The organism is Kluyvera sp. STS39-E, assembly GCF_040932435.1.
GTDB lineage: Bacteria > Pseudomonadota > Gammaproteobacteria > Enterobacterales > Enterobacteriaceae > Kluyvera.
Genome location: NZ_JBFQGA010000002.1, coordinates 519,044 through 627,014, shown reverse-complemented (window position 1 = coordinate 627,014; position 107,971 = coordinate 519,044). Strand labels below are relative to the sequence as shown.

Sequence of the window (107,971 nt, the reverse complement as noted above, 5' to 3'; positions counted from 1 at the left end):
AGACAGATGCCTTAACAGCGATTCAATTTCTGATGCGACAAAAGTAATTTTAGGGTCAGCAAAAAATTTACCTTTATGCAGCGTTGCCCATGTTGCCTTTAAACTCTCACTGAAAGCATTCACCGAGGGGTTTGCCGCAAGGTTGTCACTTATTTGATCTGTCAGCCCTTTAATCGTTTCGCGCTCAGCGTCCCAACGAACAGCGCGAAGTAAACGCCCTAGTAATGCATTCGCACCGTAAGCAATATGGTCAGCGGGATCGCGTCTGGCAGGCAAATAGTGTACCTGGATATGATTACGTTCAGCGCGTGGAACCTGAGCGACATTCAGAGGCAGGTCATCTCCATCAACTTCCAGGACATATACCAAAGCGTCTTCAATATCTCCATCTAGCCCTATAGTCGCATTAAGGCGAAAACGCACGCGCGGAACCCCATCCGGCTCGTCCAGTCGCATATGACTAAAATGGGGAGCTACGGTACTGTTGTCCTCGTCATCTTCCAGTTCGGGAAACAGAAAATCAGCCTCTATCCATAGCTGGCGCTCAAGCGGAACCTCCTCCTCATCAAAGGGAACGTGGAAATCTGAACGCTGGATCCGCCTTAACGCGGGGTCGAATGCAAAGAGTCGACACAAAGCCTGGAGAACTGCGGTTTTACCTGAACCATTAGGACCAATGATATATGTTATATCTTCAAGGCTCAGTTCGGTTGATTCATGTCCAAACGACTGAAAACCAGATAAACGAATCGTTTCAAGCTTCATGCGCTTCCCTACACAGATTAATTAAATTTATAAATCAATTGCTTAACCCACTTACCATCTAACAGCGACATTCTGTTAAACTCAGACATAAACATGATAATTACAGAAATTTCTTATTTCTTATTCCTTATGCTTAATAAATTTTAATAACAGTTTTAATGAAAACATTAAAGTCATTTTTGTTAATCCAGTCATTAGGTAATCTCGCTCCCCGACAGCAGAGCTAACACTCAGGTTAGAGCAGAACACAAATAGGCCGAAGCCGGGGGAAGTGAGTGCTGAAATTAAGCAAAGCGACTCTTGCATAAGGTCGCCCGGGTGGTAGATTTCTGCATGGCTTAAGGACCGGGAAACGAAGCAGTATGCGGAGGTACGAACCATGCAAAGCCCCGGATCGCGTCAGTGTGTTGGCCCAGTCCTTGTAGCCACTAAATTCGCTACCAGGAAGTTAGCTGCATGCGTGTTATTTACCACCAAACACAAGCCACTGGGCCCAAAATGCCGCCTCTGGTTGACCTGTTCCCAGTTGATTGACACACGACATTGTGAGCAAGATCTATGGCGACTCAAGTACGAACGTCTGCTGATCGCTCAAAGCTGACCGTCATGTTCCCATTTTATTTTTTGATAAAACTGATGTTTGTATTGAGCCCTAATTATTAGGGCTCAATACTAGCTCTTACTATTGCAGATCCTTCTCTTTCAGGAATTTACTTACCAAATCAGCAATCTGCACATTGTTGAGGTCAGAGAACGGGAAGTGAGTATTGCCTTTGATTCCTACCTCTGGCAGATGCGTCACCGTCACATCCCCGCCATGCTTGTTCACCACGTCACGCCACTCACGAGCCATCGCCAGACGTACGCGCCAGCTGTCCTGCGCGGGCATGGCGACGGGCTTATCCGGTATATTATCGCCGTAAATAATCAGAATCGGGATTTTGGTCAGAGCCATAAACTGCTCCATCGGAACAGGCTCACCCTTCAGCGTGTCGAACGCGCTTGGCATAGGGGCTGGGAGTTCTTTTTCAGGGAAGACAAAGCTGCTGCCAGGCTCGAAGGCGATAATGGCTTTGACCTTGTCATTTTTCATCGCCGTGTACCAGCCTGGTCCGCCACCCTGAGAGTGGGTGAAGAGGATAGCGGGGCCGGATTTATCCACGACGGCGGACATCGCATCAGAGATAACATTGATATCAAACGGCCCCGTATTTGGGGTCATCTGACGGAAATATTGATTCAGTGCTTCTTTGTCGTGAGAGAACTGAACGCCCTTAAAATACTCTGGCCACACGCCAACGCGGAACTGATTGAACCACATCTGTTCATCCGGCTTAGGCGTAACAGTACCTTCTACAGTCGTGCGTCCGGCGCTGCCCCGACGCGGCTGATCGACAAGATAAGTTGAGAACCCGCGACGCAGGAAGATGTTCTGGAACCCTTCGCGACCATCCGGGGTACTTTCCCAGGTACGGGAGAACTGACCTGCGCCGTGCAGCATGACGATAGGGTATTTATGCGGATTCTCCGGGATTTGGTAGAACACTGAGGCATGATCGCCATGATAGGTTTGGCCAGCTGAATCCAGCGGCTTTTTTGCATCAAATGTTCCTGGTGCGGTGATGATAGTGCCACCAGCAGAAAAGCTTCCCTGTTCCTGAATGACCAGCGGCTCGGCGTATACCGACTGAGCCATCAGGCCACCCGCCATCACGCAGATGGCCAGCGTTTTTAAGATTGTCTTCAAGATTACATCCTCTGTTATGTTTGCCGTTCAATCATATCTGAGTAGTCAGCGTTAATTATTTAGCACCCCTGATTGCCCTTATTTGGCAGACTCATGAATGCAGACGATTAACTGCGTATTGTCTCTAACCAACTTGTTACCGTTTCAGTGGTTCTTCGCTCCTGGTCGCATTCAATGACCAGCGGTTTTTCCCGACGCGCAGTTGGGGCGAGACTGGCAAGGATGTCGTCGCTGTCTCCTTTACCGTAGCCACCGTGAGTAATAAAGGGGATAAGTAATTTGCCCGCAAGGTTGTGGCTGCTGAGAAATGCTTGCACTACAGGCGGCACGCTGGTCCCCCAGATCGGAAAGCCTAAATACACGGTCTCGTAGCGTGAGGTATCTGCAACGCTATTTTTTAATGCCGGTTTTACGCCTCGCTCACGCTCTTTTTTCGCCTGTTCAACGGTCTGAAAATAGTCTTCCGGATAAGGCGTAGCTGGTTCGATTTCAAACAGATCGGTATTCAGGCTGCGGTGAATGACGCCCGCAATCACCCGTGTATTTCCGCTGCGGGAAAAGTACGCCACCAGAACACGGCTTTTACCCTGCACGTTTGCGGTTCCGGTCGCAGCTGAGGCAAAAGAAACGTTCGCCAGCGTCAGCCCGGCAAGGGCGGTGATTAACATTCTGCGGTTGGGATCATGCTCCATAATCCACTCCTAATTGTTTGCGAGCGCCTGCTGCAGCGCCTTTTCAGCTCGCGTTGCTGCATCACTTTCGCCATGTTCACGCAGAACCTGTGCCAGCTGGCGCAGCTGCGACGCCGTCAGGCCGACCCGCATGCTTGCTCGCGTATGCGACAGCAGTTGTGATTCGACGCCCGGCGTGGCCGCTAATGCGCCAACCGTTGCCAGCTCGCGGCTTTGCCAGTCGAGGTTATCGCGGGCGAAAATGTCGCCGAAAAGGTGCGTTTGCAGGAACTGGTTAATGACCGGGGCAAAATCAAACAGCGGACCCTGGACGGGAGCGCCTGAGATTTTTGTCTGGTTTGCGGTACCGACACGGCGAAGCTCATCCCCAACGGGGATCGGGGCAACCGGTTCTTTACCCTCAACATCTTTGATACCACGTTGTTTACGTGCTTCGACGACCTTCATCAGTTCACTAAGCGCATTCAGGCTACGGGGGAAGCCCGTATAGGCATAAAGCTGGACGAGAATTTCTTTGGTTTCGTTTATTGTGAGCCCGGCGTCAATACCCTGATTCAGGGCTGCATTCAGCTTATCCATCTGACTGCTGGCCATCGATGCCGCAATCAACGGGATGGCCTGTTGGCGGGCTGACAGCGTATCTGAAACCGTTTGTTCGTGGTTCATTTCTGAGGCTCCTTTATTGACGGACGCAGCATGTGCCGCGAGACCAAAACCAAAGGTCAGCAGTACCGCTGCCGCTAATGTTTTAATGGGCGTGGTATTGTTCATCTGTCACTTTCTCCATCCAGTTAACGCTTTTGCCATCCACAATCCCAGTTATCGCCAGATGCGTCATCGCGCTGTCGGGGGCCGCCCCGTGCCAGTGTTTGACGCCAGCCGGGCAAGAGACAACGTCACCGGCGCGGATAACCTGCACCGGCTGGCCTTCTTGCTGGGTGAGCCCAACACCCGAGGTCACAATCAGCCGCTGACCTGCCGGATGCGTATGCCAGGCGGAACGAGCGCCGGGTTCAAACGTGACATAAGCCCCGGAAACAGGGATGTCGTTATCCGGTTTGAAGAGAGGATCAACCCTGACACGACCGGTAAAGTTCTCGGCTGGCCCGAACACCGCATTCTGACTTCCTGCGGGGGCGATATGGACAGCGGGATTTTGTTCCGCTGCCCAGGATGAAAATGTGAAGAAGGGCAGTAACAGCCCGAGGTAACGTAAATGTCCGATCATGCAAAGCGTCCTTATCAATGAAGAGGGGATTGCCTGCGATGATTTTATCGAGGGGGTAATGACGTCAGGCTGACGCCCCCCTGACAATTCTGTCAGTTAAACCGGGTTCCGGCTCAGTGCTGGAGTGAGCGTTGCCCGACGCTTTATCGTCTTGCATCGCAAAGGTGAGGCCAAATGTATTGATGCCAGCTTCACTACGGGCAAAGACATCTCCCCGGTGCATAATGGCGACGGCACGCACGATCGACAGGCCCAGCCCATGATGGGTATCACTCCTGGCTCGGGAGGTATCAACGCGATAGAACCGCTCGAAAAGCCGGTGTAAGTGCTCTGGCGCTATCGGCTCGCCAGGGTTTGAAACTTCAACACAGGCTTGATTACCGGTTTCGCTTAACCGCACCGTAACCGTGCTGTTGGAGGGCGAGTGTCTTGCGCTATTTTCCAGTAAATTGGCCAGTGAACGGTGGAACAGTCGTCGGTCGATGTGCGCGGTGACGTCGCCCTCCACATCCAGAGAAAGCTGTTTTTCGGCAAAAGAGGGTTCAACGTACTCCGCTGTTTTCAGGGTTTCTTCCCGCAGGGAAACCTGCGTAAGCTGGGAAGCATGCTCACCCGCATGAGCATGGGACAGGAACAGCATGTCGTTAACTATCGACGTCATGCGTTCAAGTTCTTCCAGATTGGAACCCAATAACTCTTCCAGTTCATCCTGCGAGCGTCGGCGTGAGAGACCCAGCTGCGTCTGGCCGATCAGATTAGTCAGCGGAGTCCGGAGCTCATGCGCAACATCGGCGTTAAAGCTTTCGAGCTGTCGCCAGGCGACCTCTTGCCGTTCCAGCACGCCATTAAAAGATGATGCTAGCTGCTGTAATTCGTCAGGTAATGCTTCGGTATTCAGGCGCTGACCATGGTCCCCGGGAGCGAGTTGCCGGGCCTGTTTACTGAGCGCCCCAACGGGACGAAGACCGATTCTTGAAACGACGTATCCCAGTAAGGCGACAATCACGACGCCCAGTGCGGTAATGATCAGCAGTGTACGCGTGAACGCATCGAGTGTGCCCATGTACGGCGTGGAGTCGATGGCAACCACATAGCGCAGCTCAGGCCTTTCACCGTTGGCGGGGATAGTTTTCACTAACAGAAACAGCGAGCAGGCACCTTCCGATGCGCCGGGTACTTTATTAAAGCCTTCCTGTAAAGTAGACCACTGAACACCCACCGGCGGTGTTCCCCCCATGCTAAAGCGTGGGTTATCGCTCACTATCCAGTAGCGAACGCGTTCACCTTCAGAATTGGTTAACACGGTGAATTTATTGGCCAACGTCGACCAGCCGTCAGCCGAGGTTCGTGCGGTGATCCACGGACTCATTAATGATTCCCGGAATAGCAGCTCGTTGTGCATCTGCTTTTGCAAAGAGTCATGCAAGGAACTTCTCAGCAGGATACCGATAACGGACACAATCAGCAGCGCGGATAAGGCAAACATCAGCGCCAGGTGAACCGAGATGGAACGCTTAGGCATGCTTATCCCCTTCATTTATGCGGACCGGACTTCGAGGACATACCCCATGCCACGAACGGTATGCAGCAGTTTGATATCGAACGGCGCATCAACTTTGGCCCGAAGTCGTTTAATGGCCACTTCAACCACGTTGGCATCGCTGTCAAAATTCATGTCCCATATCTGCTCAGCTATCATCATCTTTGACAGAATCTCCCCCTGATGCCGGGCCAAAAGGCTCAACAGGGAAAACTCTTTCGCGGTCAGTTCCAGCCGTGTTCCACCACGAAATACGCGGCGAGCCAGCAGGTCGAGATGCAGATCGTGAATTTGCAGCTGAGTGATGTCTGCGCCATCCGTAGCGCGGCGACGTACCAGTGCCTGAATACGCGCCACCAGCTCAATCAGCGAGAAGGGCTTGGGGAGATAATCATCCGCGCCAAGGCGAAGCCCTTTAACGCGTTCATCGACAGAGCCGCGAGCCGAAAGCATCAGCACCGGCGTCTGTTTGGCTGCTCGCACACCCTCAAGTACCCGGTAACCATCCATCCCCGGCAGCATCACATCCAGTATTATCGCGTCGTAGTCGAACTCCAGCGCGTAATGAAGACCTTCAGCTCCGTCTGCAGAGACATCTACCGTAAATCCGGACTCACCCAGCGCACGGGAGAGATAGGTTGACGTTTTTTCTTCATCTTCGACTAACAACAGGCGCATAACGGGATTTCCTCTTAACTTTTCATTGGTGCTTCAACATCGGAATAAACCTGCACGGCATCAGGCAGACGTTGCCCCTGGATAGTGATCGCATCCAGTGAACGGGTGAGCTCGGTCATCTCAGCGGAAGTCAGCGATACGCCGGTAGCCGCTGTGTTTTGCAGCATATGGTCTTTATTGGTGGTGCCAGGGATGGGAACAATCCACGGTTTACGGGCCAGGAGCCATGCCAGTGCAATCTGCCCCGGCGCGGCATTTTTTCGTATTGCCCAGGATTTCAGTAGTTCAACCAGCTGTAAGTTGTGTGGCAAGTTTTCAGGCGAGAAGCGTGTTTCTGTCGCGCGGAAATCACCAGCAGCGAACCGGGTATTCTCATCAATCCAGCCCGTTAAAAACTGCACACCGAGTGGGCTCCATGGTACAAAACCAATGCCCAGCTCTTCACACACCGGAAGCACCTGTTTTTCAGGGCCGCGCCAGAGCATGGAGTATTCACTTTGCACGGCGGTAACGGGTAATGCGGCATGGGCGCGTCTCAACGTGTTGATGCCCATTTCAGACAGACCCCAGTGCAGGACTTTCCCTTGATCCATTAAATCCTTAACCACACCGGCGACATCTTCGATCGGGATCTGAGGATCAACCCGGTGCTGATACAGTAAATCGATACGATCGGTACGCAGGCGTTTGAGCATATTGTCGACGACCTGTCGGATATGCTCCGGCCTGCTGTTAAGGCCCGGCAGACGCTTACCCGTCTGTTGGTCAATGTTCCAGCCAAACTTGGTGGCGATAACGATTTTGTCCCTGAACGGGGCGACGCCTTCCCCGAGAATTTTTTCGACGTCAAACGGGCCGTAGGCTTCAGCAGCGTCGAAGAACGTTACCCCTTCATCAAATGCCCGGTGGATAACATTGATCATCTCGGGACGCCAGGGAACGGAGGTGTCGTATTTACGACTCATGTTCTGCACGCCCAGACCGATGGCAGAAACTTCCAGCTTCCCGAGTTTACGCTTGCCAGGAGCTGAAGGGCGTTGGCTGGATTGTCTGGACGAATCGACCTGAGAGGTTTGGCTCGCCGCTGATACGTGGGGAATCAGCGAGGCGGCGGCAATACCGGCCCCGGCGACCAATAGCTTGCGCCGCTCTGGCATTGTTGGGGCATTCTGGCTTTTCATTGATCGCTCCGTTTCTCAGAAAATTAAACATGACTCGCATTTAAGCGGGACCATTCTGCGTTGTGATTGCCAACATAAAGCTGACGGCTACCTGACAGCGTTGTCAGAAACACCTACCTATCCAGTCTGTTCCTGACAAAAATGTTATTTCCCTGTCACGATGCTGACAGCCCTCTCCGCCTAATCTGAGCCTGCAAATTTGATTCTGCGAGCCTGTATAACCAGGCCGACACTCATCGGGAGAGACCATGAAATTCACGCTTATCAGTGCAATGCTACTCACGGCAATGGCTGGAGTGACCTCAGTCAATGCGGCTGATTACAAAAAAAATCCATTCACTCTCGTCTATGACGGAGCCATCACCGAGAACGTCAAAGGTAAGGTCAACATTCACCCAGTGAAATACGATCTGCATGGCATCCAGATTGCTGCGAATGTCTATACCCCTGCTAACTACGATCCCGCCAAAAAATACCCTGCCGTGGTGGTTGCACATCCTAATGGCGGCGTAAAAGAACAGGTCGCCGGGTTGTATGCCCAGCGTCTCGCCGAACAGGGCTACATCACGATTGCCGCCGACGCGGCGTATCAGGGTGCCAGCGGTGGGATGCCGCGCAGCGTGGATAAACCTGCTAATCGTATCGAGGACATTCACGGCATGGCTGACTACATCAGCCAGTATCCTGGTGTCGATACCGCCCGCCTCGGTCTGCTTGGCATTTGCGGTGGCGGTGGTTATTCACTGGTTGCTGCCGAGACGGACAAACGGTTTAAATCGATTGCAACCATCAGCATGTTTAATTCAGGCCTTGTGCGCCGTAACGGTATGCAGGATTCACAGCTTGATAGTATCCAGCAGCGTCTTCAGCAGGCTTCTGACGCACGTGCTCAGGAAGCCGCCGGAGGAGAAGTGCTTTACTCCGGCGATGCCAACCTGACTGATGAACAGATTGCTAAATTACCCTTTGCCTTGTATCGCCAGGGCTACGAGTACTACTGGAAAACCCACGCGCACCCGAATTCCACGTTTAAATACACCACCAGCAGTCTTCTGGATTTGATGAGCTTTGACGTAACGGACCATATCAATCTCATCAATAAACCGCTGCTGATGATTGCCGGGACAAAAGCGGATACGCTCTATATGACTGAAGATGCGTTCGCGAAAGCCACCGGTACGAAGGACAAAGAACTCTTCCTGATCGATGGTGCTACCCATATCGAGACGTATTGGGTGCCAAAATACGTTGACCAGGCAATGCAAAAGTTAGACGTCTTCTTCGATAAGAATATTTAGTTATCCTCCGATGACGCCCCAGCCGCGCAGGCTGGGGTATGTCCATCAGCTGTAGCCACTTTCCGCTTGCGTGTTCACGCGATAGACCCAGATTAACGAAGTTGCGGTTAAAGATAATTACGCTGCTTAAATAGGCGCTATGAATGGAATTCATAGACCTAATCTGGAACCGGGAATGAAAACGATGAGACTGATGTGACAGGATGGATCTGGATAGAGTGAATCATTCACTTCAAATTACTTTCAGGCGGAGAAGCAAATGAGTTCGCAAGAGCCAACATTTAGTGAGGTAGTAAAAAACAGGTACTCGGCTAGAGCCTTTCTTTCATCTCCCATCCCCAGCGATATCCTCAAAGACATTTTGCTCGAAGCGCAATGCGCACCATCCAACTGCAATACTCAGCCCTGGTCCCTGCATATCGTTGCAGGAGATAAACTTCGTGAATTAAGCCACGCACTGACGGAAGATCTGAGGGCGGGGAACTACAGCCTTGATTTTACGTTTGATAAAGAAGCTTATCCTGAGCCATTCAGGCAACGGGCTTCGGAGCAGGGGCGCTCGTACTATCAGGCCCTGGGCGTTGCGCGGGGGGATAACTTAAGTCGCTCAGAAGTGGTCGAGTGTAATGTGAGATTTTTCGGCGCGCCTCATGTTGCCCTGCTGTTCATTCCTGCTGTAGGGGACAATGTTCGCGTAGCTTCGGACGCCGGTATGTATGCCCAGACATTCCTGCTTTCCCTGGCAGCTCGCGGTTACGCAGGCGTTCCACAGGCAGTGCTGAGTTATTTTGCCCAAACGGTGCGTCGAATATTAAATGTTCCTGAGGGCTTCAGGCTGCTTTACGGTATTTCTTTTGGGATCCCAGATAAAACGCATCCCTCCCTGAGCTACAGGGAAGGGCGGGTATCTCTGGACGAAAGTGTCGTCTGGCATCAATAACGACGTTTTATTTTTTTAGCTGAACGGTCAGTGCCATCAGGGCGCTGGCTACTGTAAACAACGCAATTATCCAGCCCATCGTCCATGGCGTGCCATCACTGAACAGAGCGAGAAGCAGCGAAGAGACGATGCCGCTGCCGTATTGTAACGCGCCCATTAGTGCCGACGCGGAGCCAGCCACATTAGGCACTGCGTCCAGAGCGCAAGCCGTGGATGTCGCCGCGATGATGCCATTCATAGAGAAGAACACGAACACAGCGCCGACAATCACGATAATCCCACCTACGCCCAGGCCGGTGGTGACCGCCAGCACTATCGCCGCAATAGCGGCGATGAATACGGCATTCCGGAGCAACGCTTCCAGTGGATAGCGGTGAACCAGGCGTCTGTTGACCATGCTCACTGCCATAAGTCCAACAATGTTTACTGCAAACAGCCAACCGTAATGCTGCGGGTCAACGCCGAAGTATGTGATGTACACAAACGGGGAACCGGTGATAAAGGCGTAGGCTGCAACGTAGTAGAACGTCAGGCACAAAGTAAATCGCATGTATCTGGCGTTAGTGAGCAAGGCATAGTAGTTGTGAAAAGCTCTGGTTACGGAGGCTTGCGAGCGTTTTTCCGCAGGTAATGTCTCCGGTAACCAGAATAAAGACATCAGCATTAAAGCTCCAATAATCGCCAGTAGCCAGAAAATGGCATGCCACGAGGTGACTTTAATCATCTGCCCGCCGATCAGGGGCCCGGCAATCGGCGCGATAGCCATGATGATCATCAGTGTCGAAAGCATTTGTGCTGCGCGAGTGCGGCTAAACAGGTCACGGATCATTGCTCGAGCCAGCATCGGCCCGGTACAGGCACCTAACGCCTGAAAAACTCGCCAGAAGACAATTTGTACAATATCTGTTGATAACGCGCAGCCCACCGAGCCGATGATAAATAGACCCAAACCGATAAACAGCGGCAGACGGCGTCCATAACGATCGCTAATTGGTCCCCAAATCAGTTGTGCAATGCAAAAACCGATAAGGAAACCTGTGATTGTCAGCTCTGCATCACCCTGCAAATCTTTGGCCATCACGGGCATGGCGGGCAGATAGATATCGGTTGATAAAGAGGTTACAGCCATCAGGGCGCTGAGGATGAGTAGAAACGATAGGCCGGTTTTTTTAGCTTTAACCGTCTGTGTATGTGCCTGTTGATTAAGCATGGTGATCCGTTGGACATGAATTGATAGGGGTATGTTAACGGGTTTGTGCTCGCTGATAATCACAGGGGGAGGATAGGGACTATGAGTGGTATTCATTAATCTTTTACATGGCATTGAGCAACACAGAAATGATGATGAATAAACCAGATAATAGGCTTTCCCTTGTTGCAATAAACTGACTTTGTCCGAACATCGATTAGAAAATATCTTGAGTTTTTACTTAAAGAATTTTCCACATCAGTTTTAAGAAAAAAAATAAATCGCTGAAACTTCCTATGCCTCTGGCCAGAAAATATAGAGGTATCTTTACTTTGAAGTATTGTTCCACACCTGACTTATCCTGTGTTTTTTTTCGGTAAAGCCCCAAAAAGTGACGAGCCTCCACCAGCGCATGTCTGTAAAAAAATACCTTTATTTTTTTGTTTTGTTCCTGTCCCGCTAGCTGGATGATTTCGGCGATCACTTCAACATAGCTTATTGCACGAACATCGTAGTAATCCGGTCGGTGCGTGATAGAGGTCCTATTGCTGTTATAGATATAGTCCTTAACATCCAATATGCAGAGCTGGCCATTTCTCGCTGCAAGATGAACCGTCCAGATAATGTCTTTATGGCTCTTACCGGACTGGAAGTGCAGTGAGTGTTGTCTGATATAGGCTGACTTGACCATCTGCAACCACAGGTAATGTGGCCATTCACGGCGTGTAACGCACTTTCTAATCCACTCATGACCTGACAGGGTCGCCCCATATGGCTGCTTTCGGTGGACTGCTCTTCGATATAGGTCAGCACTAGAATGCCAGCCATTAAAGATCATGACGTCGGCTTGCGACGCAGTAGCTGCTTGCCATCGTTTTTCAATGAACCCGTCTGCTATATCATCGTCAGCATCGAGGAAAATTACCCACTCTCCTTGATGCAAGGCTAGAGCAGCATTTCGGGCAGCATAGACACCTCGATTGGCCTGCTCAATCAGAATGAGTCGGTCATCATGGATTTGACGAAGAACGTTGGCTGTTCCATCAGTAGAACCGTCATCGACGATGATAAGTTCAATAGCCACGTGGGTTTCGCTGAGGATTTTATTAACCAGATTACCAATGGTCTCAACGGCGTTGTAAGCAGGGATAATGACACTAACGTCGATTTTATTCTTCATCACGAGTAACTATTTCCCTTCATCGTCATCTTTAAGCCTTCTGATCGGGATAATCCGTCTTTCCCTGATTTCCTGGTCGATATCAAACAAGCACTCGTCGCAGAATTCTTTATCGAGTGAGAGCCATCGCTCAAGGACACTTCTTTTTTTGTTGCAACGTGCGCATCTCTTCATCTTTCCGCGTCTTCGCGACCTCGTAATTTGGGATACATGGAAAATGGGCGTAGCAAGCCTCGGCTAGATAACTAACCGTAATAAAAGGCTTTTCTGCGAGTAAGTTAAGACAAGGATAACCAGGCAGGGCGCATGAAAGATAATCGTTTTGATAGATCAGTTTTTCGATATTGATCGTTGGCGCCGATCGATAACAAGTGTGGTTAAGCGATAGGTATGTCCACGGAGTCAGTCCATGAAAACGAGCGTTTTGCTAAATGGAATGCTCTTGAGAATGCGTCTGTATCAGCGCAGTAGCCACCAGCATCAGCACGTTGCCAGACATGGGCCACATCGCAAAGGGAGAATGTATGGGCAGCTCCGAACTGACAGGCTCAGAAGAAGTGAATGATGTTCATTGTCAGCAGTTACATCTCAAGCTGAGCAGGAGGGCAATATATCCGAACACAACGGAATGCAATAATGCCCTCCTGATTCGCCAGACCTCTGGCAACCGATTAGCGCGATATCGTATAAACCCACTCGCCGCAATGGGGGCATTTCTTGCTGCCGTAGTAGGAACGTTCACATTGATTGCATCGCCACAGTCCTCTTCGGGTATTCAAAGGACCTCGTAGGCCAGCGTAACCTGCAGGTGGTTGTTTTCGTCTGCGACCGGCGCTTGTCGATGCTGGTTGCTTAGGTTGACGGATTGCGTAGCGGCAGCTCTGATTTTTGATTCTTTCGCTGCGATTATGTCGGGAGTGAACAAACATCTCATTCCCTGACCTGTCTTCCTCGATAACAACCTCGGCATGACAGGAATCGCATAGCAGTCGTCCCCGATAATCCAGAGGAAGTTCTTCTGGCGTCACCCACTCACCGTCTTCGGTGATGGCGTGTTCAATGGCACGGAATTGCATCATGACGATGCTTCCCGTTGTGCCGATTCAATAAGCATCTTTAGTTCCATAGTAAGGGACCTTCGCCATACAGCACGCAGGCGAAAGCCGCCTATGTCAGGCAGTCTGGCAAGTATGCTGTGGGGGAATTCAGATAAACATGAGAGGAGGTAAGGTTTGATTTGATATCACTGGCGGGATTGGTCGATACGCTGCTGTAGCCAGGCTTCTACTTCGCTTTGCAACCAACGAGAGCTTCTGCCCAGCTTAATGGGCTTCGGGAACTCGCCGTTTTTTATAAGGAAATAAAACCATTTGTCCGTCAGGCCTGTGAGCTGGGTGATAAACGCCATCGTCACCAGTTGGTCGTTAAGAACGTTGTAATCAGTTGTCATCGTTTTTCTCCTTGAGTGAATGGGAGAAGGAGCCAGGTATGGGGAACGCAAACTCCTTCAAACGATGAGGCACTGGCGTATTTTTTAACTGAGCTTCCGCCGTCTGCCCGCTGCCAGTGGAGCTGGGATGTCACTTAACTGGCAGATAACGCCTAAAGTTTTCTGCTCCTGCTTGCTGAGATAGCTCAAGATGTACTGCATGCTCTTACGGCCCTTAATGTCGTCGTAGGCCGTTACCCATTCACCCCGTGCTCTGTACTTCTCCCTGGGCTCGCACCGGTGTGTATGTCCTTCTCCCCATGTCACGTATTTCCAGGTATCCCTGAGTGCTTCAAAAACTGTCCATGCATGGCGGTGTTTCTGACCATTGAGGTAAAACGCGGCGTGGATGTGAAAACCATGCTGTTCGGTTTGTTCCAGTACCCATACTTAGCCCACCAGCCCCTTGATATATCGCTATACAGTGCCGATTCATTTAATTTGGAGTACGGCTCGATATAAGGGAGAAAGGTAATCATGTTGGGATAGCATCATCCATCAGCGTTGGGGGTAATGTGGAGACAAATCAGGTTAAAGAATGATAATTAGAAATGTCTTTTCTTTAGAAACAGTATTATTTACCTTGATTACAGCGTGTGCCTGAGCAGCAACATTGCATCGGAGCAACTGATTTATCGTAGGGAAACACAATAAATGCGCCATTTTTTGACAACGTACCGGGACTCGATCCTCGCATCTGCAGGCATCATCATTGCCATTATCTCACTTGGGTTCGCTATCTGGCAGGGCAGAGAGGAAATCAGGCACAACCATATTTCTGTAGAGCCAAGGATAAATGCCTATTTCTCTAACGATGGTCGCAAAAATCAGTGGGGAATTTATGCCATCAACAACGGTATGGGAACGGCCTTTGTTAACGGGCTCACCGTGAAGGTCAATGGCAAACCCGTGGATGCCGTTGACAACAATATCTTCGTCGGGGCTATTCAGGCACTGGGCCTTCACGCTGAGTGTTTTGTGATTGGCGGCCCGCGCCCGAATGATTCCTTCAGGGTGGGAGAGGAAATATTTCTGGTGGAAGCCAGAGGGTCAGATAAAAGCTGTGCGGAAGACCTGCTGCGCCTGAAGTGGGCCTCACAGGACCCAGAACAGCTGGACTTTGTGCTGGATACGGAATCCATCTACGGTGATAAGTTCCGTTATACCTATTCTCAGAACCGCCAGGTAAAACTGGATTAACGTCCGGGAACATATGAGCGACGTCTGCCGCTCGACACTGGTGCCGGAACAGCGCTGACTCTGTAAATCCGGCGTTCTGTCCGCTGCGACTGCTTGCCCAGGTAGCTCAGGATGTACTGCATGCCCTCCCGCCCTCTGTTGTCGGAAAAACTGATAACACGCTCTCCCCGTACCCTGTAATGTCCCTTAGGCTCACACCTGTGCGCGTAGCCTTCTCCGTTCGTAATGTCCTCCCACAGGTCCCTTATGGACTCCCAGAAGCACCACACCTTCCTGTGGCGCTGACCATTGAGATAAAACGCAGCATGAATGTGGTAGCGGTGATCTTCCCCGTATTCCAATACCCAGGCATGCCCCACCAGCCCGGATAACTCATGGCATTGCTCTGTCAGCCAGGTCATATCGGCGACAAGTTGATTTACATCGGCGTGGTGAAACGACTTACTGTTCCGGCGGTAAGCAAAGTCCACTCGCAGCATTAAGAGTTTCGAGTAGCAATCAAATAGCTGGTTATGATGAGCGAATAACACGCTCTGTAGCGAATGATCTGATATGTGGTTTCGATTGATATTGTGACGCATGATGTTATCCCATGATGAATAGTGGTCATGGGATTACACCAGGATGTGAATTTTTACCGAGTGGGATGAATTCGGTTATCGATCGGATACTGGTACGCTGGATAATTACCCTACGCGCTGTAACTGGACGTACACTATCGACGTGAGGAGGTATTGTGCTTGTCGTTCGCAAGATAATATCTGAGACCGGTCAGTATGAGTGTACCAGGGACAGGAGATACGTTTAATCAAGCTGAGCTGCAAGTCGTCCACTGATCTCTCGTTGAGTGGCTTAAGCAGAGGCAGGAGATAGCGACTTTATAAAATAACACTAATAACCTAAATGAATTTATCCTGAAGGTCTGGTCAGCGAACTGTCGGTTTTCCACTGTGCGGCACTTATGAAGACAAACGACATTTTATCACCTCTTCATTTCAACTCAGTGATACATCGGCTTATAATATATTTTTCACTTTTACGTCAGCGTGACGGGTTCCCCACCTCCCTTATCGTATATTGGCATAACGATTGCTCCGGCTCAGGGGCCTGAAAGGGTAACGCGTCGTAAAATTGCTGGGCGGTGTAAAAAATTAATCATCCAGGAACGTGCGCCGATATCGGGGGAATTATCCAGCATTCTGAGACATCACAAGCGTGCTGCCAGCAGAGACATCCCGATGCTATTTTCGAATGTAAACAACGTACCGCCATAAGCCCACTACAGAATGCTTTTATTAAATAATTAAAATTTTTGATGACACTGTGAACTGATCATTCTGTTAGTTCTCATATCGGTTGCTCCTGGTACGAATGGAGATCCACATTGCCTTGCATACACTAAAGTGCACTCAGATCACCCTGTTTGCTGAAAGTTGCGGATAACAGAAGAACGATAGCCGACAAAAGAGCTGTTTCTTGAGCCTGCCAGCAGTAAATCAGGATGGCAATCATACGTCTAATGAATGGACAAATAACGTAAAAACAATGGTTACGACATGGAATTATCATGATAACATCACTACAGAGTCACGCCGTGATTGATGTGTTGCATGGAGAATGAAATGGCATTTAATGAGAATGGTAAACGTGTTGAGGTTCCCGTAGTCACCAAACTTGAAGAACTTCTAAAGAGCAGTGAACGAGAACTTGTGTATTATGTTCATTATTTACAAAAACGAAATAAAACCAGACATTACATCTCAGGCGTGAATTATACTGATTTTAATTTAGTTAAAAAACTCATCCGAAATGCATTGTATAAATCAGATGCCAGAACTGATGATATTGACAACACAATCAATAGAATGCTTGAAGATTATCATGAGCTTGCTATTTCAGAAGAAAATACCAACTGGTTAAAAGGGGATCGGAGAGCATGTCTCTGGCTTCTTTTTAATATACTCATCAAAGATACTCAATATGAATTCGTAAGAGATATCATTAATAACAAATCATTAAACACACACTCTGACTCAGAGTATTATTCAATTCTTGCGTGGATTGATAAAGAAATGTATTCATGGCGCCATGATGATGTTCCGAAAAGAATAATGAGTTACGCAGACGACTGGCGAAAAATAAAAATAAACAAGATGTATCTCTGGTTAGAGCAAAAAAAAGAGCAAAATGAAATAGAATATTGTTATAGTTACCTTAAAGATAAAGGGATGAATATCATACTTTCCACAATGTCGGAAAGAGAGGTTGCATTAATTATTGAATTTTGTGAGGCCTCAGGATTTTGTCACAAAGACATTGTTATAGCTTTTTTTGATTATATTCATGGGCATTCAGCCAATGGTGACATTGTCGCAGAAAGCCTTAAGGGAAAAATGTCGAGCGGATTATCATCCTGGAAAAACAGGAAGAATAAAGAAGAATATTCCGATCTGCATTTTGATATCAAAAAAGAAAATATTCCAAAACTAGAGGAGCTTCAGAAAATCCTCAGGCTTTACTCAAAAAAAGAAGTGGTTAATGAACTAATTGAGAAATTTTACGAGCAGTATAATAAGACTTAATGTTTTAAACTTTTCTCAGTTATATATCATCTTACTGAATTCCCTCCCGTTTAACTCCAACAGGCCATCCCCACCGGATGGCCTTTTTTCATTCAGAGGCCGGTATGAAACATCCCTCGGGCTACGCCCTTATTCGACGCCATCTGCGACGTTACCCACATGCACTACGTCAGCATTTGCTGCAGGAGCTTAACCAGTTAGTCACGTATGAACCTGTGATTGGCATTATGGGGAAAACCGGTGTCGGCAAGTCGTCGCTCTGTAACGCCCTGTTCCGCAGTGAAGTCTGTGCCGTGAACGCTGTGGAAGCCTGTACCCGTCAGCCGCAGCGTGTCCGGTTGCGTTTCGGCAACCACTTCCTGACCCTGGTCGATTTGCCCGGCGTTGGCGAGAGTCAGGCACGTGATGGCGAATATAGTGAGCTCTACCGCGAACTGATGCCACAACTTGATATGGTGCTGTGGGTGCTCAAAGCCGATGATCGTGCTTTCTCAGTCGAAGAGAAGTTTTATCAGGACTTATTCGCGCAGTTCTGCGGGCCGCTACCGCCGGTATTGTGGGTGCTCAACCAGGCGGACAAGACCGAACCAGCAGAGCAATGGAACTGGCTTTCCGCGCAGCCATCGGCATTACAGGCTGTACGCATCTCGCAGAAGCAACAGTCAGTGGCCCGACAGTTAGGTATTGCCGAAGCCGATATTCTGCCGGTCTCGGTCCGGGGTCGCTATCGACTGTCCCGTCTGGTGGAGGCGATGATTACCCGTCTCCCAAAGCAGGCCCGCAGCCCACTGGTGCCACATCTGCAGACCATGTATCGCACCGAAGCCGTCATCAGCACTGCCAGCAGCAGTTTTGGCGATGCCGTGGTGGAGGTTATTGATAAGGTCATTGACCTAGCCCCGTTGCCGCTGGTGGCTCGGTCGGCATTGCATGCGGTGACCCATACCGTCGCCCGGGCAGCACGTAGTGTCTGGTCGTTCTTTTTCGGTTAATACCATCAACAAGCAATTTTGCTGAATCACGATCGATTTTGTCGATCGAACCGATCGGGTTTATTCATTATCCACTATTAATATCAGGTTATAGAATCTCTCAGGGATTACTTTGCCTGAAATTTTATTTATTAAAAATCAATGCGATGAATCGCAGGATTGATCATGTCTTAAGGACTCAGATGAAAACAACTTATCCCGTCACCGCCGCCATGGCACTACTGGCAACTGTGTCTTTGCCTGCCGGAGCAGCTGAAAATGATGTTATTAAACTCGATGTTCAGAAGAGTGGTTTCGAGCTGCTTGTCACTGTTATCGCCAGGACTGACAACATCCAGATCAAGAACATTGACGTAAACCGGGGCAGGTGCCTGCTGTTGGCAAAAGGAACAGTCACCTATCAGGGCATTACGGTTGAAGGCTGGGTGCCTAAAAAGGGAGAGTTTACCCCCACTACTATGCAGTTTGCCGATGGCCTGACGTGGCATTTCGGCAACCCGCTTCAGCAGAAGGGGATTAACTGCAGCTTCGTTGAAGCCCGTGTGTTTACCAACAAGGGAACCTTCACTATCAGCGAATGAAATAAACGCCTTATCAGCAGTGTTTCCCTTCATCACTCATTTAAAGGACTAAAACTATGATACTTAAATCTTGTATCCCCTTTGCTCTCACTCTTCTTTTATCCGCCCAGGCAATGGCATTTGGTAGCCACGATGCCTGGACAAGCGGCTACGCTCAGGGCACCACTGAATATACCATCCTCGGTAAGGGACAGTCACAGTTATACCTTGCCTGCGAAAGTACTGGTTCACAGGCGGTGACCATTATATTCACTGATGTATACGGCCACCAGGTCGGCATGGACGGTGGCCAGAAGCTGACCATGAAAATTGATAACGAAGAAGAAGCCAATATCAGCGAAAGCGAATCTCATGTGGGCTCAGACAATGTGATGTGGGCATGGAATAAATTACGTAGCGGCAAGCGCGTTATTGTCTCGGGAACCGGCGCAAAACCAGCCGCATTTACGCTCAACGGTACAGCAGCCATTATTCCTGAATTTGGCGATAATGGCTGCGTACCGAAATTTGCCCTTCCGTAAGTCTTACCCACAACGCTTAAAACATCAGCAATACACCACCAGCGCCCTGCTCATTCGAGCAGGGCGTTTTCTTTTGTCTCTTTTAAAGGAACTAATCATGAAATTAGCCAGCCGCTTTGGCCGTATTAACCAGATACGCCGTGACCGACCGCTGACCCACGAAGAGCTGATGAGCCATGTCCCCAGCGTGTTCGGGAGTGACAAACATGAATCACGCTCGGACCGTTATACCTACATCCCGACCATCACCATCCTGGAAAGCCTGCAGCGGGAAGGCTTTGAGCCGTTCTTTGCCTGCCAGACGAAGGTTCGCGACCAGAGCAAGCGGGAGCACACCAAGCATATGCTGCGTCTGCGTCGTGCCGGACAACTGACCGGCCATCAGGTGCCGGAAATCATCCTGCTCAACAGCCATGACGGCTCCTCGAGCTACCAGATGCTGCCGGGACTGTTTCGTGGCGTCTGTACCAACGGCCTGGTCTGCGGTCAGTCGTTCGGAGAAGTGCGGGTACCGCATAAAGGTAATGTCGTCGAGAAGGTGATTGAAGGGGCCTACGAAGTACTCGGGGTGTTTGATCGGGTGGATGAGAAGCGCGATGCAATGCAGTCGCTGGAGCTGCCAGTACCCGCACGTCACGCGCTGGCGAATGCCGCGCTGAAATATCGCTTCGGTGAAGACCACCAGCCGGTCACGGTATCGCAACTGCTGACTCCGCGTCGTCGGGAGGACTACGGCGATGACCTGTGGACCGTTTATCAGCGCGTGCAGGAGAACCTGATGAAAGGAGGTCTTTCAGGGCGAACCGCACAGGGGAAAAGCAGTCGCACCCGTGCTGTTACCGGCATTGACGGTGATGTGAAGCTCAATCGCGCCCTGTGGGTTATGGCAGAAAATATGCTCGAGTTTTTCGAGCGTTAAACAACCGTTCCGACATAAGGAGATAGTTTCATGAATACACAAAACCTTGAGTTTGCTGAGCAGGCAGCAATTGCGGCCTCAGTGGTCCCTGACGAGTTACGCATCGGCTTCTGGCCACAGTACTTTGGCACCATCCCGCAATGGATAACGCTTGAGCCCCGAATATTTGGCTGGATGGATCGTCTGTGCGCTGATTACAGCGGCGGCGTCTGGAGCTTTTATACACTCAGCAACGGCGGCGCATTTATGGCTCCGGAGCCCGACGGTGAGAAGTGGACGTTGTTCAACCCGATGAATGGCAACGATGCGGAGATGAGCGGAGAGGCTGCCGGTATAGCGGTCTGCCTGATGGCATACAGCCACCATGCCTGTCGTATCGAATGTGACGCGATGACTGAGCACTATTATCGCTTACGCGGCTACGCGCTGAACCATCCGGAATGCAGCGCTATTATGCATCTTATCGACTGAGGAATGCCGAACATGAATGCTGCATTATCCCCGGTGCCATCGCAGCCTGAACTCTTTCCGCTGACGGTTTTGGCACAACATGGTTATCTGCTCCCTGCGACTTCCGGATTGACACCCTATGCCCAACGGACCATTCGTCGTGCTATCAACCTGCTGGAAAAATATTTGCGCCAGCCCGGTATATCCTTTACCTCAAGTACTGCTGCTCGTGACTGGCTTCGGTTACAGCTGGCAGGACAAGAACGGGAAGTGTTTATGGTGCTCTATCTCGATAACCAGCATCGTTTACTGGAGAGTGAAACGCTATTTGCCGGTTCGATTAACCATGTACAGGTCCATCCTCGAGAGGTAGTGAAGTCAGCGCTTCGCTTGAATGCTGCTGCTGTCGTGCTGGCGCATAACCATCCATCCGGCGACCCGGAGCCCAGCCAGTGCGACCGCAACATTACGGGCAGGCTTAAAGCAGCATTAGCACTGATTGATGTGAAAACGCTCGACCATCTGGTTGTAGGCCAGGATGGCATTGTGTCGTTCGCGGAGCGAGGCTGGATATGAAAATAATCAGTAAACGCCAGGCCATGACTCTGTACCGGCAACATCCTGGATCCCGACTGTTTCGCTTCAGTACGGGCAAATATAAATGGTCAGGCAGTGTCTGCCATTATGCTGGCCGGGAAGTTCAGGACATACGCGGCGTTCTGGCCGTATTCGCTGAACGCCGTCAGGACCGCAATGGTCCCTATGTAATTCTTCGAAGCATCACTCTCAATTAATCCTTCCCTATAATCAGGAACAAAAATGAATAATCGCTCCGAATCCGGTACCAAGCCGGAGAATCCCGCCTGCCAGCAGTGGGGACTACAGAGTACGATCATCCCCTGTTTTGGCGCTCGTCTGGTGCAGGAAGGCAACCGCCTGCATTTTCTCGCTGACCGGGCGGGGTTTAACGGTGCTTTCAGCGACAAGGATGCGTTGTGCCTGGACCAAGCTTTTACCCTGATACTCAAACAACTGGAACTAATGCTGACCAGCGGCGAGCTTAATCCTCGGTATCAGCACTGCGTCACGCTATATCACAATGGGCTCACTTGTGAAGCCGACACGCTTGGCAGTTGCGGTTACGTATACATCGCCGTTTATCCAACTCAACGCTAATTAAATACACGAGAGCAAAAATGAAATTTCTATCTGCAAGAAACATGCGGGCGGCGAAGCCATGTCTGTCGCCCGTTGCAGTCTGGCAAATGCTACTTTCACGCCTGCTGGAAAAACACTATGGTCTGACCCTGAACGATACGCCGTTCTGTGATGAAACCGTTATACAGGAGCATATCGATGCCGGTATCACTTTGGTTAATGCCGTTAACTTTTTGGTGGAGAAATATGAGTTGGTTCGTATCGATCGCAAAGAGTTTACCTCACTGGAGCAAGCATCATATTTGACCGTGACAGACATACTTCATGCCAGAAGAGCGTGCGGGCTGATGACTCGTTTTTCTTACAGGGAAGTAAGTAATATTGTTCTTAGCCGATCGCGGTAATGAGAAAGACTTCAAGAGCCGAGAAGATTTGCACGGTCTGTGAAAAAATTGGTGATATTGGCGACTCGGTGAAAGGCTCATCGAGTCCCATGAAAAACAAGATGGGGGCACAAAAGGGGGCATTTATAAAGATGAAACAAGAAAATATGTATATTTATCAATGGGTATGTTGGTTGTGTTATGTTCCTATTATCGCACCATTCAACGTTCTTCAAACGTCCTTATTAGTCTGTAAACAATATGCAGATTCGCCGCGCTAAGTCTGAAACTACAGCCTATAACCGTGCAGCGATTTCTTTGCCGATCTTTTTTAGCATCTCCGTCGTGTGCGTGGTTAATGGATTCAGGCAGTCTATGCGCATGCAATTATGGTAGCGCCCGGATGCGGAGAAGACGATGCCAGACAAAAAGTTGATATTGAGCGCCATCTCGCTGTGGATAATTTGGTCGATATCTATTTTCTCAGGTAATACGACCCATAAATAGCCATTGCCCATCGGAGAGGTAGTTCTTGCTTCCATGGGAAAATATTGTTCAATTGCTCTGATATATTGGACCTGGCTGTGTTGGCACAATTTAATCGTTTTTTGTACATGTCGATGATAGCTACCGCTTTCAATGAGATTAGCTGCAGCTAATTGCATGAGCGGAGAGGTTGTGCCTATTGTCGCAAGTTTCATCTCGCTGATTCTGGACTGTAGCTCTCCAGCAATGACCCAACCTATTTTCAGTTCTGAGGAGACGGTTCGTGAAAGTGAGCCGCATAAAATCACACGGTCATGAGTATCAAATGATTTAATGGTACGCGGACGAGAAATCGTACCAATCAGATCGCTGTAGGTGTCATCTTCAATAATTCGACATGAAAAGGCATCGGCCAGTTTGATCAACTGCTGCTTGCTGGCATCCGGCATAATAAAACCCATAGGGTTATTACTATTAGGGGTGACAAGCAGCGCCTTGACTGGCCACTTCTTTAAGACTGCCTCCAGCGAAGAAAGGCACAACCCTTCCTCTGAGCAAGTTGCTACTTCAACAACTTTTAGCTTCATTAATCGAAGAATAAGCAGCGTGCGCCATGTCGTCGGGGACTCCACCGCAATGGTGTCTCCCGGCGAGCACAGGGCAAGCAGCGTCATATAGAGCGCATTATGATAGCCGCTGGTGATGACAATCTTATCCGCAGAGATCGTCAGCCCATTGTTGTTCATCATGATACTGACTTGTTGTCTTAACTCTTTGAGTCCCAATACGCTTTCATCCTGATGAATATCGGGAATACCAAACTTCAGCGCATTGCTGATACGCTTTGAGAGTTGATTATGAATATTCTGGGGTAGATACGATCTTTCGTGGGTTGTGGGGAGGATATTCTTAAAAAAATAGAGATTATGCAATGCGTTAAACCGATCGCTATGGGCTATTTCAACGGGTTGAGACAGCGGATGGGTTTTTATTGGTAAATGATTTAGCGCCGCAGCACGCACAACATAATAGCCAGCACGCCCCCGCGAAACGATCATTTTTTTATTTTCCAGCAGGTTATATGATTGCTGGACGATGCTGAGGCACACATTATGTTCATAGCCGACTTTACGAAAGGATGGCATTTTTTCTCCGGATTTAATGACGCCCGTTTTTATGAGATGTTCGAAGTGTGCAGCGATAAATTGGGAACGAGGCATTGAAATTACCTAAAGCAATTGATAGTTCTAGTTTTTTTAAATATAAACAAACAACAAAACACGTAGCATCGCCGTAAGTAAAAAGAGTATTCCATGAGCCGAATAAACAAATGGTAAACACCCCGGTGAGGTTTACGACACGCTTCTCATATTGAGGATGTTAATTTAATGGTTTTTGCTGTTGTGGTTTTAACTTATTGTCTTCATGGGGTTTTATTGTTTTTAATATGAAGTGGTAAAATTCATGGAGATTTTTAGCTCCGTATTTTTTCATGGCGTTGTTCTTGTGGGCATAGATGGTCTTAGTATTGACATGGTAAAAGTAAGCAATTGATTTAATGTCATAACCTTGTCGCAATAACGACAGGACAGCTATCTCTTTTTCACTCAGTTGAATGTTATCCTGTATGATTTTTTGAGTGCCACTAACGTGATTTTTGGCGATCGCTAACCGCAATATCCTAACCGCAGCGGAGACCGATGAGTTTTCGTCGATGAAATACTTAATAACATCAGGATAACGCCGATCTATAAAATGTTGTATTTTGTGGTTGCATATAAAAACAGCGTGCTCAGTGATTGGCTTTTTTAATAAAAAAGTACTGATTCCTGAAATCGCTGTGCTCGTAACAATATATAATGTTATTGGCGATTTATCAGGTGGGAAAGGCGTGGCGGTATTTATAGTATCCAGAGCAAAAAGAATCCCTTGAGTATAAAATTCATTATCACTAAGTATATTCATTATCATTTCTTTTTAGTATTGGGAGGCATGTGAGGATTATTCGTGCCACAAAATTGCTGGGGGCTGCGGCTGGGTTACTCAAGAAGTAAATGAATTTGCCACTCACCTAAATCCTCAACGGTGGGAATATTATTTTCATCAACAACGGGAATCAGGTGAATCATCATCTGGCCGCCATGCCCGGCGTTCTCTTTTGTCAACGTGATCTCCACCGCGCCGCCCGGCGGTATAACGTTGGCCTGGCTATCTCTGAGTTGCAGAACTATGCCCTGATGCTCCGCCATAAATTGATTGCCATTGGCATTTCCGTTAAAGCGCACGCGGCGGGTGAAGCTTTCTTGAGTGGTCGTATATGGGCACGTGACGCTAACACTGCGGCTTCCCAGTGATTGGCCGCTGCTCAACTGTGAAAGAGTCGTCTGGTTAAAATTCAGCGTTTCTACTGCTGAGAGATAACAATATTCATCATTGGTCACGGTGATATTCATGGTGGAAGCCAGTGGTTTAACCGTGCCGACTAAGAGTTCGGAATAGCGAACAGACCCAATTATGTCAGGCCAGCTAACCGTGTAATTGCCGGGCATAAAGTTCACCAATGACGAAAGTAAAATGATATCAACCTTAAAATTCCCCGTCGGCGTAAACCCCGTCGCGCCATGTGGCCCTGGGGTTTTGGGGTAATGAAAAATAGTATTGCCAAGCTCTGAATTATTATGCGTGTTGTCGTAGGTGATCCGGATACCAAGCTCAGGCATGCCCGGTAGCTTATAAACGCCTGCAATGGTGGATTCTTCAATGGCAAAGTCATAGCCCGTGAAGGTCTGCCCACTGGTCGTACAGCGAAGGTGAGTGGTTCCCAGCTGTTGCCAGCCGGCATCGCTGTGGATGACATCGCCCACCTGACCATCGGAAGGAATGCTTAAATCTGCGGGGATGGAGACCCATGCCGTCCAAGGACCGCTACCATCAACAAAATTACAGGCGCCGAATGAATGCGATGAATACAGCGTAAAGCCAGCCAGTAGAGCCAGATATCCGGCTCTACTGGCTGCGCGTAGCCGGGGAAAGACGTTAGCCAATCTTTGCTTGCCTGATATGCCGTTTGTCACTGAAATGGTCATTTTTTTATCCTCCTTGTCGTGTCCCTGAAGCACTTATGGCATCAGGAAAGTGACTCTTCCGCTAAAGCTCAGTGGATAGATATTGAGTGAGCCGGTTATCCCCGTTGCATTACCGGCAAGCGTTACTGCGATCGAGACCGTACCAGGATGCGTGCTTTTCAGCGTGGCAACGTATATGCCTTCGCTCATTTCAACAGGTGGTGCAATGGTGACTTCAGCGGGGATGGCCACAAACATCAGGTCCGATAATCCCGTTACAGCGTTGCCAAATTCGTCAAAGAGCGCCAGGCGTAATATTGCCTCGGTTGTACCATCTGCGGGTATGGCCGCAGGAGACACGGTGAGCGAGGATGAATCTGCTGCCAGATTCCCGGCCAGAAATTGTGTTGAAACGCTAGCGTCGCTACCCGTTATCGCCGCCGTGACGGTTGCTATCCCTGCGGTGGTATTGGTCAAGTTGGCGATAACCACGCCCTCAGCATTGGTGATCCCGCTTGTGGGAACGATCGTGGCATTATTGCTGGCGCTCCAGTTCACGGTGATGCCAGAAACGGGGTTGCCATTGGCATCTTTCACCGTCGCCTGCACGCTATTCTCAGCGACGCCATTAGCCGTGGCGTGATCGACGGTGACCAGAAGATCGCTGGCGTTCAGGTTTGCCGTAGAGGCATCGGCGCTAAAACTCACGACGATGCTTTCGCTATACCCATTTACCGTCGCGGTTACCGTACTGTTTCCGGCGATTATGCTGGTCAATGTTGCGCTGGCCTGACCGTTGGCGTCGGTAATCCCGGCGTTGGTGATGATGCTGGCACCATTATCGGCATTAAAGATCACGGTGACGCCGGTTAGCGGATTACCATAAGCATCGGTAACCGTTGCCTGCACGCCATTGGCTGCGGAACCATTGGCGACGGCATTGTTGAGGGTGACCTCCAGGTTGCTTAGCGACGCACTGGCGGCGTCGGCGACAAAGTTCACCGCAACGCTGCGGCTGCTGCTATTGGCCTCGGCGGTTACCCAGCTTTGCCCTGCGAGGGTGTGAGTCAGGGAGGCGACAATTTGACCATTGACATCGGTCATCGCGGAATTTGCCGTGATACTCGCGCCATTATCAGTGCTAAAAGCGACGGTGACGCCCGATATCGGGTTGCCGTGAGCATCCTGAACCGTCGCGCGGACGCTATTGTCTCGGACCCCATCAGCGAGTGCGTCGTCAGATATCACCACCAGTTCGCTGAGCACGGCGGTGGCTGCATCGGCAACAAAGGTGACGTCGATGTTTTCGCTGCTGCCGTATACCGCCGCAGTGACTCGACTGCTTCCCGCAGTGGTGCTGGTCAGCGTTGTTCTGGCGAGCCCATCTGCATCCGTGGTGACGTTCTCTATGCTGACGGTGGCGCCATTATCTGCGCTGAATGTTATGGTAATATCGGCAAGGGGGTTGTCATGAGCATCGGTGACCCTAGCCTCAACTTCATTCGTTGCCGTGCCGTTAGCGGCAGCATTATCGGAAATAATGCGTAGATTTCCCGCCGCCATCACAATGGTGCTCGGATCTGCCACAAACCGTACGGTAATGCTCGCACTGCTGCCATTGAGGGTTGCGGTGACCAAGCTATCGCCCGCGAGCGTGCTGGTCAGCGTGGTATTGGCGATCCCATCGCTATCGGTGATAACGGTGGCGAGATCGACAACGGCGCTATGATTGGCGCTGAAAGTCACGGCCACGCCTGACACCGGGTTGTTATGCGCATCGGTCACCATGACCTGGACAGCATTCTGCGCAAGGCCGTTAGCGGTAGCGTAGTTCGTGGTGACACGTATATTGCCGCTCAGAATTTCTGCGGTGCCGGTATCGGCAATAAAGCGAACAACGGTACTTTGCGAGTGCCCATTGTCCAGCGTTGCCGTCACTAAGCTATTGCCTGCCACCGTACTGGTTAGCGTGGTGGTCACCCGACCATCCGTCCCGGTGAAAACGGGGCTCAGAATAGTGGCCCCATTATCAGCGCTAAACGCGACAGCGAAGTTTGCCAGCGGGTTACCCCAAGCATCGGTAACAATGGCGGCAACATGATTTGTCGCCTGGCCGTTAGCCAGCGCCTGGTTTTGGTCGACCGATAATGCAACCTGTGCGGTGCTGGTGTCCGCAGTGAACGTCAGATTGGCCGTTGCTTGGCTGTTGTTGACCGATGCGGTTATTACATTCACGCCAGCCTGTGTACTGGTTACCGTCGCGAGGGCCGTGCCATTGTTGTCGGCAATCGCACGAGCAGGTGTGACAACGGTATGACTTGCGGCGGAAAAATTGACCTCTACGCCACCCACCGGGTTGCCCCACGCATCGGTAACCACGGCCTGTACTTGGTTGGCATCATTATTATTGGCCAGCGCATTGTCGACCAAAATAGTTAATGCCCCCGAAGCGATCTTTGCCGTGCTGGCATCCGCCCGAAAAGTGACGTCCGCATGGGCGCTGGTGCCGTTGGCTGATGCGGTTATCTGGAAAACGCCAGCCGTCTGGCTGAATGCGGAGAAACTCGCTTTCCCCGTGCTGTCGGTAGTGACATGGGCCGCTGAAAGCCACGGACCCTCCGACGCGCTCAGCGCAACCAGCGTATCGGAAACGGGGTTGCCGCCTGCATCTACCACGGTCACTATCAAATTCTCCGTCGCTGTACCGTTTGCAATGCCGCCCTGGGTCGTGACGGTCAGAGACTCTACGCGGGCCGTGGCGCTATCGGCAATAAAGTGCAGCGCTTGGCTCGCGCTGTTTCCGTTTTCCAGCGTTGCCCGTAGCGTTTGTATACCTGCGGTGCTATGACCCACCCGCACCGTCGCTTGGCCTTGCCCATCAGTAACGGCGAGGCTTTGGCAGGTTGTACTTCCGGTGAGCGTACAGTTGCTGTCGCTTCCTGAGAGGGTAAAGGCGACATTCATTTGTGCCAACGGTTGGCCAGAATTGTCGGTTACGGATGCGGTAGCGGTTGTCACGTCCGCCCCGCTAGCAGCCAGATTGCTGGCAGGCGTGACGGTGAGTAAAACGGTATTTGAAGAGCGGGATATCATGACGGTGGTTCGCGCTTCGGCCGAGGTATTATTATGGATATCGGTGGCAACGGCCGTGACGGTATAACGGTTCAGCCCATTTTCGTGATAGGGGGGCATGGTCAAAAGGAGTGTGCTATTGGACTGTTTCACCGCCTGGCCTCCCGCCAGCAGAAGCTCCTGGGTATTCCATTGAATATCTTTAACACCGTATTTGCTATCAACGCTGGCATTCAGCACCGCCGTTGATAGCGCTTCGGCAGCGATTGTCGCAGGTAGCGTCAGGTTGATGAGCTCCTGCTTTTTGTACTGCATGACCATATCGTAATTACGTTCGACGAAATCGTAGCGCTGGCCCGCCACGCTGCGGGCAACTTGCACTAGGCGGCTGTCGGTCAGCTCTTTCCAACTTTGCCCAAAGCGATAGTTAAACGACATTTTTAGCTGCGTTTCGCTGACGCTGCCCTGCGTATGTTCAGCACTCAACGTGATTAGCGGAACCGGCGTATAGCGCAGCCCAGCGGTCCAGGCGTGCGGCGAATTAGCCAGATTATGCGGTGAAGCATTACCTGTCATGATGACCCCTTCACCATAGTATTTTTCATACTTTAGGGTGGTGGAAAGCTGCGGGAGCGCGCTAAGCCAGGTCTCTGCCCGGATATCAAAGCCATTTGCAGGCCGTTCGTCATAATCGCGCATCGATGCGAGGGGAGACTGATGCCAGTCCGTCAGGCGAAAATAGCCGTTGGCGGCAATTTTAAGATTATCGGACCACACTTCAGCGCCCACGCCGAGGCGGGCATTGCTTCCAGTGTCGTCGTAGTCCCAGAAGCTATTAATCCCCAGCATCCAGGCGTTATTCAGGTAATTACGCCATCCCGCACCGATATGATAAAGGGTGCGATCCGCTTGATTCAGCGTGCCAAACTGACTGAAAGCGATATTTCTCTCGGACTCCCACAGCGGTAAAAGGATCTGTCCTTGGCTTTTTCCCTTTGTGCTGAGCTCAAGGCGGGCGTTACCTTTATGTGACAGCCAGTCGCGAATCGCATTGTTTGCCAGCCCGGAGGCCATGCTGGTCGCCATATTCATTCCGCTCTCCGTTGGGTTATCGCTACCCATTACCCCCCAAAAAGAGTGAAGGCCTGACTGTACCTGTTGCGCGTTGATGGTGGGCGAGTCGGTTGAGGAGGTAGAGGTGAGGTCTGGCAACATGGACGCAGGCTGCATTGCTTGGCGAGAGTCGGGCGTCACAATGGCGGAGGGGGCAAACAAGCGCTCCCCTTTGGGTATAGCTGATGGCGTTAATGCTTTCGCGTTATCGGCCTTGGTTGATAGCGCAGATGTGGAGGGTTCTCCGGTCAGCTCAGTACGCATGATATTCATATTATGGCTGAGTTCAGACTGTGCCCCAGCCTGTAGTGATGGGGAGTACAGCAGAGGAACGAGAGTTACCATCATATGATTGATGATAAGCAATACAGCGATATATTTTCTCACGATAGCCATCTGTTTGTACCCTTTAACACTTGCTGCCCACCCCGTTCACAACAGGGGGGTATTGCGTATTGCTATTATTGAATGAGATCAGGCCGTTAAATTTTACTGACGGCCTGCATCTTTTTTCTTATTTCAACAAAGGTCTGGCTTTTCACACGCTCGCAGATCATATTGAGCTTATCGTTGAGTGTGAAAGTAATAAGTTCTTTGGGGTCGTTTTCCATTAATAGCTGGTTATTTTTGTAATAATCATAATTTCGATTAATTTCATCAAACTGCGTTTTATATAAGTTAAATGCGTCATAATTTAACTTGCGCAGAAGGTCAAAATTATCAACGCATTGCTTGCCTTCAGCTTTAGCCGCAAGGGCTGAACTGTTCGCTGGCGTTGACTCTTTTTTTGCCTGCAACGTGCTGCAGGCAGAAAGCAAAGGTATCACGCACAGCAATGCTGCTAACTTTGACGGTAATGTAATAGCCAAGATGGTTTCCTTATTTTCCCAGAGATCCAATGATGGATAATTTGTATTGATATTTTGACGATAGATATCGGAGTGCTTTAATTAAAACGAATAGGATATTTCCTTGCCCCTGTTGTATCTGGGGAGTTAGTTGAATTTAAACATGATAAAAAACAAAATTGTTAATTGTTTATTCCGATCGAAAAGCGGATAAGGCATCGGTATCATCAATCATTACTGCCTTATCGATCGGTGTAAGCGATGCAATACTGGGGTATTGTTAATTTTGGTGTGTAAATGTTGCTTTGTATGGTGTGTTTTTAAAGGTGGGTTTGTTTGTCTGAAATAAAATGCCAGGTTATGCGGTAAGAGGGGGCTATATCATGTGATATAAGGATTATTAAGAAGCGCAATACTCTGCGGAATATGTGAATTAAATGTTGGTAGAGGTTCAACTATTTTACAATTGCGGGTCACGGCCCGATCTATTTGCCGGATGAGAGAGGGATAATCCTATAAATGCTGTTTGTATGGTTATTCTGGTCGGATGAGATTGCACTTAATTTGCCGGAACATGGCGTAACGTAAATGTGATGCTTGTCGCTTTTTTACGCGTGAAATAAGCAACATGGATTTGTCCTAGCTGAGGCTCTCTTTGAACAATCTTTCGTGTGTAGAGTGAGCCCCAGACGCTGGGAATAGAAAAACGTTGTCGACTGCAAGAGGCTGGCGGATGACATTTTTGCGAGGGAGTTGCGGGTTCGCTACTCTTCGGGAACCCGCTTAATCCTTAACGGCCCACGCGCGCTTGATGCTCGGGCGAATAACGCTCGCCGACGATTTTAATCGTTTCAAGTGCCTGGGTTATCTGCCGTGAGTCATCCTGCGAAAGAATGATGTCGGCAGCCCCTAGGTTTTCTTCCAGACGATGTCGTTTGGTAGTCCCAGGAATAGGCACAATCCACGGCTTTTGTGCCAGCAGCCATGCCAGCGCGATTTGTGCAGACGTCACGCCTTTCCCAGCCGCCAGTTCACCCAGCAATGAGACCAGCTTTTCATTCGCTTCAATTGCCTGTTCGGCGAATCTCGGCACCTGGCTTCGGTAATCATCTTTCCCAAAAGTGGTTCCTGGCTTAATAGACCCCGTCAGGAAGCCTTTACCTAATGGGCTGAAGGGCACGAAGCCAATGCCCAGTTCCTCCAGCAATGGCAGGATCTCCTGCTCAGGCTCGCGCCACCACATGGAATATTCGCTTTGCAGCGCAGTGACCGGCTGTACAGCATGCGCCCGACGAATGGTCTGCGCACCCGCTTCGGACAGGCCGAAATGTTTGACTTTGCCTTCAGCGATCAGGTCTTTCACCGTTCCCGCTACATCTTCAATCGGGACATCCGGGTCGACACGGTGTTGATACAGCAGGTCAATGACATCCGTCTTAAGACGGCGTAATGACCCTTCCACCGCTTCACGGATATGCTCTGGACGGCTGTTTAAAATCTGCTGCTTGTTCTCTGCACCGAAGGTAAAACCAAATTTGGTGGCGATAACCACACGGTCACGAAACGGTTTTAAGGCCTCACCGACAACCTCTTCATTAAGAAAGGGGCCATACACTTCTGCGGTATCGAAGAAGGTGACGCCACGTTCAACCGCGGCGCGAATGAGCTCGATAGCTTGGCGAGTATCGGTCGCCGGACCGTAACCGTGGCTTAAGCCCATGCAACCGAGCCCAAGTACAGAGACTTCGAGTCCGGATTTACCCAAATAACGTTTTTGCATTGAATGAATACCTCTTTTATTCGACTCAAACATCAAGTTTGCGGCCAGTCAGCCATTCCACCATCGCTGGGTCGCGGTGAGAGAAGAAGGCGCTGGTGGCGGTATCGAGCGCGGCAATTTGCAACATATCTTCGGAGCTGAGTTCAAAATCGAGAATGTTGATGTTCTCTTCCATGCGTTCTTTGCGCACCGATTTAGCCAGTGAAACGATGCCTCGTTGGAAGATCCAACGCAGCACAACCTGGCCCACGCTCTTGTCGTACTTTTGACCCATTGCCGTTAACACGGGATGCTGGAATAGACCATTTTTGCCCTCAGCAAACGGTGCCCAGGCTTCTGGCTGAATTCCATGGCTTTGATTCCACAGCACGGCCTGCAACTGCTGATTGAAGGGGTTAACCTCAATCTGGTTGACCGCCGGGGCCACTTTGTTGAAGGCCATAAGGTCGGCCAATCGGTCGGGATGGAAGTTGCTGACGCCAATGGCGCGAATTTTGCCTGCCTGCTGCAGTTCTTCCATCGCACGCCATGCCCCATGGACATCGCCGTAAGGCTGGTGAATCAGATACAGGTCGACGTAATCAAGTTGCAGCCGATTCAAAGAGCGTTCGAACTGCGCTTTGGCGCCTTCGTAATGGGTGTCCTGTAGCCAAAGTTTGGTCGTTACAAAGAGCTCGTCACGAGCAATGCCGGTCTGTTTCAGTGCGTTCCCAACCTGGCTTTCATTCTGGTAAGACGCGGCGGTATCGATCAGGCGGTAACCCGTATCGATGGCGTCAATCACGGCTCTTTCGCACTCTGCTGCATCCGTCATCTGGAAGACGCCGAAGCCCAAAAGGGGCATTTCAATACCGTTGTTTAGTTTTACAGTTTGCATGACGTTATCCTTCAACTGTGGTGTTGCAAAAGCATAACGCAAAGTGATTTATTCGATTAGATGGGGTAATTCGCTAGGGTTTATTAGATGTATTCATCAATCTGCAGGGAGGCTGACGGGCCTTGAATGGGGGCCAGAAAGTTCACAAATAATGGATGGGATTGAACAACGTCGTCGCTGTTATCACGGCCTCTGAGTTATTGAAACTCTCTATTTCTCATAACGGCTTGGCTAAGCAGGCTGGAATAACAATGACTTTCATCGGCATTTTTCATCGTGTTTTGGTTTTCATGATTAAAAAATCAATCAGCACGTTGACGCGTTTTGCACGGCCGGTGCTTTTCAAATAGTAGAGATAAACCGGTGGATAGGTCTTCCAGTAAGGCATCATTACTGGGATAAATTGCTCTTTATCGGGCTGCAATTCATATACCGGCTCAAACATTCGTCCAATTCCCAGACCGCTGCGTATTCCGTCAGCCATGACATCAATATCATTGCTTATAAGCTGTCCTGGCATCTCAACGGTTAATTGCTCACCTTTATCTTCCAGCATCAAAGGGAGGATGCGGTTATTGGTAATAAAGCGATAGCCGATGAGTTGATGCTGATGTAAATCCGTTGGTAGTTCGGGCACACCATGTTTTGCCAGATAACTCGCTGATGCATACAGACCTTCACGAAACGGTTTCATTAATTGGCGTGCCACCACGCTCTCTTCCAAGATATCGCCAAAACGAATCCCCAAATCAAAACGTTCATCGATCATATTTACGGTTCCGTCATAAACCGATATCTCAAGCTGTATTCCCGGGTAGTTCAGGCAAAACTCCGCCATAAATGGCTTCAGAATAAGCAGGTATGCAAAGCGCGATAGCGTAATTCTGACCAGTCCGGAGGGCTCCTGATTCAGATCTTTGATGCCTTCTACCGCATGTTCCAGCGATGCGGCAGCCAGCGACGTCTGCTGAAATAATTGTTCCCCGGCATCCGTCAGTTCAATGCGCCGCGTAGTGCGCACAAAAAGAGGGTGACCGATATGCCGCTCGAGAAGTTTAAGCGCCTTGCTGACTGAAGGCGGCGTTATCTCAAGTTTCCTGGCCGCTGCGGTGATACTGCCTTCACGGACGATGCTCTGGAAGATACGGATTTGGTTGTACATCGCATTGTTCATGGCGTTATCCAGCGCAGAAAAGAGAACTTAATTATTAGCCTATGGCTAAAAGTGTGTGAGCTATTGCTGCTCTAAAAACAGAATTACGGTTGTTTATACTCACTTCCAGTTAAACAAACCACCGTTAAGGAAGCCAAAAATGCAAAATGTACTGATTATTTCGGGTCATCCGAATCTTAAGGAGTCCATTGGCAATGCCACTATTCTGGGTGACGTGACGAAAACGCTGCCCGAGGCTGAAATCCGCTTTCTTGATGCGCTGTATCCTGACTACCAAATCAATATCGCGCAGGAGCAGGAAGCCTTACTCAAAGCCGATGTTATCGTCTGGCAATTTCCTTTCTCCTGGTATTCGGTGCCAGGGCTAATGAAGCTATGGATTGATAAGGTTTTTGTTCACGGTTTTGCCCATGGTTCGAGCGCAAAACTGGGGGGCAAAAAGCTGATTGTTTCCTTTACCGCCGGAGCACCAGAAGGGCTGTATTCACCTGAAGGGTTGTTCGGCCACGACATTGGGCACTACCTAGCGCAGTTTGAAACTACCGCGTTGCTGTGCAATCTGGATTTACAGGCTCCGATTTACACATGTGGGATCAGCTACGCGGGGCGTGACGAAGCCAAAGTCCGGGAACAGAAAGCAATGGCTAAAGAACACGCCGCGCGACTGATTGCAGCAATTAAAGACGCTGCACCTGCTTTAAAAATGGCAGTCTAAAAACGGGGGCAGAAAATGTATCTCATCAATATTGAAGTCAATAAAGATATCTCTCCTGAGCAGCATGACGCGCTTTTTGCACAGCATGTCAGCTGGTTTCAGCGCTATTTCGATGCAGGTAAGTTTGTGCTTATTGGCCCCTATGCGGATCGCGAAAGAGCAGGGGTGATTATTGCTCGGACTGAAAGCCGGGAGGAGTTAGACGCTATTTTAAAAGAAGACGTCTATTTCCCTAATTCCGCTAAGTATGAAATTCGTGAATTTATCCCGAAAATGTTGGGGAACTGGCAATAAAAGATTTAGCGAGGAGAAAACTATGCAGTATGTAAACCTGGGGCGAAGTGGCCTGAAAGTCTCAAAACTGTGTCTGGGATGCATGAGCTATGGCGAGCCAGAACGTCTTCCTCAGCCATGGTCGCTTGATGAAAGCGCTTCAAGGCCGCTGATTCGCCAAGCACTTGAGGCTGGCATCAATTTCTTTGATACGGCTAACATTTATTCCGGTGGCAGCTCGGAGGACATTGTGGGGCGGGTGCTACGCGATATGGCGTACCGTGATGAAATCGTCGTCGCGACCAAGGCATTTTTCCCATGGCGTAACTCGCCAAACACCGGTTTTTTATCGCGAAAATCGTTGTTTCAGTCCATTGATGACAGCCTAATCCGATTGGGCATGGATTATGTGGATCTGTATCAGATTCACCGTTTTGATCATGGCACACCGGTTGAAGAAACCATGGAAGCGCTCCACGATTTGGTGAAAGCAGGGAAAATTCGCTATATCGGTGCCTCTTCAATGGAAGCTTGGCGTTTTGCGAAGATGCAGCATGTTGCCGAGCGTAATGGCTGGACGCGCTTTGTCTCTATGCAACCACAATATAATTTACTGTATCGGGAAGAAGAGCGGGAAATGCTGCCGTTATGTGAGGATCAGGGCGTGGGTGTGATTCCTTGGAGTCCAATGGCGCGCGGCAGACTGACTCGCGACTGGAATGAAACCACAACCCGAACGCAAAATGACGCTTTTGCACTGAAAATGTATGAAAATGCCGCTCAGCAGGACCGTAAAGTGGTTGAAGTCGTGGCACAGATGGCCGTTGGGCGAAACGTTCCTCGTGCGCATATTGCGCTTGCATGGCTGCTGTCTAAATCTGCTGTCACCGCACCTATCATCGGCGCCACAAAAGCAGAGCATCTTTCAACCGCAGTGGAAGCTCTTAACCTGACATTATCGGCAGAGGAAATTGCCTCGCTGGAGGCTCCGTACGTTCCTCATGTTGTTGATGGCATCATTCCACCGCTGCCTGAAAGCGCGGCACGACTCTCACCCTTGCGAATCAACTAGGGGCGAGTGCGACAACAAGCGAGGTTACTGATGAAAGCTGGGATTTCGTTATCACTTTTGTTGGCCATGAGCTCTTCAGCCAGCGCGTTGGGGCAAAAGGCCACTGTTCCGCCCGTGTTCAATATTTTTGAGCTCGTCATTAAGCAAGATAAATACAGCGCATACGACAGCCTAGCGGAAAAGAATATTACGGCTTCAGTAACCGGTGAACCTGGCACGCTGGCGATGTATTCAGCCAACAAAACGGCGAGCCCGTCAGTTGCGTATGTATTTGAAATTTATGCTGACAGCGATGCTTACCAACAGCACCTGAACTCAACGAGCTACAAAGAATTTTTGCGCAATTCAGCTGATATTCTGCAAACGAGCCAACAGCGTAGGATAGATGTCATTCCACAATTTTTGGCAGATAAACAGATTGCCCAAAGCGATAAAACAATCAATAACTTTGTCATCGTTGAGGTGAAACCCGCGTTTAGGCAGGCTTTTTGCGATATCGTTTTGCCCGAAATGGCGCAGTCTATAAAGGTGGAGGAAGGCGTTCAGGCAATGTATGCCGCTATTGATAAGGCTAACCCTAATCGCTGGTATTTCTATGAAATATACGCCAGCGAAGAGGCGTATCAGGCGCACCGTCTAACCCCTCATTTTAAAGAATACATTGCGCAGACGGCAGAAATGACGACTTATAAAGAAGCCATTGCGATACGGCCAGGCATGCTTAAGAATAAAGGCGGTCTGATGTATGAAATTAAGTGAATGCCTTCGGTGCTCAGAAGCTCATGGCTAAACCAATTCCATAACCGTAAGTATTATTGCCAAACATATAGCGTGCCACCACGCGGGTGCGGGTGATAAATACCGGGTATTTACTGCTGTCGATCTCCAAGCCAATGCCGATAGAGCTGAGGCTATTAAACCCTAGCCCTCCGCGCTGCTGGCCAAGGTATTCCGTGTGCGCGCCTTCCAGAACGTAACGCACTGGGCTTTTTAATAACTGCCAGTCGAAAATGGGCGCGCGACGCCGCAGGTAAATACCCAGATTTTGCATGCTGGACTGGCCGTCAATGGCGTGCGATGTATTGCCAAAGGTTTGCAAATTCATCGCGGAATAACGCAGTTCGACGTCAATGTCCTGCGGCTGGCTGATTAGCTCGTAATCCAGCATCAGAGAACCGCCCGCGCCCCAGGCATTCAGCCTGCCGCCATCCAGAAACTGGTAATCGGCGTTACGACGAAACTCGACCGCCTTTGCGCCAAGTCTGATATCGCTGGCCATCGTGCCCAGCATGAAGTTGGCGATGGGGCGCAGCACCCATTTTCCCCCCGCGTTGTCCTGGTAAAGCGGGAAATCCCATCCCACGCCGCCCGTAGCCGTCAGGCTGTTCCATCGAGTGGGTATGCGTCGGCTCTCTTCCCCTTGGCTCACCAGAAACTGCGGGTCATAGCGGCTGTAACCCAATGCGCCCTCGAGATAAATCGGCACGCTGTCGCTAAGCGTCGCGCCGCCGCCAAACTGGGTCAATGACAGGGCGTTTTTCTCATTTTCTCCCGAGCCAATATTCAGGTCGCTGGCGGTGACATCGGGGACCACCATATAGCTCATGAGCGCCAACACGGCATCCGCACGCTGTTTAATGAGCTGGCTCTCGGCCGCACTGCTGGCGGGAACATACCACGAGCAGGCTATCAGCACGGATAACCCAAAGGATTTTGCTGCAATCATAGAGACGACTAACCTCCGCGATCGCTAGGGGGATAGATACACTATACGTTATGCCGCCATCCCACGAAGGTGCAGTGGAACAAAATAGCGAATGGCGTGATTCATAACGGCGTTCGCGAAAAAAACAGCCTAGATGCGGGCATTTCCGCGCCGCAGGGGATGTCGATTCGCCTCTGAGCATACTTGAAGAAGCGTCAGGGTGGTCTATGCTCAAATGCATAGCCGGCCTGAATGCTGGTGCTATGAAAAATAACAATAATTTTGGCACTGCGGGGGCTGGTATGACACGTTTGCAGCTCATTATTTTCGCGTATTACCTCTGTTTATTCGCCTTCTCTTCCTTTGCCTCCTGCCATGCTTGGCGGAGGTAAAAGATGAAGTGGCTGAGCCTGCTTTGCCTACTGTGTAGTTCCGCTGCTAGCGCCGAACTTATCGACCCGGAAGACGGTATGGTCGATATGAGCGAGTATTTGCAGGACAACCGCTACGGCTTTATGCCGATCCCAATGGTAATCACCGAACCGGCGGTAGGTTACGGCGGTGGGCTGTTCGGCCTGTTTCTGCACGGCAAAGGCCATCAGGTGGAAGGGCGTTTTATACCGCCCGCCCTCAGCGCCTTTGGCGGCGGGGGCACACAAAACGGCACCTGGTTTGTCGGCGGCGGGCATCGCCATACCTGGCAGGATGACCGCATCCGCTATTTGGTCGCCGGGGGCTATGCCAATATCAATCTCGATATTTATTCCGGCGACATTGCCGGTTTTGGCAACAACAAAGCCATCAATACTGAAACGCGCGGCTACGGTGGGATGCAGCGGTTGCAGTTTCGTGTCGGCGACAGCCCGGTACTGCTTGGTGTCTCGCAGTTCTGGGCCAGTATGGATATTTCCGCGCCCAACAATCCACTGGTGGACCGCGCTTGGAAGCGACTGCTTGGCGAAAATAGCACCTCGTCGGCATTGGGCGTGATTGCTGAATATGACTCCACCGACAACTTCTTCTGGCCCCAGCGCGGTGTCTCGCTGACCGGGCAATACCAGTTTTACGGTCACACCTTTGGCGGCGACTACCGCTACGACATGTTGACTCTCGACGGCAAAATTTTCCTGCCGCTCAACCCGACGTGGACACTGTCGCTGGCGACAAACTACCAGTCTCTGTCTCATAAAGACGCCCACCTGCCGCCGATGGCAAGCCCGTACATCCAGCTGCGCGGCATCTCCCGTTACCGCTATCAGGGCGATGTGGTGAGCACCGTACAGACGCAGCTGGCCTGGCAAATTACGCCGCGCTGGATTCTCCAAGGATTTATCGGCGCGGGGAGCGCCGAAGACAGCGCCAGCGACCTATATAAACAGGCGGAAGTAGCGTGGGGCAGCGGTTTTCGCTACCTGATCGCCCGCGAATACGGGCTGCATACGGGAATCGACGTAGCTTTCAGCGATAATGAACAGGCGGTCTATTTCAACGTTGGCTCTGGCCTGTAATGGCGATGCCACACCATGAGGAAGGGGAATGAAAGGACGTAACGCGATACTCACACTAGCGCTTTTATCGGGCACCGCTCTGGCGGAAGAGGTGCCAGATCGCACCTTTCCCATCTGGGGCAACGAGGCCAGGGCGCGCGGTTACGACATTCCGTTGCCGTTCGGCGTCAATCTCAGCTATATGAATATGCGGCAAAATATCGACGTCGACAGCATCAGCTTCTCGGGGCTGGCGTTGGGTAATCACCTTATCCCGTCAGATATGTTTAACATCGACGCCGGAAAAACCCGCCAGCAGAGTAAAACGGAAAACCTGCGCCTCGATATGTGGGTATTCCCGTTTCTCAATATTTACGGGCTGGTTGGGCACACGCGCGGCTCGTCCGTCTCGAACGTTTCCGTTGACGCCGACCCTTCTCGCTACAGCGGTATCGATAAAATTATTGCCTCGTCGGTGCATCGGCTAAATCAGCGCGGCGATTTGCAGGACATTGATTTCGCCCTCGACTTCAAAGGCACCACCTGGGGCACCGGCATTACCCTCGCGGGCGGCTACAAGAACTGGTTTGCTCTAGTGGACACCAACTACACCCGCACCGATTTTGACATTCTCGACGGCAAAATATCCGCCCTTACCGTGTCGCCACGCGTGGGCTATCGGTTCAGTTTTCAAGGCCCGCAAGGGCCGTCAACCCTCAGCGTTTGGCTCGGCAGCATGTACCAGAACGTGCAGCAGGAGTTTAGAGGCAGCCTCGCGGATCTCCATATGCCCGCTGAACTACAGCCGCTGATCAGCGCCGTCAATCAGGATAATAACGGGCGCTTCGACGTTAAACAGAAGCTCTCTGCGCCGTGGAATATGCTGCTCGGCACCCAGTACGCGATAACGCCGCATTTTAACGTGCTGACCGAATTTGGCTTCAACGAGCGCAACAGCTTCTTCGTGGCCGGAGAGTACCGGTTTTGATGTATAGCCGACGATTGTTGCTCGCCTCGCTATTGCTTTGCACATCGCCCGCGCTCAAGGCGATGACACTGGATGAAAAAACGGTGGATGACTTTCTCGCCACGCTGGGGGCGGATAACCAGTACAGTCCGCAAAAGGGCATCGACTGGAGTGTGTTGCCGGGGCCGTTTTACACCCCGGAACTGCGGCTCGGCATGGGAATGGCGGTGGCGGGGCTGTATCGCGTCGATCCGGCAGATACCGCCACGCAAAACTCATCGGTCTCGTTTACCGGCTATGTCAGCACCAGCGGCGCTTTAGGGCTGGGGCTGAGCAACTACACTTTTTTCACCGACGATAATTGGCGGCTGTTTATTGACGCCACCCTCGCTAAAGTCCCGACCGGCTTCTGGGGCATTGGCTACGACGCCGCCCAGGGCAATGAACAGAAGTACACCAACAACTCCTTACGGCTGCACCCGATGCTGCTGCGAAAAGTGGCGGATAATTTCTATCTGGGCGCGGGCTGGGATTTTTCCCAGATGCGTGCGGGCATCGACAACGCCAGTCCGGACGACACTTTTTCCCGCTATCATGCAACGTCCTCGCCGTTGGCGTCCGGCGCGTCGGTGAGCGTCAATTACGATTCTCGCGATGCCATCACCCGACCGCAGCGTGGTCAGTTTTTTAAGGCCGAGTACAGTTGGTTTGATCCCGCGGTCGGCTCGGACAGCCACTTCACCGCCACGGAACTGCAATATGATTATTACCATCCGCTCAATGAAAAAAGCGTGCTGGCGTTCGACCTGTGGGGGCGATTTACCTCCGGAGATGTGCCGTGGGACCGGCTCTCAATGGCTGGCGATGACCGCCGCCTACGCGGTTACTATCAGGGACGCTACCGGGATAAAGACGTGGTCAGTGGACAGGTGGAGTATCGCCGCAAGCTCAACTGGCGACATGGCTATGTCCTATGGCTGGGGGCGGGCGCGCTGGCCGATAGCGTGGGCAATCTGAGCCAGCACCCGCTGCTGCCTACGGCGGGCGTTGGCTATCGCTTTGAGGTGAAACCGGCAATGAACATTCGACTGGATCTGGGGTTTGGTAAAGAGAGTGCCGGGTTTTATTTTCAGGTGGCGGAGGCGTTCTGATGAAAAAATGGCTGTTACTGTTTTGGCTGGTGGGCGCGGCGCATGCCGACGAAGGCGTTTTAGTGCCGCCTAAAGTGAACCATGCATCGCCCGTCGTCAGCCATTTGCCGCCGCCGGAGTCGCTGCGACCGTGCTGCGCATTTGGCTACAATCTCAATGTGCGAGCGATAGGCGTGCCCATTCCGGTATATCAGATTGGCAACGTCCTGAGCATTGATACCCTCGGCCGCCATCATTACAACGACAGCGCGCTAGGCGCGGTGAAAAATATCGTCGGCCTAAGCGATGAGAAAAACGGTCTGGTCTACACCCGGCGCGGCGGCTTTATCGATATCGCCCATGTGCGCGACACCGCCGATAACACCTTCTTTATTTTCAGCCGTATTTTGCCAACGCTGGGCCAGAGCGGGCGCTATTTTTACTCGGAAGAACTGGGCGTGCGCCGCCTTCAGCTGCACGCGTTTACCCCGCCGGCGAATCTGGCGCAGCGCTATACTCTGGCGGCGTGGCTGGCAGGGGATCTGGCCTTTCAACTGGCCCAGTGGCATGAAATCGCTCAGTGGTACGGTTTTGAATCCGTTCCCGGTTTTTCAGAAGAAATCTCAGCATTTTCGCCGGAAGATCTCTACTCCAACCTGCTGGGCGCGCGGCTGGCAATCAACGTCATCCTCGCCGGTCACGGGCACAGTATCGAAAGCTATAATGCGGCGATGGAAAAGGCGCTTAAAGCGGCGCTGTTGCAATTGGGCGTCGCCACGCGCAGCGAAACGGAGCGCAAATTCCGCGAGACGGACGGCGACTGGTGGAACAGCCAGCGCCGTGTCCCGGACAAATTTCTGGTGCTAAAACGCAACTATTATCTCGGCAAAAATCGCCTGCCGACGCCCGTACCTTATGAGAAAACCGCGCCTTATCAACTGACCCTGCCCGCCGTGGTCGGTGGTTATCAGCTTTCTCGTTTGGGTGAATTGCAAATTTATCCCGGCAGCGCGATGCAATCCCTACCGCCGCCCAAAAACTATTACAGCCCATCGCAATTTCAGGCGCTGGCGGAGAGCGCAGAAGCGGCAGATAAGAATCAACTGATGCGGATGCAGAAATAACCAGATAGTGGATTAGCTTATTTTATCCGCGTCTTAGACTGTCGGCTGCTGCTGCGTCGCACAATGAATACCGCCGCCGCCCGCCGCAATACCATCAATATTTAGCTGAACGATTTCGCGCTCGGCAAACAGCTCCTGCAATATCGCGCGGGTATTTTGGTCGCGACGCTTATCACCAAATTCCGGGGCAATGATGGCACCGTTGCAGACATAAAAATTAATATAGCCTGCGGCAAAATCATCGCTGGCGTAGGTTTGCCGGATGCTCGACGGGCCTTCCAGCGTCACCACTTCTAAACGCCGACCTTTGGCATCCGTGGCGGCGCGTAAAATATCGAGATGCCGCCGGGTCACGGCGTAGTCAAATGACGATGAGTCCAGTTCAAGGCCCGCCACGACGGTGCCCGGATGGGTAAAGCGGGCGTAAAAATCTGTATGACCATCGGTAATATCTTTACCGGCAATCCCCGGCAGCCAGATGATTTTTTCCAGCCCCAACAGGCACTTTAGCTCGCGTTCACACTCGGCTTTGCTCACGCCGGGATTACGGTTTGCATTGAGAACGCAGCTTTCGGTAATGATGGCCGTCCCTTCGCCATCGACCTCAATTCCGCCGCCTTCTAAGGTCAGCGACGAACGGATAAACTTGGCCTTCACGCTTTCGCTTACGAACTCCGCCACCTTCGCGTCATGCTCATGCTCTTGCTTATCACCCCAGCCGTTGAAATTAAAACCGACGCCGCCAAGTTTACCGTGCGGGCTACGGACAAATACCGGCCCGGTATCGCGTATCCATAGATCGTCAATGGGCTGAACGTGCAGATTGACTGTCGACCCGCACAGGCGGGAGGCGAGGTCGTAATCTTCTTCTCGCACCAACATATTGAGCGGTTCAAACGAGGCGATTGTTTTGGCGATTAATGCCAGATTGTCCTGAACCACCGGCAGCAGGTGCGGTTCCCAGATTTCTGCGCTGGCGCCAAATGCCATCCAGGTTGCCGCGTGGGGCGCACCTTCATCTGGCATCAGCCATGAAGGGTTTGAAGCGGCGTAAACGAGCGAGCTAAAACCGGCTTGGCCTGCGATAAATGTGCCTGCTGAAGCCACTAGGCTCTGCCTAACAAAAGTCCGTCGTGTGATCATGAGAAAACCTTTAACGTGTATTCACCTGATAAAAGGTGAACACAATAATAATAGATGATAAAGCGTGTATTGTTATTAATTAATAATAACATTGCTGTCAGACTTCGAGCGAAATATAGCACGCGGATAATAAGAAGCAATTGCAGATGGTTTTTATTTCTTGGTTTTTTGCCGATTATTAAAACTTCTCAACTATATATTTATATATAATTTATATTTATCTACGGTTGCTCGGAGCATACTATTGAGATTCATCCCCATGCCGGGCTGGAGAGAGACGAGTATAATGATGCTGTTTCTATGCGTCTGACGCCTGCTGCTTTTTGACGTCAGCTCTTTTGCCAACAAAGGATAATGCCAATGAGCGCTGAGATAAAAACGCTGACCACCAAAGAAATTTACCGAAACCGTTGGATGACGCTCAAAGAAGATCGTGTCCAGCGTGCCGATGGCAGCGAGGGGATATATTCCGTTATTGAAAAGGGTGACTTTGTTGTCATCATCCCAGTGCACAATGATGAGATCTTTGTGGTTGAGCAGTTCCGATATCCGCTAGGGAAAAGAACGCTTGAGCTGCCGCAGGGGAGCTGGGAAATGTCGCCTTCGGCTGCGCCAGAAGATGTTGCCGCCGGAGAACTGCGTGAAGAAACCGGCTTGAATGCCGGTAAGCTTGAATATGTCGGCTATCAGAAGCTGGCGCAGGGGTATTCTGCGCAGGGTTACCATATCTATTTGGCCACGCAGCTGACATTTGGCGGCCAGCAGCTCGATGAAGAAGAGTATGGTTTGACCGTCAAAAAAATGAAAATCGCTGAATTTAGAGCGTTAATTCTCGACGGACAAATTAGCGATGCGACGTCGGTGACCGCGTTTTTGTTGGCGAGCGCTAAAAATAAAATCGGCGAATCCATCGAGCGTGGATGAAAATAGAGACAGGGGCGAGGACATCGGCAAATCCCTCTCCAAGCCCCAGTTCTTATTACAGCATGACGCCTATTCTTGCCAGTTTGACTCGCGAATAATCCGACAGAAATTACCCGGCACAAAAGCGGCCTCTTTATCGGCGATGACGTCGGCCTTCACGTTGCCAAAGGTAGTTTGCGGTTTGGCTTTAATACCATCATAAAATGCGTTGATGATATTTTCTTTAAAGCCTGATTGGCGAGGGTGCTGCGCCACCACCGCTTCACGGCTGGCATCGCTGAACTTGTCGTAATCAATTCCCAATACATCCATCTCAACGCCTGCGGTTAACAGCGCGATTTCAGGCGCCATAAACTCTGGGATCCCCGGGGTCGTGTGCAGCGCAATTGCGGTCCACACCTTATCGATATCCGCAGGGGCTACGCCGTGGCTATCGAGAAATGCGCGGGCGGCATTCGCGCCATCCACCTCGAAACGTTTATCACAGCTGCAATGTTCGTGGGTCAGGCCCACATCGTGGAACATGCAACCGACATAAAGCAGCTCATGATCTACCTTCAAGCCGCGGCGTGCGCCTGCCAGCGCACCCCAGTAGAAGACGCGGCTAGAGTGATGGAATAGCAGGTCGTTCTCGGTGTCACGAACAAATTCAGTCGCTTCACGGGCCAGTTTGCTGTCGGGGATCTGAATGCCTTGTACGGTAAATGTCATATCTTGCTCCTTATGAGTTGTTGAAATGAAGTTTACAGGGCATTCTGTATGTCTCTAAACGTCTAATTGCGACGAATAAGGACATAACTTCTAATCAGGACACCCAGCGATGATGAAACGCGTTATTGCCATTCTTGCGGTACCCGGCGTCCAGCTTCTGGACGTTTCAGGGCCGCTTGATGTCTTTGCTGAGGCGAATCGCCAACTGCGGCGAAAGGTATATGAACCGGTGGTTGTCTCGCTGGATGATCTGACGGTTGAGGCGTCATCGGGGGTTAAGCTTATGGCGAACACGCAGCTTGAAAATGCGCACACGCTACGGCCCGATACCTTCCTGTTGGCGGGCGCGCCGGATGTTTGGCAACAGGTGCTGACGCCTGTGCAAAAAGAGCAGATTCGTTCGCTTTGTGAAAACAGCAGCCGTTATGGTTCTGTCTGCACCGGCGCTTTCCTGCTGGCACAAACGGGGCTACTGATACAGCGCAAAATCACCACCCACTGGGCAAGCGCCTCGCGTCTGAGCGCTATGTTTCCGCAGATTGAAGTCGATGCTGACGCACTGTATGTCGCCGATGGCCCGGTGAGAACGGCGGCCGGAGTCACCTCCGGTATGGATCTGGCTATCAGGCTGGTGGAGGAAGATTTGGGGCGAGAGGTCGCGCAGGACGTGGCCTGCAACTTGGTGATGTTTTTCCGTCGTCCGGTCAACCAAGGCCACTTTATTCGCCATAGCGCGATTTCCCCAACGGGCCGCAGCGCCTTCCAGGATCTCCAACGTTGGACCCTTGCTAATTTGGCCCGCGTCGAAAGCCTGAATGATATGGCGGAACACATTGGCCTGAGCGTCCGTCACCTTGGCCGACTGTTTCGCCAAGAGATGGACATGGCGGCGGGAGAATGGCTGGAAGCTGGACGCATAGACCATGCGAAGCGGCTGCTGGAAAATGGCACGTTGCCGCTAAAAACCATCGCCAGTCAGTGTGGCTACGCCAGCTGCGACGTGCTGCGGCGTGCATTTGTCAAACGCACGGGCATGACGCCTTCTGTCTATCGACGATTTAATACGATAACGACCAGTGCCTGATGGCGCTACGCTTATCAGGCCTACAAAATCAGGAAGTTATGATGGTGTTGTAGGCCCGGTAAGCTTGCGCCACCGGGCAATGCTCAGTTAGAACAGAACAGAATAGTTCAGCCCAAACGTCCGTCCACGGCCTTTGTAGTCATACAGTGAAGCCGGGCCTGAAGCCGGGCTGTAGTACAGCGGCGCACGCTGCCCCCAAACCGTGGTGTAGTCGCGGTCAAACAGGTTTTCCACGCTGAAGCTCAGCTTGCCCACCGGCAGCTGGTAGCTGCCCAGCAAATCAATGGTCGTGTAGCCATCAAGCTGATTGCCGGCTTCATCGGTGAGTTTAAACGAGGTGGTGCTCTGCACGCGTAGGCTCCACGGGTCCGGTGCCCAGCCAATATAGGCAGTGGCTTTTGACGGGCTGGCGACCTTCACATCATATTTTTGCCACTGACCGTCCACCTTCGACTCGGTTTTCAATACGTTGAAATTACCACCGGTGCTCCAGTTGGTGTCCGGAATAAAGTAATCCACCGCGCCTTCCACGCCGTAAATACGGCGCTTATCGTCAATGATGCTGATGGTCAGATCTTTATTCGCCTGCACGTTCTTGTCGGACAGCGAGTAGTAGGCCGCAATCTGGGTACGCAGGTTGTCGCCGGTATAACGCCAGCCCAGCTCGTAGGAGTTGACCTTAATCCCTTCCAGCGTGCTGTCATTAACATTGACGCTGTTGGTCAGCGGCAGATGACCATTGACCGCCGCACCGTAGGCGCCGCGACCGTAGTATTTACCCGGGTCTGGTAGCTCGACGCCCTGTGAGAAGTTAAACCAAGTCTGCTGGCGTTCGGTCAGGTGCACCAAGAGACCGGCGTTAAACAGGAAGTTATCGTAATCGGTTGAACCGCCAGGAATGGCGTCGGCGGATTTTATCGTGCCTGCGGCAATTTGCTGCTGCTGCGCATAGCCAACGAAGTCGTCAACTTTGTTTTCGGTGTACTGGTAGCGTACGCCGCCGCTCAGGGTAAAGATCTCGTTGATGTCATAGCTCGATTGCAGGAACGCGGCCAAATTGCTGATGTCGTATGACGGATAGCGTCCGGTGGTATAGATTTGCTGGTTGTTCAGCCCGCCGGAGGCGTTAGCTTTATCTTTATCGAAGAACATCTGGTTAGAGGTGAAGCGCTCGTGGTCGGCATCCAGCCCGTAGGTCAGTTGCCAACCGTCCAGCGGCGTGCTGTTCATCGTCAGCTTCGCGCCATACTGGTTGGTTTCCTGCTGGGACGAGGAGAACGAGGTCAGCTCGTTTTTCTTGTTCATGCTTGGGAATGGATAGAACTTCAGCGACTCATCGCGATAGTACACTTGGCCGACCAGCTCTTGGCCTAAGAAATCGCTGTTTGAGTACTGCAGGCTCATCAAATGGCGCTCGGTACCGGGAATACGATCCGAATTCAGCCCGCTGCTGACGTACGGCTTAGTGGCGCCGCTCAGTGCGGAGAAGTTTTTCCCCAGATTCAGCCCGTAATCGTCGTCGCCCTGACTCTTGTAATATTGCGTCACCAGTTGGAGCTGCTGGGTTTCGTCGATATTCAGTGTGCCGGTGCCCATCACGTCTAGGCGGTCGGAATACTGTAGACCGGTCTGCGTGTTATCCAGCAAGGTGGCATCGCCGTTACCGTCATACCAGCCGCCAAATTTCTGGTACGCCACTGACATCCGTCCGGAAATATGGTCGTTACCGCCGGAGACGGCGCTGGCAATACGCTCATCGTGATCTTTGCTGCTGTTAAAGCCGCTTTTGCTGCCCGCTTCAAACTCCACTTGGGTTTCCGGCTGGCCTTTTTTGGTGACAATGTTAATCAACCCGCCGGTACTGCCGCCGCCGTACAGCGAGGTGGCGCCGGAGATCACTTCAATATGTTCGATATTGAATGGGTCAATAGAGTCCAACTGGCGGCTATCGGTACGTGAAGAGTTGAGGCGCACGCCGTCAATCAGTACCACCAGCGGGCGACCGCGGACGTTCATGCCATAGTTGGTACGGCTTTGGCTACTGACGTCGAGGCCGGGGATCAACTGAGCCAGCGCGTCTTTAAGCTCTTTACCGCCTTGGATTTGCTGCTCCAGTTCGGCATTTTCAATCACCCAAGTGGTTTGCGCCATTTCAGCGACGGTACGGTTGTTACGGCTGGCGGAGATCACCATCGACTCATCGTCGGTTTGTTGTGCTACGGCGGGAGCCATCATCGCCAGCAGCAGCGGGTTCAGCGCCCAGAGGGTATGTTTCTTCGTTATCATCATGATTCCTGCGCACGGGCAGACAAACGCCAGCCCAAAAATGCGGTTCAGTGAGTTAAAGATGCGGCGTCATGCCGCTTTTTTTTCGTCGCGAGCCCGCCACGAAATATATAAACCATGAATAATTCATGGGTTTATATCAGTTGTAGTAATGCGAATATTGTCGATAATATTTCTCATTATCAATACTAATTATCAGAGTTGACTAAATTTCATGAACGGGTGGTGGGATTTTTCTCCGCCGTTACTCCCCTATGCGTAAGGAAAATTTATGGCAGTCGTTCCGGGTTATCGTCTGTTTAACGTGCAGCTAGCGCGTAAAAGTGAGGTTTCACCTTCTCTGCTAAGCCTAGTGTTTCGCGGGGAAGAAGTGGCGCAGATGAAATCTGACTCGCCCGATCAGCGGATCAAAATGCTGTTTCCCGCCGAAGACGGCACGCCGCCATCGCTGCCGGTGGAAGGGGAGTGGTATCCAACGCTGCTGGCTATCGCCAAAGATAAGCGGCCAATTGTGCGCACTTATACGCTGCGTCACGTCGATCCGCAGCGCCAAGAAGTCACGGTGGAATTTGTCAGACACGGCACCGAAGGCCCGGCTTCGGCTTGGGCAATTCATGCAAAACCTGGCGATGCGATTCAGATTGTGGCCCCCAATGCGGCGCAAACTGAAGACAGCGGCGGCTACGAATGGACGCCGCCTACAGGGCTGCGTCGCGCCTTGATCATTGCTGATGAAACAGCGCTGCCGGCGGCGCGTGGAATTCTGGAAATGCTCGCCGGTCAGGTGAGCCCGCCGCAGGTGCAGGCGTTTTTTGAGGTGCCTGAACAGGGCGATTGCATCGATTTAAGCCATCTGCCTTTTGCCACGGTCCACTGGCTGCCGCGTCAGCCCGTGGCGGCTGCGCACGGCGAGTGTCTTCTTGATGCGGTGAAGCAGCACGCGCGCCTCCCTGAAAGCGATAGCGCCGGGAGCGTGAAGGAAGAAGCGGAAGGGGAGCTGCTCTGGGATAAAGCGACCACCGACAACAGCGACTTCTATGGCTGGGTGGCGGCGGAGTCCACGGTCGTGAAACAGCTGCGTCGCTACCTCATTGGCGAGCAGGGCGTTGCGCACGATGCCATTAACTTTATGGCCTACTGGGCAAAAGGCCGCGTGCGCTAATGGCGCAGAATAAATAGTCACTGCGCGCTAAAATAGCCACATTAATAATAAAGTTAATGTGGCTATTTTCATAATAGATTCATCTGACTCTCTTGTTTTGTTATTTATTTTTCCTATGACAGTTTGCACTGTTATTGCTCATATATGTTCCGTGAAGGTGCGTAATATATTTTAGCTTCCCAGTTATTTTATTTTAACTCCATATAAAACAATTATTTAATTATTTGGCATGGGCCTTGCTAATTGAATTCCATCTTGTATACCAACAGGAATTCAACGATGGCATTAATGACCGGTAAGACACTGGCCGCATGGCGTCAGCAGGTTGCACATAATAGCGACGCGGTTCTGACTTTATTAAAAGAACATATTCATACTCTCTCGATTGAGGATAGCGCTTGGCTGATGATTGCCAGCGATGCCCAGCTACAGGCGCAATGGGATGCGTTAATTCCGCTTTACCGCAGCAACCCGGATGCACTGCCATTATTCGGTATTCCGTTCGCGGTTAAAGATAACGTCGACGTAGCCGGATGGCCCACGACCGCCGCCTGTCCGGCGTTTGAATATATTGCCAAACAGGATGCTACCGCCGTTGCCCGGCTGAAAGCCGCCGGTGCTATCGTTATCGGCAAAACCAACCTTGACCAGTTTGCCACCGGCCTTGTCGGTACGCGCTCTCCGTATGGTGCCGTCGCCAATACCTTTAACGCGCAATACGTGAGCGGCGGCTCAAGCTCGGGCTCGGCTTCGGTGGTGGCGCGCGGCTTAGTGCCGTTTGCCTTCGGCACCGATACCGCCGGTTCCGGTCGCGTACCTGCGGGGTTTAACAATATTGTCGGGCTCAAGCCAACCAAAGGCTGGCTGTCAGCCTTTGGCGTGGTGCCCGCCTGTCGCTTGAACGACACGCTCTCGGTGTTTGCGCTGACGGTCGATGACGCGTTTTACATTGCGTCTCTGGCGGGAGGTGTGGACCCGCAAGATGCTTACTCCCGCAGCAACCCAGCGACCGCGCCTGCCACGCTGCCGAAAGCTCCGGTATTTGCCGTACCGGAAGTGCTGAATTTCTTTGGTGACACCCAGGCACAGGCGGCGTGGGAAAACGCACTCGACGCGCTGTGTGATGGTGGCGTCACGCTCAAACCCGTCGACTTCTCCGCTTTTTCTCAGCTTGCAGAACAGCTCTATCAGGGGCCATGGGTTGCCGAGCGCACCGCCGCCGTAGGCGATATGTTGCAGCATCCGCAGCAGATGGACCCAACCGTCTACACCATTGTCGCTGCGGGCCTGAACTACAGTGCGGTGGATGCCTTCAAGGCGGAGTATCTCCGCGCCGAACTGGCGCAAAAAATCCAGCAAACCTTCATCGATGTCGATGCTCTGGTGGTGCCAACATCACCCACCATCCATACCCTGGAAGAGATGAAGCAAGAGCCTATCCGCTTCAATTCGCAGTTTGGTACCTACACCAACTTCACCAACCTTGCCGATCTTAGCGCGCTGGCCCTGCCGGCTCCGTTTCGTGCAGACGGCCTGCCGGCCGGTATCACACTGATTGCACCGGCCTGGCATGACCGCGCGCTGGCGGATTTTGGCCTGCGCTGGCAGCAGCAGCTTGCGCTGCCTCTCGGAGCGACAGGTCTGCCGTTGACTGAAAGCGCGGCGCTTGCTCCTTCTGCGCATCACGTCCGCGTCGCCGTTGTCGGAGCGCATCTGCGCGGTATGCCGCTCAATTTCCAGCTCACCCGTCGTCAGGCGTCGTTTGTCGAAGCGACGCAAACCGCGTCGTGCTATCGCCTGTATGCGCTCGCCAACACCCAGCCGCAGAAGCCAGGCATCGCCCGCGATAGCAGCGGAGCGGCGATTGAAGTGGAGCTGTGGGATATCCCGCTGGCGCGCTTTGGGGAGTTTGTTGCCGAAATTCCCGCCCCGCTGGGGATTGGCTCGCTAGAGCTTGCCGACGGCCGCTGGGTGAAAGGCTTTATTTGTGAACCGGCGGCGCTAAAAGACGCCGCGGACATTACCGAATTTAAGGGCTGGCGCCACTGGATTGCCCATAAGGAGACTCGCCATGTTTAATACCGTGCTGATTGCCAACCGTGGCGAAATTGCCTGCCGGGCGATACGAACGCTCAAGCGCCTGGGGATCACCAGCGTGGCGGTGTATTCCGATGCCGATAAAAACGCCGAGCATGTCAAACAGGCCGATATTGCGTGGGCGTTAGGCGGCGAGAAGGCCAGTGACAGCTACCTGAAAATCGACAAAATTATTGCTGCCGCGCAGGAAAGCGGGGCGCAGGCTATCTGGCCGGGATATGGTTTTCTCTCAGAAAGTCTGCCGTTTGCCGACGCTTGCGAACAGGCAGGAATCGTCTTTATCGGACCCACCGCGCAACAGATTGGCGAGTTTGGCTTAAAGCACCGGGCTCGTGAGCTGGCGGCGGAAGCGGGCGTCCCGATGACGCCGGGCACCGGGCTGCTCAACTCCCTTGATGATGCGCTGGCAGCAGCGCAGGACATTGGCTACCCGGTCATGCTGAAAAGCACGGCGGGCGGCGGTGGAATTGGCCTGACGCGCTGCGCCGACGCTCAGTCGTTGTCTCTGGCATGGGAAAGCGTACGTCGCCTGGGTGAACAGTTCTTTAGCGACGCGGGCGTTTTTGTTGAACGCTGCGTTGATCGCGCGCGCCATATCGAAGTGCAGATCTTCGGTGATGGCAAAGGCAACGTGGTCGCACTTGGCGAACGTGACTGTTCGTTGCAGCGCCGCAACCAAAAGGTGGTTGAAGAGACGCCTGCGCCAAATCTTCCGTCCGCCACGCGCGCCGCACTGCTGACTGCGGCGGTACAACTGGGCAAACGGGTGAACTACCGCAGCGCCGGAACGGTGGAGTTTATCTACGACGCGGCGCTGGATGCGTTCTACTTCCTCGAAGTGAATACCCGTTTACAGGTGGAGCACCCGGTAACCGAAGCCGTTACCGGACTGGATTTGGTGGAGTGTATGCTCCGTGTTGCGGCAGATGAGCCCATCGACTGGGCGCGTCTGGCGCAAGCGCCGCAGGGTGCCGCCATCGAGGTGCGCATCTACGCGGAAAGCCCGCTGAAAAACTTCCAGCCTAGCCCCGGTGTATTAACTGACGTCACCTTCCCGGACGATGTGCGTATTGATACCGGTGTCACCACCGGCAGCGAAGTGTCGGCGTTCTATGACCCGATGATCGCCAAGCTGATTGTGCACGCGGCCACCCGCGACGCCGCGCTGGCCAAATTACACATCGCACTGAACGCCACGCGTCTGCACGGCATCGCTACCAACCTCGACTATCTGCGGCAAATTACCGCCAGCGATGCCTTTGTCAGCGGTACTGCCTGGACGCGAATGCTCGACAGCGTCGTCGCGCAGTCACCGGTGATTGAAGTGATTCAGCCGGGCACCTGGAGCAGCGTCCAGGATTATCCGGGCCGCCAAGGTTACTGGGATATTGGCGTGCCGCCGTCCGGGCCGATGGATGATTTTGCCTTCCGCTTAGCTAACCGCATTGTGGGTAACCACGAATCGGCAGCAGGGCTGGAATTTACCCTGCAAGGCCCGGTATTGCAGTTCCACAGTCAAACCGTTATCGCCCTGACCGGGGCCGACTGTCAGGCGCAGCTTGATGGCGAACCGGTTGCTCTGTGGCAGCCCTTGACGGTAAACGCCGGACAAACGCTGACACTTGGTCGCGCGCAGGCGGGGTGTCGCGGCTATCTGGCGGTGCGTAACGGCCTCGACGTGCCGGAATATCTTGGCAGCCGCGCGACCTTTGCGCTGGGACAGTTTGGCGGTCACGCCGGACGGACATTGAAAGTCGCCGATCTGTTGCCCATTTCGCGCCCCGAACTGGCGGCCTGCACCACGCCTGCCCCGATAAGCGAACCTAAAGCGCTCTCCAGCGCGCTCATTCCCCGCTACGGCGACGTGTGGCGTATCGGCGTGCTCTACGGGCCTCATGGCGCGCCGGACTTCTTCACTCAGGAGTCTATCGATGAGTTCTTTGCCAGTGACTGGCAGGTGCACTACAACTCCAACCGCCTCGGCGTGCGCTTAGTCGGCCCAAAACCAAGCTGGACGCGGCCTAACGGCGGTGAAGCAGGGCTGCATCCGTCCAACGTTCACGACTGTGAATATGCGATGGGGGCCATCAATTTTACCGGCGACTTCCCAGTCATTCTCACCCGCGACGGCCCTAGCCTTGGCGGTTTCGTTTGCCCCGTCACCATCGCTAAAGCCGAACTGTGGAAGGTGGGACAGGTGAAGCCGGGCGACCGCATTCGTTTCTTCCCCATCAGCGTGGAGGACGCGGTGGCGCGTGAGAAAGCGATGGATCGCAGCGTGGAAACCCTGCAAACCACCACGCTTGCGGAGTTTGCCATGCCGTCGCTCGCCGATCGCGACGGCGTGTCAGCCGCCAGCCTTGTGTCGCTGCCCGCGACCTTTGGCGCCCCGGCAATTGTCTATCGCCAGGCCGGGGATAACTACATCCTGATTGAGTACGGTGAAAACGTGCTCGATCTGGCTCTGCGCCTGCGCGTTCACGTATTGATGCAGCAGCTACGACTGCGGGCGCATCCGGGCATCAAAGAGCTCTCGCCGGGCGTGCGTTCGCTACAGGTACGCTACGACAGCCGTGAAATCAGCCAGCAGGCGCTGGTGGCGCTGCTGCTGGAGCAGGAAGCGTTGATTGGCGATGTGACGCAAATGAAGGTGCCATCACGCATTATCCACCTGCCGATGGCCTTTGAAGACAGCGCCACGCTGGATGCGGTCAGCCGTTACGCCGATACCGTACGCGCCAAAGCGCCGTGGCTGCCGAACAACGTTGATTTTATCCAACGTATTAACGGCCTGCCGAGCCGCACGGCGGTAAAAGAGACTCTTTTTGACGCCAGCTATCTGATTCTGGGGTTGGGCGATGTCTACCTCGGCGCGCCGTGCGCGGTGCCGGTTGACCCGCGCCATCGCCTGCTCAGCTCGAAATACAACCCGGCGCGTACTTTCACCGCAGAAGGCACCGTGGGCATCGGCGGCATGTACATGTGCATTTATGGCATGGACTCCCCCGGCGGCTACCAGCTGGTGGGACGCACGCTGCCTATCTGGAACAAATTCCTTAAAAACGCCCAGTTCAGCGATGGCGAGCCTTGGCTGCTGCGCTTCTTCGACCAGGTGCGGTTCTACCCGGTTAGTGAAGAGGAGCTGGACTCGCTTCGTGATGAGTTTCGTGAAGGGCGCGCCGCCATTCGTATCGAAGAGACGGTGTTCGACTTCCCTGAGCACCTGCGTTTCCTTGAAGAGAACGCTGACGATATTGCCCTGTTCCGCCAGCGCCAATCAGCGGCTTTTGAAGTGGAAGTCGAGCGTTGGCAGCTTGATGACCAACCCGACGGCGCGGAAACCTTGCAGCCGGTGCTAAACGAGCCCGTTGATGACGACGCGCTGCCGGTGACGGCGGATATGAACGGCAATATCTGGAAAGTGCTGGTAAATCCCGGCGATGCGGTAGAGGCCGGACAGACGCTGATTATCGTTGAAGCGATGAAAATGGAGCTGGCAATCAGCGCACCACAGGCTGGGATCGTTAAGCGTATTGGCTGTCAGCCGGGCCGCCCGGTTAGCCCCGGCGACGCACTGCTGTGGCTGGAATAAGGAGCTACGGATGGCGCAAAGCAACGACAAAAAACGCGCGGCGGGGCTGGCCGAGCGCATCTACCGCGAATTGAAAAACGACATTTTCGATTTCCGGCTGATGCCCGGCGAACATTTTAGCGAAAACGAAATCTCCGAGCGAATGTCGGCCAGCCGCACGCCGGTGCGCCAGGCGCTGTTCTGGCTGGAGCATGAAGGCTATGTGCAGGTTTATTCGCGCAGCGGCTGGCAGGTGAAACCGTTTGATTTTACCTATTTCGAAGCGCTGTACGATTTTCGCATTGTGCTGGAAATGGAGGCGGTGAAGCGCCTTTGCGCCATGCCATCTGCAGCCCGCGCCGAGCATCTGGAGCCGCTTATCGCTTTTTGGTGTGAGGCCCCGCAGATGCCACCGGGCAAAACGCTATCTCGCCACGACGAAGCGTTCCATACCGCGCTGGTGAGCGCGACCGGTAATGCGGAAATGGCCCGCGTTCACGTGGATCTGACCGAAAAGATGCGCATCATCCGCCACCTCGATTTCACCCGCGAGGATCGCGTTGATGCCACCTACAGCGAGCACGCGCAGGTACTAAAAGCCATCGTGCAACAGCATACCGAGGAGGCGCAGCGGATCCTTACTGCGCATATCTCACAGAGTAAAGCCGAGGTCCGAAAAATAACCTTACACCGGCTGCAGCAGGCACGTTTACAACCCGTTTCACCTTAGACCCATCTCGGGATGGGAAAACCGTTATTACTCAATATTATTTAGGGGTTTTGGTTATGAAAAGACGTTCTCTACTGAAAGCATTTGCCCTGTCAGCCACCTTTTTGAGCCTCGGCTTTTCGTTGCAGGCCTACGCCGCAGACACCATTAAAGTGGGGATTATGCACTCCCTCTCCGGCACCATGGCGATTTCCGAAACGCCGCTGAAAGATGTGGCGCTGATGACCATCGACGAGATTAATGCGAAAGGCGGCGTGCTGGGTAAAAAGCTTGAGCCGGTGGTGGTTGATCCCGCTTCCAACTGGCCGCTGTTTGCTGAAAAAGCACGCCAGCTGTTAACGCAGGATAAAGCGGCGGTGGTCTTTGGCTGCTGGACATCGGTATCGCGTAAATCGGTGCTGCCGGTGTTTGAGGAGCTAAACGGCCTGTTGTTCTACCCGGTTCAGTATGAAGGGGAAGAGATGTCGCCGAACGTCTTCTACACCGGCGCTGCGCCTAACCAGCAGGCTATCCCGGCGGTGGAATACATGATGAGTGAAGACGGCGGCAGCGCGAAGCGCTTCTTCCTGCTCGGCACCGACTACGTCTACCCGCGCACCACCAACAAAATCCTGCGCGCCTTCCTGCATTCGAAAGGGGTTCAGGATAAAGATATCGAAGAGGTCTATACGCCGTTTGGTTACAGCGACTACCAGACTATCGTCGCCAACATCAAAAAATTCTCCGCCGGCGGTAAGACGGCGGTGATCTCCACCATCAACGGCGACTCCAACGTGCCGTTCTACAAAGAGCTTGCCAACCAGGGGATTAAAGCAACCGACGTGCCGGTTGTTGCTTTCTCCGTGGGCGAGGAAGAGCTGCGCGGCATTGATACCAAACCGTTGGTCGGCCATCTGGCGGCGTGGAACTACTTTGAATCAGTGACCAACCCGGTGAATGCGAAATTTGTGGCCGACTATCGCGCCTATGCCAAAGCGCATAAGTTGCCGAATGCCGACACCGTGGTCACCAACGACCCAATGGAAGCGACCTACGTTGGCATCCATATGTGGGCGCAGGCGGTGGAAAAAGCGGGCACCACCGACGTGGATAAAGTGCGTGCGGCGATGGCCGGGCAGACCTTTGCCGCGCCAGACGGTTTCACCCTGACCATGGACGCCACCAACCACCACCTGCACAAACCGGTGATGATTGGTGAAATCGAAGAAAACGGTCAGTTCAACGTGGTGTGGAATACCGATAAACCGGTACGCGCACAGCCGTGGAGCCCGTACATCCCAGGCAACGATAAAAAACCGGATACCCCGGTGAAAACCGGCGGCAAGTAACCGCGCGGCGAGAGATGTCGGAGGCGGCAAGCTGCCTCCGACAGCCATTGAGATTACCGGCATAGCCGGGTCACCATGATAAGAACGGATACCATGAAACGATTCCCGGCATTGCGTTTTCTTCTTTTAGGCGGCCTGCTGTTGAGCCTCAACGCGCTGGCAGGCCCGGCCTCTGACTTCGGTCAGGCCAGCCGTAGCCAACAGGCGCAGTTGCTCCAGCAGTGGGCGGCAACGCCGCAGGCTTCTCGGTTGCCGTTGCTAAAGGCGTTGAGCGATGAAGCGGTGGTCAGCGATGAGCATGGCCAGCTGTTTAGCGAAAGTCGCGGCAAGCTGGTGCCGCTGGAAGGCGAGGCCTCGCCTGCGGGGGCCACTAAAAAAATCTTTATGAACAACCGCATTCGCGGACTGATTGCCAGCGCACTGGCGTCGCATCAACTGGTGAGCGATGCGACGCCAGTGCGTCTGAAGGCGGCGTTAACTCTGCAAAATAGTGCGCAACAAGATCAGCTGCCGCTGCTGAGCCAGCGTTTGGCGGCAGAACAGGATGAGCGCGTGCATACCGCGCTGGCGATTGCCGTTGCCAACCTACAGCTTTCCGATAGCCATGCCGAGCAACGTTTGCAGGCGGTAAAACTGCTTGGCGAATCCAGCGATCCGCAGGTGCAGGGCAGCTTGAGCCGACTAACCCAGCCGCAAAATGAACCGGACGCCTCGGTGCGCGCGGCGGCCACGGAAAGCCTCAAGCAGGTGCAACAGCGCTTGAAATGGGGCGACTGGTTGGGGCAGGCGTTCAGCGGGATTTCGTTGGGATCGATTTTGCTACTGGCGGCGCTGGGGTTAGCCATCACCTACGGCCTGTTGGGGGTTATCAATATGGCCCACGGCGAAATGCTGATGCTGGGGGCGTATTCCACCTGGCTTGTGCAGAGCCTGTTTCAACGCTTTGCGCCGGAATGGCTGGCGCTCTACCCGCTGGTGGCGCTGCCGGTGGCTTTCTGTATCACCGCCGCCGTCGGCATGCTGCTTGAGCGCACCATTATTCGTCACCTGTACGGCCGTCCGCTGGAAACCCTGCTGGCAACCTGGGGGATAAGCCTGATGCTTATCCAACTGGTGCGCGTGCTGTTTGGCACGCAAAACCTGGAAGTCGCTAACCCGGCGTGGCTCTCCGGCGGCTGGAACGTGCTGCCGAACTTGGTGCTGCCGTATAACCGTATCGCGGTGATTGTTTTTGTCGCCGGCGTGCTGGCGCTGACCTGGCTGCTGCTGAACAAAACTCGTCTGGGCATGAACGTTCGTGCGGTGACGCAAAATCGACGGATGGCCGACTGCTGCGGTGTGCCGACCGGACGCGTCGATATGCTGGCCTTCGGCTTAGGTTCCGGTATCGCCGGGCTGGGCGGCGTGGCGCTGTCGCAGTTGGGCAACGTCGGCCCCGAGCTGGGGCAGGGGTACATCATTGACTCGTTCTTGGTGGTGGTCACCGGCGGCGTTGGGCAGTTGGCAGGAACCGTGGTGGCGGCACTGGGACTGGGCGTGCTGAACAAAGTGCTGGAGCCGCAAATCGGCGCGGTGCTGGGCAAAATCGCCATTCTGGTTCTTATCGTGCTGTTTATTCAAAAACGCCCACAGGGGCTGTTTGCATTCAAAGGGCGGGTAATTGACTGATGAGCCAACCGATGACATTAACGCTCGCGCGCCGTGCGCCGCGCCTGACCTGCTGGCTGGCAACGCTGCTTTTGCTGGCGCTGCTGGTGCTGCCGTTTTTCGCGCTGCTACCGGCGGATAATCCGCTGGCGATTTCCACCTACACGCTGACGCTACTCGGCAAGATCCTCTGCTACGCGGTGGTGGCGGTGGCGTTGGATCTGGTGTGGGGCTACGCCGGTTTACTTTCGTTGGGACACGGGCTGTTCTTTGCGCTCGGTGGCTACGCCATGGGGATGTACCTGATGCGCCAAGCTTCCGGTGACGGTATGCCGGCGTTTATGTCCTTTCTTTCCTGGACCGAGATGCCGTGGTTCTGGGCCGGGACGCAGCACTTTGCCTGGGCGCTGTGCTTGATAATCTTGGTGCCTGGATTGCTGGCGCTGCTGTTTGGCTACTTTGCCTTTCGTTCACGCATCAAAGACGTCTACTTCTCGATTATGACCCAGGCGCTGACCTACGCCGGAATGCTGCTGTTTTTCCGCAATGAAACCGGCTTTGGTGGCAACAACGGCTTCACCGGTTTTACCACGCTGCTGGGCTTTCCGGTGTCGGCAACCGGCACGCGTATCGCGCTGTTTGTCGCGACGGTGCTGCTGCTCGCCGGTTCTTTGGCCATCGGCGTGATGCTCACCCGCAGCAAATTTGGCCGCGTGTTGACGGCAGTGCGCGATGCGGAAAACCGCCTGATGTTTTGTGGCTACGATCCCAAAGGTTTCAAGCTGTTCGTTTGGACACTCTCGGCGGTGCTGTGCGGGCTGGCCGGTGCGCTGTACGTGCCGCAGGTGGGGATTATCAACCCTAGCGAAATGTCGCCGACTAACTCTATCGAAGCCGCCATCTGGGTAGCGCTGGGCGGGCGCGGGACGCTTATCGGGCCGATTCTTGGCGCGGGCATTGTCAACGGCGCGAAAAGCTACTTCACGGTCGCGTTCCCCGATTTCTGGCTCTTTTTCCTCGGGCTGATGTTCATCCTCGTCACGCTATTTCTACCGCGCGGCGTGATTGGTCTTCTCAAACGGAGGAAGCATGACTGATTCCCTGTTCACCCAGCCGCAGCCGCAGGATCGCTATCGTCAAACTACCGACCCGGTACTGCAACTGGAAAACATCAACGTCACCTTTGACTCTTTCCGGGCGCTGACCAATCTGTCTTTGTCGATTGGCGTCGGTGAACTCCGCTGTGTCATTGGCCCGAACGGCGCGGGCAAAACCACGTTGATGGATGTGATAACCGGCAAAACCCGACCGGACAACGGCAAGGTCACCTACGACCAGAATATCGATCTGATGGGGCTGTCCCCGGTCGAGATTGCCCGAGCGGGGATTGGGCGCAAATTCCAGAAGCCGACGGTGTTTGAGGCGTTAAGCGTAACGGAGAATCTTGAAATCGCTCAGAAAATGGATAAGTCGGTTTGGACCTGCCTGCGGGCAAAGCTTAGCGGCGAGCAGCGGGATCGCATCGATGAAGTGCTGGAATTGCTGCGGCTAACCGCGCACCGTCAGCGCCCGTCGGGGTTGCTCTCACACGGGCAAAAACAGTTTTTGGAGATTGGTATGCTGCTGGTGCAAGAGCCGCATTTGTTGTTGCTCGATGAACCCGCAGCTGGGCTCACCGACGCGGAAACCGACTACATTGCCGAACTGTTCAAGACGCTGGCGGGCAAGCATTCGTTAATGGTGGTCGAACACGACATGGGCTTTGTCGAAACCATTGCCGACCACGTGACCGTGCTGCATCAGGGCCAAGTTCTGGCCGAAGGCTCACTGCGCGACGTGCAGGCTAACGAGCAGGTTATCGACGTTTATCTGGGGCGCTAATATGTTGCAGGTTAATGAATTAAATCAGTATTACGGCGGCAGCCATATTCTACGGGGATTATCGTTTGAGACCACGCCGGGAGAAATAACCTGCCTGTTAGGGCGCAATGGTGTTGGGAAAACGACGCTGTTGAAATGCCTGATGGGGCTGATTCCGGCGAAGTCCGGCACCGTGCACTGGCAGGGCAAGCTCATCAATCACAGCAAGCCGCATCAGCGGGTACAGCAGGGGATTGCTTACGTGCCACAGGGAAGGGAGATTTTTCCGCGCCTGACGGTGGAGGAGAATTTGTTGATGGGGCTATCCCGCTTTTCTGGCGCGCAGGCGCGGGGCGTACCGGATGAGATCTACGCGCTGTTTCCGGTGCTGCGCGAAATGAAACAGCGGCGTGGCGGGGATCTCTCCGGCGGGCAACAGCAGCAGCTGGCGATTGGTCGGGCGCTGGCCTGCAAACCACAGCTATTGATCCTCGATGAGCCGACTGAGGGGATCCAGCCGTCGGTTATCAAAGAGATCGGCGCGGTGATCCGCAGCCTTGCCAACCGTGGCGATATGGCAATTTTGCTGGTGGAGCAGTTTTACGATTTTGCTGCGGAGTTGGCGGATCAGTATCTGGTGATGTCGCGCGGCACCATTATTGCGCGCGGACGCGGCGACGAGATGGAAGCGCAAGGGGTTAGGCAGTTAGTTGCCATATAGCCACCGAGCCGGTATTGCCGGATGGCGGCGTAACCGCCTTATCCGGCCTACAAACCCGTAGGCCTGATAAGCGCAGCGCCATCAGGCAGTCGCCGCACGTTGGTGCAAACTATCCATCAATTGGCTCACCGCCGGATTCTCCACCGCCTGCACCGCGTAGCAGATGCCAATGCGTCGCAGCAACGGATACCCTGGCAGCGTGTGCCAGCTCAGGTCGCAACGCGCATCCACCAATGACTGGGGAGCAATCGCCAGCCCAAATCCCGCTTCGACCAAGTCCAGCGCAAGCGTAAAGCTACCGGCATTGGCGTTGGGCGCACCGGCGGAAGTGCCATAAAACGGCAGGAAGCGCTGATGTGAATCGTGTGCGGGATAGGTTACCCAGGGCTGCGAAATCAGCTGGTCGGTGGTCAACGCCTCAAGCTTGCTGAAGTCGTGGTCTGAGGGAAAGGCCAACACGTAGCGCTCATCAACAAGCGGCATAAACAGCTCATCTTCACAGCGCAGACTTTCACAACCGAGACGGATATCCCCCGTACAGCCCGGGTCGAGCGTTACCACGGTATCCGGCATCTCGTGACCAATCTGTTGTAATAACGAGGCCAGACACGGTGAGGCAATATCCTGCTCAATGCCGATTGTCAGCGGCGTTCTATCCTGTCGCTTACGAAAACGCGCGGTGAGCGTGGCCATATCCTGAATCATTCGGCAGGCGTGGGGATAGAGCGCACGGGCATCTTCCGTCACCTCGACGCCGCGCGGTTTCCGCACGAAAAGCTGGGTGCCAAGCTCCTCTTCCAGAGCCTTTACGGTGGCAGAAAGGGCAGGCTGTGTCAGACTTAACTATTCAGCGGCACGGGTAATGTTGCGCTCTTCAAAAACGGAAATGAAGGCGCTGAGCTGTCGTTTATCCATAGAATTTTATTATGGCTGTGAGAAAAACAAACCATTTTTCACCATTTCCAATCGGAATTAAAGTAGCGCCATCAATTTTATTTATGAGGATTTCCTATGAACGCTGCATCTAAACCGTTAGTTGTGATCACCGGTGCCAGTTCCGGCATTGGCCTTGCCACCGCGAAACTGCTGTCTGAACGCGGCCATGCGCTGCTGCTGCTGGCGCGTCGCGTCGATCGTATGACGGCGTTGAATCTGCCGCACACGCTGTGTCGCTCCGTCGATGTGACTGACAGAAAAGCCGTGGCGGCGGCCATTGATGAAGCCGAACAGCAGTTTGGGCCGGTGGACGCGATGGTTAACAACGCGGGCGTCATGCTGCTGGGCAACGTGGATTCGCAGAATCCTGACGAGTGGGAACAGATGCTGGACGTCAACGTGAAAGGCCTGCTGAACGGCGTTCACGCGGTGACCAAAGGGATGATTGAGCGTAAAGCGGGCACCATCATCAACATCAGCTCTATCGCTGGGCGTAAAACCTTCCCGAACCATACGGTGTACGTCGGCACCAAATTTGCCGTACACGGCCTGTCAGAAAACCTGCGTGAAGAGCTGTCGCCACATAACGTGCGCGTAGTGGTGATTGCACCTGGCGCGGTTGAAACCGAACTGCTGAGCCATACCACCAGTGAAGATATTAAAACCGGCTATCAGGCGTGGAAGCAGGATATGGGCGGCAAAGTGCTGAGCCCGGAAGATGTGGCGCATGCGATTGAGTACGCCTATTCACAGCCGCAGTATGTTTGTATTCGTGAGATTGTGCTGGCAGCGACCCGTCAGGGCGCGTAATCGTCATCGCATAAATGATGGCGCAACGCTTATCGGGCCTACCAGCTGTACGCCTGACAGGCGTTGCGTAGCCGCGCTAAAAACTGCTTGGCGTTGGCCGTTAGCGCCGATTTTTGCGACCACACCGCGCAATATTGCGCGGCGGGCAGCGTAGAAATGGGCAGGGTCACAATCTTGCCTTCCAATTGCAGCGGCTGGCTCATGGCGCGGGCGACGATGGTCAGGTAGTCGGATACCAGCACCATATTCAGCCCGGTGATCACCGAGTCCGTGCGCAGCGGCGCAATCGCCAACTGGTGATAGAAGTGCATCAGCTCGTTTTGTAACTGCTGGTAGTAACCCATAGGTGATTCCGGCAGCAGCCATTTAGCCCGCTTCAACGCCAGTAAATCGCTCTCGTTGGCCAGCGGATGCCCGGCGCGAGCGACTACGCAAAACGGCGCGGTAAACAGCGGCTCAATCATCACTCCCTCCGGCGGTCGCATCGGATCGACGGAGCCAATCGCCAGATCGATTTCACCATTCCGTACCCCTGGAAGCAGGGAGGAAAGCTGCCCCTCTTTTAGCGTCAGTTGAACCTGCGGTAGCGCCTGCTTAAACCCCTCCGCGACGGTTGGAAAAACGGTGAGCGCAATAAGCGATGAAAAACCGATAGTAAGCCGCCCGTGAGTGGCATGATTGATCTGCTCTACTTCATCTGCGGCGCGCCGCAGCTCTTCTAGTACCCATTCTGCTCGCTGCGAAAATGCGGCTCCTGCCTCGGTCAGGGTGATACCTTCTTTGCTGCGCAATAAAAGTTGCGTGCCCAGGGTTTGCTCTAGCTCACGTAATGTGCGCGAAAGCGCGGGCTGCGATTGCCCAAGCTCCCGCGCCGCCGCACGGATGCTGCCGCTGCGCGCCACCTGCTTTAGCGCCTGCAAATGGCTGACTTTTGGCAAATATCCCATCGCTTACCCCTATCAAAAAAAAGCATCACCTATAGAAAAATTACATCTTCCCGGGATGACGGTAAACCCCCAGGATACGTAGAGATAGCTCTTTCATAACACACCATCCTGAGACACAAGGCGGAACATAATGAAAAGTCAGTCTCAAATGATCTTCTTACTGTTTATTGGCTACGTCTTTGTTTACATCGATAAGACGGTAACCGGTTTTGCCCTGCTGCCCATTGAGCAGGAATTTGGTCTGAATGCAGAACAGTTGGGCTACATCACCGGCATCTTTTTCCTTGCCTATTCGCTGTTTCAGGTACCTGCCGGCTGGTTGAACGATCGCATTGGCTACAAAACCATGCTGGTGCTGTCACTGTCGGCACTGGGCATTTTTGCCCTGTGCTTCGGCGTATTGGGGGCCAGTTTTGGCCTGCTGTTGTTGTTCCGCTTTCTCGCTGGCGTCGGGCACTCCGGCTACCCCTGCTCCTGTGCCAAAGCGGTGGTGGGAAATTTCAGCGTTGAAAAGCGCACCTTTGCCCAGTCGATTTTGCTGTCATCAGCCGGTTTGGCGATGACCATTGGACCGATTATTGCGGTCAATGCGCTGTCGTTGCTGGGCTGGCACACGTCGTTTGCAGTGTTGGGAGTGATTGTCTGTGCGATAGCCGCGCTTATTGCTCTGCGGGTTCCACGCCAGTCTAGCGCGCCCGTGGCAGTAAAAAAGGCAGCGCCGAGCGGCGCGCTGTGGCGTAACCCAACGGTGCTACTGCTGTTTGTGTCCATTTTTTGCGTCAACATCCCCAGCTACGGCCTGATGGCGTGGTTGCCAAAATTTTTCGTCCAGCACATGGGCATATCGATGGCTGCTTCCGGCTACGTTGTGGCGGCGGGGGGATTGGGTATTTGGATCTCATCGCTCGGCACCGGGTGGCTGGTGGGCAAATATTTCCTCAACCGTGAACCGCTGGTCATTGCTGTCAGCGCCATGTTGAGCGCGGTGGTGATTTTCGCCATCTTCCATGCGCAAACGCCGCTGACCGCCAGCCTGCTGCTGTTCGTAGGAGAGATCTTCTTGATGGCGACTTTCGTGACGGCCTTTACGCTGCCGATGAAGCGACTGCCGGAGACGATGATGGGCTCGGCGATTGGCCTGATCAATACCGGCGGCACGCTGGGGGGCTTCGTGTCACCGATTGTCATCGGCTATCTGGTGGAGAAAACCCACGGTTATGCCAGCGCGTTTACGTTTCTTTCACTGGCGATGGTCTGCTCCGCAATAGCGGTGCTGCCGCTGATGAGGCGTCGTCCTGTCGCCAGCCTGCCTCTTACCGATTAGAAGGAAAACCTGATGAATCAAGCTACCGAACGATTGATTGCCACCGCCGCTGTTGATGCGCTGCGCTGGCGTCGGCATATCCATGCGCACCCGGATTTGTCATTTCAGGAGAAACCCACGGCGGATTATATTGCCCGCGAACTGGCTTCTTTCGGGGAGCTGGAAATAAGCCGCCCGCTTGAAAACAGCGTAATTGCCGTCTTACGCGGCGCATATCCGGGGCCAACTTGGGCGCTGCGTGCCGATATCGATGCGTTACCGTTACAAGAAGAGAGCGGCGAGAGCTTTTCCTCGACCGTACCTGGGGTGATGCATGCCTGCGGTCACGATGCGCATACCGCGATGCTGATGGGAGCGGTGAAGGTGTTGTGTCAGCTGCGCGACAGGCTCCATGGCAGCATTAAGTTTATCTTCCAACCGGCGGAAGAGGTGCCGCCGGGTGGCGCGCGGGAGCTGGTTGAGCTTGGCGTCGTGGATGATGTAGAGCATATTTTTGGTCTACACGTCTTCCCGACCAGTCCGGTGGGCGTACTGACGCTAAAAGAGGGCGTTTACGTGGCCTCCAGCGATAACTTTGATATCACTATTCGCGGAAAAGGCGGCCATGGCTCGATGCCGCAGCACTGCATCGACCCGGTGACCATCGGCGCCGAGATGGTCGGCGCGTTGCAGCAAATCGTTGCACGCAACATCGATCCTAGCACCGCACCGGTGCTGACGATTGCCACCTTCCAAGCCGGAGATAGCTACAACGTCATCCCCGACAGCGCCCGGCTGGCGGGCACGCTGCGCACCCATAATCAGCAGGTGCGAGAAGCGGTGCCACAGCTGATGTCACGGGTAGTCAACGGCATCGCGGCGGCTCACGGCGCAAGCTGTGACATCCAATGGCAGAAGGGCTATGCGGTAGGCAATAACCACGATGTGACCAACCGTATTGCCCGCGAGGCGATTAGCCGCCACTTCCCAGCGGGCACGCTAAAGCTGGAAGAGAAGGCGCTGTTTGGCAGTGAAGATTTCTCTTCTTACCAAGAGAAAATCCCCGGCACCTTCTTGTTTGTGGGCTGTGGCAATAAGGACAAAGGGGCGACGTGGAACGTCCACAATCCTCATTTCCGGATTGACGAGGATGCGCTGGCGGTGGGCATTAAGACCCATGTTGCGCTGGTGAGTCCGTTATTAAATCTTGAGTAGCTCTTCACCATAGCCCTCACCCCGTGGGGGAGAGGGCAGAGAAAAGTGTCTCAGGCAACGTTAAGCGAATACACCGCCGGGACGGCGCCCGCCGAGCGAACCAACTCAAGGGTGATGTGCGACACGGTGAGCGGTGTCGGTAGAATGTGCTGGCACACGGAATGGCGGTTGTCCTCCACCTCCGCAATCAGCGTGTCGTCAGCCCACAAACGATAGTGGGTGGCGCAGTGCGGCGTCACCCGCGCGGCATGGCCCATCTGTACGGTTTCCATCGCGTTATCAAAGTCATTATCCAGTATCAGCGTCAGCGACTGAACCGTCTGCGGCGTGTCCCACCGCCAGCTCAGGCGCGGCTTACGGTCATCCAGCGCCGGAGCCCAGCCGTTAATCTGCTGTTCCGGGCGCAGGTGGCCGTTAAGTAGATTGTCCACGTCATAGCAGTGCAGAGGCGTGCTGAACTGTACGGCAGGCATCACCTGGTGCGGGCGACGGCGCGGTACCCAGAAATCAAACTCCTCAGCGCCAAAGTCGCCATCGACGATCTGTCGTGGATGCTTCGCCACGCGGGCATTCTGGCTGTTGAATACCGTCATAATGCCTGGCAGCTGCAGGTCGGTGAGGGCGATCTCCACCTCGGCGTTGCTTTCAAAGGCAATAAACAGATAGCGATCGGCATCGCTTTGCCAATCAAACGCCACGCCATATTCTCCCGTCTCTTGGACCGTGAGCGTGCACTCATCCAGTTGCGTATCGGCGCAGTAATTGGCGGCTTTCTGGCTGCTTAATAGACTGATTTTGAGCGGTTGCGAGGTGGCCGAACGTAGGGTGAAACGCATCAGCGGCAGCGATTCTCCGGCCTTCACCGGCAGCAGCAGCGCCATGCGCTCGCCCAGCGTCATCCAGCGGCCGTTGGCCGGCAGCTCGCTCAGCTGTAATTCGCTGCTAGCCGTGACCTGCGCGCCTCGCGCCGGGTCTGTCAGACGCTGGCGCGGAATATAGCAGCCGACGTGCTGTAAATGCTGTTGCAGTTTGCCGATATGTTCGGCCTGTGCCAGCTGCGGAACACTGAGCTTATGCTGCTGGCACAGGGCGGCGGCGCGGCCAACGACTTCCCCCAGCAGGCCGCAGGTGCACATCACGCGGGCGCTGCCGAATGCCACGTGTGAGGCAGAAATCAAGCGCCCGGTGAGGAACAGGTTATCCAGCGAGCGGCTGTATAAGCTGCGGTAAGGGATGGTGTAGGTGCCTTTGCTGTGGAACTGACGGCAGCCGTCGTGGCGGCTGTAAACGCCGTCGGCGGGATGCAGATCAATGGACCAGCCGCCGTAACCCACGGCGTCGTAATGGTCGCGCTGCTCGATGATATCCTGCTGACACAGCAGATGATCGCCGATAAAGCGGCGGCTTTCGCGCTTGCCGGGAATGGTGCCAACCCATTCAATGGTCAGGTTGTCCGCGTCCGGGAATTCGCCCGAGTTTTTAATGTAGTTCCACACCCCCCAGACGATTTTCCACAGCTCCCACTTGATCTGCTCGCTGTCGTGAATGGTATCGAGGCGGCCGCCCCATTCCAGCCACCACAGGTCACAGCCGTTAAGGGTCGAGGTCAGGCGCTTATAGCGCGGGATGGCTTCAATATCCTGTAAGGCAAAAGAAGGCGGGACAAAGGTTACCGGTTCGCTGCCTTTACGGGTGTAGAAGTAGATAGAGTGGCCGAGCTTGTGACCAAAGTTATCGCCGGGAGCCATTTTCTCCCCCAGCTCTTCGGCGTCTTCGGCGCCGATACGGTATTCCGCGCCTGCCAGGTGGCCGAGTACGCCATCGCCGGTGGCATCGCAAAACTGAGCGGCTTGAATATGGTAGAAGGTTTCGTTAACGGCGTTAAATCCGGTCGCCTCGGTAATACGCAGGCCTTCGCGTTTAACCGCATAGAGCGCAGTATTGAGCAACACGGTGAGATTCTTTTCACGCTGCGCCAGATCCAGCAGCAGCAGGTCGAACATCATCGGGTTGCCTTCTTTGTTGCGCCACAGGTTTTCTTCGAGGATCTCGCCCATAATACCGCCTTCGCGGGACCAGCGGTTGTTGTTGCCCATGTGTGAGGTCGCGCCGTTGGCCCACAGGCGCACTTCGCTGGAGGCGTTACCGCCGAGTACCGGGCGATCCTGAACCAGCACAACCTGTAAACCGTCGCGCGCGGCGGCAAGCGCGGCGCACAGCCCGGCCAGGCCGCCGCCGGCGACCAGCAGGTCGGTGTGCAGGGTCTGATGGGGAAAATCGCGTTCCTGGGTTTGCTGAAAAATTTGCATAAATTGTAATTCCTGCCTTTCTGGCGATAAAATAATGGTCTTAAAAAATGGGAGCCTGCTATGTCGTCTCAACCTAATCAAAGCCTTATCGACGGCATTCGCTGCCTGCAGTACTTGGTATCCAGCGACAGAGCTATCGGCTGCCGCGAGCTGGCGCGCCTGATGGGCACTAACGCTACGCGCGTCAATCGCCTGCTGATGACCATGGCGGCGATTGGCCTGACCACTCAGGACGAGCAACGCCGCTACTTGCCTGGGCCGGGCATTCATGCCCTAGCGGCACAGGCGATCCGTGGCTCGACTTTGTTTTCAAAGGCGCTCCCGCTGCTGGAAGCCCACGCGCCAAAAGATATCGTGGTGGCGATGGGGGTCCTGTGGGAGGACCAGGTTATCTATATCTTCCACTCGCAGCCGGGCAGCCACATCAGCCAGGCGCTGGCGGGGTTTCATATGATGCCCGCCTGTCAGTCGGTCATCGGCATTGCGTTGCTGGCGGCGGAAGACGACACCGTGCTGGCCCAGCGCTTTAGCGTTGAAGAGATGGCGGCTATCGCCCCGTATCTTCAGCAACAGCGCGAGCGCGGGCAGGTGGTGTGGCCGCACGAGGACGGTGAGCTGTCTATCGCCCAGCCGATCCAGTTCGGCTCGCACAAGGCCGCGCTAGCCTTCGCCGGAATGTACGATTACACCCCGGAACAAACGGCCGCCCGCCAAGCGGCTCTGATCACGCTTTGCGACCTGCTGACGGCGTAGCTTTCTCGCCGTCTAAATCAATCTTCCCGACCACAAACAGGTAAGAACAGATCCCCAGACAGGCGAGGACGGCGATAAAGCCCAGCGCCGGGGCGAAGTTGTGGCCGTCAATCAGTGCGCCGATAGCAATAGGGACGACTATCGACGAGAGCGCGCCGGTAAAGTTAAACACGCCGCCTGCCAGGCCAATCAGATGGTGCGGGGCTAGGGCAGTAACGAATACCCAGGTAATGGTGGCGAGGCCGTTGCCAAAGAAGGCGATGGACATAAACAAGATGATCAGCGTCGGGCTGTCGGTGTAGTTAGCGCCGAGGATAAACAGCGTTAGCGCCATGCCGAGTACCACCGGCGCTTTGCGGGCGAAGCTGGCTGAAATGCCGCGACGGATCAAACGGTCAGAGACAAAACCGGCCAGCAGCACGCCGACGAAGGCCGCCAGATACGGGACGGAGGCCACATAGCCGGACTTGATGAAATCCATATGGCGATACTGCACCAGATAAGTCGGGAACCAGGTCAGGAAGAACCAGAAGGTGGCGGAGATGGTGAACTGGCCGAAATAGATGCCAATTAGCTTGCGGCTTTTGAACATCAGCCCCAGATCCTGCCAGCTGAAGGGTCGTTTGGCCGCACTCTCGCGGCTCTCCATCACCGCACCGCCCTGGCGCAGGTGATCCAGCTCGGCTTTGGAGACCGTTTTGTGATCCAGCGGATCGCGGTACAGGCAGTACCACAGCACACCCCAGAGCATTCCCGCCACCCCGGTTATCAGAAATAACCCGCGCCAGCCGAACAGATCCTGCACGTGAAACAGCACCGGCGTCATCAATGCCATGCCGACAAACTGCGCCGATGAATAGATGCCGATTGCCGTGGCGCGCTCCTGCTCCGGGAACCAGCTGGAGATCACGCGGTTATTTGAGGGCATCACCGGCGCTTCGAATGCGCCCACGCCCAGACGCAGGCCGACCAACGCGCCAAAGCTGCTGGCGACGGCGTGCAGCGCGGTGATAAGCGACCAGATAAAGAGGCCGACGCCGTACACTAGGCGGGAGCCGAGGCGGTCGATCAAAAAACCGCCGGGGATCTGCAGAGCTGCATAGATCCAGCCGAACGCTGAGAAAATTAACCCCATTTGCAGCGGCGTAAATTGCAGCTCGCCGGACATCTGGGTCGCCGCAACCGAGAGGTTGGTACGGTCCATGTAGTTGATAATGATATTAATAAACACCAGGCCTAGCACAAAGAAGCGTACCCGCCCGGTCGAACGGACGGCAGATCCTGTTATCGGTTGTTCTGACATAGAGGTGTTCTCATTGTTTTAAGGTTTTTAAGGGTACGAGACGTCATATCATTGCTGTTTGCGTTTCTTTTATAGAAACACTTAGCGAGATGCAAAGTGAGATGTGGAGAAGTGTGATCTCCCTTGGATTTGTATTGGCATAAAACCGGTTTCAGGCGTGAGGTGAGGTGATGGCGAAGCCCTCGGCGGGCAGGAAGCGAGGCAGGGGGAAAAAGCCTGAATCAGGGCTGAAACAGGCGGCTCGGGGCTATTTCTTCAGGTCAATAAATTCATGCAGCAGCGCTGTGAGCTGCTGCATTTTTTCGGGAGTAAACCGCTGTTCAATAAGCTGATAGGCCTCTTCGACTTTCGCCTGCGCCCGTTCATACAAGGCATATCCCTCTTTGGTGAGCGACACGTACAGCTTGCGCTGATCGTTAACCGGCTTTAAGCGCAGCACCAAGCCATCGCGCTCCATTCGGGTCAAAATCCCCGTCAGGCTGGGACGCAAAATACAGGTGGCAGCCGCCAGATCGTGAAAGTCCATTGACGGATTTTCGACCAAAACCCGAACAATTCGCCACTGCTGCTCCGTCAGGTTGTGCTGCTTCACAATTGGGCGGAAGTAGGTCATCGCCACCTCGCGCGCCTGCATCAACGCGATGGTTAAAGAATCATGCATTATGCCCCCGAATACCTCTCATTATTAATATGTGAACAATATAGTAATGTTGCTTTTATCAACAGCTTATTTTGTTGATAACCAGCGTTCTATTCACGTGTTTTTTATTAACATACTGATATTAAATGATTAAAAATCATAAATGTAAAATTATTGTTATTTTGATCACAAATAATTGACTTGTGTTTGCTAAATGAACAGCCGAGGCATAAAACAGATCGTTAATATATTAATGAAATGGTTTTTGCTAAGGAGCTGTTGATGAAAGGTACCGTTTTCGCCGTAGCGCTTAACCACCGTAGCCAGCTTGATGCTTGGCGCGAGGCGTTTGAAAAAGCCCCCTACAAAACGCCGCCAAAAACGGCGGTGTGGTTTATCAAACCGCATAACACCGTGATTGGCGGCGGCGAGCCGATTCCCTTGCCGCGAGAGGAAACGGTATACAGCGGCGCGACCGTTGCGCTGGTGGTCGGGAAAACGGCGCGCAAAGTGTCGGTTGAAGACGCAGGGCTTTATATTGCCGGCTACGCGTTGGCCAATGAGGTGAGCTTGGCGGAGGAGAGTTTTTACCGCCCGGCTATCAAAGCGAAATGCCGCGACGGTTTTTGCCCTCTGGGGGAAACCGTCAGCATCGATAGCGTCGATAATCTGACGATTACGACTGAAATCAACGGCCACCGGGTGGACCAATGGCATACCGCTGACCTCCAGCGTAGCGCCGCCGAACTGCTGAGCGCGCTTAGCGAGTTCGCCACCTTAAATCCTGGCGATGTCATTTTGTTGGGCACTCCGCAGGCGCGTGTCGCGCTGCATCCTGGCGACCGCGTGCGTATTTTGGCGGAGGGTTTCCCGGCGCTGGAAAACCCGACGATGGTTGACCAAAACGTACCCGCCGCAGCGAACCCGCAGCGCCACGGCACGCTATTTGCCCTCGGCCTGAACTATGCCGATCACGCCAGCGAACTCGACTTCAAGCCGCCGGAAGAACCCTTAGTATTTATCAAAGCGCCCAACACCATCACTGGCGACGGGCAAACCTCGGTGCGTCCTCGTCACGTCGAATATATGCACTACGAAGCGGAACTGGTGGTGGTTATCGGTAAAACCGCGCGCAAGGTGAGCGAAGCTGATGCGATGGACTATGTGGCGGGCTACACCGTGTGTAACGACTACGCCATCCGCGACTACCTGGAAAACTACTACCGGCCGAATCTGCGGGTGAAAAGCCGCGACGGGCTGACCCCAATTTCCCCAGACGTAGTGCCTAAAGCAGCGATCCCCGATCCACATAATTTGTCGCTGCGCACGTGGGTTAACGGCGAACTGCGCCAGCAGGGCACCACCGCCGATCTGATTTTCAGCATCCCCTTTTTAATTGCTTACCTGAGTGAATTTATGACGCTCCAGCCTGGCGACATGATTGCTACCGGCACGCCGAAAGGACTGTCGGACGTCGTGCCGGGCGATGAAGTGGTGGTGGAAGTGGAGGGCGTCGGTCGCTTGGTAAACCGGATTGTGAGTGAGGAAGAAGCGTAATGAAAAAGATTAACCATTGGATCAACGGCAAAAACGTTGCCGGTAATGATTACTTCCAGACGACCAACCCTGCCACCGGTGAAGTGCTGGCGGAAGTGGCTTCCGGCGGGGAAGCGGAAGTGAATCAGGCCGTTGCTGCGGCCAAAGAGGCGTTCCCGAAATGGGCCAATCTGCCGATGAAAGAGCGCGCACGCCTGATGCGCCGTCTGGGCGATTTGATTGACCAGAACGTGCCGGAAATTGCGGCAATGGAAACCGCCGATACCGGCCTGCCTATCCACCAGACTAAAAACGTGCTGATCCCACGTGCGTCCCATAACTTCGAGTTCTTTGCCGAAGTGTGCCAGCAGATGAACGGCAAAACCTACCCGGTTGACGACAAGATGCTCAACTACACGCTGGTGCAGCCGGTCGGCGTTTGCGCGCTGGTTTCGCCGTGGAACGTGCCGTTTATGACCGCCACGTGGAAGGTTGCGCCGTGCCTGGCGCTTGGCAATACGGCGGTACTGAAGATGTCTGAACTGTCGCCGCTGACCGCCGACCGTCTGGGCGAACTGGCGCTGGAAGCGGGCATTCCGGCTGGGGTGTTGAACGTGGTACAGGGCTACGGAGCAAGCGCGGGCGATGCGCTGGTGCGTCATCATGACGTGCGCGCCGTATCGTTTACCGGTGGCACCGCCACCGGACGCAACATCATGAAAAACGCCGGGTTGAAGAAGTATTCCATGGAGCTGGGCGGTAAATCGCCGGTGCTGATTTTTGAAGATGCCGATATTGAACGCGCGCTGGACGCAGCGCTGTTCACCATCTTCTCCATCAACGGCGAACGCTGCACCGCTGGCTCGCGCATCTTTATTCAGCAGAGCATATACCCGGAATTCGTCAAACGCTTCGCCGAGCGCGCGAATCGCCTGCGCGTTGGAGACCCGACCGACCCGAATACCCAAGTGGGGGCGTTGATTAGCCAGCAGCACTGGGAAAAAGTCTCCGGCTACATTCGTTTAGGCATTGAAGAAGGGGCGACTCTGCTGGCAGGCGGCGCGGAAAAACCAACGGATTTACCCGCACATCTCAAGCACGGCAACTTCCTGCGCCCAACGGTGTTGGCGGATGTCGATAACCGTATGCGCATCGCGCAGGAAGAGATTTTTGGCCCGGTGGCCTGCCTGTTGCCATTTAAAGATGAAGCCGAAGGGCTGCGTCTGGCCAACGATATTGAATACGGCCTAGCGTCTTACATCTGGACTCAGGACATCAGCAAAGTGCTGCGCCTGGCGCGCGGCATTGAGGCCGGCATGGTGTTCGTCAACACCCAGAACGTGCGCGACCTCCGTCAGCCATTCGGCGGCGTGAAGGCCTCCGGCACCGGACGTGAAGGCGGCGAATACAGCTTTGAGGTGTTCGCGGAAATGAAGAACGTCTGTATTTCTATGGGCGACCATCCGATCCCGAAATGGGGAGTGTGATATGGGCAAGTTAGCGTTAGCGGCAAAAATCACCCACGTACCGTCAATGTATCTCTCAGAAATCCCTGGGAAAAACTTTGGTTGCCGCCAGGCGGCGATTGACGGGCATCTTGAAATTGGCAAGCGCTGCCGTGAAATGGGCGTCGATACCATTATCGTCTTCGACACCCACTGGCTGGTCAACAGCGCCTATCACATCAACTGTGCGGCGAGCTTCAAGGGGATCTACACCAGCAACGAGCTGCCGCACTTTATTCGTGACATGACCTACGACTACGACGGCAACCCGGAACTGGGGCAGCTCATTGCCGATGAAGCGGTGAAGCTGGGCGTGCGCGCCAAAGCGCACAACATCCCGAGCCTGAAGCTGGAGTACGGCACGCTCGTTCCAATGCGCTATATGAACGCCGACAAGCACTTCAAAGTGGTGTCGATCTCCGCGTTTTGCACCGTGCACGACTTTGCCGATAGCCGCCGTCTGGGCGAAGCCATTCTTAAGGCCATTGCGCAGTACGACGGCACCGTGGCGGTATTCGCCAGCGGCTCGTTGTCGCACCGCTTTATTGACGATCAGCGCGCTGAAGAAGGGATGAACAGTTACACCCGCGAGTTCGATCATCAGATGGATGAGCGCGTGGTCAAGCTGTGGCGCGAAGGCAAGTTCAAGGAGTTTTGCACCATGCTGCCGGAGTACGCGGACTACTGCTACGGCGAAGGCAATATGCACGACACCGTCATGCTGCTGGGGATGCTGGGCTGGGACAAATACGACGGCAAGGTGGAGTTCGTCACCGACCTGTTCGCCAGCTCCGGCACCGGGCAGGTGAACGCCATTTTCCCGCTGCCCGCATAAGGAATGCCCATGCCGCACTTTATCGTTGAATGTTCAGACAATATCCGCGATCAGGCCGACCTGGCTGGCCTGTTCGCCCTCGTTAATCCGGCGCTGGCCGGGACGGGGATTTTTCCGCTCGCCGGTATCCGCAGTCGCGTGCATTGGATAGATACCTGGCAAATGGCCGATGGGCAACGCGACTACGCATTTGTGCACATGACGTTAAAAATCGGCGCGGGACGCAGCTTGGAAAGCCGTCAGCAGGTAGGGGAAATGCTGTTTGCGCTAATCAAAACCCATTTCGCCACCCTGATGGACAGCCGCCTGTTGGCGCTCTCTTTTGAAATAGAAGAGCTGCATCCGACGCTGAATTACAAACAAAACAACGTGCACGCGCTCTTTAAGTAATGTGCAAATTGCCCGGTGGCACTGCGCTTACCGGGCCTGCAAACCCACGTAGGCCGGATAAGGCAAAGCCGCCATCCGGCAATGCAATGTCACAGGATATCGCCATGCTCGACAAACAAACCCACACCCTGATAGCCCAACGGCTGGACCAGGCAGAAAAACAGCGCGAGCAGATCCGTGCCGTATCGCTGGACTACCCGACCATCACTATCGAAGACGCCTACGCCGTTCAGCGCGAATGGGTGGCGATGAAGATAGCTGAAGGGCGCACGCTCAAGGGGCACAAAATCGGCCTGACCTCCAAGGCGATGCAGGCCAGCTCGCAGATTAGTGAACCGGACTACGGCGCGCTGCTGGACGACATGTTTTTCCATGACGGCAGCGATATCCCGACCGACCGTTTTATCGTGCCGCGCATTGAAGTTGAGCTGGCGTTCGTGCTGGCGAAGCCGCTGCGTGGCCCAAACTGTACGCTGTTCGATGTTTACAACGCCACCGACTACGTGATCCCAGCGCTGGAGTTGATTGACGCCCGCAGCCACAACGTTGACCCGGAAACCCAGCGTCCGCGCAAGGTGTTCGACACCATCTCGGATAACGCCGCCAACGCCGGGGTGATCCTCGGCGGTCGGCCAATTAAGCCTGATGCGCTGGATTTACGCTGGATCTCCGCGCTGCTCTACCGCAATGGCGTGATTGAGGAAACCGGCGTGGCGGCTGGCGTGCTTAACCATCCGGCCAACGGCGTGGCGTGGCTGGCGAACAAGCTGGCGCCGTACGACGTCCAGTTGGAAGCCGGGCAGATTATTCTCGGCGGATCGTTCACCCGTCCGGTGCCGGCACGCAAAGGGGACACCTTCCATGTTGATTACGGCAACATGGGTTCGATCAGTTGCCGCTTTGTATAAGGGATAACGCGATGATTAAGAACGATTTTAAAGAGGCACTTTGTGCCGGACGCCCACAGATTGGCCTGTGGCTTGGGCTGTCCAGCAGCTATAGCGCCGAGCTGTTAGCCGGGGCGGGTTTCGACTGGCTGCTGATTGATGGCGAACATGCGCCAAACAACGTGCAGACCGTTTTGACTCAGCTACAGGCGATTGCGCCGTATCCGAGCCAGCCGGTGGTGCGCCCTTCGTGGAATGACGCGGTGCAGATTAAGCAACTGCTCGATGTCGGCACGCAAAATCTGCTGGTGCCGATGGTGCAAAATGCCGACGAAGCACGCGCCGCCGTGGCCGCTACCCGCTATCCACCGCAGGGCATTCGCGGGGTAGGCAGCGCGCTGGCACGGGCGTCTCGTTGGAATCGAATCCCCGATTATCTCCAGCAGGCGAACGCGGCGATGTGCGTGCTGGTGCAGATTGAAACCCGTGAAGCGATGAGCAATCTGGCACAAATCCTTGATGTAGAAGGCGTTGACGGCGTGTTTATCGGCCCGGCAGATCTCAGCGCCGACATGGGGTATGCGGGCAATCCTCAACACCCAGAAGTGCAGGCGGCCATTGAGAAAGCGATCGTACAGATCCGTGCGGCGGGCAAAGCGCCGGGGATCCTGATGGCGAACGAACAGCTAGCGAAGCGCTATTTGGAGCTGGGGGCGCTGTTTGTTGCCGTCGGCGTGGATACCACGTTGTTGGCACGGGGCGCGGAGGCGCTGGCGGCCAGATTTGGCGCCCAACAAACCTCACTCGGTTCGTCCGGCGTCTATTAATGCCGGATGGCGCTGCGCTTATCCGGCCTACACGGATATCGACGCCGGGCAAAACGAGGCACCAACCGTAGGCCCGGTAAGTGCAGCGCCACCGGGCAAAACGTGGCTCCAACTGTAGGCCCGGTAAGCGCAGCGCCACCGGGCAAAACCCTACGCAAATTCCCATCAGAGGAAAGGACAATGAGCGACACATCATCTGCTATACCGGAACAACGTAATCCCGCCGAACAGCATAAACAGCTCACTGCGGGCCAGCAGTCGGTTATCAACAAGCTGTTTCGCCGCTTGGTTGTGTTTTTGTTCGTGCTGTTTATCTTCTCTTTTTTGGACCGCATTAATATCGGCTTTGCCGGGCTGACGATGGGGGCGGATTTGGGCCTCAACGCCACCATGTTTGGCCTCGCGACAACGCTTTTTTACGCCACCTACGTGATCTTTGGTATTCCCAGCAACGTGATGCTCAGCATCGTCGGTGCGCGGCGCTGGATAGCCACCATTATGGTGCTGTGGGGCATCGCCTCTACCGCCACGATGTTCGCCGTCGGGCCAAAAAGCCTGTACGTGCTGCGCATGCTGGTGGGGATCACCGAAGCCGGATTCCTTCCCGGCATTCTGGTGTATTTAACCTACTGGTTCCCGGCATTCTTCCGCGCTCGCGCAAACGCGCTGTTTATGATTGCCATGCCGGTCACCACCGCGCTGGGTTCCATCGTTTCTGGTTATATTCTGTCGATGGACGGCATGTTGAACCTGCGCGGCTGGCAGTGGCTGTTCCTGCTGGAAGGGTTCCCGGCGGTGCTACTGGGCGTGATGGTTTGGTACTGGCTGGACGACTCCCCGGCGAAAGCCAAATGGCTGACCGCAGAAGACAAAAAATGTCTGCAGGAGATGATGGACAACGACAATCTGAAACTGGTGCAGCCAGACGGTGCCATCAGCCACCGCGCGATGCAGCAGCGCAGCCTGTGGCGAGAGATCTTCACGCCGATTGTTTTGATGTACACGTTGGCCTATTTCTGCCTGACAAACACGCTCAGCGCCATCAGCATCTGGACGCCGCAGATCCTCAAAAGCTTCAACGAAGGCAGCAGCAACATCACCATCGGCCTGCTGGCGGCGATACCGCAGGTTTGTACCATTCTCGGCATGATCTACTGGAGTCGCCACTCTGATAAACATCAGGAGCGCAAACACCACACCGCGCTGCCGTTCCTGTTTGCCGCCGCCGGTTGGCTGCTGGCTTCAGCCACCGATCACAGCCTGATCCAACTGTTGGGGATCGTGATGGCTTCCACCGGTTCCTTCAGCGCGATGGCGATCTTCTGGACCACGCCGGATCAATCAATCAGTCTGCGCGCTCGTGCCATCGGCATTGCGGTGATCAACGCCACCGGTAATATCGGCTCGGCGCTCAGTCCGTTTATGATCGGCTGGCTCAAAGATGTCACCGGCAGCTTTAACAGTGGCCTGTGGTTTGTGGCCGCGCTGCTGGTGGTGGGCGCGGTGATTATCTGGTTGATCCCGATGACATCGTCGCGTCCACGGGCGACGCCTTAGGGAGCCGCTATGTGCCAGCAGACGATTTCCAATATCGATATCAGCACCGAATATGAAGAGAGCCTTGGTAGCAAAGACGTGCATTATCAGTCGTTTGCCAGGATGGCGGAATTTTTTGGCCGCGATATGCAGGCGCATCGCCATGACCAGTTTTTCCAGATGCACTTTCTCGATACCGGGCAAATTGAGCTACAGCTCGACGATCATCGCTATTCCGTACAGGCACCGCTGTTTGTGCTGACGCCCCCGTCGGTGCCACACGCCTTTATCACCGAATCGGACAGCGATGGGCATGTGTTGACGGTTAGGGAAGATCTTATCTGGCCGCTGCTGGACGTGCTGTATCCCGGCACCCGCGAGGCGTTTGGTCTGCCGGGAATGTGCCTGTCGCTGGCCGATAAACCGGATGAGCTGACGGCGCTGGCACATTATTGGCGACTGATTCAGCGGGAGTCTACTTCACAGCTGGCGGGGCGCGAGCACACGCTGGTGCTGCTGGCGCAGGCGGTGTTCACGCTGCTGCTGCGCAACGCGCCGCTGGACGACCATGCGGCAAGCGGCGTGCGCGGTGAGCTGAAGTTGTTCCAGCGTTTTAACCAGATGATCGACAACAACTATCATCGCCACTGGACGGTGCCGGACTACGCGGGCGAGCTGCATCTGACGGAATCGCGCCTGACCGATATCTGCCGCCGCTTTGCTAACCGACCCCCAAAGCGGCTGATTTTTGACCGTCAGCTGCGGGAAGCCAAAAGGCTGCTGCTGTTTTCCGATAGCGCGGTCAGTGAGATTGCTTGGCAGCTTGGGTTCAAAGATCCGGCTTATTTTGCCCGCTTTTTTAATCGCTTAGTGGGATGCTCGCCGAGCGTGTTTCGTGCGCATAAAGTACCGGTGTCGTAGGTCCCCCTCACCCTAACCCTCTCCCCACAGGGGAGAGGGGACTGTCCTGCGCCGTCTGCTTTTCTCCCTCGCTCCTTTGGGAGAGGGCCGGGGAGAGGGAAAACCACGCACCAAACCCTACCCAGATCACAGAACCCAACCTCGCCTGAAAAGTACCTGCCGTTGTCGCAAACGTCCCTTCACGAACATCCGCTCAGACGCTTCAATTGAGATACAAAAACAAAACATAAATTTAACAAATTCAAATCCGATGAATACTGGAGAGAACCTCATGAAACCTGAAGATTTCCGCGCAGACACCAAGCGTCCGTTAACCGGCGAAGAGTACCTGAAAAGCCTGCAGGATGGCCGTGAGATTTACATCTACGGCGAGCGCGTCAAAGATGTCACCACGCATCCGGCGTTCCGTAACGCGGCGGCCTCCGTTGGCCAGCTGTACGATGCGCTGCACAAACCAGACATGCAGGACAAACTGTGCTGGAACACCGATACCGGCAGCGGCGGTTACACCCACAAGTTCTTCCGCGTGGCGAAAAGCGCCGACGATCTGCGCCAGCAGCGCGACGCCATCGCCGAGTGGTCGCGCCTTTCCTACGGTTGGATGGGGCGCACGCCGGACTATAAGGCCGCTTTCGGCAGCGCGCTGGGCGCAAACCCAGCGTTCTATGGCCAGTTTGAGCAGAACGCCCGCCATTGGTACTCGCGTATTCAAGAAACCGGCCTGTACTTTAACCATGCCATCGTCAACCCGCCGATTGACCGTCACAAACCTGCCGATGAAGTGAAAGATGTTTACATCAAGCTGGAAAAAGAGACCGACGCCGGAATCATCGTCAGCGGTGCCAAAGTGGTGGCGACCAACTCGGCGCTGACCCACTACAACATGATTGGCTTTGGCTCCGCGCAGGTGATGGGTGAAAACCCGGACTTTGCGCTGATGTTTGTTGCGCCGATGGATGCCGAAGGCGTGAAGCTTATCTCCCGCGCGTCTTATGAACTGGTGGCCGGTGCAACCGGATCGCCGTACGACTATCCGCTCTCCAGCCGCTTCGATGAAAACGACGCGATCCTGGTGATGGATAAAGTGCTGATCCCATGGGAAAACGTGCTGATCTACCGTGACTTCGACCGTTGCCGTCGCTGGACTATGGAAGGCGGTTTCGCCCGTATGTACCCCTTACAGGCATGTGTCCGTTTGGCGGTGAAGCTCGACTTTATTACCGGCCTGTTGAAGAAATCGCTGGAATGTACCGGTACTTCCGAATTCCGTGGCGTGCAGGCCGATCTCGGCGAAGTGGTCGCTTGGCGTAACATGTTCTGGGCGCTCAGCGACTCCATGTGCTCAGAAGCCACGCCGTGGGTTAACGGCGCTTATCTGCCGGATCACGCTGCACTGCAAACCTATCGCGTGATGGCGCCGATGGCCTACGCCAAGATCAAAAACATTATCGAACGTAACGTCACGAGCGGCCTGATCTACCTGCCGTCGAGTGCGCGCGATCTTAATAATCCGCAGATCGACAAGTACTTGGCGAAGTACGTGCGCGGCTCCAACGGGATGGATCACGTGGAACGTATCAAGATCCTGAAACTGATGTGGGATGCCATCGGCAGCGAGTTCGGTGGCCGTCATGAGCTGTATGAAATTAACTATTCCGGCAGCCAGGATGAAATTCGCCTGCAGTGTCTGCGTCAGGCGCAGACCTCCGGCAATATGGATAAAATGATGGCGATGGTCGACCGCTGCCTGTCTGAATACGACCAGAACGGCTGGACGGTGCCGCACCTGCACAACAACGCTGATATTAATCTGCTGGATAAGCTGCTGAAGTAATTCGCAGCGGGAGGTCACAATGCAATTAGATGAACAACGTCTGCGTTTTCGCGATGCGATGGCTAGCCTGTCGGCAGCGGTTAATGTCGTCACCACCGAGGGTGAAGCTGGGCGCTGCGGCATTACCGCCACAGCCGTCTGCTCGGTTACCGATTCTCCGCCGTCGGTGATGGTGTGCATCAATGCCAATAGCGCCATGAACCCGGTTTTTCAGGGCAACGGCAAGCTGTGCATTAATGTGCTCAACCACGACCAGGAAATCATGGCCCGCCATTTCGCCGGGATGACCGGCATGGACATGGATGCGCGCTTTAGTCTGAACGGCTGGCAGCGTGGCGCACTCGCTCAGCCAGTGCTGCAGGGGGCACTGGCAAGCCTAGAAGGCGAAATTCGTCAGGTGCAGACTATCGGCAGCCATCTGGTTTATCTGGTGGAGGTCCACAATATCGTGCTGGGAGAAGAAGAGGGACACGGGCTCATTTATTTTAAACGCCGTTTTCACCCGGTGATGATGGAAGCGGTGGCGCTGGCCTAAGTGCTAAAAAATAATCCCGACGGGTGGCGAAGTTGGCCGCCCGTTTTTTTGTTGGCTAGTTAGTAAATATTATAAATTCATGACGATGTGATTAGGGCTAATATTATATTCGGAGCTGTTTTATATTTAATGAAAACAAGCGTGTTGTTATTTTTTTTACTGTTTTTTTAATGTGGAAAGCGCTTCAATAATCATCTCTTCAGCCTTCGCTTTGGCAAATTTAATCAGTTCTGCTTTACTAAAAGCCACGCCACAGGCTGAACAAGCTAGTGGAAACGTCTGCTGTGAGTTTTTAATTGTTTCAATATTTGAGATTTCGGTAATCCCTTTGCATTTAGGACATAAATACTTAATTGAAATCACAGCTAGGTCTCCTATATTTTGTTATAAAATATCCTAGCAGCACGAAAGGTTAAAGCGATCGTGATGGGAAAATAACAGGTCATTATATCTTGGTTGACCTTGTGGTTAATTATTGACCACGGATGAGTGAATGGAGGAGGACGGACGGCAATGGATAAGCAGCTCGTACAAGGGAACTGTGGCAATTCAAAAAGACTCGCTGAGCTTTTGCATCACAATACAGATTGGGTGTGGGAAATTGATATCACGGGCCGCTATGTCTGGGTATCCGACGTGATTAAAAACCAGCTTGGCTATACGCCTGAAGAGATGCTGGGCCGTACGCCGTTTGATTTTATGGTGTCCGGCGAGGCTGAACGGCTAAAGAAAACTTTTGCCGATGCACTGGCTGGACAAAAACCATTATCGGGGATGATCAACCGTAATCGGCGTGCTGACGGTAGCGTGGTGGTCATTGAAACCAGCGCAATTCCTCTGTTTGATGCCAGCGGTAAGCTGTACGGCTATCGCGGCATCGACCGTGATATCACCCAGCTCGACGAGCGGGTGCTGCAGCTTGAATCTATCTACCAGAATACGCCGCTCGCGCTGTGCGTTATCAACCGCAGAGGGCAACTGACCAAAGCCAACAAAGCGATGGGCTTGCTGCTGGGGGAGCCGGAAGAGACGCTGGTGGGCAGATGTCTCAAAGAAATTATGCCGGAATGGCACCTGCTCTTTCAGCAGGATTTTCTGCGTATTGATGGCGGCGAGGAGTTGACCAGCAAAGAGCTGTTTCTCTACGGACGTTACTTTTATGTCAAACCGTTGCCGGTATACGACGCGGGCGGGAATGCGGCGGGGATCTCTGCTGCGTGGATGGACATCACCGACCGTAAGCTTGCGGAACAGCAGCTTGCCAGCGCCAATAAAACCCTGCTGCGTTACGCCGAACGTGACCATCTGACCGGGCTTTTTAACCGTCGCTATATGGATGACCGACTGGGCTATGAAATCTCTTGCGCCCAGCGGGAAGGGGCATCGCTGTCGCTATGCATGGCCGATATCGATTTCTTCAAACTTTACAATGACACCTATGGTCACCAAGCCGGGGACCACGTGCTGCGAGCGGTTGCCGAAGCCCTGAAGGGCGCTCTGCGTCCGGGCGACTGTGTTAGTCGCTACGGCGGCGAGGAGTTTTTGATTATGCTGCCTAATACCGATGCGAAAGGGGCGATGGCAGTAGCGGAACGGCTGCGCGAACGGGTGATGGCGCTGGGCATTGAGCATAAAACCAGCGCTATCGGTGGCGTGCTGACCATCAGTCTAGGTGCCATGACCTGGGATTCACCGCGGTTTGTTTGTAGCATTCAAAGCATCGCTGATATTAGCGCCGATCTTATCAGCAGCAGCGATACGGCGCTGTATCAGGCGAAGCAACAGGGGAGAAACCGGGTGGTAAGCGCCTAATTATGTCGCAGCCTTGATGCGCGTCGTTAGGGCGATGGCGGTACTGGCGCAGGTAAATAGCGCCATCACCCATGACATCGTCCACGGCGTGCCATCGCTGAGCATCGCCAGCATCAATGACGAAATAATGCCGCTGCCGTACTGCAATGCACCGATTAACGCCGATGCGGAGCCCGCCACGTTTGGCGCGGCATCCAGCGCCGCGGCCGTTGAGGTGGCGGCAATGATGCCGTTCATCGAGAACAGAATAAACACCGCCGCGACAATCAGCACCAGCCCGCCGACCTGAAACCACGCCCCGGCCGCCAGCACCAGCGCGGCTGCGCCCGCGATGCTAGTCGCCACTTTCAGCAACGTTTCCAACGCATAGTGTTGCACAATGCGGCGATTCACCATGCTCATCGTCATCACGCCGACGATGTTGAGCGCAAACAGCCAGCCGTAGTGCTGCGCTTCCACGCCAAAGTAGCTGATATAGATAAACGGCGAACCGGTAATAAAAGCGTAAATCGCCACGTAATAGAACGTCAGGCACAACGTGTAGCGCATAAAGGCGGCGTTGGTCAGCAGCAGACCGTAATTCTTAAATACCCCGCCCAGCGATGCTTTCTCGCGTTTTTCCAGCGGCAGGGTTTCCGGCAGCCAGAACAGCGCGATAAACATCAATATGCCGATAACGGCCAGCAGCCAGAAAATCAGGTGCCAAGTGGCGAACACAATGATTTGTCCACCGATAAGTGGCCCGGCAATCGGCGCAATCGCCATCATCAGAATCAGCGTGGAGAGCATCTGTGCCGCGCGGGTGCGGCTGAACAGGTCGCGGATCATCGCACGAGCCAGCATTGGGCCGGTACAGGCGCCGAGTGCTTGAAATACGCGCCAGAAGACAATCTGACCAATGCTGGTGGAGAGCGCACAGCCGACCGAGCCAATAATAAATAGCCCAATGCCAATAAACAGCGGTAGGCGACGGCCCAGCCTGTCGCTTAGCGGGCCCCAGACAAGCTGCGCGATGCAAAAGCCAATTAAAAAACCGGTAATAGTCAGCTCGACGTCACCGTTTAAATCGCGCGCCATGGCGGGCATTGCAGGCAAATAAATATCGGTTGAAAGTGAAGTGAAGGCCATTAAGGCGCTCAGTATAACGACAAAGAGCAAACCGTGGGGATTGCTGTGGGCGGGCGTCGCGCCCACCGATAGGTGAGTCATAGTTTTCCGTCAGGGCAGTGTTGATGGCCGACAGGATAGCGTGATTGTGTGACGGGAATAATCAGGTCAAACCGGATGCCGCTATGAATGTGATTCATGAGTAAGCATCGGTAATTGATTCATCACAAGGCGCGGCGCTTGGTGCCCTCTTTATAATCGAGCCTATTTCTTCACACACGGTATGAAACATGGCTTATCAACTGAACCTCAACTGGCCGGAATTTTTAGAAAAATACTGGCAAAAGAAGCCGGTGGTATTAAAGAACGCGTTCCCGAACTTTATTGACCCGATTACGCCGGATGAGCTGGCCGGCTTGGCGATGGAGATGGAAGTCGATAGCCGTCTGGTGAGCCACGTCGATGGCGTTTGGTCCGCTAGCAACGGGCCGTTTGAAAGCTTTGACCACCTGGGAGAGAACAATTGGTCGCTGCTGGCTCAGGCGGTGAACCACTGGCATGAACCGTCCGCTGAACTGGTGCGACCGTTTCGCGTATTGCCGGACTGGCGTCTGGACGATCTGATGATCTCCTTCTCTGTGCCGGGCGGCGGCGTTGGCCCGCATATTGATCCGTACGATGTGTTTATTATCCAAGGCATGGGTCGTCGCCGCTGGCGAGTTGGTGACGCGCTGCCGTTAAAGCAGTTCTGTCCGCATCCGGCGCTGCTGCACGTTGAGCCATTTACGCCGATTATCGATGTGGAAATGGAGCCGGGCGATATTCTCTATATTCCGCCAGGATTCCCGCATGACGGTTTCACCTATGAAGCAACGCTCAACTACTCCGTTGGCTTCCGTGGGCCGAACGGACGTGAGCTAATCAGCAGCTTCGCCGACTATGTGTTGGAAAACGATCTCGGTGAGAAGTACTACACCGATCCGGATTTGACCTGCCGTGAACATCCGGGGAAAGTTGAAGAGCATGAGCTGGAACGCCTGCGTATGCTGATGATCGACATGATCCGCCAGCCGAATGATTTTAAGCAGTGGTTCGGCAGCTTTGTCTCCACGCCGCGTCATGAGCTGGATATTGCGCCAGCAGAGCCGCCGTTTACGCCAGAAGAAGTGGCCACGGCGCTGGAAGATGGCGAGATTCTGCGTCGCCTTAACGGGCTGCGGGTGATTAATGTCGGCGGCAGCTTCTTTATCAACAGCGAGCGTCTGGAAAGCTGCGCACCGCAGGCGGCAGATGCATTGAGCCGTTATACCGAGCTGGATAAAACGCATTTTGGCGACGCGCTGCAAAACCCGGCGTTTATTGTTGAACTGACGGATCTGATTAATCAGGGATATTGGTTCTTCGACGAGTAGTTTGTTGCGACGGTGAGGGTAAAACCCTCACCGCTTTTCCCCCTCTCCCTGGAAGGGCGAGGGGGAAAAGCGGTGTTGTTCTTCCTAACCGCGCCAATCTTTCCTCTCTTCTAGAAGGGAGAGGGGAAAACTGGTGATGTTCCTACCAACCGCGCCAATCTGTACCCTCTCCCCTTTTGGGGAGAGGGTTAGGGTGAGGGGCCTTCGCGCTCATCCCCCATTTCTCGTATCCCCCTGCACTTTGCAATCTATTAACAATCGTTGTATAACTTCCTTCTTATTTGGATGTTTAGATGTCCATACGTTTAGAAGGTAATAATGCAAACCACAGACACAACACAACAACAAGGTGGGCAATTAAAGCGCACCATGAAGACCCGTCACCTGATCATGCTGTCGCTCGGGGGCGTTATTGGCACAGGGCTTTTCTTTAATACCGGCTATATCATCTCCACCACCGGCGCGGCCGGCACGTTGCTTGCCTATCTTATTGGCGCAGTGGTGGTCTGGCTGGTGATGCAGTGTCTCGGCGAGCTGTCGGTGGCGATGCCGGAAACCGGCGCGTTTCATGTTTATGCGGCCCGCTACCTTGGCCCCGCGACCGGATACACCGTAGCGTGGCTCTACTGGCTGACCTGGACCGTGGCGCTTGGCTCAAGCTTTACTGCCGCCGGATTCTGTATGCAGTACTGGTTCCCGCAGGTTCCGGTGTGGATTTGGTGCATGCTGTTTTGCGTCATCATTTTTGCTCTTAACGTCATTTCAACGCGCTTCTTTGCGGAAGGGGAATTCTGGTTCTCGCTGGTGAAGGTGATTACCATCATCGCCTTTATCATCTTGGGCGGTGCGGCGGTATTCGGCTTTATCCCGATGGCGGATGGATCTGCCGCTCCGGGGCTTGCCAACATTACCGCCGAGGGCTGGTTCCCGCACGGCGGCCTGCCGATTCTGATGACCATGGTTGCAGTGAACTTCGCGTTTTCCGGGACCGAGCTAATTGGCATTGCCGCCGGGGAAACGGAAAATCCGCACAAGGTGATCCCGGTGGCCATCCGTACCACCATCGCGCGGCTGATTATTTTCTTTATCGGCACCGTTTTTGTACTGGCGGCGCTTATCCCGATGCAGCAGGCCGGCGTTGAGAAAAGCCCGTTTGTGCTGGTGTTTGAGAAGGTCGGCATTCCGTATGCGGCTGACATCTTTAACTTCGTGATCCTGACGGCCATTTTGTCCGCCGCAAACTCTGGGCTGTACGCCTCCGGACGCATGCTGTGGTCGCTTTCTAACGAACGCACATTGCCGCGCTGCTTCTCGCAGCTCAATAAAAATGGTGTGCCGCTGGTGGCACTGTCGGTGAGCATGCTGGGCGGTTTGCTGGCGCTGTTTTCTAGCATCATCGCGCCGGATACGGTGTTTGTCGCGCTGTCGGCAATTTCGGGCTTTGCGGTGGTGGCGGTGTGGATAAGCATCTGTGCGTCGCACTTTGTTTTCCGTCGTCGCCATCTGCAGCAGGGCAAAGCGCTGAGCGAACTGCAATACCGGGCACCGTGGTATCCCTTGGTGCCGGTGCTCGGTTTTGTCCTGTGCCTGGTTGCCTGCGTCGGACTGGCCTTTGATCCCTCACAGCGTATCGCGCTATGGTGCGGCCTGCCTTTTGTCGCGCTGTGTTATGGTGCTTACTATTTAACGCGTTCACGCCAAACCCAACAGGAGCCGCAGCATGCCGCAGAATAATCCTTTCACCGCCATTTTAAACGACAGCCCGTTCGTTGTGCTGGATGGGGCGATGGCGACGGAACTGGAGGCGCGTGGCTGCAACTTGGCGGACAGCCTATGGTCGGCAAAAGTGCTGATGGAAGAGCCGCAGCTGATTTACGACGTGCATCTCGACTACTTCCGCGCCGGGGCACAGGTGGCGATCACCGCCAGCTATCAGGCCACGCCGGAGGGCTTTGCGGCACGCGGTTTAGATGAGTCGCAGTCGCGGGCGCTTATTGCTCGCAGCGTTGAGCTGGCGCGTCAGGCACGCGAGGCTTACCAGGCAGAAAATCCGGCAGCCAAAGGGCTGCTGATTGCGGGTTCCGTGGGGCCTTACGGTGCCTACCTTGCCGATGGCTCGGAGTATCGCGGTGACTATCAACGCAGTGCGCAGGTGTTTGGCGATTTTCATCGCCCGCGCGTGGAGGCATTGCTGGAAGCGGGAGCCGATCTGCTGGCCTGCGAAACGCTGCCATCGTTTGATGAGATCCGCGCGCTAGCGCAACTGTTGACCGAGTATCCTGTTGCCCAAGCGTGGTTCTCGTTTACCCTGCGCGACTCGCAGCATCTTAGCGATGGCACACCGCTGTGCGATGTCGTGGCATTTCTAGCCGATTATCCGCAGATTCTGGCGGTGGGCATTAACTGCATTGCGCTGGAAAATACCGTGGATGCGCTGAGCTATCTGCACAGCCAAACGCCATTGCCGCTGGTGGTTTATCCCAACTCTGGCGAACACTATGACGCGGTCACCAAAACGTGGCATCACCATGGTGAAGCCTGTGCGACGCTGGAAGGCTATCTGCCGCAATGGCTGGCGGCGGGGGCGAAGCTTATCGGTGGCTGCTGCCGCACCACGCCGAAAGATATTGCGGCGCTGAAAGCCCATTGTTGAACCGAGTACATGTAGGCCTGATAAGCGCAGCGCCATCAGGCATTCCGCGCACGTTGCCGGATGGCGGCGTAAACGCCTTATCCGGCCTACAAGGTATATCAATATGTGCGAGCCTGTAGGCCTGATAAGCGTAGCGCCATCAGGCAGTTCGGGCATATTGCCGGATGGCGGCGAAACGCCTTATCCGGCCTACAAGGTATATCAATATGTGCGAGTTTGTAGGCCGGGTAAGCGCAGCGCCACCCGGCATTCATTACGCTGCATCTGCTAAAACAAACATGCCGTACGGGTGGATTTCAAGGTAATACTGCTCGCCAACATCCGGCTGCAAACGCGTGGCATTAACCTGCAACAAGATCTCCTGCCCGTGCCACTCCACCGTCACCTCATACTGCGGCCCCATATACGCCACGTGGCGAATGACGCAGCGCTGGCTCTCTTCGCCGCGATCGCTCAGGGTGATGGCCTCCGGGCGCACGCCGACCATGCCCTCGCCGTGGTTGGCGAAATGCAGCGGGCGCGGCAGACGGTAGCCGTAAATAGCCACCGCTTCCTCGCTAAAGGTCGCCGGGAACAGGTTGGCGTCACCCATAAAGCTCGCCATAAAGCGCGACGCGGGCTGACGATAGAGATCCTGCGGCGCCCCGATCTGCATAATATGACCCTTGTTCATCACCAGCACGGTATCGGAAACCGCAAAGGCTTCGCTCTGATCGTGGGTGACGTACAGTGAGGTGATATCAAACTGTTTTTGCAGATCGCGGATCTTGTCGCGCATGCTGCGGCGAAGGTTGGCGTCGAGGTTGCTCAGTGGTTCATCAAATAACAGCACCTTTGGCTTGAGGATCAGCGCGCGCGCCAGCGCCACGCGCTGCTGCTGTCCACCGGAAATCTGATCGACATAGCGATCTTCAAAACCTTCCAGATCGACCATCGCCAGCGCCTCTTTCACCCGTGCCTTCACATCGCCGCGCGACACGCCGAGCATCTTCAGGCCGTAGCCAACGTTTTCCCCCAGCGACATATGCGGGAACAGGGCGTAGGACTGAAACACCATGCAAATATCGCGCTGCTGAATAGAACGATGGGTGACGTCTTCACCATCAATGAAAATCTGTCCTTCGCTCGGTTTCTCCAGCCCGGCGACCAAGCGCAGAATGGTGGTTTTGCCGCAGCCGGAAGGGCCGAGCAGCGTCACCATTTGCCCCTGCGGGATGGTGAGATTGATGTTGTCGATAACCGTGTTGCTGCCGAAGCGCTTACTGACGTTGCGCAGTTCAACGAAATTTTTCTGGCTCATAGTGCGCTCCATTACGCCGGGTTTTTGGCTTTTGAACGGGAGGTGCGAGACTCTCCGATCAGCCAGTCAAAGATGAAAATAATTGCCAGCATCACCACGATCAGAATCGACCCGTAGGCGATAGCGACCCCGTATTCGCCATCTTCCACCCGGTTCAGGATGTAGGAAGTGGCCACGCGGGTGTCTGGCGTCACGAGGAATACGATGGCGCTGACGGTGGTAATGGCACGGACAAAGCTGTAGATCAGCGCCGACAGAATCGCCGGACGCAGCAGCGGTAACAGAATATGGGTGATGGTGCGCAAGCTTCCGGCGCGCAGGCTGAGCGAGGCTTCATCCAGAGATTTATCGATCTGCCCCAATCCGGCGATCCCGGCGCGAATGCCGACCGGCACGTTACGCATTACCATCGAGATAATCACAATCGCTGCCGTACCGGTGAGGTACACCGGAGCGCTGTTAAAGGCGAGGATATACGAGACACCCGCTACGGTGCCCGGTACCGCAAAGCACAGCATGGTGGTGAACTCGATGGTCTTTTTACCTTTGAACTGCTGGCGCACCACCACCCAGGCGATAAGCAAGCCGAAGGCGGCGGTGATTGGCGCGGCAATCCCGGCGTATAGCAGGGTGTCGAGCAGTGAAGGCCATGCGCCGTCGCTCATCCCTTGGCCGAACAGCTTGGTAAAGTTAGCCAGCGTCAGGGTGTAGTCCACGCCCCAGTTAACGGTGAAGCTGCCGTAGAAAATGCTGCCGTAGAGCAGGGCGTTAAAGGCGATCCACACCGCCAGCATCGCCACCACGCCCCATACCAGCGTGACCGGCAGCGGCTGTACGTCGCCGCGATAGGACTTACCGGAGACCGTGACGTAAGAGCGTTTGCCGATCCACATATACTGAATGCAGAACACCAGTAGTGAGAACAGCAGCAGGAATGCGCCGAGAGTACTGGCGGCCTGATAATCGAGCTGTGAGCCGGTGATATAGAAGTAGATTTGCGTTGCCAGCACGTCGAAGTTGCCGCCGAGCACCAGCGGGTTACTGAAGTCGGCTAACGACTGGACGATGACAATCAAAAAGGCATTGGCCAGCGCTGGCTTCAGCAGTGGCACAAACACGCCGTTAAAGGTCTGCCAGCGGCTGGCGCGCAGGGTATAGGAGGCTTCCTCCAGCGACGGATGAATGGTTTTGATTGCCCCGTCGAGGATCATAAACGCCATCGGCGTGAAGGCCAAAACCTGTGCCAGCCAGATGCCGGTGAAACCGTACAGCCAGTTGGTATTGGTCAGCCCGAACCACTCGACCATAAATTCGGTGATGTAGCCGGAGCGGCCCATCATCAGCGTGACGCCTAGGCCCACCACGAACGGCGGAGTGACGATCGGCAGAATCGAGAAAATGCGGCCAATAATGGCGCTGCGTTGGGCGATGCGGGTGGTGTAAATCGCCAGTACCAGCCCGAAGAAGGTGCAGCCGATGCCCACCGCGATCGACAGGGCGATGGAGTTGAGGATCACCTGAATGATATGCGCCTGCGACAGCACATTCATAAACGCCAGCGGTGCGAACTCACCCGCGTCGTTGGTGAACATCGGAATGAAAATGGCAATGCTCGGCCAGACGATAAAGACGCCAATCAGCGCCACGATGGTGACTAGCGAACCTATCACAAAACGGTCGCCGCCCAGCCATTCGAGGCGGGTGAGCGCCACGGTCATGATGGCCCCGAGTGCGACAAACAGCACGATTGTTGCGTAGCCTAAACCTCGGCCTTCAAGGGTGGCGCTGATGACGATAAAGGCCATACATAACAAGGCCCAACCGGCGTCAATATAGTGGCGGCTACGCTGCTCGCGCGCGGCCTCGGTAAACGGGCGGAACAGCAGCAGGCTCGGCAGGAGATACCATAGCCAGCTGATGTTCATCTGCGACCAGCCGTAGGCGGCGATAATTTCCTCACCCGTTGACTCCAGCAGGCCGTAATCCAGGCTCCAGCTTGGCAGCAGGGCGAACGCCAGCCAGCCCAGCAAAACCCAAAGGAATATCGCATCCCGCTTTTTCACGGGATGGAGTGCAAGTGTGTGTGACATAAGTTTTCCGGTGTTGTGTGTAGGCCCGGTAAGCGTGAGCGCCACCGGGCATTAACCGTAAAATGTGGGCTTATTTGCCCATCTTCACTTCGCTGACCCATTTATTGATCAGCGCTTTACGGACATCGGTGGAGCCGTATTTATCCATGTCGTAGTTGATGAGCTTCAGGTCGTCGAGCTTCAACGAGTTCGGCGAGGTTTCGGCGGTGGTGTTGGTCAGGATCTGATAGGACTTACCTTTCTTCCACGCCAGTTCCTGCGCTTCTTTCGACAGTACCCAATCAACGAACAGTTTGGCGTTATCGAGGTTACGCGCCCCTTTCAGGATGCTGACGCCGCCAATTTCATAACCGGTGCCTTCGCAAGGGGAGATAAGCTCCAGCGGCGCGCCTTGTTCTTTTTCCAGCGAGTAGTCGTGTAGGAAGCCGATGCCGATGGCGGTTTCACCGCGGGCGGCGTTACGCGCCGGGGCGATGCCGGATTTGGTGTACTGCGAGACGTTGGCATTGAGCTGTTTCAGGTAATCAAAGGCCTGATCTTCCCCCCACAGCTGGGCGAAGGTCGCCAGCGCGGTGTAGGCGGTGCCGGAGCTTTGTGGATCGGCAATCTGAATTTCGCCTTTGTATTCCGGCTTGGTCAGATCTTTCCAGCATTTTGGCACCGGTAAGTTTTTCTCTTTCAGGCGCTGGGTGTTGACGCCAAAACCGAGAATGCCGACGTATACCGCCGAGGAGTAGTTGCCTTTGAGCTTCGCCGGGTCGCGGAATTGCTCCATCACCTGTGACAGATTAGGTGATTGATAGGCCTGCAACAGGCCCATTTCACCGGCCTGAGACTGTGGATCAAGGGTGCCGCCGTACCAGACGTCCGCCTGCGGATTTTTCTTCTCGGCATCGACCTTCGCCAGCGTGCTGCCGGAGCCGTTGCGGATAAACGAGGTTTTGACATCATATTTCTCGCCGAAGGCTTTGGTTTCGGCTTCACACATTTCGTTGGTGGCACTGCAATAAACCACTAGGCGGCCTTTGGCGCTGGCCGCGCCGCTTAGTGTCGCCAAGGCAATGGCGGAGGCAATCAGGGTAGAGGTAAGCGTCAATTTCATTGTTTTATCCTTTGACTCAGAGAAGGAGTAATGCCCGCGATCAGCAGCGGCATCAGCAATAAACCCATCAGCACGGCGGCAACCGAGAGCAGACTGAACATTCCCGACCAGCCGTAGTGTTCAATAACCAGTGACAACGGCCAACCCGCCAGCGCGGCCCCCAGGTAGGCAAAAAGCCCGAGAAAACCGGTGATGGAGCCTGCCGCCGCTTTGTGTCCGCATTCGACGGCCGCAAGGCCAATCAGCATCTGTGGGCCGAAGACAAAAAAGCCCACCGTAAAGAAACAGACCGCCAACAGGGTGTAGTGGTGCACCGGTGCCAGCCATAGCGCGGCCACGGAGACCATTAATCCCAGCGTGAACAGCAAAATCATCGGCGCCCGCTGGCCGCTGAACAGCAGGTCCGAGCCCCAGCCGGCAAACAGCGCACCGAGCAATCCGCCCGCTTCAAACAGCATCACCGTGGCGTTGGCGCTGAGCAGGTTGACGCCGTGGCTTTCGGTCAGCCAGATATTGCCCCAATCGTTTAGGGCAATGCGGATCAGATAGACCAACACGTAAGAAACGCCCAACAGCCAAATCATCGGGTTTTTCAGCATGGTGGTACGCAACATCTGCCATAGCCCCATCGGCGGGCTTTGCTGCTGCTGGCGCAATTCCAGCGGGTCGTGCCGCCACTCGCCCACCGTTGGCAGCCCCTCTTGCTGTGGCGTCCCTTTCAGTTGCAGAGTGAGCCAGACGCCCAGCGCCATGCTGATAAAACCCGGTGCCAGCATCGCCGCCTGCCAGCCCCACCAATGGGCGGCAAAAGCGCTAATCAGCGGGATGATCGCCCCGCCGAGGTTGATCGACATATTCCAGCAGCCCCACCAGAAGCCACGCTCGTTGCGCGAATACCAGTGCGTCAGCAGCCGTGCGCAGGGCGGCCAGCCCCAGCCTTGGAAAAAACCGTTCAGCGCCCAGACTGCCAGCAGCAGCGGTATGGATTCGCCAAAGGCGAACACCACGTTCAGCAGGCCGGTGGCAAACAGCCCCGCACCCATAAACCAGCGCTGCCCGTGACTGTCGTGCCACAGCCCGGCGGTAAACTTCGACACGCCGTAGGTCAGGTAAAACAGCGAACCGAGCAGGCCGATGTCGCTTTTATCGAGCCCTAAATCCGTTTGCAAAGCCGGCAGCACGTAGTTCAGGCTTTTGCGCGTCAGGTAGAACGCCGCGTAGCCAATGACCATACACATCAGCAGCCGGGGGCGCAGCGCCCGGTATCGTTGGTCTATTTCGCGTGATGAGCGTGGGTGCATGGCCGTCTCCATTTGTGCTGACTATAGGGAAATGAAACTGAAAGGGGATGAGAGAAAGTCCGGGATGACTAAGACTTTTTCCTGGTTAGTTCGGGGTTTGTTGCAAATTTGTGGGCAGGTTAACAATTACCCGCGTCCCGTGCTGGGATTCGAGCGTCAGCTCACCGCCAAGGGCATTCACCCGCTCGCGCATGCCTTGAATGCCAAACCCGGATGGGTTTTCTGCGGCGATCCCTTTGCCGTTGTCGTCAACCACCAGATGCAAAGTAGGCCCCTGCTGGCGCAGCGTTATCGACACTCGGCTGGCGTCGGCGTGTTTGCAGACGTTATTCAGCAACTCTTGGAGTAGGCGGTACAGCGTAAAGCGAACGGTTTCATTTTCCGGCGTATGGGCCAGCTGATAATCAAAATGGCAGCGGATGCCCTGCTCGGCAAAAGCAAATTCGTTCACCAGATGATGCAGCGCGTCTTTGAACGCCAGCTCATCCAGCGCCGGGGGACGAAGCTGACGCAGCAGTAAGCGGGTGGAATGATGTATGCGTCGGGCCAGCAGGTTGATTTGGTTGGCGGCCTCCAGCGTTTGCGCCGTATCGGGCGCCCGCTTAACGAATTGAGACTGGATCTGAATGGCCGTGATGTTCTGGCCGATTTCATCGTGTAGCTCGCGCGCCAAGTTTTTACGGGTATCCTCTTCGCTACGGATCAGCTGTTCAGTAAGCGCCCGTCTGGCGGCAAGCTCAGACTCCAGCCGCTGGCGATAGTGGTGCAGGTTTTGCGCCAAATGCTGTTGGCGGCTGATGGCGATCCCCAGCCCGATGCCCAGCAGCGCTTGGGTGGCGAGAAAAATTTCCAGCTCAATCAGATTAATGAAGCCAACGCCAACCTGACGGGCGATGGTGATCATCATGCTGCCGAGCAGCCCGGAGAGCACGCCGCCTTGCCAGCCAAATTTCCACGCCATGACCACGTTTGGTAAAAACACCACGATCAGCAGCAGGCGTTCAATATCCGGCGACAGCACCATTTGCGTGCCGATGCCGATAATAAAAAACAGGCTGCACCAGATGATAAGCGAGGTGCGCAGCGGCGGGTTGCTGGTGTCCAGGCCGAGCAGGTGATATCGGTGCTGCTGGCGAAGAAATTCGTAAATCAGATAGACGAATGGCGTCAGCAGTACGCCACCGGTAAATGATGCTAGGCCAATGAGCATCGCCGGGCTTTGAACAAAGGGGGCGAGCAGCGCGGTATTGAGCAACGAGGTCACGGTAACGGCGGCCAGCAGCAGCGTTAGCCGCTGCCAGTAAAGAGGGAAACGGTGCCAGAAAGATTGCCCAATGCCCGCGGGGATAAGGCTGATGAACGGCGCGGCGAGCAGGACGTAGCCCGTTAATAACTGCTCGCTATGTAGCCAGAACAGCATGGCTACCGGCGGCGCGATGAGCGCAGGCCAATAGCGGCGTGAGAGCAATATCAGCAGGGCGAGATAGACGCCGTGCGGCAGGAACAACGCCGCCTGCTGGCCGTTGTGGGTCAGGTAAAAACCCAGCGTCCACAGCATCAGCCAGCTTGTTCCCCAGGCCAGCAGGATAAACAGCGAAATCACCCCGTGGCGAGCGGTGCGTGACATCAGTGCCCTGCCAGCAGTTGGTGGTCGAGGGCGAAATGCACAAGTTCGATGGTGCTGTGGCATTGCAGCTTACCGAGGACGTTGGCGCGGTGGACGTGTACCGTTTTATGGCTGAGATCGAGCTGAAAGGCGATTTCCTTAACACTGTTTCCTTTGACCAATAAATCGAAGACCTCCCGCTCACGAGGGGTGAGAATATCCAGCACCGGTGAAGGCTGCCCGCCGCCGCGTAACGCTCGCAGCGCATCCGCGCACAGGTAGTGGCCGCCCAGGCCCACGGAACGCACCGCTTGTACCAGCTCTTCCGGCCCGCAGCGTTTGGTCAAATAGCCGCTGGCCCCGGCGTCCAGCGCGCTCTGCACAAAGGTTGGCGCATCATAAATGCTGAGAATAATGGCGCGAAACTGTGGTTTCTGTGCGCGCAGACGCTTGAGCAGGCTGAGCCCGTTTTCGTCCGGCATGGCGATATCCATCACCGCGACGTTGACCTCATCGCCCAGCAGCGCGGGCCACGCTTCCGCGGCGCTGCTGTACTGCCCGATGACCTGCAAATCATCTTCAAGGCTTAACAATTGCGCGAAGCCGGAGCGCACCACCACATGGTCATCTACCAGCACAATATGAATCATGATGTTGCTCTCCCGCCCAATAATGGTCTCTATGATGCCTGCCGCCGCTGCGCTGGCAATCATCGGGGCGCGGATATGCAATGAATGTAACAAAATCGTAATATTGTGGGCCGCAGGGCGTAATGAGCAAAATGGCTAACCATTGCCGCTTTTTTTCTAAAAACGCTTTGCTATTAGCCAGAATTTTTAATTCCTTTATCAAAATCGGCCGCAACGAAATACTGCCTCCATAACAAGACAAAGGGGCAGACAATCATGGCTATTTCATCGCGTAACGCACTTCTCGCCGCACTGGCATTGATCGCATTCCAGGCGCAGGCCGTGGACGTCACCATCGCTTATCAAACCTCCGCTGAGCCCGCCAAAGTGGCGCAGGCGGACAACACCTTCGAAAAATTAAGCGGCGCAAAGCCGGACTGGCGCAAGTTTGATAGCGGCGCGAGCATTGTGCGGGCATTAGCTTCTGGCGACGTGCAGATTGGCAACCTTGGCTCAAGCCCGTTAGCAGTTGCCGCCAGCCAACAGGTGCCAATTGAGGTGTTCCTGCTGGCCTCACAGTTGGGCAATTCCGAGGCGTTAGTGGTGAAAAAGACCATCAGCAAGCCGGAGGACCTGATCGGCAAACGTATCGCCGTACCGTTTATTTCCACCACCCACTACAGCCTGCTGGCGGCGCTGAAACATTGGGGTATCAAGCCAGGCCAGGTGCAAATTGTGAATCTTCAGCCGCCGGCGATTATTGCTGCTTGGCAGCGCGGTGACATTGACGGTGCATACGTTTGGGCACCGGCGGTTAATGCGCTGGAAAAAGACGGCGCCGTGCTGACCGACTCGTCGAAAGTGGGGGAGTGGGGCGCGCCGACGCTGGATGTATGGGTTGTGCGCAAAGATTTCGCTGAGAAGCATCCTGAGGTGGTGAAAGCCTTCGCCAAAAGCGCGATTGATGCCCAGCGCGGCTATATCGATAACCCGGAACAATGGCTGGCCCAGCCGGATAACATCAGCAAACTGTCGCGTCTGAGCGGCGTGCCGGAAGCGGACGTGCCGGGGTTGGTTAAGGGCAATACCTATCTCACCGCCGAACAACAGGCGCAGGCGCTGAATGGCCCGGTGAACAAGGCGATTGTCGATACCGCGCAGTTCCTTAAAGCGCAGGGCAAAGTGCCGAATGTCGCGACCGACTACAGCCAGTACGTTACCGACCGTTTTGTGAAGTAAGGAGGCTGTGATGCTGCAAATCTCGCATCTTTCTGCCGATTACGGCGGCAAACCGGCGCTGGCGGATATTAATCTCACGCTGGATAGCGGCGAACTGCTGGTGGTGCTGGGGCCGTCCGGCTGCGGCAAAACTACGCTGCTGAACCTGGTTGCCGGATTTGTGCCTTATCAGCATGGCAGCATCACCCTTGATGGCAACCGTGTTGAAGGCCCTGGCGCCGATCGCGGCGTTGTTTTCCAAAATGAAGGGCTGCTGCCGTGGCGTAACGTGCAGGACAATGTGGCGCTGGGGTTGCAGTTGGCAGGTGTCAGTAAAACCGAGCGTCGAGAAATTGCCGCGCAGATGCTGAAAAAGGTGGGGCTGGAGGGCGCGGAAAAGCGCTTTATCTGGCAACTTTCCGGCGGTCAGCGCCAGCGCGTTGGTATTGCTCGTGCGCTGGCGGCTAATCCGCAATTGCTGCTGTTGGATGAACCGTTCGGTGCGCTTGATGCCTTTACTCGTGAGCAGATGCAGACCCTGCTGCTAAAGCTGTGGCATGAGACGGGTAAAAAGGTGCTGCTTATTACCCACGATATTGAAGAAGCGATTTTCATGGCTACCGAACTGGTGCTGCTGTCGCCGGGGCCGGGGCGCGTACTGGAACGCTTGCCGCTTGATTTCGGTCGTCGTTTTGTCGCCGGAGAAGCATGCCGCAGCATTAAATCCGATCCGCGTTTTATCGAACAGCGCGAATACGTGTTGAGCCGGGTGTTTGAACAAAGAGAGGCTTTCTCATGAGCGTAGTGATTAGCGATAAGCCGCGCCAGCGTGCGCCGAAGCTGCGTTGGCCGTTCTCTCGTCATGTGACGCTGAGCCTGACGACGCTGGCGGTACTGCTGGCTATCTGGTGGGCGGTCACCAGCGCGCAGTTGATAAGCCCGCTGTTTCTGCCAGCGCCCGGTCAGGTGCTGCACAAGCTGTTCGCCATCGCCAGCCCACAGGGCTTTATGGATGCCACGCTTTGGCAGCATTTGGCGGCGAGTCTGGCAAGGATCTTGGTGGCGCTGCTGGCGGCAACGGTAATTGGTATTCCGGTTGGTATCGCGATGGGGTTAAGCCCGACGGTGCGCGGGATTCTTGATCCGCTGATTGAGCTGTATCGCCCGGTGCCGCCGCTGGCCTATTTGCCGCTGATGGTTATCTGGTTTGGTATTGGCGAAACCTCGAAGGTGCTACTGATTTATCTGGCGATTTTTGCCCCAGTTGCAATGTCAGCACTCGCGGGCGTTAAAAGCGCTCAGCAGGTACGCATTCGCGCCGCTCAGTCGCTGGGCGCAAGCCGTGCGCAGGTGTTGTGGCTGGTGATTTTGCCCAGCGCGCTGCCGGAAATTTTAACCGGGTTGCGCATTGGTCTTGGCGTTGGCTGGTCTACGTTGGTGGCCGCCGAGCTTATCGCCGCCACCCGAGGTTTAGGTTTTATGGTGCAATCTGCCGGTGAATTTTTAGCCACCGATGTGGTGCTGGCTGGGATTGCGGTGATAGCGATTATCGCCTTCGGTTTGGAATTAGGGCTGCGAGCGCTGCAGCGCCGCCTGACCCCGTGGCATGGAGAAGTACAATGAGTGAACGTCTGGCTATTACCCCGTTGGGACCATATATTGGCGCGCAAATTTCCGGTGCGGATTTAACTCGCCCGCTCAGCGATAATCAGTTTGAGCAGCTGTATCATGCGGTTCTGCGCCACCAGGTGGTGTTTCTGCGCGAGCAGTTGATCACTCCCGAGCAGCAGCGCGAGCTGGCGCTGCGCTTTGGTGATTTGCATATCCATCCGGTCTACCCGCATGCGCCGGGCGTGGACGAAATTATCGTGCTGGATACCCATGACGATAATCCACCGGATAACGACAACTGGCATACCGACGTCACCTTTATCGAAACCCCTCCGGCGGGGGCGATTTTGGCGGCTAAAGAGCTGCCGTCAAGCGGCGGCGATACCTTGTGGACCAGCGGTATTGCAGCTTATGAGGCACTATCAGCACCGTTTAAAGCCCTGCTAAGCGGCCTGCATGCCGAGCACGATTTCCGTAAATCGTTCCAAGAGTATAAGTACCGTAAAACGGAGGAAGAACATCAGCGTTGGCTGGAGGCGGTCGCGAAGAACCCGCCGCTGTTGCATCCGGTGGTACGAACACACCCGGTGAGCGGTAAACAGGCACTGTTCGTGAACGAAGGTTTTACCACCCGAATTGTCGATGTGACGGAGAAAGAGAGCGAGGCGCTGCTGAGTTTCCTGTTTGCTCACGTGACCAAGCCCGAATTTCAGGTGCGCTGGCGCTGGCAGCCCAACGATGTAGCGATTTGGGATAACCGGGTGACGCAGCATTATGCCAATGCCGATTATCTGCCGCAGCGGCGGATTATGCACCGGGCGACAATTCTGGGGGATAAACCGTTTTATCGTGCCACACCGTAGGCCGGATACACGCCGCACCATCCGGCAGGACACGGCACATTGCCGGGTGGCGGCGTAAACGCCTTATCCGGCCTACGCTATGCACCGATATACCGTTGATAACGGTCCTACCGTAGGCTGGATAAGCGCAGCGCCATCCGGCGAGAGGCTGCACACATTGCCGGATGGCTGCGTAAACGCCTTATCCGGCCTACGCTATGCACCAATATACCGTTGATAACGGTCCTACCGTAGGCCGGATACACTCAGCGCCATCCGGCAGGGTGAGGCACATTGCCGGATGACACTAAGATCCTAGATGTGCGCCGATATACCGCTGATAACGATTCGCTTTGAGAAACGTTAAATCCACCAGTACCAGCCCATCCACACAGTTGTTGAAATCCGGGTCGCTGCCGAAGTCAATAAACTGCACGCCACCCGGCTCGCACACTTCCGAATACTGCTTGTAGAGCGGCGGGATACCGCAGCCGAGGTTACCGAGCAGTGATTTTAGCCGCGTGAGATCTTCACTGTAATCCTCGCCGCCGAACTGCGCTAACACGTCAGGGAGCGACGCCGGATAGGGACGGCGTGATTGCGCTAGCGGATGGGTGGCAGGGAACCACAGACGATAAAAGGCCACCAGCAGATCGCGTGCCGCAGGCGGCAGGCCGCCGGAAATCGAGACCGGGCCGAAAAGATAGCGATAGTGCGGATAGCGCGCCAGATAGGCGCCGATTCCGGACCACAGATAATCCAGCCCGCGGCGTCCCCAGTAGCGCGGCTGAATAAAGCTGCGCCCCAATTCGATACCGTGCTGCAGAATATCATCCATGCGCGCATCGTAATGGAACAGGCTATAGCTGTAGATGCCGTCCAGCCCGCGTTTTTCCAACTGCGTCGCAGTTGGCATAAAGCGGTAGGCTCCGACGATCTCCAAATCCGCTTCATCCCATAAAATCAGATGCAAATAGTCATCATCATAGCCATCGACGTCACGACGTTTACCGCTGCCTTCTCCTACCGCCCGAAAAGCGATTTCACGCAGACGCCCTAGCTCGCGCAGCAGCGGCGCGTCGTCCTGTCCGTTACGCTGCCACAGGTAGATGACCTTGCCATCCGCCGTGCGCCCCAGACATTCTGCTTGGTTGAGCTCGCGCTTTAGTAATGCACGAGGTTCCGGGCGAGCGATGGCGCTCTCGGTTTTGAATAACCCTGGCAGATTTTTGCCCACAAGATGAAGGTGGCGATAGCATTTGTCCGCCATTTCACGAGGCGTGCTTTGCGGGTTAAACCATGCCGACCAAGCAATCTGTTTACCAATACTGATCGGCAGGCTGCCGTTGCGGCGACGGAACATTTGCTGCATCAAAAGCAGAAGCGGCAGGTTGGGTGATACCAGCGTGCTGGCGTAAAACAGGGCACTGTTGCGGGCATCAATCCAGGCGGGCAATAGCGGCGCACGGTATTTGGCGGCGAGTTTAATAAAGCCTGAATGCCATTTTTTATCACGAATGCCGCGACGGCTGAGGCGTGAGACTTCACCTGCCGGAAAGAAGATCAGTACGCCACCGTTTTGTAGCTGGGCGTCCATCTGCTGGAGCGCCGATTTAGCGGTCTTACCGTTAATATTGTCGACGGGGATAAACAGTGAGCTTAGCGGTTCAAGGTGGGTCAACATGCGGTTGGTGACGACTTTCACATCGCGACGCACGCGGGAAACGGCGTAGAGTAAAGCCAGCCCGTCGAGTGTACCGGTGGGGTGGTTGGCGATGATAACCAGTGGCCCCTGTTCGGGGATTTGCTCCAAACTTTGCACTGTTATATCGCAGTGAATGTTCAGGTGTTCCAGCACCTGCTCAACCGAATCTATTCCCTTTAGGTGGCGGTGACGTGCCGCAAACTGTTGAAATTCCTCTTCATGCAGCAGTTTTTTGAGTATTTTCTTTTGCCAGGTCGCAGGCCTCGCCTGAGGCCACAGGTCGTCGATGACGTTGTCGAGACTAAACATAGCGGCTCCTCTTCTGTGCTGTCTCGACAGTAGAAGGGGGAGATGTCGTTTATATGGCGGTTTGATGACGTTTTATGATGAGGAAAAACGCCCCGCAAAAGCAGGGCGTGGGAGGCATTAACGCAGGATTTTCTTCTCGGCTAAATCAAGTGCGAAGTAGCTAAAGATAAGGTCTGCGCCCGCGCGTTTGATGGCGCCGAGGCTTTCCAGTACGACTTTTTCTTCGTCAATTGCGCCTGCCTGAGCGGCGAATTTGATCATCGCGTATTCGCCGCTAACTTGGTAAGCGCCAATTGGTAGTTCGGTGCGTTCACGGATATCGCGCAGAATATCCAAATAAGCGCCAGCCGGTTTCACCATCAGGCAATCTGCGCCTTGAGCTTCGTCCAGCAGCGACTCACGAATCGCTTCACGGCGATTCATTGGGTTCATCTGGTAGGTTTTGCGGTCGCCTTTCAGCGCGGTGCCAGCCGCTTCACGGAACGGGCCGTAGAAGGAAGAGGCAAATTTGGTGGAGTAGGACATGATGGCGGTGTCGGTGAACCCAGCGGCGTCAAGCGCTTGGCGAATGGCCTGCACTTGGCCGTCCATCGCGGCGGATGGGGCGATGAAGTCGGCACCGGCCGCTGCGGCAACAACCGCTTGCTTGCCAAGGTTCGCCAGCGTCAGATCGTTATCAACACCGTGTTCGCACAGCACACCGCAGTGGCCGTGAGAAGTGTATTCGCAGAAACAGGTATCGGACATGACGATCATCTCCGGTACGGTTTGCTTGCAGATACGTGACATGCGCGCTACGAGGCCGTCTTCTTTCCACGCGTCGCTGCCGGTGTCATCGGTATGGTGGGAGATGCCGAAGGTCATCACCGAGCGAATACCTGCGTTGGCAATACGTTCGATCTCGCGCGCCAGGTGCTTTTCCGGAATGCGCATCACGCCGGGCATGGCTTCGATGGCTTTGTAATCGTTAATTTCTTCTTCAACAAAGATCGGCAACACCAGGTCGTTTAAGCTCAGTGTTGTCTCTTCAAACATAGCGCGCAGCGCAGGAGATTTGCGCAGGCGGCGGGGGCGATGGAGTAAGTCTGTCATGGTATGCCTGATGTTTGTGAAACAAGGAGTGCCATTGTAACCGAATCATAGGCTGAATGTTTTACTAAAGTGGTGGTTATGAGGAGCAAGGCCGAGTCGGAAAAAAGTGTATTCAGGATGAAAAACCAGTCGCTTCATAATTTTATTTTCTAATGGAAATAAAATAATTATACGTTTCGTATATATATTTTATGTGTGTTTTTTGTTTTTTTATTAGTGTCTTTTTTATGTTTATTAAATAAATGAATATAATACTTATAAAGTTATTTGCTTTGTGAATTCTGGTTCCTTATTTATATAGGTGATGTGTTTGATTCCCTTTGCTAATGTTTTTATATCTGGCTGTATTTTATGATTTTTTTATTTTTATTGCCGTCTTTATATAATTGTTAGAAGTGCTAAATCGAACTTTTGTTAAACTGGAATTGAACCATTTGTCAGGTGCGTTGCATAATTCTTTTGGCACAGAGTTAATGTTTTTATTGCATTGTTAATTGATGGAACAACAGCTATACGTCCCCGAGGAGGGATGACAAATGCACTCTTGGAAAAAGAAACTTGTAGTATCACAACTAGCATTGGCCTGCACTTTGGCACTCGCTTCTCAGGCAAATGCGACGACTTACGACACCTTTGGCTATCATGATGATGCGTCCACCGCGTTCAGTTGGAACAATTGGACAGATCCAGACCATACTGACTATATCTCTTATTATGGTTATATCTATGACAATGCGGCTGACGGTAATTATGACAATAACTTCAACGGCGACGTTGTAAACGGCGTTCTTTCCACTTATTACCTGAATAATGACTACGCGGACAGCATCGATAATTCGCTGACCGTTCAGAATTCAACCATCCACGGTATGATTACCTCTATGCGACCTTATGCATATACCGATGCTGATGGCAATCATTATACGTGGAACAACGGAACTGATGTCGATTATAAATGGCATGATGGTGATGTATTCACTCTTAATATCGCTAACTCTACTATTGATGACGATTACGAATATTTCTACTTTTCTGATAATTATCTAAATTCTGATAGTAAAGCAGCATCTGAAGATTACCGTACAGCCGCTTTTGCCGCCCAAGGCGTTGCGGTTAATTTGGATGTTGAAAGTAATATTAATATTAGTGGTAAGTCTCATGTCGCGGGTATTGCTCTGTATCAGGGCGACACCAGCAATGGTGATTACACCGCTGAATCTCATACTTGGGACAACAACATTGTTGTGACAGATTCCACCGTAACTTCCGGCTCTTATACGCCGCTGGAAGATGATGGATTCTACGGTAACTCTAAAGAGCCAAGTGATTATGCCGGTAACGGTAGTGCGAACGATGTTGCGCTTTCCTTCAACGACAGTGCCGCTTCCAACTACGCAATGAAAAACAACGTAGCGTTCAGCAACTCAACGCTGAGCGGTGATGTTGTGTTCGCAAGCACGTGGAATGCGAACTTTGATCCAATTGGTCATGCTTCTTTAAGCGGCGGGGTTGTTGATACTAACGGCGGCTGGATTGACGATGGACTGAACGTTGACGAGCTGAATATTACCCTAGATAACGGTAGCAAGTGGACCGGTGCGGCTGTCTTTGGCTACGATGCAATCGGCCCTGCCAGTATGTATGACGTAGCGGTTAATAGCCTCGAGCCAGATTCGACTTACGATAAATGGGGCAACGTTGTTGACGACCAGACTTTCCAGAGCGGCGTATTCAACGTTGCGCTGAATAATGGTTCTCAGTGGAACACCGTCAATGACTCGAATATCGATACGTTGACCGTGAATAACGGCTCTCAGGTCGATGTGGCCAACGGTTCTTCTCTGCTGTCTGACTCCATCACTCTGACTAACGGTTCAGCCATGAACCTGAGCTCCGGTGGACAGGTAGCGACCGATCATCTGACCGTTGATAGCTACAGTACCGTGGATCTGAACAACGAAACCACCTACCTGTATGCGAATACCATCACCGTGTCTAACGGCGGTGAATTCAGTATCGGTGCGGGTGCTTATGAAGCTAACGCATTTGGCACTGATACCATGGAGCTTACCAAGGGCGGCGTATTCAACATCAAGAGCAGCGACTATGTGTTAGATGCGGACTTGGTGAACGGCCATACCAACACCGTCAATAAGTCTGATGCAACCTACGGTTACGGTGTGATTGCGATGAACGCTGATGGTCACCTGACCGTCAATGGCAATGGCAATACCACTAACGCCGATCAGGAGTTCAGCGTTGATGACAACAACGATGGCGTAGCTGCTGCAACTG

Annotated in this window: 95 protein-coding genes (1 of these 95 only partly in view); 55 read left to right on the top strand and 40 right to left on the bottom strand. The window is 54.0% G+C overall.

The genetic code is table 11. The features are described from left to right. The 8 genes from AB4K05_RS06480 to AB4K05_RS06445 form a co-directional block, all read right to left on the bottom strand. Positions 1–765 (bottom strand): DUF2813 domain-containing protein (locus AB4K05_RS06480; protein ID WP_368479153.1); only part of this gene is annotated, 765 nt, incomplete at its 3' end. Positions 766–1,447: 682 nt separating this feature from the next. Further along, the gene (locus AB4K05_RS06475) at positions 1,448–2,512 is read right to left on the bottom strand and encodes an alpha/beta fold hydrolase (protein WP_368479152.1); all 1,065 of its coding nucleotides are present in this window, start codon (positions 2,510–2,512) and stop codon (positions 1,448–1,450) included. A gap of 107 nt (positions 2,513–2,619) precedes the next feature. Continuing rightward, entirely contained in the window at positions 2,620–3,204 is a 585-nt protein-coding gene (locus tag AB4K05_RS06470; protein ID WP_368479151.1) for a flavodoxin, read from the bottom strand. A gap of 9 nt (positions 3,205–3,213) precedes the next feature. Beyond that, positions 3,214–3,975, bottom strand: coding sequence for a carboxymuconolactone decarboxylase family protein (locus AB4K05_RS06465; protein WP_368479150.1), 762 nt, complete (start codon positions 3,973–3,975; stop codon positions 3,214–3,216). Continuing rightward, positions 3,953–4,432 (bottom strand): cupin domain-containing protein, encoded by a 480-nt coding sequence (locus tag AB4K05_RS06460; protein WP_368479149.1) that lies wholly within the window; start codon positions 4,430–4,432, stop codon positions 3,953–3,955. The genes AB4K05_RS06465 and AB4K05_RS06460 overlap by 23 nt, the downstream gene beginning before the upstream one ends. 64 nt (positions 4,433–4,496) lie before the next feature. Beyond that, complete coding sequence (locus AB4K05_RS06455) at positions 4,497–5,954, bottom strand: heavy metal sensor histidine kinase (protein ID WP_368479148.1); 1,458 nt, start codon at positions 5,952–5,954, stop codon at positions 4,497–4,499. A gap of 15 nt (positions 5,955–5,969) precedes the next feature. Then, the gene (locus AB4K05_RS06450; protein WP_368479147.1) at positions 5,970–6,650 is read right to left on the bottom strand and encodes a heavy metal response regulator transcription factor; all 681 of its coding nucleotides are present in this window, start codon (positions 6,648–6,650) and stop codon (positions 5,970–5,972) included. 14 nt (positions 6,651–6,664) lie between these two features. Beyond that, positions 6,665–7,831, bottom strand: a complete 1,167-nt coding sequence (locus AB4K05_RS06445) for an aldo/keto reductase (RefSeq protein WP_368479146.1) — start codon at positions 7,829–7,831, stop codon at positions 6,665–6,667. Positions 7,832–8,103: 272 nt separating this feature from the next. Between AB4K05_RS06445 and AB4K05_RS06440 the strand changes: the two genes are divergently transcribed. Beyond that, the gene (locus tag AB4K05_RS06440) at positions 8,104–9,129 is read left to right on the top strand and encodes an alpha/beta hydrolase (RefSeq protein WP_265928917.1); all 1,026 of its coding nucleotides are present in this window, start codon (positions 8,104–8,106) and stop codon (positions 9,127–9,129) included. Positions 9,130–9,388: 259 nt separating this feature from the next. Then, positions 9,389–10,069, top strand: coding sequence for a nitroreductase (locus AB4K05_RS06435; RefSeq protein ID WP_368479145.1), 681 nt, complete (start codon positions 9,389–9,391; stop codon positions 10,067–10,069). 7 nt (positions 10,070–10,076) lie between these two features. Here AB4K05_RS06435 and AB4K05_RS06430 read toward each other — a convergent pair whose 3' ends face one another. From AB4K05_RS06430 to AB4K05_RS06415, 4 genes are all read right to left on the bottom strand, one after another. Beyond that, the gene (locus AB4K05_RS06430; protein WP_368479144.1) at positions 10,077–11,279 is read right to left on the bottom strand and encodes a multidrug effflux MFS transporter; all 1,203 of its coding nucleotides are present in this window, start codon (positions 11,277–11,279) and stop codon (positions 10,077–10,079) included. Between the two features lie 220 nt (positions 11,280–11,499). Further along, entirely contained in the window at positions 11,500–12,438 is a 939-nt protein-coding gene (locus AB4K05_RS06425) for a glycosyltransferase (RefSeq protein WP_368479179.1), read from the bottom strand. Positions 12,439–13,109: 671 nt separating this feature from the next. Further along, positions 13,110–13,514 carry a putative zinc ribbon protein gene (locus AB4K05_RS06420; RefSeq protein ID WP_368479178.1) on the bottom strand — a complete coding sequence of 135 codons (405 nt, stop codon included), beginning with the start codon at positions 13,512–13,514 and terminating at the stop codon, positions 13,110–13,112. A gap of 167 nt (positions 13,515–13,681) precedes the next feature. Then, positions 13,682–13,888: an AlpA family transcriptional regulator gene (locus AB4K05_RS06415; protein WP_023296957.1), complete on the bottom strand. Its 207-nt coding sequence runs from the start codon at positions 13,886–13,888 to the stop codon at positions 13,682–13,684. A gap of 693 nt (positions 13,889–14,581) precedes the next feature. Here AB4K05_RS06415 and AB4K05_RS06410 point away from each other — a divergent pair. After that, positions 14,582–15,127, top strand: coding sequence for a hypothetical protein (locus AB4K05_RS06410; RefSeq protein ID WP_218308633.1), 546 nt, complete (start codon positions 14,582–14,584; stop codon positions 15,125–15,127). On the opposite strand, the gene AB4K05_RS06405 is transcribed toward AB4K05_RS06410, so the two are convergent. Continuing rightward, complete coding sequence (locus tag AB4K05_RS06405; protein WP_368479143.1) at positions 15,124–15,708, bottom strand: hypothetical protein; 585 nt, start codon at positions 15,706–15,708, stop codon at positions 15,124–15,126. The two genes, AB4K05_RS06410 and AB4K05_RS06405, sit on opposite strands and share 4 nt — an antisense overlap. A gap of 1,041 nt (positions 15,709–16,749) precedes the next feature. Here AB4K05_RS06405 and AB4K05_RS06400 point away from each other — a divergent pair. The 10 genes from AB4K05_RS06400 to AB4K05_RS06355 all read left to right on the top strand — a co-directional run bounded on the left by AB4K05_RS06400 (position 16,750) and on the right by AB4K05_RS06355 (position 22,734). Further along, the gene (locus AB4K05_RS06400; protein WP_218308631.1) at positions 16,750–17,709 is read left to right on the top strand and encodes a hypothetical protein; all 960 of its coding nucleotides are present in this window, start codon (positions 16,750–16,752) and stop codon (positions 17,707–17,709) included. Between the two features lie 104 nt (positions 17,710–17,813). Then, entirely contained in the window at positions 17,814–18,701 is an 888-nt protein-coding gene (locus AB4K05_RS06395; protein ID WP_368479142.1) for a GTPase family protein, read from the top strand. Positions 18,702–18,883: 182 nt separating this feature from the next. Continuing rightward, the gene (locus AB4K05_RS06390; protein ID WP_218308629.1) at positions 18,884–19,282 is read left to right on the top strand and encodes a hypothetical protein; all 399 of its coding nucleotides are present in this window, start codon (positions 18,884–18,886) and stop codon (positions 19,280–19,282) included. A gap of 56 nt (positions 19,283–19,338) precedes the next feature. Continuing rightward, a complete protein-coding gene (locus tag AB4K05_RS06385) occupies positions 19,339–19,803 on the top strand; it encodes a hypothetical protein (protein WP_368479141.1) in 465 nt (154 codons plus the stop codon). Between the two features lie 97 nt (positions 19,804–19,900). Continuing rightward, a complete protein-coding gene (locus tag AB4K05_RS06380) occupies positions 19,901–20,722 on the top strand; it encodes a DUF932 domain-containing protein (RefSeq protein ID WP_218308627.1) in 822 nt (273 codons plus the stop codon). Between the two features lie 30 nt (positions 20,723–20,752). Beyond that, the gene (locus AB4K05_RS06375; RefSeq protein WP_368479140.1) at positions 20,753–21,193 is read left to right on the top strand and encodes an antirestriction protein; all 441 of its coding nucleotides are present in this window, start codon (positions 20,753–20,755) and stop codon (positions 21,191–21,193) included. A 12-nt stretch (positions 21,194–21,205) separates the two neighbouring features. Beyond that, the gene (gene radC / locus AB4K05_RS06370; RefSeq protein ID WP_368479139.1) at positions 21,206–21,748 is read left to right on the top strand and encodes a DNA repair protein RadC; all 543 of its coding nucleotides are present in this window, start codon (positions 21,206–21,208) and stop codon (positions 21,746–21,748) included. After that, the gene (locus AB4K05_RS06365; RefSeq protein WP_368479138.1) at positions 21,745–21,966 is read left to right on the top strand and encodes a DUF987 domain-containing protein; all 222 of its coding nucleotides are present in this window, start codon (positions 21,745–21,747) and stop codon (positions 21,964–21,966) included. The genes radC and AB4K05_RS06365 overlap by 4 nt, the downstream gene beginning before the upstream one ends. A 25-nt stretch (positions 21,967–21,991) precedes the next feature. Further along, the gene (locus AB4K05_RS06360; RefSeq protein WP_368479137.1) at positions 21,992–22,348 is read left to right on the top strand and encodes a type IV toxin-antitoxin system YeeU family antitoxin; all 357 of its coding nucleotides are present in this window, start codon (positions 21,992–21,994) and stop codon (positions 22,346–22,348) included. A gap of 20 nt (positions 22,349–22,368) precedes the next feature. After that, positions 22,369–22,734 carry a TA system toxin CbtA family protein gene (locus AB4K05_RS06355; RefSeq protein WP_368479136.1) on the top strand — a complete coding sequence of 122 codons (366 nt, stop codon included), beginning with the start codon at positions 22,369–22,371 and terminating at the stop codon, positions 22,732–22,734. Between the two features lie 275 nt (positions 22,735–23,009). Here AB4K05_RS06355 and AB4K05_RS06350 read toward each other — a convergent pair whose 3' ends face one another. From AB4K05_RS06350 to AB4K05_RS06315, 8 genes are all read right to left on the bottom strand, one after another. Next, positions 23,010–24,419 (bottom strand): PLP-dependent aminotransferase family protein, encoded by a 1,410-nt coding sequence (locus AB4K05_RS06350; RefSeq protein WP_368479135.1) that lies wholly within the window; start codon positions 24,417–24,419, stop codon positions 23,010–23,012. A 160-nt stretch (positions 24,420–24,579) separates the two neighbouring features. Continuing rightward, positions 24,580–25,164 carry a helix-turn-helix transcriptional regulator gene (locus tag AB4K05_RS06345; RefSeq protein ID WP_368479134.1) on the bottom strand — a complete coding sequence of 195 codons (585 nt, stop codon included), beginning with the start codon at positions 25,162–25,164 and terminating at the stop codon, positions 24,580–24,582. 74 nt (positions 25,165–25,238) lie between these two features. Next, positions 25,239–26,285, bottom strand: coding sequence for a hypothetical protein (locus tag AB4K05_RS06340; protein ID WP_368479133.1), 1,047 nt, complete (start codon positions 26,283–26,285; stop codon positions 25,239–25,241). A 33-nt stretch (positions 26,286–26,318) separates the two neighbouring features. Next, positions 26,319–30,845 (bottom strand): Ig-like domain-containing protein, encoded by a 4,527-nt coding sequence (locus tag AB4K05_RS06335; protein ID WP_368479132.1) that lies wholly within the window; start codon positions 30,843–30,845, stop codon positions 26,319–26,321. A gap of 86 nt (positions 30,846–30,931) precedes the next feature. After that, the gene (locus AB4K05_RS06330) at positions 30,932–31,318 is read right to left on the bottom strand and encodes a hypothetical protein (protein ID WP_368479131.1); all 387 of its coding nucleotides are present in this window, start codon (positions 31,316–31,318) and stop codon (positions 30,932–30,934) included. Positions 31,319–32,087: 769 nt separating this feature from the next. After that, positions 32,088–33,077, bottom strand: coding sequence for an aldo/keto reductase (locus AB4K05_RS06325; RefSeq protein WP_368479130.1), 990 nt, complete (start codon positions 33,075–33,077; stop codon positions 32,088–32,090). Between the two features lie 25 nt (positions 33,078–33,102). Beyond that, complete coding sequence (locus AB4K05_RS06320; protein WP_368479129.1) at positions 33,103–33,954, bottom strand: aldo/keto reductase; 852 nt, start codon at positions 33,952–33,954, stop codon at positions 33,103–33,105. Positions 33,955–34,225: 271 nt separating this feature from the next. Continuing rightward, positions 34,226–35,128, bottom strand: a complete 903-nt coding sequence (locus AB4K05_RS06315; RefSeq protein WP_368479128.1) for a LysR family transcriptional regulator — start codon at positions 35,126–35,128, stop codon at positions 34,226–34,228. A gap of 139 nt (positions 35,129–35,267) precedes the next feature. On the opposite strand from AB4K05_RS06315, the gene AB4K05_RS06310 reads away from it, so the two are divergent. Genes AB4K05_RS06310 through AB4K05_RS06295 form a run of 4 tightly spaced genes read left to right on the top strand, consistent with a single transcriptional unit; the run spans position 35,268 to position 37,947 of the window. Next, a complete protein-coding gene (locus tag AB4K05_RS06310) occupies positions 35,268–35,843 on the top strand; it encodes an NAD(P)H-dependent oxidoreductase (RefSeq protein WP_368479127.1) in 576 nt (191 codons plus the stop codon). Positions 35,844–35,858: 15 nt separating this feature from the next. Further along, positions 35,859–36,137, top strand: a complete 279-nt coding sequence (locus AB4K05_RS06305; protein WP_368479126.1) for a YciI family protein — start codon at positions 35,859–35,861, stop codon at positions 36,135–36,137. A 22-nt stretch (positions 36,138–36,159) separates the two neighbouring features. Further along, a complete protein-coding gene (locus AB4K05_RS06300; RefSeq protein WP_368479125.1) occupies positions 36,160–37,188 on the top strand; it encodes an aldo/keto reductase in 1,029 nt (342 codons plus the stop codon). A gap of 30 nt (positions 37,189–37,218) precedes the next feature. Next, on the top strand, positions 37,219–37,947 hold the full coding sequence (locus AB4K05_RS06295) for a putative quinol monooxygenase (RefSeq protein WP_368479124.1): 729 nt from the start codon (positions 37,219–37,221) through the stop codon (positions 37,945–37,947). 13 nt (positions 37,948–37,960) lie between these two features. On the opposite strand, the gene AB4K05_RS06290 is transcribed toward AB4K05_RS06295, so the two are convergent. After that, positions 37,961–38,914 (bottom strand): hypothetical protein, encoded by a 954-nt coding sequence (locus AB4K05_RS06290; RefSeq protein WP_368479123.1) that lies wholly within the window; start codon positions 38,912–38,914, stop codon positions 37,961–37,963. 374 nt (positions 38,915–39,288) lie between these two features. Here AB4K05_RS06290 and AB4K05_RS06285 point away from each other — a divergent pair, with 374 nt between their 5' ends. The 4 genes from AB4K05_RS06285 to AB4K05_RS06270 are packed head-to-tail and all read left to right on the top strand — an operon-like array spanning position 39,289 to position 43,601. Beyond that, positions 39,289–40,401: a BamA/TamA family outer membrane protein gene (locus AB4K05_RS06285; protein WP_368479122.1), complete on the top strand. Its 1,113-nt coding sequence runs from the start codon at positions 39,289–39,291 to the stop codon at positions 40,399–40,401. A 28-nt stretch (positions 40,402–40,429) separates the two neighbouring features. Then, entirely contained in the window at positions 40,430–41,368 is a 939-nt protein-coding gene (locus AB4K05_RS06280; RefSeq protein ID WP_368479121.1) for a hypothetical protein, read from the top strand. Continuing rightward, the gene (locus AB4K05_RS06275; RefSeq protein WP_368479120.1) at positions 41,368–42,498 is read left to right on the top strand and encodes a BamA/TamA family outer membrane protein; all 1,131 of its coding nucleotides are present in this window, start codon (positions 41,368–41,370) and stop codon (positions 42,496–42,498) included. Before AB4K05_RS06280 ends, AB4K05_RS06275 begins: the two co-directional genes overlap by 1 nt. Then, a complete protein-coding gene (locus AB4K05_RS06270; RefSeq protein WP_368479119.1) occupies positions 42,498–43,601 on the top strand; it encodes a DUF4056 domain-containing protein in 1,104 nt (367 codons plus the stop codon). Before AB4K05_RS06275 ends, AB4K05_RS06270 begins: the two co-directional genes overlap by 1 nt. A 33-nt stretch (positions 43,602–43,634) precedes the next feature. Here the strand turns inward: AB4K05_RS06270 and AB4K05_RS06265 are convergent, their stop codons facing one another. After that, positions 43,635–44,744: an agmatine/peptidylarginine deiminase gene (locus AB4K05_RS06265; protein ID WP_368479118.1), complete on the bottom strand. Its 1,110-nt coding sequence runs from the start codon at positions 44,742–44,744 to the stop codon at positions 43,635–43,637. A 360-nt stretch (positions 44,745–45,104) separates the two neighbouring features. Between AB4K05_RS06265 and AB4K05_RS06260 the strand changes: the two genes are divergently transcribed. Continuing rightward, positions 45,105–45,668 carry an NUDIX domain-containing protein gene (locus AB4K05_RS06260; protein ID WP_368479117.1) on the top strand — a complete coding sequence of 188 codons (564 nt, stop codon included), beginning with the start codon at positions 45,105–45,107 and terminating at the stop codon, positions 45,666–45,668. A 69-nt stretch (positions 45,669–45,737) separates the two neighbouring features. Here the strand turns inward: AB4K05_RS06260 and AB4K05_RS06255 are convergent, their stop codons facing one another. Then, complete coding sequence (locus tag AB4K05_RS06255) at positions 45,738–46,379, bottom strand: HD domain-containing protein (RefSeq protein ID WP_368479116.1); 642 nt, start codon at positions 46,377–46,379, stop codon at positions 45,738–45,740. 109 nt (positions 46,380–46,488) lie between these two features. Between AB4K05_RS06255 and AB4K05_RS06250 the strand changes: the two genes are divergently transcribed. Beyond that, a complete protein-coding gene (locus AB4K05_RS06250) occupies positions 46,489–47,463 on the top strand; it encodes a GlxA family transcriptional regulator (protein ID WP_368479115.1) in 975 nt (324 codons plus the stop codon). 87 nt (positions 47,464–47,550) lie between these two features. Here the strand turns inward: AB4K05_RS06250 and iutA are convergent, their stop codons facing one another. Beyond that, positions 47,551–49,752, bottom strand: a complete 2,202-nt coding sequence (gene iutA / locus AB4K05_RS06245; protein ID WP_368479114.1) for a ferric aerobactin receptor IutA — start codon at positions 49,750–49,752, stop codon at positions 47,551–47,553. A gap of 268 nt (positions 49,753–50,020) precedes the next feature. Between iutA and AB4K05_RS06240 the strand changes: the two genes are divergently transcribed. The 9 genes from AB4K05_RS06240 to urtE all read left to right on the top strand — a co-directional run bounded on the left by AB4K05_RS06240 (position 50,021) and on the right by urtE (position 62,865). Continuing rightward, positions 50,021–50,911, top strand: a complete 891-nt coding sequence (locus AB4K05_RS06240; RefSeq protein WP_368479113.1) for a siderophore-interacting protein — start codon at positions 50,021–50,023, stop codon at positions 50,909–50,911. 279 nt (positions 50,912–51,190) lie between these two features. Further along, positions 51,191–52,990 carry an allophanate hydrolase gene (atzF, locus tag AB4K05_RS06235; protein ID WP_368479112.1) on the top strand — a complete coding sequence of 600 codons (1,800 nt, stop codon included), beginning with the start codon at positions 51,191–51,193 and terminating at the stop codon, positions 52,988–52,990. Next, positions 52,983–56,600, top strand: coding sequence for an urea carboxylase (uca, locus tag AB4K05_RS06230; RefSeq protein ID WP_368479111.1), 3,618 nt, complete (start codon positions 52,983–52,985; stop codon positions 56,598–56,600). Before atzF ends, uca begins: the two co-directional genes overlap by 8 nt. Positions 56,601–56,610: 10 nt before the next feature. Continuing rightward, complete coding sequence (locus AB4K05_RS06225; RefSeq protein ID WP_368479110.1) at positions 56,611–57,309, top strand: GntR family transcriptional regulator; 699 nt, start codon at positions 56,611–56,613, stop codon at positions 57,307–57,309. Between the two features lie 56 nt (positions 57,310–57,365). Next, positions 57,366–58,637, top strand: a complete 1,272-nt coding sequence (urtA, locus tag AB4K05_RS06220) for an urea ABC transporter substrate-binding protein (protein WP_368479109.1) — start codon at positions 57,366–57,368, stop codon at positions 58,635–58,637. Between the two features lie 93 nt (positions 58,638–58,730). Continuing rightward, on the top strand, positions 58,731–60,305 hold the full coding sequence (gene urtB / locus AB4K05_RS06215) for an urea ABC transporter permease subunit UrtB (protein WP_368479108.1): 1,575 nt from the start codon (positions 58,731–58,733) through the stop codon (positions 60,303–60,305). Continuing rightward, on the top strand, positions 60,305–61,381 hold the full coding sequence (urtC, locus tag AB4K05_RS06210; RefSeq protein WP_368479107.1) for an urea ABC transporter permease subunit UrtC: 1,077 nt from the start codon (positions 60,305–60,307) through the stop codon (positions 61,379–61,381). Before urtB ends, urtC begins: the two co-directional genes overlap by 1 nt. Further along, positions 61,374–62,165, top strand: coding sequence for an urea ABC transporter ATP-binding protein UrtD (urtD, locus tag AB4K05_RS06205; RefSeq protein ID WP_368479106.1), 792 nt, complete (start codon positions 61,374–61,376; stop codon positions 62,163–62,165). Before urtC ends, urtD begins: the two co-directional genes overlap by 8 nt. A 1-nt stretch (position 62,166) precedes the next feature. Next, entirely contained in the window at positions 62,167–62,865 is a 699-nt protein-coding gene (urtE, locus tag AB4K05_RS06200; RefSeq protein ID WP_368479105.1) for an urea ABC transporter ATP-binding subunit UrtE, read from the top strand. Positions 62,866–62,946: 81 nt separating this feature from the next. Here the strand turns inward: urtE and AB4K05_RS06195 are convergent, their stop codons facing one another. Beyond that, positions 62,947–63,702, bottom strand: a complete 756-nt coding sequence (locus tag AB4K05_RS06195; RefSeq protein WP_368479177.1) for a LysR family transcriptional regulator — start codon at positions 63,700–63,702, stop codon at positions 62,947–62,949. 174 nt (positions 63,703–63,876) lie between these two features. Between AB4K05_RS06195 and AB4K05_RS06190 the strand changes: the two genes are divergently transcribed. Beyond that, on the top strand, positions 63,877–64,611 hold the full coding sequence (locus tag AB4K05_RS06190; RefSeq protein ID WP_368479104.1) for an SDR family oxidoreductase: 735 nt from the start codon (positions 63,877–63,879) through the stop codon (positions 64,609–64,611). Positions 64,612–64,649: 38 nt separating this feature from the next. Here AB4K05_RS06190 and AB4K05_RS06185 read toward each other — a convergent pair whose 3' ends face one another. Beyond that, the gene (locus AB4K05_RS06185) at positions 64,650–65,558 is read right to left on the bottom strand and encodes a LysR substrate-binding domain-containing protein (RefSeq protein WP_368479103.1); all 909 of its coding nucleotides are present in this window, start codon (positions 65,556–65,558) and stop codon (positions 64,650–64,652) included. Positions 65,559–65,688: 130 nt separating this feature from the next. On the opposite strand from AB4K05_RS06185, the gene AB4K05_RS06180 reads away from it, so the two are divergent. Both AB4K05_RS06180 and AB4K05_RS06175 read left to right on the top strand, forming a co-directional pair. Beyond that, positions 65,689–66,882 carry an MFS transporter gene (locus tag AB4K05_RS06180; RefSeq protein ID WP_368479102.1) on the top strand — a complete coding sequence of 398 codons (1,194 nt, stop codon included), beginning with the start codon at positions 65,689–65,691 and terminating at the stop codon, positions 66,880–66,882. Positions 66,883–66,894: 12 nt separating this feature from the next. Continuing rightward, complete coding sequence (locus AB4K05_RS06175) at positions 66,895–68,076, top strand: amidohydrolase (protein WP_368479101.1); 1,182 nt, start codon at positions 66,895–66,897, stop codon at positions 68,074–68,076. 50 nt (positions 68,077–68,126) lie between these two features. Here AB4K05_RS06175 and AB4K05_RS06170 read toward each other — a convergent pair whose 3' ends face one another. After that, the gene (locus AB4K05_RS06170) at positions 68,127–70,385 is read right to left on the bottom strand and encodes an FAD-dependent oxidoreductase (RefSeq protein WP_368479100.1); all 2,259 of its coding nucleotides are present in this window, start codon (positions 70,383–70,385) and stop codon (positions 68,127–68,129) included. 60 nt (positions 70,386–70,445) lie between these two features. Between AB4K05_RS06170 and AB4K05_RS06165 the strand changes: the two genes are divergently transcribed. After that, positions 70,446–71,138, top strand: coding sequence for an IclR family transcriptional regulator (locus AB4K05_RS06165; protein WP_368479099.1), 693 nt, complete (start codon positions 70,446–70,448; stop codon positions 71,136–71,138). Here the strand turns inward: AB4K05_RS06165 and AB4K05_RS06160 are convergent. Together AB4K05_RS06160 and hpaR are read right to left on the bottom strand one after the other, a co-directional pair. After that, complete coding sequence (locus AB4K05_RS06160; protein WP_368479098.1) at positions 71,110–72,441, bottom strand: MFS transporter; 1,332 nt, start codon at positions 72,439–72,441, stop codon at positions 71,110–71,112. The genes AB4K05_RS06165 and AB4K05_RS06160 overlap by 29 nt on opposite strands. Before the next feature lie 247 nt (positions 72,442–72,688). Continuing rightward, entirely contained in the window at positions 72,689–73,102 is a 414-nt protein-coding gene (hpaR, locus tag AB4K05_RS06155) for a homoprotocatechuate degradation operon regulator HpaR (protein WP_368479097.1), read from the bottom strand. A 261-nt stretch (positions 73,103–73,363) separates the two neighbouring features. On the opposite strand from hpaR, the gene hpaG reads away from it, so the two are divergent. The 10 genes from hpaG (at position 73,364) to AB4K05_RS06105 (ending at position 83,887) form a co-directional block, all read left to right on the top strand. Continuing rightward, positions 73,364–74,638, top strand: coding sequence for a 4-hydroxyphenylacetate degradation bifunctional isomerase/decarboxylase (hpaG, locus tag AB4K05_RS06150; RefSeq protein WP_368479096.1), 1,275 nt, complete (start codon positions 73,364–73,366; stop codon positions 74,636–74,638). Next, a complete protein-coding gene (hpaE, locus tag AB4K05_RS06145; protein ID WP_368479095.1) occupies positions 74,638–76,104 on the top strand; it encodes a 5-carboxymethyl-2-hydroxymuconate semialdehyde dehydrogenase in 1,467 nt (488 codons plus the stop codon). Before hpaG ends, hpaE begins: the two co-directional genes overlap by 1 nt. Before the next feature lies 1 nt (position 76,105). Further along, entirely contained in the window at positions 76,106–76,957 is an 852-nt protein-coding gene (hpaD, locus tag AB4K05_RS06140; protein ID WP_368479094.1) for a 3,4-dihydroxyphenylacetate 2,3-dioxygenase, read from the top strand. Between the two features lie 9 nt (positions 76,958–76,966). Beyond that, on the top strand, positions 76,967–77,347 hold the full coding sequence (locus tag AB4K05_RS06135; protein ID WP_368479093.1) for a 5-carboxymethyl-2-hydroxymuconate Delta-isomerase: 381 nt from the start codon (positions 76,967–76,969) through the stop codon (positions 77,345–77,347). Between the two features lie 104 nt (positions 77,348–77,451). Further along, positions 77,452–78,255, top strand: a complete 804-nt coding sequence (gene hpaH, locus AB4K05_RS06130; RefSeq protein WP_368479092.1) for a 2-oxo-hept-4-ene-1,7-dioate hydratase — start codon at positions 77,452–77,454, stop codon at positions 78,253–78,255. 14 nt (positions 78,256–78,269) lie between these two features. Further along, complete coding sequence (gene hpaI / locus AB4K05_RS06125; RefSeq protein ID WP_368479176.1) at positions 78,270–79,061, top strand: 4-hydroxy-2-oxoheptanedioate aldolase; 792 nt, start codon at positions 78,270–78,272, stop codon at positions 79,059–79,061. 180 nt (positions 79,062–79,241) lie between these two features. Continuing rightward, the gene (hpaX, locus tag AB4K05_RS06120) at positions 79,242–80,618 is read left to right on the top strand and encodes a 4-hydroxyphenylacetate permease (RefSeq protein ID WP_368479091.1); all 1,377 of its coding nucleotides are present in this window, start codon (positions 79,242–79,244) and stop codon (positions 80,616–80,618) included. Positions 80,619–80,627: 9 nt separating this feature from the next. Next, complete coding sequence (gene hpaA, locus AB4K05_RS06115) at positions 80,628–81,518, top strand: 4-hydroxyphenylacetate catabolism regulatory protein HpaA (protein ID WP_368479090.1); 891 nt, start codon at positions 80,628–80,630, stop codon at positions 81,516–81,518. Between the two features lie 271 nt (positions 81,519–81,789). Beyond that, entirely contained in the window at positions 81,790–83,352 is a 1,563-nt protein-coding gene (hpaB, locus tag AB4K05_RS06110; protein WP_368479089.1) for a 4-hydroxyphenylacetate 3-monooxygenase, oxygenase component, read from the top strand. A gap of 19 nt (positions 83,353–83,371) precedes the next feature. After that, positions 83,372–83,887 (top strand): 4-hydroxyphenylacetate 3-monooxygenase reductase subunit, encoded by a 516-nt coding sequence (locus AB4K05_RS06105; RefSeq protein ID WP_368479088.1) that lies wholly within the window; start codon positions 83,372–83,374, stop codon positions 83,885–83,887. A 156-nt stretch (positions 83,888–84,043) separates the two neighbouring features. Here the strand turns inward: AB4K05_RS06105 and AB4K05_RS06100 are convergent, their stop codons facing one another. Then, the gene (locus AB4K05_RS06100) at positions 84,044–84,250 is read right to left on the bottom strand and encodes a hypothetical protein (RefSeq protein WP_368479087.1); all 207 of its coding nucleotides are present in this window, start codon (positions 84,248–84,250) and stop codon (positions 84,044–84,046) included. Positions 84,251–84,400: 150 nt separating this feature from the next. Here AB4K05_RS06100 and AB4K05_RS06095 point away from each other — a divergent pair, with 150 nt between their 5' ends. After that, positions 84,401–85,699: a diguanylate cyclase gene (locus tag AB4K05_RS06095; protein WP_368479086.1), complete on the top strand. Its 1,299-nt coding sequence runs from the start codon at positions 84,401–84,403 to the stop codon at positions 85,697–85,699. Here the strand turns inward: AB4K05_RS06095 and AB4K05_RS06090 are convergent, their stop codons facing one another. Then, positions 85,700–86,908 (bottom strand): multidrug effflux MFS transporter, encoded by a 1,209-nt coding sequence (locus AB4K05_RS06090; protein WP_368479085.1) that lies wholly within the window; start codon positions 86,906–86,908, stop codon positions 85,700–85,702. A gap of 188 nt (positions 86,909–87,096) precedes the next feature. Between AB4K05_RS06090 and AB4K05_RS06085 the strand changes: the two genes are divergently transcribed. From AB4K05_RS06085 to mmuM, 3 genes are all read left to right on the top strand, one after another. After that, positions 87,097–88,218 (top strand): cupin domain-containing protein, encoded by a 1,122-nt coding sequence (locus tag AB4K05_RS06085; RefSeq protein WP_368479084.1) that lies wholly within the window; start codon positions 87,097–87,099, stop codon positions 88,216–88,218. Between the two features lie 318 nt (positions 88,219–88,536). After that, a complete protein-coding gene (gene mmuP / locus AB4K05_RS06080; RefSeq protein ID WP_368479083.1) occupies positions 88,537–89,952 on the top strand; it encodes an S-methylmethionine permease in 1,416 nt (471 codons plus the stop codon). Beyond that, positions 89,939–90,871 (top strand): homocysteine S-methyltransferase, encoded by a 933-nt coding sequence (mmuM, locus tag AB4K05_RS06075; protein WP_368479082.1) that lies wholly within the window; start codon positions 89,939–89,941, stop codon positions 90,869–90,871. Before mmuP ends, mmuM begins: the two co-directional genes overlap by 14 nt. A gap of 253 nt (positions 90,872–91,124) precedes the next feature. Here mmuM and fbpC read toward each other — a convergent pair whose 3' ends face one another. The 6 genes from fbpC to AB4K05_RS06045 all read right to left on the bottom strand — a co-directional run bounded on the left by fbpC (position 91,125) and on the right by AB4K05_RS06045 (position 98,920). Further along, positions 91,125–92,171: a ferric ABC transporter ATP-binding protein gene (gene fbpC / locus AB4K05_RS06070; RefSeq protein WP_368479081.1), complete on the bottom strand. Its 1,047-nt coding sequence runs from the start codon at positions 92,169–92,171 to the stop codon at positions 91,125–91,127. Positions 92,172–92,182: 11 nt separating this feature from the next. After that, positions 92,183–94,261: an ABC transporter permease gene (locus AB4K05_RS06065; RefSeq protein WP_368479080.1), complete on the bottom strand. Its 2,079-nt coding sequence runs from the start codon at positions 94,259–94,261 to the stop codon at positions 92,183–92,185. Between the two features lie 70 nt (positions 94,262–94,331). Beyond that, on the bottom strand, positions 94,332–95,363 hold the full coding sequence (locus AB4K05_RS06060) for an ABC transporter substrate-binding protein (protein ID WP_368479079.1): 1,032 nt from the start codon (positions 95,361–95,363) through the stop codon (positions 94,332–94,334). Next, positions 95,360–96,664, bottom strand: a complete 1,305-nt coding sequence (gene uhpC / locus AB4K05_RS06055) for an MFS transporter family glucose-6-phosphate receptor UhpC (protein WP_368479078.1) — start codon at positions 96,662–96,664, stop codon at positions 95,360–95,362. Before uhpC ends, AB4K05_RS06060 begins: the two co-directional genes overlap by 4 nt. An 85-nt stretch (positions 96,665–96,749) precedes the next feature. After that, the gene (locus tag AB4K05_RS06050) at positions 96,750–98,291 is read right to left on the bottom strand and encodes an MASE1 domain-containing protein (RefSeq protein WP_368479077.1); all 1,542 of its coding nucleotides are present in this window, start codon (positions 98,289–98,291) and stop codon (positions 96,750–96,752) included. Further along, positions 98,291–98,920, bottom strand: coding sequence for a response regulator (locus AB4K05_RS06045; protein WP_368479076.1), 630 nt, complete (start codon positions 98,918–98,920; stop codon positions 98,291–98,293). The genes AB4K05_RS06050 and AB4K05_RS06045 overlap by 1 nt, the downstream gene beginning before the upstream one ends. Positions 98,921–99,175: 255 nt before the next feature. Between AB4K05_RS06045 and tauA the strand changes: the two genes are divergently transcribed. The 4 genes from tauA to tauD are packed head-to-tail and all read left to right on the top strand — an operon-like array spanning position 99,176 to position 102,591. Then, entirely contained in the window at positions 99,176–100,138 is a 963-nt protein-coding gene (gene tauA / locus AB4K05_RS06040; protein WP_368479075.1) for a taurine ABC transporter substrate-binding protein, read from the top strand. Between the two features lie 10 nt (positions 100,139–100,148). Continuing rightward, the gene (tauB, locus tag AB4K05_RS06035) at positions 100,149–100,916 is read left to right on the top strand and encodes a taurine ABC transporter ATP-binding subunit (RefSeq protein WP_368479074.1); all 768 of its coding nucleotides are present in this window, start codon (positions 100,149–100,151) and stop codon (positions 100,914–100,916) included. Further along, the gene (gene tauC / locus AB4K05_RS06030; RefSeq protein ID WP_368479073.1) at positions 100,913–101,740 is read left to right on the top strand and encodes a taurine ABC transporter permease TauC; all 828 of its coding nucleotides are present in this window, start codon (positions 100,913–100,915) and stop codon (positions 101,738–101,740) included. The genes tauB and tauC overlap by 4 nt, the downstream gene beginning before the upstream one ends. Further along, on the top strand, positions 101,737–102,591 hold the full coding sequence (tauD, locus tag AB4K05_RS06025; protein ID WP_368479072.1) for a taurine dioxygenase: 855 nt from the start codon (positions 101,737–101,739) through the stop codon (positions 102,589–102,591). The genes tauC and tauD overlap by 4 nt, the downstream gene beginning before the upstream one ends. A 286-nt stretch (positions 102,592–102,877) precedes the next feature. Here the strand turns inward: tauD and AB4K05_RS06020 are convergent, their stop codons facing one another. Further along, positions 102,878–104,584 (bottom strand): lysophospholipid acyltransferase family protein, encoded by a 1,707-nt coding sequence (locus AB4K05_RS06020; RefSeq protein WP_368479071.1) that lies wholly within the window; start codon positions 104,582–104,584, stop codon positions 102,878–102,880. Between the two features lie 117 nt (positions 104,585–104,701). Further along, positions 104,702–105,676: a porphobilinogen synthase gene (gene hemB, locus AB4K05_RS06015; RefSeq protein WP_368479070.1), complete on the bottom strand. Its 975-nt coding sequence runs from the start codon at positions 105,674–105,676 to the stop codon at positions 104,702–104,704. A 536-nt stretch (positions 105,677–106,212) separates the two neighbouring features. Between hemB and AB4K05_RS06010 the strand changes: the two genes are divergently transcribed. After that, a protein-coding gene (locus AB4K05_RS06010) for an autotransporter outer membrane beta-barrel domain-containing protein (RefSeq protein WP_368479069.1) crosses the window boundary here: on the top strand, positions 106,213–107,971 show its 5' portion. Its footprint extends 1,094 nt past the window's final position; only the first 1,759 of its 2,853 coding nucleotides appear in the window; its start codon is at positions 106,213–106,215; its stop codon lies beyond the right edge, outside the window.

Coding starts and splice junctions, on each gene's coding strand:
- AB4K05_RS06470 (WP_368479151.1), bottom strand. CDS start 3,204: ATGGAGCATGATCCCAACCGCAGAATGTTAATCACCGCCCTTGCCGGG.
- AB4K05_RS06465 (WP_368479150.1), bottom strand. CDS start 3,975: ATGAACAATACCACGCCCATTAAAACATTAGCGGCAGCGGTACTGCTG.
- AB4K05_RS06460 (WP_368479149.1), bottom strand. CDS start 4,432: ATGATCGGACATTTACGTTACCTCGGGCTGTTACTGCCCTTCTTCACA.
- AB4K05_RS06455 (WP_368479148.1), bottom strand. CDS start 5,954: ATGCCTAAGCGTTCCATCTCGGTTCACCTGGCGCTGATGTTTGCCTTA.
- AB4K05_RS06450 (WP_368479147.1), bottom strand. CDS start 6,650: ATGCGCCTGTTGTTAGTCGAAGATGAAGAAAAAACGTCAACCTATCTC.
- AB4K05_RS06445 (WP_368479146.1), bottom strand. CDS start 7,831: ATGAAAAGCCAGAATGCCCCAACAATGCCAGAGCGGCGCAAGCTATTG.
- AB4K05_RS06440 (WP_265928917.1), top strand. CDS start 8,104: ATGCTACTCACGGCAATGGCTGGAGTGACCTCAGTCAATGCGGCTGAT.
- AB4K05_RS06435 (WP_368479145.1), top strand. CDS start 9,389: ATGAGTTCGCAAGAGCCAACATTTAGTGAGGTAGTAAAAAACAGGTAC.
- AB4K05_RS06430 (WP_368479144.1), bottom strand. CDS start 11,279: ATGCTTAATCAACAGGCACATACACAGACGGTTAAAGCTAAAAAAACC.
- AB4K05_RS06425 (WP_368479179.1), bottom strand. CDS start 12,438: ATGAAGAATAAAATCGACGTTAGTGTCATTATCCCTGCTTACAACGCC.
- AB4K05_RS06420 (WP_368479178.1), bottom strand. CDS start 13,514: ATGCAATTCCGTGCCATTGAACACGCCATCACCGAAGACGGTGAGTGG.
- AB4K05_RS06415 (WP_023296957.1), bottom strand. CDS start 13,888: ATGACAACTGATTACAACGTTCTTAACGACCAACTGGTGACGATGGCG.
- AB4K05_RS06410 (WP_218308633.1), top strand. CDS start 14,582: ATGCGCCATTTTTTGACAACGTACCGGGACTCGATCCTCGCATCTGCA.
- AB4K05_RS06405 (WP_368479143.1), bottom strand. CDS start 15,708: ATGCGTCACAATATCAATCGAAACCACATATCAGATCATTCGCTACAG.
- AB4K05_RS06400 (WP_218308631.1), top strand. CDS start 16,750: ATGGCATTTAATGAGAATGGTAAACGTGTTGAGGTTCCCGTAGTCACC.
- AB4K05_RS06395 (WP_368479142.1), top strand. CDS start 17,814: ATGAAACATCCCTCGGGCTACGCCCTTATTCGACGCCATCTGCGACGT.
- AB4K05_RS06390 (WP_218308629.1), top strand. CDS start 18,884: ATGAAAACAACTTATCCCGTCACCGCCGCCATGGCACTACTGGCAACT.
- AB4K05_RS06385 (WP_368479141.1), top strand. CDS start 19,339: ATGATACTTAAATCTTGTATCCCCTTTGCTCTCACTCTTCTTTTATCC.
- AB4K05_RS06380 (WP_218308627.1), top strand. CDS start 19,901: ATGAAATTAGCCAGCCGCTTTGGCCGTATTAACCAGATACGCCGTGAC.
- AB4K05_RS06375 (WP_368479140.1), top strand. CDS start 20,753: ATGAATACACAAAACCTTGAGTTTGCTGAGCAGGCAGCAATTGCGGCC.
- radC (WP_368479139.1), top strand. CDS start 21,206: ATGAATGCTGCATTATCCCCGGTGCCATCGCAGCCTGAACTCTTTCCG.
- AB4K05_RS06365 (WP_368479138.1), top strand. CDS start 21,745: ATGAAAATAATCAGTAAACGCCAGGCCATGACTCTGTACCGGCAACAT.
- AB4K05_RS06360 (WP_368479137.1), top strand. CDS start 21,992: ATGAATAATCGCTCCGAATCCGGTACCAAGCCGGAGAATCCCGCCTGC.
- AB4K05_RS06355 (WP_368479136.1), top strand. CDS start 22,369: ATGAAATTTCTATCTGCAAGAAACATGCGGGCGGCGAAGCCATGTCTG.
- AB4K05_RS06350 (WP_368479135.1), bottom strand. CDS start 24,419: ATGCCTCGTTCCCAATTTATCGCTGCACACTTCGAACATCTCATAAAA.
- AB4K05_RS06345 (WP_368479134.1), bottom strand. CDS start 25,164: ATGAATATACTTAGTGATAATGAATTTTATACTCAAGGGATTCTTTTT.
- AB4K05_RS06340 (WP_368479133.1), bottom strand. CDS start 26,285: ATGACCATTTCAGTGACAAACGGCATATCAGGCAAGCAAAGATTGGCT.
- AB4K05_RS06335 (WP_368479132.1), bottom strand. CDS start 30,845: ATGGCTATCGTGAGAAAATATATCGCTGTATTGCTTATCATCAATCAT.
- AB4K05_RS06325 (WP_368479130.1), bottom strand. CDS start 33,077: ATGCAAAAACGTTATTTGGGTAAATCCGGACTCGAAGTCTCTGTACTT.
- AB4K05_RS06320 (WP_368479129.1), bottom strand. CDS start 33,954: ATGCAAACTGTAAAACTAAACAACGGTATTGAAATGCCCCTTTTGGGC.
- AB4K05_RS06315 (WP_368479128.1), bottom strand. CDS start 35,128: ATGAACAATGCGATGTACAACCAAATCCGTATCTTCCAGAGCATCGTC.
- AB4K05_RS06310 (WP_368479127.1), top strand. CDS start 35,268: ATGCAAAATGTACTGATTATTTCGGGTCATCCGAATCTTAAGGAGTCC.
- AB4K05_RS06305 (WP_368479126.1), top strand. CDS start 35,859: ATGTATCTCATCAATATTGAAGTCAATAAAGATATCTCTCCTGAGCAG.
- AB4K05_RS06300 (WP_368479125.1), top strand. CDS start 36,160: ATGCAGTATGTAAACCTGGGGCGAAGTGGCCTGAAAGTCTCAAAACTG.
- AB4K05_RS06295 (WP_368479124.1), top strand. CDS start 37,219: ATGAAAGCTGGGATTTCGTTATCACTTTTGTTGGCCATGAGCTCTTCA.
- AB4K05_RS06290 (WP_368479123.1), bottom strand. CDS start 38,914: ATGATTGCAGCAAAATCCTTTGGGTTATCCGTGCTGATAGCCTGCTCG.
- AB4K05_RS06285 (WP_368479122.1), top strand. CDS start 39,289: ATGAAGTGGCTGAGCCTGCTTTGCCTACTGTGTAGTTCCGCTGCTAGC.
- AB4K05_RS06280 (WP_368479121.1), top strand. CDS start 40,430: ATGAAAGGACGTAACGCGATACTCACACTAGCGCTTTTATCGGGCACC.
- AB4K05_RS06275 (WP_368479120.1), top strand. CDS start 41,368: ATGTATAGCCGACGATTGTTGCTCGCCTCGCTATTGCTTTGCACATCG.
- AB4K05_RS06270 (WP_368479119.1), top strand. CDS start 42,498: ATGAAAAAATGGCTGTTACTGTTTTGGCTGGTGGGCGCGGCGCATGCC.
- AB4K05_RS06265 (WP_368479118.1), bottom strand. CDS start 44,744: ATGATCACACGACGGACTTTTGTTAGGCAGAGCCTAGTGGCTTCAGCA.
- AB4K05_RS06260 (WP_368479117.1), top strand. CDS start 45,105: ATGAGCGCTGAGATAAAAACGCTGACCACCAAAGAAATTTACCGAAAC.
- AB4K05_RS06255 (WP_368479116.1), bottom strand. CDS start 46,379: ATGACATTTACCGTACAAGGCATTCAGATCCCCGACAGCAAACTGGCC.
- AB4K05_RS06250 (WP_368479115.1), top strand. CDS start 46,489: ATGATGAAACGCGTTATTGCCATTCTTGCGGTACCCGGCGTCCAGCTT.
- iutA (WP_368479114.1), bottom strand. CDS start 49,752: ATGATGATAACGAAGAAACATACCCTCTGGGCGCTGAACCCGCTGCTG.
- AB4K05_RS06240 (WP_368479113.1), top strand. CDS start 50,021: ATGGCAGTCGTTCCGGGTTATCGTCTGTTTAACGTGCAGCTAGCGCGT.
- atzF (WP_368479112.1), top strand. CDS start 51,191: ATGGCATTAATGACCGGTAAGACACTGGCCGCATGGCGTCAGCAGGTT.
- uca (WP_368479111.1), top strand. CDS start 52,983: ATGTTTAATACCGTGCTGATTGCCAACCGTGGCGAAATTGCCTGCCGG.
- AB4K05_RS06225 (WP_368479110.1), top strand. CDS start 56,611: ATGGCGCAAAGCAACGACAAAAAACGCGCGGCGGGGCTGGCCGAGCGC.
- urtA (WP_368479109.1), top strand. CDS start 57,366: ATGAAAAGACGTTCTCTACTGAAAGCATTTGCCCTGTCAGCCACCTTT.
- urtB (WP_368479108.1), top strand. CDS start 58,731: ATGAAACGATTCCCGGCATTGCGTTTTCTTCTTTTAGGCGGCCTGCTG.
- urtC (WP_368479107.1), top strand. CDS start 60,305: ATGAGCCAACCGATGACATTAACGCTCGCGCGCCGTGCGCCGCGCCTG.
- urtD (WP_368479106.1), top strand. CDS start 61,374: ATGACTGATTCCCTGTTCACCCAGCCGCAGCCGCAGGATCGCTATCGT.
- urtE (WP_368479105.1), top strand. CDS start 62,167: ATGTTGCAGGTTAATGAATTAAATCAGTATTACGGCGGCAGCCATATT.
- AB4K05_RS06190 (WP_368479104.1), top strand. CDS start 63,877: ATGAACGCTGCATCTAAACCGTTAGTTGTGATCACCGGTGCCAGTTCC.
- AB4K05_RS06185 (WP_368479103.1), bottom strand. CDS start 65,558: ATGGGATATTTGCCAAAAGTCAGCCATTTGCAGGCGCTAAAGCAGGTG.
- AB4K05_RS06180 (WP_368479102.1), top strand. CDS start 65,689: ATGAAAAGTCAGTCTCAAATGATCTTCTTACTGTTTATTGGCTACGTC.
- AB4K05_RS06175 (WP_368479101.1), top strand. CDS start 66,895: ATGAATCAAGCTACCGAACGATTGATTGCCACCGCCGCTGTTGATGCG.
- AB4K05_RS06170 (WP_368479100.1), bottom strand. CDS start 70,385: ATGCAAATTTTTCAGCAAACCCAGGAACGCGATTTTCCCCATCAGACC.
- AB4K05_RS06165 (WP_368479099.1), top strand. CDS start 70,446: ATGTCGTCTCAACCTAATCAAAGCCTTATCGACGGCATTCGCTGCCTG.
- AB4K05_RS06160 (WP_368479098.1), bottom strand. CDS start 72,441: ATGTCAGAACAACCGATAACAGGATCTGCCGTCCGTTCGACCGGGCGG.
- hpaR (WP_368479097.1), bottom strand. CDS start 73,102: ATGCATGATTCTTTAACCATCGCGTTGATGCAGGCGCGCGAGGTGGCG.
- hpaG (WP_368479096.1), top strand. CDS start 73,364: ATGAAAGGTACCGTTTTCGCCGTAGCGCTTAACCACCGTAGCCAGCTT.
- hpaE (WP_368479095.1), top strand. CDS start 74,638: ATGAAAAAGATTAACCATTGGATCAACGGCAAAAACGTTGCCGGTAAT.
- hpaD (WP_368479094.1), top strand. CDS start 76,106: ATGGGCAAGTTAGCGTTAGCGGCAAAAATCACCCACGTACCGTCAATG.
- AB4K05_RS06135 (WP_368479093.1), top strand. CDS start 76,967: ATGCCGCACTTTATCGTTGAATGTTCAGACAATATCCGCGATCAGGCC.
- hpaH (WP_368479092.1), top strand. CDS start 77,452: ATGCTCGACAAACAAACCCACACCCTGATAGCCCAACGGCTGGACCAG.
- hpaX (WP_368479091.1), top strand. CDS start 79,242: ATGAGCGACACATCATCTGCTATACCGGAACAACGTAATCCCGCCGAA.
- hpaA (WP_368479090.1), top strand. CDS start 80,628: ATGTGCCAGCAGACGATTTCCAATATCGATATCAGCACCGAATATGAA.
- hpaB (WP_368479089.1), top strand. CDS start 81,790: ATGAAACCTGAAGATTTCCGCGCAGACACCAAGCGTCCGTTAACCGGC.
- AB4K05_RS06105 (WP_368479088.1), top strand. CDS start 83,372: ATGCAATTAGATGAACAACGTCTGCGTTTTCGCGATGCGATGGCTAGC.
- AB4K05_RS06095 (WP_368479086.1), top strand. CDS start 84,401: ATGGATAAGCAGCTCGTACAAGGGAACTGTGGCAATTCAAAAAGACTC.
- AB4K05_RS06090 (WP_368479085.1), bottom strand. CDS start 86,908: ATGACTCACCTATCGGTGGGCGCGACGCCCGCCCACAGCAATCCCCAC.
- AB4K05_RS06085 (WP_368479084.1), top strand. CDS start 87,097: ATGGCTTATCAACTGAACCTCAACTGGCCGGAATTTTTAGAAAAATAC.
- mmuP (WP_368479083.1), top strand. CDS start 88,537: ATGCAAACCACAGACACAACACAACAACAAGGTGGGCAATTAAAGCGC.
- mmuM (WP_368479082.1), top strand. CDS start 89,939: ATGCCGCAGAATAATCCTTTCACCGCCATTTTAAACGACAGCCCGTTC.
- fbpC (WP_368479081.1), bottom strand. CDS start 92,171: ATGAGCCAGAAAAATTTCGTTGAACTGCGCAACGTCAGTAAGCGCTTC.
- AB4K05_RS06065 (WP_368479080.1), bottom strand. CDS start 94,261: ATGTCACACACACTTGCACTCCATCCCGTGAAAAAGCGGGATGCGATA.
- AB4K05_RS06060 (WP_368479079.1), bottom strand. CDS start 95,363: ATGAAATTGACGCTTACCTCTACCCTGATTGCCTCCGCCATTGCCTTG.
- uhpC (WP_368479078.1), bottom strand. CDS start 96,664: ATGCACCCACGCTCATCACGCGAAATAGACCAACGATACCGGGCGCTG.
- AB4K05_RS06050 (WP_368479077.1), bottom strand. CDS start 98,291: ATGTCACGCACCGCTCGCCACGGGGTGATTTCGCTGTTTATCCTGCTG.
- AB4K05_RS06045 (WP_368479076.1), bottom strand. CDS start 98,920: ATGATTCATATTGTGCTGGTAGATGACCATGTGGTGGTGCGCTCCGGC.
- tauA (WP_368479075.1), top strand. CDS start 99,176: ATGGCTATTTCATCGCGTAACGCACTTCTCGCCGCACTGGCATTGATC.
- tauB (WP_368479074.1), top strand. CDS start 100,149: ATGCTGCAAATCTCGCATCTTTCTGCCGATTACGGCGGCAAACCGGCG.
- tauC (WP_368479073.1), top strand. CDS start 100,913: ATGAGCGTAGTGATTAGCGATAAGCCGCGCCAGCGTGCGCCGAAGCTG.
- tauD (WP_368479072.1), top strand. CDS start 101,737: ATGAGTGAACGTCTGGCTATTACCCCGTTGGGACCATATATTGGCGCG.
- AB4K05_RS06020 (WP_368479071.1), bottom strand. CDS start 104,584: ATGTTTAGTCTCGACAACGTCATCGACGACCTGTGGCCTCAGGCGAGG.
- hemB (WP_368479070.1), bottom strand. CDS start 105,676: ATGACAGACTTACTCCATCGCCCCCGCCGCCTGCGCAAATCTCCTGCG.